Genomic DNA, 115343 nt, shown 5'->3' with positions numbered 1-115343 from the left:
AAGAGTATTGATTTCTTGCACCGTTGCCTCTTTCATAGAAAGGACTTGTACACGAGCAGATTCTAGCTCCCGTACCGGCTTCTGCACAAGAAAGATCTCCCCTTGTCTTGATTCGAGTTGAAGTTCCCTTGCAATCGTCATCGCGCCGCGGAATTGTTCTGCCGGCGTCTTGTTAGCATACATCCAGTTGCTCATCCAGCCGATAAATAGTCGTCTTCCATCCTCAGCCGGTATATCAGACCAGCTTACACCTGCATAATTATCTCTTCCATAATCAATCCAGCGAACTTTTAGCGAATCTTCATCTGGCGTGAACACTTCTCCATCAAAATCCCCTGTGAAATACTGCGTTCTTGACCCTTCCACAAAAGCGGGATCCGCACCGATGCTCACAAGCATCACCCATTTCGTGTTCGAATGATCGCCAGCAATAGCAAGCGGGAACAAGTCTGGGCATTCCCATACCCCATCATGAGAACCGATTCCTTCACCAAATTCGCTGGCATATGTCCAGTTCATTAGATCAGGAGAATGATATAGACACACCGTTTGACCACAAGCTACAATCATCACCCATTTATTAGTATCTTTATGCCAAAATACTTTTGGGTCACGGAAATCAATAAATGTATCATGTTCAAGTACCGGATTTCCTTCATATTTCGTCCAGGTTCTTCCGTTATCTTTACTGTAGGCCAAGCTTTGACGCTGAATGGCTGGCTTGCCTTCTGGCATATCCAAATGATGCGTAAAAATCGCTACCAAACCTGGTTTACCTTCAAAAAATCCAGTCGTATTCTTCCAGTCAACTACAGCACTGCCGGAAAAAATCATCCCCAATTCATCAGGAGCGAGAGCGATAGGCAGCTCCTCCCAGGTAACCAGATCCTTACTAACCGCATGGCCCCAGTGCATAGCCCCCATGGTCATTCCACCCGGATGATGCTGAAAGAACAAATGATATTCACCCTCAAAATAAACCATTCCGTTTGGATCGTTCATCCACTTTTCCTTAGGGGAAAAATGATACACACCTCGGTAATTTTGTTTCGCAATCGTAGACATTATTGTTTTCTCCTTTACTCCCGAACACGGTCTTTACCGTATATTATTTATAGTTTATTATTTGCTTGCTCTGTCATAGCCGCTTTGTTTAATTTCAAGCCATTCTTGCAAGCCCAAGCGATCCAATTCTTTCAGGTATTCATCCCATTGCGCTTCGACTTTACCGTTTTGGTACCATTCAGTACGCATTCTAAGCACGTAAGCAAAAAGATCCGTTTCAATTGTCGTAAGGCGATCAAGCTCTTGAATGGAATGGAATACACTCGGCATTACGTTTTCTGCTTTCATTTTTGGCGCCATAATGTTCTTGATAATATCCATTCTGCCTTTGGCATCATCCGGCATGGTTGTGTATTTCCCATAATAGGAATCAAGAATAGCTAATGGTCCACCGACACTTGTTTTCTCACGTAGCTCTACAGGAGCTGCACCCTCCAGTGGCAAATGTTTCAGCATATCTTTTTCTTTATCAAATTCAAAGATGTTTTGCTGTTTATCGTCTCCATACGTTCCCCAGTTGTTCTGTACAGATTGAATCGGATCGAAGAGTTGATCCACCCATTTCGCTGTCGTTTCCAAGTTCTTATTGGCGCTTGTAACAACCATCTTCCCTCTTCCCAAACCAAGCGCGTTCGTTCTTGTTACGTTAACTTCGCCATCAGGTCCAGCAAGTGGAGGCATAACTTCGTAGGTGCCATTATCTCCGGTGATGTTGGCCTTATCCCATGAGAAGTACAGTCCGTATTTCTGATCCTTCCCTTTAGCAAGATAAGTACTCCAATCCTGTGTATAGGCTTCAATATCAATGAGTCCTTCTTTATACAGCTCGTTAATAAAAGAAACTGCTTCCTTGTAGTCTTCTTGTGCCGCCGTAAATATCACTTTCCCATCATTGCTCACAACCGCATGGTCAGGGTTCTCCCCCAATCCAAACGAAGCAAATAGGAATGCCAGATCTTCTGCTCCCGGCTTGTTAATAAAGGACAATGGAATTTCGTCAGCCTTACCGTTGCCGTTTGGATCTTTTGTCTTGAATGCAATTAATACTTCCTTTAATTCTTCCGTTGTTGTAGGCATATCAAGGCCAAGCTTCTTAAGCCATTCCACATTGATCCAAGGCATACTATCTACTGCCTGGATTCTTTCTTTACCGCTACCCAGCTCTTCAATCCATGGAAAGGCATAAATATTACCGTCTGGTGCCGTAATCATACTCTTATATTCCGGTGCTTCTTCCAGCACCTTTTTGAAGTTTGGCATATTATTCTCGATGAGATCGTTCAGCGGGACGATGGCACCATCCTTAGCCAATTTAAGCAGCTCATAGTCACTGTAATCTGCATTAAAAATAGCATCAGGTAGATCACCACTGGCCACAGCCAAGTTTCTTTTTTCAACAAATACGTCTTTCGTGAAATTCTTCCAATTAATATGAACATTCGTCTTTTCTTCAAGACGTTTATTAATCAGTTTTTCATTGGGATCAGTTGGTGCAAGTGGAGAGCTTTGTGTTATAAAGTTCAAGGTTACTTTACCGCTGGCATCCTGTTCTTTACTAGCTGCACTTCCCCCTCCTCCTCCACCGCATGCAGTAAGGAATATAAGAGAAGCAAGTACAGTGGCAGAAGCTGCTTTCGTCGAAACTCTTGATTTCTTAATTCTTTTCATAGGGTATGACCTCCAAATTAGATAGGAATGAATTAATCTTTATCTATGTGCAGCCTGTTTCCTACTTAAGGGAACCGACCATAACACCTTTTTCAAAGTACTTCTGGAAGAACGGATACATAACAATGAGTGGCAAACTGGAAACAACGATGGCAGCATACTTGATGATTTCAGACAATCGTTTCATTTCCGCCATGGCGAGTTGATCACTGATCATGCCCGGATCTACCTGATTCTGGATCAAGATGGAACGTAGCACCAGCTGCAGTGGATGAAGATTCGGATTATCTAAATAGATCATAGCGTCAAAGTAGGAATTCCACTGGCCCACAAAGGCATAAAGAGCGAGCACAAAAACAATCGGTTTGGAGAGCGGTAATACGACACTGAAGAAAATCCGCATTTCCGAAGCTCCGTCTACATTAGCGGCTTCCTTCATTTCATTCGGAACGCCTTTGAAGAAAGTTCTAGAAAGAATGATGTTCCAAACATTAACTGCCCCTGGAATGATCACCGCCCATACTGTATCAAGCAAACCAAGGTTCTTAACGAGCAGATATGTCGGTATGAGTCCACCCCCAAAGAACATGGTGATAATAAACAATGTCATGAAGAACCCTTTTCCTTTGAGCCTGTCATCGGACAGTGCGTACCCTGCACAGATTGAGACGAGAACGGTAATCATAGCAAATGAAATAGAGTATAAAACAGAGTTTCCAAAACCACGGATCATGGCAGGATTCGAAAGAATTTTTACATACCCTTCTAATGACCAGTCCGATAGGTTGAATGATAATCCTTTACTGAGCAGCACAGATGGATCCATAAAAGATGCAATCACTACATAAATCAAGGGAAGAACGATGATAAGTACGGCCAGCGTCAGGAAGATCGCGTTCAGCACGATGATAAAGCGATCTAATCCGGAATGTTTAATGGGCATAACTTGTTGCTCCTTTCTTAGTAAAGACCTTCACCCTCATTCAGTTTCTTCACGGTGAAGTTAACTGTGAGGAGCAAGACGATGTTGATGATAGAGTTAAACAATCCTACTGCGGCTGAATAGGCATAATCGCCCGACTGCAAACCAATTTTATAAACGTAAGTCGGAATGATTTCTGAGGTTGGCAAGTTCATCGCCGTTTGCATGAGGTAGGCTTTTTCGAAGCCAATTGACATAATTCCGCCGGCTGCAAGGATAAATACAATAGCCATAATTGGACGAATGGTTGGCAGATCGATATGGCGTATTCTTTGTAGAAGATTAGCGCCGTCAAGATTGGCTGCATTATGTAACTCAGGATCGACATTAGCAAGCGCTGCTACATAAATAATGGATGCCCAACCGGCTCCGGTCCAAATATCGGATAAAATGTAGATCGAACGGAAGTACTCAGGACGAGACATGAACATAATTGGTTCACCTGTAAGCCAGGTGAAAAACTGGTTAATCGGTCCCGTTGGGGACAAGAAGATAAACAACATCCCGACCACGACAACAACAGAAATAAAGTTCGGTGCATACAAGAACAATTGAATGTTCTTTTTGACGCCTGCACGGCGAATTTGATTCAACATCAAGGCAAGCAGGATCGGAATTGGAAAACTCAGAATTAATCCGAAGAAACTTAATTTAAGCGTATTCATAAAGATTACTTCGAAATTGGGGGAAGAAAGGAATTTCTCGAAGTTGTACAAACCTACCCATTCACTTCCCATGATTCCTTTGATTGGGCTGAAATCTTTAAAGGCGATAATCGCACCATACATAGGACCGTACTTAAAAATAAGGGTCAGAATCACAGCTGGTGCGAGCAAAATATAAAGAAAGTAGTGCTTCTTTAAATAATCCATGAAGGAACTCTTATGTCTCGTCACCGTTATTCCGTGTTCGGCTTCTATTGGGTTATGCAATGCCTTTACCTCCGTTCTTATCAATGTTTACATCTTGATGCAGTAAGGGCTTTCAATCTCTCTTATGTCCTGCTGCTTTTACAATTTACCAAACACTTAATCGTTCGTCAATACATTTTGTAAAAATATTTATGTGCATATGACAAATTATTTTGTACATAAATGGCGTATATATTTTTACATAATTACAAATACAGCCAATTCAAATAAGATTTCAACCTTTATTCTCACAAAAATCGAAATAAAATAAAAACTAAACTAATTAAATGCACACTTATGACCAAATATAATGTAAACTGAATTGTGCATTTGTAAAAATCATGTTGCTATTTCAGGCAAACTAATATACATTAAAGAGAGTTGAAATAACGACAAATAGTACAGTATTTGCGGCGAATATTAAGAACATGAATATAGAGGTGAATTACATAGATGGCTCGGGAAAAAGTAACCATACAAGACATCGCAGACGCTTTAGGAATCTCCAGAAATACAGCTTCCAAAGCGTTAAATGGAACGAACGGTATACCTGATGAAACCAGAAACAAGGTCATAAAGAAAGCGATAGAGTTAAAATATAAACAATTTGCATTTATGGACTCCGAAAGTACTCTATCAAGAAACTCTGGAAACATCGCTTTATTAACAGAAAACTTACCTAACACTTCCCACTTTGGATCGAAACTGATCAGCGGCATGGAAAAAAGAATCAGTGCAGAAGGATATAATTTATCCATGCACATTATAAGAGATATTGATCAAGAGTCCCTGTCTCTTCCAAATAATTTTGATGTCTCCAATGTAGACGGAATTATTTGTATTGAGTTGTTTAATTCGGAATATAGTAAGCTGATTACAAGTCTAGGTATTCCAACTATTTTCATCGACTGCTCTGCAGATGTCTGTTACCCTGAATTCCAAGCAGATGTCCTTCTCATGGAGAACGAACACAGCACATACCAACTTACCAAAAAGTTAATTGAGGGCGGTTACAAATCACTGGGGTTCATCGGGGACTATAATCACTGTAGGAGTTTTAATGAAAGATGGGTGGGCTTTAATCGCGCACTGATAGAATCCGGGATTCAGCTTGATCTCACACAATGCATTCTCGATGACGATCGACTATTTTTCTCAAGTCCAGAGTGGGCAGATACTAGACTAAGTCAAATCAATGAGCTCCCTTCTGCTTTCGTGTGTGCTAACGATTATATTGCGGTTACCTTTATGAAGTCACTCAAAAATGTGCTTTCCATTCCTAACGACATCGTCATTTGTGGCTTTGATAACGGTCCTGAATCAAGCATTGTAGAACCCCATCTCACCACGGTTCATATTTATAGTAATGAGATGGGCGTCAAAGCAGCCGAAATGCTACTTTCCCGAATTAATGATCCGAAGCAACCCTATCAGGTTTCTCATATTTATACCAAACTCATCATAAGAGACTCTACACCTAATATCAGTTGATGAATTCATAATTCAGAGCTGAAATAACACCCATGAAAATGAAGCAAAGAACCCAAGCGATTAAGAATTCAATTGCTTGGGTTCTTTTATGGAAGGATAATATTCTTCATAAGAAAGAACAATATGCTTTCGTTTTAGCGGACAATGTTCTATGATCGCCTTACGTTTCGCTTTTAGAACAATTTGTTCTATATCAGCAAAACTGCAACCGGAAAGACGCTCGCAGGCCTCCTCCATCAACCCAGCATCTCTTTCAAAATCATTGATTAACAGTTCAACATATTGACGCCTACTTGATTCATCAGGGTTAGAATAAATCATTTTTGTATCAAACCTTCTCCAAATAGCTCTATCCAGTTCATTTTCCAGGTTAGTCGCTGCTACAAAAATGCTATTATCACCAAAATCATCGAGACATTGCAGCAGTGTATTCACCGCACGAGCCATTTCTTTAACCTCGTCATTACTCTCCCGTGTTCTTGCAATGGCATCAAACTCATCCAGGAAAAGAACACAAGGAGATGCTTTGGCATACTCGAATATTTTTCGGATATTACTTCCAGTCTCACCCAAATGGCTGTGAATAATTGCATCTAGTCGAACTAGGATAAGTGGAAGCTCCAGCATTTGAGCCATATAAAATGCCGTAAGTGTTTTCCCTGTGCCCGGTGGACCATACATAACCACTTTATTTGGAATTGGAACTCGATGCTCTTCAAATATTCCCCTCATTCCTAAAATTGCAATGAATTCTTCGACAATCTTTCGATTCATATCGGGCAGAACGAGATGTCTAACCTTTTTGGCACATTCTTTGGGTGTATAATAGGTGCCCATATCGATTCCTTTTGCTCTGGGTAGACGTTGATTGGTGCTGCTTTTATTCATTAATTATTGAAGCTCCTTTAACAAATTATTTACTCAACTCGATTATGGCTAACAATTATTCGTAATTATTACGATTTAAAACATCATACTTTCTTTTTATTTATAATGTCAACCTTTAGCACAAAAAGAGCCTTTATAGTGCCAAGGCTCTTTTGCGATATATCTATCAGATCGTCCATTGCTGAAATCCTGCAGCAAGAGTGGCTGCGGCTCCTGTCTTTCATATCTTACGATTTTCTAATCCGTATCGGCTCTATATCTTCAGCTATAAAAATCTTAACAAAAAAGCAACTCCCCTGTTGGCAAGTTGCTTTTTAAATACTTTGTTGAGAATCTCTACATTTTTGTCCTTCCCGATTGTGCCAATGGAGATCAGATCCTCCATATCTTCTCAGGTATTATCGAATTCTCAGAGGTTCTGGACGCGAACCGATTTAAACAAAGAGGAAATCCTTATTCGTTCCCCATCGTGCTGATGTCGATGACAAACCGGTAACGGACATCTGAAGCAAGTACACGCTCCCAGGCTTCATCAATCCGGTCAGCAGAAATGACCTCGATTTCAGATGCAATATTATGTTCAGCGCAGAAATCAAGCATTTCCTGCGTTTCACGGATTCCGCCAATCATCGATCCGGCAAACGAACGGCGGTGGCCGATCAACGAAAACACGTTAACTGCTAATGGATCAGCGGGTGCACCGACATTGACTAATGTGCCGTCCAGCGCCAGAAGCGAAAGATAGGCATCGATATTAATCTGCGCGCTTACTGTATTCACGATAAGATCGAATGAACCGGCAAGCTGCTTAAATGTCTCCGGATTACTTGTGGCATAATAATGATCCGCCCCTAATTTCAATCCATCTTCCTTCTTCTTCAATGACTGTGATAAAACAGTAACCTCTGCCCCCATGGCATGAGCGATCTTCACAGCCATGTGTCCAAGTCCGCCAAGACCCACCACAGCTACTTTTTTGCCAGGAGCAGCTCCCCAATGACGTAGTGGTGAATAGGTGGTGATTCCTGCACACAGAAGCGGCGCAGCGGCGTCAAGCGGAATACTGTCAGGGATCCGAACCACAAAATCCTCGGTGACAACAATATGGGTGGAATATCCGCCTTGCGTATACTGCCCGTACCGGTCGATAGCTCCATAGGTGCCCGTATTTCCACTCAGGCAATACTGCTCCTCACCTTTATGGCAATTACTGCACTCTCCACAGGAGTCAACCATACAACCTACTCCTACCCGGTCGCCTACTGAGTACTTTGTGACTCCAGAACCGATCTGACTGACAATTCCGGCGATCTCATGTCCCGGAACAAGTGGATAGTTGACCGGCCCCCACTCCCCGCGGGCAGTATGAATATCCGAGTGGCAGATGCCAGCGTATTTAATCTCAATAAGAACATCGTGCGGCTGCAGATCTCGGCGTTCGATTGTGGTTAGCTTGAATGGACCTTCCTGACTGAATGTAGCGCGTGCATTAACTTTTATCATAGTGAAACCTCTCTTCTAGATAATATTAAAATCTATAACGTCAGCTTTACAAAACATATGTTATTACTTAAAGTTAACTCTAAGTCAAGCATAAAATATATTTGAGATTGGAGATAGATGATGAAAACATACTCCATAAGTGAAGTTGCGGAATCCTTTAACATGACACCACATACCCTGCGATACTATGACAAGGAAGGACTTTTCCCTTCTATAGAAAGAACCTCCGGCGGTAAACGTATATTTAAACAATCCGATATGGACGCTTTAAAAGTAATTGAATGCCTGAAGTCATCCGGGATGCCAATTAAAGAAATAAAACATTTCATTGAGTGGTGCTCAGAGGGAGATTCCACCTTACAGCAAAGATATGACATGTTCTTGGAGCGGAAAGCCTCCGTAGAAGCACAGATGGAAGAATTAAAAAAAACGATGGAAGTCATAGAACATAAATGCTTCTACTACAAGTCCGCCTTGGATAGCGGTACAGAAGATGTTCATAAAAATAATAAAATAAAAAGTTCATCCGCTGCTCATTAGAAATGGACCTTCAATTACAGTAAAGGCGGGGCAGATTGATCTGCCCCGCCTTTACTGTAATTCATAAACTTTTTAATTGGTACGCCTTTTTGCCAGAAGTTTCTCCGTAAAATTCACATTAAAAAAATGAACAATAGGTCCCAAACCCAATGCGGATACCAGAGTTCCTAAGCCTATAATGCCTCCTGCCAGGAAGCAAACCAAAGCACAAAGAGAATCCGTAAACATCCGGTGCCAAAAATAAGATACTTTCGGGAAGTTATCCCTCATAATCAGGGACAGGCTGTCGTAGGGAGCTACGCCTACCTCCGATGACTGATACAGAGATACCCCAAAACTGCATACCACTACACCAATCGCTACGATGACCACCTGCTGCCATATCAATTGAGGTTCGCCGAACAGAGATAGCCAAGTACTATGAAAGAAAGTAGCTATGTAACCTAGAAGAATTGCGTTCACGAAAGTCCCGGCGCCAATAAACTTTCGTCCTGTTATGAATTCGATTACAAACAATACCAGATTCAATAAGATCAGAAAATTTGCAAATGTCATACCTGTGTTTTCTGCAAGTGCCATAACCATACCGCTGAAGGGATCATTCCCCATGCCGGACAGCTTAAAAATACTGATTCCCATGCCCAGAAATACATTGCCGATAACCATAATAATCAATCGTTTTTTATCGACGTTATGAAAATATCCTCTCATATTGTCCATCCTATTTTCATATTAAAATGCACCATACAACAACGACGTCATTATATCATATTTCCTATGATTTGACGGTTATCTTTATGGATGCTATTCAATGTTTTGCATGAGTAGATCGGTCAAAACTGAACACTATTTTGAAAGGAATTGAAAAAAATAAAAGCAACCCGTCCGCAGACAAGTCGCCTTTTAATACTTTAATGTTAACGGACCTACCTAATAAATTTAAGCAACGCTTCGCCTAATAAAACTCAAGATACAGCTTCATAAATGCCCTTTTTTCTATTCTTGAAACATAACTTCGTAACTATCTTACAACATTATCAAGTCCAACCCTTCCAGTGACTGTCCTACTGTTTCTTTTGGAACAACCGACCCATACTTGGATCCTAATAACTAGCCCGCAGATAATATAATCCCGTTTCTGCATCATACACTTCACCTGCGTATTTAAAAGAGTTGGAGATTCCTTCTATCTGGCCAGTGATGTTTCCCCATTCATCATAACTATATTCATTTACAGTTTTTGCGCTAGTGTCTACATTCATTACCATATCACCATGACCATTATATAAGTAATATTGATCTTTATTGGCCGTCTTGTCCTTTTTCACGAGTACTCGATCCCCGCGCACAAACGTGGATTGTTGGATGACACTGTTGTCACACGGCTTCAGAAGTTATTCATTGACGCTGCATTTCGCAGTTACTCTAAGTACAGAATCCCAAAATCACAGCTTCTATGAAATTCTGGTTTGTCCGAATGAACTCTGCTCCATGTTCCAAAATGCGGATAGGTCGTATCGTCTCCGCACTTGTAAAAGTTTCCTCTTATCCTTTTTCCCGGCACTGCCCGAAAGTCTGGAAAATAAGATTGTACCCAAGCCCATGAGATCGAAAAGCTTAATTCCCAATACACTTCTCCTTTATCATTGATTTGATCGGTGGTGGTTAGGACGTGGAAAAGTGCCGGATTAATAGTGATTGGGAAGCGATCATACCGATCCGCTCCTATCTGCAAGAGAATTGTGCCATTCGCATTAAATTCGAAATTCATATAGCGTTGGTCCGAATCCGGAGTAGGCTGAAAAAAGAACTCGATGCAGCTATCCTTATACACGGGATCATTCATGTTTCTATATGTTCGTATTGGATTCTTTTCGTAAACCTTAAACTGAAGCTTCAGATCCTCCTGACTGTAATTTAATCTTGCTGTAACGACCGGGTAATACCCTTTAAGCCATTGATATTGCTTGATGATCTGGACTTCTTCTGTATCTGAAACATCCGTCTGATTTGTCAGACGGGAAATTACTAAGGTTTCCAATTTTCTTTCCATGCTTCATTCCCTTCTGTTCGGAATCCCACTGGGGTTAACAAACCAAAATAACCCCATAAATTAACTTGATTATTTAGATCCGAGATTTCGCACGGCCGTCTACCATTACCTGTATTGGCGGATGAAGGAGACCTCCCTCTCCTCTGTATCCCACTCGGGCGCATCCCCTACTTTTCCCTCGCCCAACGACACCGTAAACACACATCCATTGGATCGATCGGCTGATATCTGATGCCGTCCTTCACATGGGTGGGGACGATATAGCCCTTCAGCAGGTGTACACCTTGCACCGGGTCATCCCCTGTTACCATAACCATGTCAGTCCACCCTTATTTCGCACAAGGTAACGTAATTCCTTCATGGATCGCCCGATCGGCCAGGAGTGCGACCTCCATCGCCCGGTAGGCATCCTCCATTGCCGGTATAGCGGGCAAGTTGTTCTCCAGCATGGACAGGAAATAGTCCAGTTGGGCACCCGTAGGCTTCACGGAGAAGTCCATATTGATCTGCCGGACCGTTCCTTTCCGATGGTCTTCGACCTCGACCAGATTTCCCAGATGCTGATCCTCTCGCGGTCGATCGTTCTTGTAGATGATGCGGATCCGGCCTGCGGGTCCGATGAATTCCTTCCGGTTATCAGTCGGAAGCCCCTTGCCCCACCCCGTCTCAAAGTAGCCGATGGAGCCGTCCGACAAACGGAGGGTCATGAGCCCATAATTGTAAGTGTACGGCGGGACTTCTTCATAAAGACGCTGCCCGATCCCGTTGACGCTTATCACGTCCGCCCCTGTAGCCCAACGCATCACATCGATATAATGGACGCCGCAATCTACGATCGGCGAGACGTCTCGAAGCAGGGACAAGTGGGAAGCCCAATTTTGGGAGGGCTTCAATTGGGATAACCGGATGACCAAGGGGAAGCCGATGGCGCCCTCCCGGATCATCTTCATTACCGCCTGGTACGTGGTGTTATGGCGAAGGATGTGACCGATCAGCACCTTGGTTTTGGCTCCACCGGCCAGCTTCATGAATTCCTGCGTTTCCCGTGCATTGCCCGCCATAGGCTTCTCGCATAGGATATGCTTCCCTGCAGCGAGACAATCTTTTGCGATCTCCAGATGGGAGGACGGGTACGTGGCGATAATGACCAGATCCACATCGTCACGCTCGATCAATGTCCGGTAATCCGTGCTCCAACACTTGGCTCCGTATTGGCTTGCCACTAAGGAGGCCCTGTCCCGGTTCCAATCCGCCACGCCGATCAACCGGACTCGCTCCTGTTGTGATATCGCGTCCAAGTGGAGAGAGCCCATATAACCACAGCCTATCACGACCGCCCCGTACCTTTTCATGATGCATCCATCCTATCCTTCTCACTCGCGGAGGTTATTTTGTGTTGATCCAAGCTCCTTGTTGGGAGAAGCCGAAGTCTCCCTACAGCATCTAATCTTCTTGGGTGGGCATTAATGACTTACCATTCTTCATGCATATCCTTCTCTTACATTTGTATAATACCGGATTACTACAGAATAGCTTTCGTCTTGTTATGATACCTTGTTACCTTTATTATATAAGAATGATGGATAGTTTTATTTAGCTAAGAAAGTTACTTTTTGCACGATTCCGGTATTCCATCTAATTCTATGTAAGGGATCTATCCTGCTATTTCCCACCCTCTCCAACACCCGGTCCGCAAGCGATTCCTCTTCCATGAGTGGACTCCCTCTATCCATTAAACGCAGTTCCAGACGGTCGCGCCTCGCTTGTTCCCGAGAAGGAGGCTAAAAGATTTTGAGCTACTCTATGTGTGCCACGGCCTATTGTACGTTGCGATGGAGGAGCGAACCTACACGGTGTTACCCGGGAGCTTATCGTTCTGCCTTCCGGCGTCTACCACGAATGCAACGGAGGCTGATCCGACCACCAAACTGATCGGGATCCATTTTGACTTCTTCGGGGAACTGAACATCAACAGGGAAGAGGATATGGTGATTCTGGAAGAGGGGGTAGTGCAAGGGAAAATTGCGGTGGAGGCAGTGGGAAGTGAGCTGTTGTCCGTTGTCGGAAGAGCCGGTATATCACCCTTCCCACGATTGTGTGCAATTCATGGAAAAGCTGACCCACGAATTTACGATGCGTCCGCTAAGCTACCAGCTGGTATGTAGGAGGCTGAATGCAGGTTTACAACATTTGTCATGCAACCTCATTGAGTTAACCTTATATGAAGTTCGTGTTCCTCAGACCGGAGATTTGCTACTGGCTTCCTTCAGATTCGACCTAGCGGTAGATACCCTTACCTTAAGCCAATCGCTTATTGCTACTACTGCCTTTGCCATTCAGGACTTCAACCCTATAGATAGCGCCCATGCTGGGCGCACATAATAAAAGACCTAGGAGATTGCCTCCAAAGTCATTGAGTTCACTAATTCCTCAATTCATCAAACAATGCTTTTCCACAATGCATAGGCTTTACCCAATTGTCCAATGGAAAATTATACATCTTATAAAATCTTACTCTTTTTTCTTCAAATGCTTTCTTGTTTTTGCTAATACCAAATCATTCGCCAAATGTACATATGTCTCCTGATTTTACACATTCATTCCTTTGTTTGGACGATAGCTCTCAATAGCTTTAATCAGGTCGATTATGCCGATGGAGATCAGATCCTCCATGTCTTCTCCGATATTATCGAATTTTTTGAGGTTGCGGACATGATATGATGTCAAAAAAATAAACCAATTACAGCTTTACTATTATCAATAACAATTAATGATCAATCAACTCTAAGTGAGATATCAGATTATTCACACTTGTTAAATTGCGTCTAACAATATCCTCGGTTTCAATATGATAGCCACCGTTTTTCACACGTAGAGCAATACATTCAATATTTAGCCGAACATCTGCTAGCCCCACATAAAACACAATAATTTCAAAGCCTTATTCCTTTGCATCCCTCATCTGCCTTATAACGTTACCACCCGCTAAAGTGGTTTCCACAATGAAATCCCACTTATTCCAGATATACTACCTGGCTATTCTTATGGCTTCTTTCCCAGCAGATACTTTACTCTTTTCAGGATGCCCATTATTGATCTTGCGGGCTAGTGCATCTGGAATCATCAGTGATTCTGCTTTATGCCATTCTCCCATATAGAAATCTTCCACTTTCATGAAATGAAAAACATAATATTCTCTGTTAATTATTAGCTGTTCCTCTTCTTTTTGAACTCGTGAAATTCAAGGTTTTTGATGATGCAGCCGGATGATAATACTCAATATCCTACAACCCCTTAAAATCTATCATATAACGTTATCTATTTAACATTTTAGTTAACATATACATTACACATAATAATTAAAAAAGCCTTTTTTTCCTTTTTTTAAACTCAAAATATATTAAATCCATAATATTCATTGACTGAAACAAATACTAGTGTTATATTTCCTAACATTAAATAATAAAATACATAAAGGAAAAGGAGATTACGCACATGAATAAGTTCAAACGTCTACGTGAAACTAAAAGAGATCATTCTGGTTCCACCCGATCTGAATATTCACCAGCAAAAAAAAATTGGAGTAAAAAGCAATTTATAGCTACTTCAATTGTGTTATCTGTTATTGCTACGACTGTAATTCCGTTCCAAACAGCTGACGCTTTAACTAGAGTTACTTCAGAAAGTGGCACAGTATGGGAGATTCACGATGTTTTTGCTCCTAGCTTAGACACAGGAAGTTTACGTACAATTGGTGCTACACAAGTACAAGGTTTCGGCAATATCTTTGTTAAAGTGTCCTCGCCTTCAGCTCCACTGATGAATGGTCAAATGATGCGTGGGTTTGACTTGAAATACGATGGCGTTAATAAGTTTACTTCGGCTCAATCTGTAAATCTAGGAAATGTAACTGTAACACGTGAGGTGTATGTGGATACTATTCATAATCGAACGAGATTCTTTGATACATTCACTAATAAAAATGATGTCGCTATAAAAGTTGATGTATCATTCGGTGGCTCTTTAGGATATGGTACAACAACAAATGCTTCAGTAGTTAAGGCAACCTACTCAGGCGATCTTAAGGTAACTACAGATGATTCATGGATTGTTGTAGATAGCAGTGCCAGAAACAATAAGCCGCTAGGCGTTGCAGTGGGATCTCCAAAACCGTTTGATAATGGATTAACAGGTCTAGGGAATCAGCAACAGGATCCATTCACAGTACCCTTAGCTGAGTATGGAAATGAAGCGAATTTCTATGGGTTCATTAATTCACTAAATATTGGGCCGGGCGAATCGAAGTCCCTAGTAAATTATGTACAAGTTGGAGAAGCTGGTGAAGAAGGGTTGAAAAATCTGGTTGCTATGCTAGATGGACTTAATAGTCTGCTGGATGTAACAGGATTAACAAACGCACAAATTCGTTCAATTAGCAACTGGGATATATCTGCTATAGAGGGACTTGATACTGGAGATCATCTGGATATTCCAAATGCTCCTGCGGCCAAAGAATTAATAACTTCATCTCCGTATGATGTTAAGAATAAATCAATTGCAGAAATACAGAAGGATATGATTAATGGTAAAACTACTTCTGTACAAATTACTCAAGCCTATTTAGATAGAATTAAGGTATACGATGAGGGACAATTGGGATTCCATGCATTCCTGCATGTATCTGAAACTGCGCTTAACCAAGCAAAAGCTGCTGACGATGCCCGTGCACAAGGTGTAAAAGGTGATTTATTGGGTATTCCAATTGCGATAAAAGATATTTATGACACAAAGGATATGCCTACTACAGGTGGCAGTAAAGCTCTTGAAGGCTGGCAGCCTGATTCCGATGCCTTCCAAGTGAAAAAGCTGCGGGAAGCTGGAGCTGTAATTATTGGTAAAGTAAATACCTCTGAGTTTGCTAACAGCGGAAGCTTTAGTGAGAGCGGCTGGCAGCAAACATGGAATGCACTCTATCCATCAAAAACATCTTTTGGCTCAAGCGGCGGGTCTGCAGTATCTGTTGCAGCTGATTTTGCAGCAGCAGCAATGGGATCGCAAACAGGGGTATCTCTCTATGCACCAACTACAGGCGCTAGCTTAAAAAGCTTCCGGGGTACAGACGGTATGGCAAGTACTACAGGAGTACTTCCACTCACTTGGGGACAAGATTATGCAGGTCCCATTGCTAAAACAGTAACTGACCTAGCCATTATATTGAATACTACAACGGGTACGGACCCACAGGATATTTTCACAGTCACTGCTGATGCAGATCATAAGCGTCCAGTGGATTGGAAGGAATCTCTGGATGCTAATGCATTGAAAGGAAAGAAAATTGGATATATTCCTGCATCCTTTGTATCTGCATATGCTGATGATGATACTGGACGGGCAGTGATGGATAAGTTCTCAGAGCTTCAAGCAGCGGGGGCGACAATGGTTGAAATGTCAGCTGTACCATCAGGCCCTAGTCGTCCTTCAGGTATTAATGGATCTACTGAAGGTTGGGCACGTTATATTGAGCTTCATAAGGACTTCCCTTATATTGATGGAGCAAGTGTACTAGCTTCAGATAAGGTGCTTATCTATAATCAAAGAGGATATAGTACTCCAACTCGTATGACTGAACAAGCTGTGCAAGATTACATTAAGTATAGAAGCGACTATAAGGAAGTTATTAAAAACTGGATGGACGCGAATGGCGTTGATGCTGTTGTTTATGCAGGTTTTATTAGTGACGTATATAACAATGACGCATCAGCTTCTCAATTAAGTTCTGACCGTAACACGGGCGTATTAACCTCTAATGTGGGTCTCCCTACGGTAGTTGTTCCTGTAGGAACGAATGACAGCGGATATTCTATTTCTATGCAATTGGTTGGTAGAGCATGGGATGATGCAAAAATTTTAGGCATGGGCTACGCTCTTGAGCAACAAAGTCAAGCTAGACTACTTACAACATTTGCTCCAGCACTTCAATATGTTTCAAACTCTACTAATCCTAATCCAAACACAGATAATGGACCAACCAATCCAAATACTGGAGGAGGTACTCCTCCAGCAGTAACAACGCCTATAGAAACAACGGCACCTGCAGAAACAATAACACCAGCAGATAAGCCGAAAGTTGTTAGTTTTGTAGATACAATGAATCATTGGGCAAAAGCAAGCATTGACGCACTAATTGCTAAGGGATTATTGACGGGTTATTCCGATGGAACATTCCGTCCAAATTCAGGTTTGACTCGTGCCGAAGCAATTAAAGTAATTGCAACTTACATGGGACTTGAAGGACAAGAAAGTAACTTTATAGATGTATCTCCAACTCATTGGGCGAATAAGTTTATTGGTGCAGCTGCTGGATCAGGTTTGATGAACGGATATAGTGACGGAAGATTCCGTCCAGATGAGAAGATTAGACGTGGTGAATTAGCGGCACTAATCACTCGAGCCTTTAAGCTAACAGGTACTGGAAACACATCATTCAAAGATGTCACAAGAAATGCATGGTATTATGATTCCATTGATGCACTCGCATCCAATAATATTATTACAGGATACGCAGACAGTACATTTAAGCCTGAAAAAGATATTACTAGAGCAGAGTTTGCAGCAATTGTTTCCAGATTACTAGGAACTACTAATTAAAAGAAATTCAATTAAACATGACAGAGTACTCGAGTAACCACGTTTACAGGAAGGGCCATCCCGAAAGGGATGGCCTTATAACTTGCCGTTACAGATAGTGCGATGAAATGAACCGTATCATAAGTAGGGCGAACCCTATCCACACAAAAAACGACTCATCCGTAGACAAGTCGCTTTTCAAGTTTTATTATTAATGGATTATTACTGTGTAATTGTCATCAGTCCTACCGCTTCACCTTATAAAACTCATGATACAGCTTCATCAGCGCCCTTTTCTCTATCCGCGAAACATAACTCCGCGATATCCCGAGTTCCTTGGCAATTTCCCGCTGTGTCCGCTCCTCCCCACCTGTATCTAATCCAAACCGCCCCACCACAACCTCTTTTTCCCGATCATCCAATATATCCAGGTTACGATAGATCTTGCTCTTCTCAATCTTAAGATCGACCTCTTTAATGACATCATCAGCCTCGGAGCCAAGGATATCGATGAGTGTAATTTCATTATCTTCCTTGTCAGTCCCAATTGGATCGTGCAGAGATACATCTTTACGAGTCTTCTTCAAAGATCTTAGATGCATCAGGATTTCATTTTCAATACAACGGGCAGCAAAAGTAGCCAGCTTTGTGCCTTTGTTCGGGCGGTAGCTCTCGATGGCTTTAATCAAGCCGATCGTGCCGATGGAGATTAGATCCTCCATGTCTTCTCCGGTATTATCGAATTTTTTGAGGTTATGGACACGATGTGATGTCATTTTGATCGTACTACATCCCATGTAAGAGATAATCGCTCCACCAGATTCACTGAGAATGATAAACGAGACGGTGATTGGAATCAGTAACCACTCAACGAACTCAACTTTTTTCTACATAACTAAGGTCCAGCAAAGCAAATATAAATGGAACTGCTGCTATAGATAACCAGTCATTCCGTTTTTTCACCTTTATAATACCCTACTCATAGTAACAGGGTTTATATTAAAAATCCCGACTTGAGAAATCGATTTTGAAATCCCCACTAATAACTTAACACAAGTAAATAAGCACAGATCTAGATTATAAGAATTTAAGCCTTGGTGACGAATTTTCTTCTCATATTATGATTCAGCATTGTTTCCATACTCCACATGTGTGGACTAAGCATTATTGATAACATCAAAATAGATGCAGGAGTATTCACCTTAGTTATCTATTTTTTCGTTGGAGTCCAAGTAGCTATTCCGTTTCCCGGGCATGCAACTACTAACCATAAGTTATCAAAAAGAACTCCTGATTGCCATCACTCATACTTTTCATGAAACCCGTTAATAAAAAGAATCAAACCGGATTTCAATGTGATGAATAAATGTGGAGATATTTCACCAATTCTTATTTGAGTTACTTTCTAACGTCTTATTTTGTATAAATTCCAGTATTCCTCTTCTTCAGTCATATCTATCATTTCGAGTTCTGAATCCGGAAATGAACCCGTAGTGTTTGGGTAAATTGACCATTTAGATTCAACATTCAAATAAACAAAATCTTCATCGCTATTCCTGTCATAATGAGTAAAGTAAATTTTTGTTGTCGCGGGAGATAATCCAAATTGTATCCCATCAACACTCGAACCCACAAATAAGTGGTGGAGTGTCTCTTCAGCAATTAGCCTTTCCTCGTTGTTCATTCTAAACCACCTCAATTAAAATTGAACGCCAATTTCCTTCTGAATTATTAGAGAACCACGATTCAATTCCTTAACTAAGAATTTGTCATTCAGCACATTCTTGATTCGACTTAACGCCTCATTTGAAACAATGCTGAATGGTTCTGACGATGGTTGCTCAGCGTCTAGGACTTCCTTATAACTTGTCGGAGCCCCTAATTCATGATAGGTCTGAATTGTGTTTACTTCAAAAGAGTTCCATATCTTTTCAGAAATATTAAGTAGAGGCACTAACTTCGTACTATCGTACTTCAAATATTTATCATCTACGAAGATGTCATCTTCAGGAAGAATCAAATGCAAAACAATTTCGTTTGATTCGTACATCCAATATAAACGAAGATGTCTGAACAAATCCGACTCAAGAAGAATTTGTTTATAGTCATGCTTTACATGCTGGTCAAATCCCAGCTTGAATTTCTTTGCAAGTTTAGATGTATTCCATTTTATTATCTCTTCTAGCGTGTTTTTCTCTGACATCGAATAATCCGACTTAAATGGAAATCGGCTAAATATTATGTTGTAAATCTCACTGACAAAACTTTCATTGTACGTTGAAAACGGAAAAGAATAATGTACTGAAAAATATGGTGGCATTGAAGCAACTCCTATTTGTTATTGTACTTTATACAATTTTACTGTTTTTATAAAATTCCTCTTTTTGGGACGAGAAGTTTCTAATGTATCTAGAAAGATAAACCATCTTTAGTATGTCCACTTGACGCGGAGCCTCTAAGGGCACGATTACTTGCGAATAGCGGCGAACCACAAGTGAGTCGCCTGGCATCAGCCTATCGTCCCCACTTCTCCACGTAAAGTTATTCAATGAGGCTTATTCATGCTTCTTCCATTTTAGGGAAATTCTCATCAAAAAATGAATCATCATCAATGATATCCGTATATTTTTCAATTCCTTTGATAAGGTCTTCCGTATCTATATCTTCTGTTAACACAATATTTTTCTGCTTTCATTACCCATCTTGAACACCTGGATGTACAAATACCTATTCCATGTTCAGCCCTTCCGCAGCTGTTGCAACAGCTTGCGTACTATGGCTTCTGCTGACTCCTGTGCGTTCAGTCTACTTTCTCAAGCAGGTCTACGAAGTGACTTCGCCTTCCGCACAGATCTCCCCAGGTAAGAACGCTATCTTTCTCTCCATCTATCTGCTCCATTTACTCTCGTACGCCTTTGGTAGTATGGACTTTGATTTGTTATGCAACCTCATCCAGCCTACGTTAGCCTTATATGAAGTTCATGTTCCTCAGACCGGAGATTTGCCGCTGGCTTCCTTTAAATTCCACCTGCGGTGGACACCCTTTCTTTAAGCTAATGGCTACTACTGCCTTCGCCATTCGGGACTTCAACCCTATAGATAGCGCCCATGCTGGGCGCACATAAAAAAAGACCTAGGAGATTGCCTCCAAGGTCATTGAGTTTACTGATTCCTCAATTCATCAAACAATGCTTTTCCACAATGCATAGGCTTTGCCCAAGTGTCTATTGGCAAGTTATACATCTTATAAAATCTTACTCTTTTTTCTTCAAACGCTTTCTTGCTTTTGGCTAATACCAAATCATTCGCCAAATCAATAACTGCTTTCAACCTCATGTCTATAATTTGCATATTGAGCTGGATAGAGACATCTTCACATATTTGTAGTGCTTTTTGGAATGTGTCTATTGGATTCGTGACGGCGAATCGAATTGATATTTCTTCAACAACTCTATTTGCTTCAATTGATCCTGCATTGATTTCTATCTCAATTATGCAAGAGCCATCAGCGAAAACGAAATAACATTCAGGATCACTGCCTTGTGACATATCTTTTGGAGTGTAGGAGTTAACAAATGGGAACGAAGCGATTAAGGAGCTAACCTCTCCGAAGTTTAACTTGTTCGTCCCGTTGACTACCAAGAGCTCATCGTCAAACATAATTTCATTGCCTGTTGGTACTAAAAGTAAGTTATAGCACTCCAATCCCAAGCCAATCACCATTCCTAATTTCCATAGTAATAACCATCCAAAAGTTGCTTCCTCGTAATTCCGCGTGCATTTATTTCCTGTTCTGTTAAAGTTCTTGTTGGTATATTTTCTATTCCTGCTTGTTTAGCTGCTCGCACTCTATGATGGCCGTCCACGATGAGTTTCTTGCCATTGATTTCAAATATCTCAACAGGGTCGCCAGTCCATCCGTTTTTCTTCATACCTTCAGTTAACTTTTTGAGTTGGGATTTAGTGATTGCATCCCCTGTCCCCTCTAAGTCCCAAACTCTCGTCAAATTACAATTCGTATTATGCACCCAAATTCCGATATCCGTTACATAATAGGTATGATAGTCTGCAACCGTAAAATTGTAAACCGTGACCTTCTCTTCAAGTTTAATAAACTCAACCTTATCAATTGTCAGATTGCTTCCGTCAGCCTTTTGGAGTTTGTCACGTGCCTGAAGCTCATCCGCGAAGACCCAGCCTTTCTCCTCTACCCAGAAAGGATGGTTATTTGTCGTCTCGATGATTTGCTCCCCAACGTACAACTTAATAATATCATCACGTTGGTTACGGTATAAACCTGTTACTTCTTTGTAAGCCAATTCTCCATCCGAGTTATTCTCATCCTTGGAAAGAACCTTATCTCCGACTTCAATGTCTTCGATATTCTTCTCCCCTTCGTCTGTTTGAACCTTTGTCCCCGCTATAAAGCAGTTACAACCAGACTTTTTGGAACCTCCCGCTCGGCCGCTTAGACCACCTGCCATGCCTGCAGCATACATCATAACATATGCCGCCTCTTGTGATTCATAATACGCATTCACTAACTGATCGCTCGCCCAATCAGACCTGCCAGCACTATTCGTATACGCACTTGTCCCTGTTAATAAGCCATACAAGTAATTATATTGATTCTCATCCATGATACTGTCAAAGCCGTAGCGTTCCATTATTTTTGTTTTGTATGCGTTAAAATATTTACTGTCTTTACTGATAGAACTCGCTTCGCTCAGCAATTGTTTTAATTCTTGAACGTCATAAGTATCCTTTGCAAAATGTCCGCTCGGGTCAGTATATCTCAACGGATTATTATGCACATACGTATACAAATTCTGACTCAGCGGATTATCAATCTGCCCCTCATACGTATCCTCATTTAAAAACCGCCCCATACTCGGATCATAATATCGTGCACGCAGATAATAAAAACCAGTCTCTTCATCATACACTTCCCCTGTGTACTTGAATGGGTTTGGCGTTTCTTCTTTTTGGCTGGTAATGTTGCCCCACACATCGTAGGCGTAGCTATTCACTATAGCACCACTCGTATCTACCATCTGTACTACATCGCCGTGACCATTGTACAGATAATAGTAATCTTTACTAGCGGTCTTGTCTTTCTTCACCAGTACTCGGTCGCCTCGGACATACGTGGATTTCTGCACGATATTATTCCCATTTAACTTTTCTTCCGTAATAACCTGTCCATTAAAATCATAGTTTACTTGCGTATGCGTGCTACCTTTGCTCTTTACCGCACGAAGCCCGTCAGCATAGTACTCGAACCTCGTCTCGCTTCCGTTCTTCGTTACGGATGTTAACGTATTCCATAAGTCATAACTATAGCTAGTATCCTCAAAAGAAGCTACTGGATCACTCACACTTTGTTCCATCGTCAAGCGGTTACCACGTACATCATACGTATACGTGTCACGCCCCCCACCCGGATGTACTGTTGCTATTAAGCGATTCAACGCATCATACGCAAAAGTTGTCGTTTGTTCCGTTCCATCTTTTTTCGTTTCCTTGACCGAGATCACATTTCCGTTATTATCATACCCGTATACATATCTAGAAAGTACACTACTTCCCTTTTGGTTCGTAATGCTCTCGACCCAGTTCAGCGCTTTGTTATACGTATACGCTGTCTGGAGCACACTGCCGTCCGTCAGCGTCGGATAGGTAATGAACTTCACTAGGTTATTGGCAGTATAACCGTATTGAACATTGGCTGCTGATGCACTGTCCACCACAGAACTGCCGTTCGTCTGTACTTTGTCCAATCTGGTTTTGTTGTATTGGTAGTTTACGTAAAAGCCTAAGTAACTATCATTCAGTTGTGTCATTCGACCAAGCGCATCCCGCTGGTTCAGTATATTAACAGAGTGGCCGACTACCCCAGATGGATAGACCGTACCGCTCATACTCCGTACCTGATTCAAACTGTTCACGCGACTGCTCTGCATTGCCTTCTGTGTTCCATTTAGATAGGTTTTAGTAGTCTGCAAATTCGGCGAGCCATCGTTATATGTCACTTCAGTTTTCTGTGTCTGAGGTACATTGTTGATATTACCACTGACCGTACTTGATTTGAGCGTACCAATTTCGTCATAGTTGTTTCCGAACACACTGCCGTTACGATCAGTTTTGCTGGTTAGTTGCCCTAATGCATTATAGGATAAGCTTTCACTTTGAGAAGCCCCGTCCAACTTGCTCGTCAATAGCCCGACCTCATTGTAATTCTTCGTATTCAGTGTTTGTTCGGCTCCACCTTTTGCTTGTACCGTAACTTTCGCTAGCTGACCATTCCCATCGTAGGTATAGCGTGTGCGCTGGTTCAATGCATTGTAGACGGAGGTGAGGCGATTCAGTGCATCATAGCTATACGATGTTGTGATCCCATCATCGTTCAGATGATTCGCAGGGTCCGTGTAGCCGATTACATTACCGTTGATATTATACCGATAACTTTCCGTTAAAGGCTGTGATTGACTCGGCCAGTCCTTATAGGTCTTCATGGTAAGTGGTTGGCCCCATGGATCATAGATCGTTTCCAGATAGTTCAATCGTTCCTGCGTATCGGCAGCGATCATATAACTTTCTGTCTTCCGCTGTTTAAGGTTATGCTCCGTTACATATATATTGTTATTAGCATCTGTTGCACGGTTCTGCCTTCCCCATGCATCGTAACTAACCTTAATCTCATTGCCTAGCGTATCCTTTTGATAGGTCGGTCGTCCCTGATCATCATAATGGTAATGGGTGAAGACCCATTTGCCCACGTTATCGTCATAAAGCTCATCCATTAGGGCTAGACCCAATCCGTTATAATATACAGCAGAATTGGTTTGAACCTGGCTGTTATTAGATAGTTGAGTAACCGTCTTGATGGCATTCACTTTTAAGGCATATATTCCTGCATTCTCCGAATCAAAGTTTGAGGAAGTCTGATTATAATAATTGTAATCGATAACCTCTCTGGAGGTTTCTCCATTGCTATTGGTTCGAATCGGATGTGTTTCTTTTTTTAGACGACCTGCTGCATCATATTCATACGTCGTAGTCTGATCGTTGCCGTCACTTTGACTTTTTAACAGACCTGTTCCGATGTGGTAGCTCATTTTGGTTTTTACGATTTTCTGATCAGTCTTCCCGATGTTGAACCACTGTTGTTGTTCAGTTGGGTAGGCGTAACGGCTTTCTGGTCCGTAGATAGTTACACTTTTAGATACCACTTGTCCATTAGCTATCTTTTCAGCAGTCATTTGAGAGATTCCACCCAAGGTGTTGCGGTTATCATAACTATAGGTGGTTTGCTCCCCCAACGCATTTATTAACGTGGATAGCCGTCCTTTGTCGGTATAGGTGTATCGTTCACTTAAGGGCACTGCATCCGATTCATTCTGATACCAAGATTTTGATTCAAGGAATCGATACTTAGGTTCATATTGATAAGTTGTTGTATAGTGCTGCTTGATTCCCGTATTGTTAAATTGATCACTCTTTAGAGGTAACGTTTGGCTCTGAGGCAGCCCCCAGTCATTATAAACGGTTTCTGTATACAAATGATTAGCGGTGGCATCACTATCTTGGGCCGCATATTCTGAGATTGTCGTTCGTGTGGGTGATTGAGTAAATAATCCATGAAAAGCAGTATTTTCAGTCACCTTCCGTTCTCCGCCAGCCTCCCGGGTCTCTGTGCGTAGCACTCTACCGTCTTTATCAAAAGTATTTGTCGTTTGAAGACCGTTACTAGTGGTATTACTGACCACTGTTGAAACGGTACTAAATCGGAAATCATCTGGTAAGAAGGGTGGATATTGACCGGCCACATTGCCCATGTAATCCCCAATATACGTATATTTGATCTGCTGATACGGCTTGGATCCACTGATATCCTGTCGAGAAGTTATTCGGAATTCAGGAACTGTTTCATATGGTCCAATGCGACGATTAACTATCTCGTATTTGTAGGCGGTGTCGGAATGTGGATATCTAACTTTTTCTAGCAATGCTGAGAAATGAAACAAATCAGGTGAGTAGATTAGTAATTGATTCTGATATTCAAAGTAGATTTTTTCGTTATTTTGATTGGTTATTGAAGTGAGTATAGGGATATATTCCTTGAAATATGGAAACATAGTCAACTGGATCTCTGCTACCGTTCTAGTGCGTGTCAATACTATTTTTTGCAACTCAGTTGTTTCTTCAGGGTCAAATACTTGAATAATAATATCACTACCTGAAAAAGATTCTGATCTAAGGTTATAATCGTAGCTAATTTTTATTTTGCGCCCCAAGGAGTCTTTAATAGATGTTAAAGCATGCGAGTAATTATCACCATAATTTAAAGAGATAGTATTCCCATAGCGGTCAACGATTCCTATTAACTGTCCCGTAGGAGAGAAATACTCGCGTTTCATATCGGAATATTCAATATAATATCTTGATATTTCATTTCCATTACTAAAAGATGGATTATCCCAATCATCGAATACAAAACGTCTATCTTTACCTTTATAATTTTTCAAACTTGTATATTTTAATAATTCATCAGTACTACTAGGATCACTGACAACCTGATATGCAGCTCCTTTTCCATCGTGATAGACCAAATCATAATAATCGGATCCTCTCTGCAAATACGGAAACTGAAAAGTCCAACCACTAGCTATCTCTGGAGTTGAATACGAGTACCTCTTATCGTTCCATTGCCAACGATCATCCCAGAATATTTCTAAACTAATTGGGACACCATTATTTGATCTATAAATCAAACCTATATCTAAATCAAGACCATCCACACCAGGTAAATTAATCAAATTTTCCTTCCGAGTCAAACTTCCAGTAACTGGATCGACCAATTCACCGCTACTGTTGCGATCATTATACTGAGGTTTTTGTAACTGATTGATTTGGGATTGAACCATCAAATTGTTAAACACATTAGATGTCGTTGCATCGAAAGTAGTAATGGTATTTTCTGCAAGTGCTGAGTACCGCTCTGACTCATAGACATTGGAAGTCACAGAACGCTTTTCACTAATAACAAAAATGTTTTCAGCATACACATCATCTTCCACAGAAGGTCGCTTAATGTATTCTAGGTCCTGTTCAAGCTCCTGTTCAATATCTTCCCAAGATATTTCCTTTTCCTTTTTCCATTTCCAAAGCTCCAATGGTACTAGTCTCGATTGACCTAATGTAAGGTAATTAATCCAATACACATCAACCTTAGATGCTCCAGCCTCAGCCAGTTCTTTAATTTCAGATTCGGATAAATCTGATAATTTATTGCCTTCGGAACGCGAAAAGTTCTGTTTCGATAGAGATTTACCTGCCTGTGCTACGTCCAGTTGACCTTGTTTTTGAAAGATTTTTGCTTTCAACTTAAGAATGGTCAAAGTACCCAAATCGATCTGATCATAGACGTCCGTAGACACAGATACAACTTCATCAGAAGGCAGATCGTTTTCGTTTAGAAACGCTTTGCTCATGAAGTTTTCTGGAGTAGGAGTAATCGTAGGTGTAGGTTGAGGTGCCGATTCTGTTGAAAAATCCAAAGAATCTGACGGTGCTGGTGATGGAGCAGGTAAATCTTGTGCTTTGTTTATGTAAGTTTGATCAGAAATACTTTTAACGTGTGTATTTGCTTTCGCAGTTCCTTCGAGAACGTTCGGAATGATAAGAGATAAACACATGATGACCATTAATACTTTTCGAACTAACTTTATTCTTTTCAATTTAGTTTCCCCCAGGAATTTTTTGGTTACCTCACCATTAAGATATATTTTCTATCATCCTTTAAAAATGTTTTCCCATATTAATTTCACTCACTTTTTTACTTCTACTGAAATATCACCAATCATCATTCTGTTCATATAGGCATCATACGAATAAATATGGGTGACGTATGTTCCTGTTTCGTTGTTATGTTTATAAAAAGGAATTCGAATTCGCCAACTTGTAGCACTTAAACGTTCCCCTTTAATCCATGGGTTCTCTAAATCGTCTTGACCATTACTTACCGTCCATGTCGGAAATCTAACATCAGTGACACTAGAGGGTACTCCTTCTATTGTAATATCGTAAAAACCATTACTGGCGTATGCAATACTAGGAGCAGTGATACTTGTTTTATTCGTCACATCAAAAAACCAAGCCCCACTATATTTTCCATCGGCATAAATATGTGTAATATATCGTCCAGTTTCTGAATGATGGTTTGAGTAAACTATGGTTCCCTTCCACACCCCATTTGCAATCTTAACGCCTTCAATCCACTCTAAATCATCCTGATCCTTATTCGCTGTCCACGTTGGAAATTGGACTTTTTGCGTTTTCGGATCTACACCATAAATAAATACATCGTAGGACACTCCAGATATGTCCGTTTCCTTTGAACCACCAGTCCCCTCCTTTACATTAACTGAAGTCCCACCTATCCCCCCGCTGTTTCCATATTTATCAAAAGCGTAAATATGAGTGATATAACTACCTGTCTCATAATTATGATTACTAAAGGGGATTCGAATCTTCCAAGTCGTCTCATTTACTTTTTCGCCGATTATCCATGGATTTACCAGATCATCTTGCCAATTGTAATCTGTCCACGTTGGAAATCGAATTTCTCTAACATTGCTCGCGATTCCTTCCACAAAAATCTCATAATATCTATCCGCCAATGATACTTCTTGAGGTGAGATCACTCTTATGTTATTTTGTACCGTGGCAGTTAATCCGCTGACTGCTTTGCCATCTGCGTAGATATGTGTATTGTACTGTCCTGTTTCTTTTCCGTGCTTAGCTAGTACAACTGTTCCTTTCCATAATCCATTAGTAAGCCTCTCACCCGCTATCCATTCCAAGTCATCTTGTCCACCTTGTTCAGTCCATGTCGGAAAAGTCACCTGTTGGATACTATCAGAAACCCCCTTTAAATAGATATCATAGGAAAGCGCTGAGCTACTAAATACATGCGATGTTGACGAATAGCCTTTACTCTTCTTTATCAGATTTCCATTCCTATCATATGTATATTGAATGGTTGAGTTATCGGGATAAATTTCATTTTCTAGCCTGCCTTGATTGTATACATATAGGGTTTGTGGTTTGGAATTGCTACTTATATCCACCATAATATAGTTGGCATACGTTGTGTCCTGGGCAGAAGCAGTCGGAATAAAATCTCCATATCCTAAAAAAACTACTAACACTCCCAATAACAGCATTGTTGTTTTTAATATCTTCATCTGCATAGTACTCCTCTATCCCTCTTATAAGTTCTTCCATATTAAGTTACCATTTGCATCATAGTAGTAATGAACAACAGTCCCATCTGAATATCGAATGTATTCTATTCGTCCTCCTGCGTTGTAGTGGTATTCTACAGGAGTATAGGTTTTGTATGGTAAGAACAACTTGGATTGAGGCACGATCTGCTTTATCTGGCTAGCACTAGACCAGGATAAAATAGCGTTTGCCCCTCCACTATTTTCAAAATACTCAATACGAATGTCATAGTTTTGATCCGCTATTAATGAGATAGGAAGGCTGGTCAGTTCACTTGCCTGGGTGACCCATTGGTCTATGATCAATTGACCATTCACCCAAAGTCGAGCCCCATCATCCGAATTAAAATAGAAGGTATACGTTTCGTTATACATCGGGCGAATCGTTCCCGTCCATCTTGCTGAGAATGTATCCCCGTCTATGCTAGCATCTGGGGAGCCAAGTCCCCACCCAAAATGAATAGCAGGGTCCGTTCGAGTGAGTTTAAGGTCTGTCAATTCTATATTGTCGTAGTACTCACCTATCAAGCCGACACCGGCTAATTTAGCAGGGAGATACAACTGACTCTGCGGTATGAATTGTTTGGTCTGACTAGGACTTGTCCATAATAATCCAATGGCTGCGTCGCCTAGATTTTCAAAATACTCAATTTGAATATCGTATTGTTGGTCTGCAATTAATGATATAGGGCTGCTTTCAAATTGACCCGACTGATTTTCCCACCGATTAAGAAGAAGTTTACCATCTATCCATAGACGTACAGAGTCATCCGCATTTAAATAAAAGGTATACATTTCACTGTATTTAGGCTTAAGTGTTCCTGTCCATCGGATTGAGAATGTATCGGTTCCAATGGAGTCATCTGGAGATCCGGCACCCCAATTATAATTAAGATCCGCATCGGTTCGTGTTAGCTTTAGTCCAGTCAAATCCATATTGTCATAATATTCACCCTTCAGACCTGTGCCCGTAATTTCAGCAGGCAGATACAACTGGCTTTGCGGTACAATTTGCTTGATTTGACTGGCGCTCGACCACTGTAGAATAGCCGTTGCTCCTCCGTCATTTTCGAAATATTCGATACGGATATCATAATTTTGTCCTGCAATCAATGTAATCGGTAGACTCTTCAGCTCGCTGGCTTGTGTCACCCATGTGTCGATTAGTAATTGACCATCTATCCAAAGCCGAACACCATCATCTGCAACCATATAATATGTATAGGTTTCACTATATTTAGGTTTGATCGTTCCTGTCCATCTCACGGAAAATGTATCCGCGCCAAGGGAAGGGGTTGGAGAGCTCAGCCCCCAATTAAAGTTAAGATTAACATCCGTACGTGTTAGCTTTAGTCCGCTCAGATTTATATTGTCATAGTATTCCCCCTTCAGTCCCATACCTGAGACTTCTACTGGAGGATTTAACTGACTTTGCGGCACGATCTGTTTGCTTTGACTTGGGCTTGCCCATTGTAGAATAGCTGTTGCCCCTCCGCCATTTTCAAAATACTCGATACATATGTCATAATTTTTTTCCGCAGTTAAGGTTATGGGTAAACTCGTCAGCTCGCTAGCTTGTGTCACCCATTTATCGATGAGCAATTGGCCATTGACCCATAAACGAACCCCATCATCTGCGACCATATAGAAGGTATAGGTCTGGCTGTATTTCGGTTTAAGGGTACCCGTCCATCGAACAGAGAAGGAATCCTCCCCGATGGAAGAATTTGGTGATCCTAACCCCCAGCTAAAATCCACATTAGAATCCGTTCGTGTGAGGGTTAATCCTGTCAGATCCATATTATTGTAATATTCACCTTTAAGACCGTTGTTGGCTGCGGCTCCTGCAAGATTTGGTGAAACTACTGGCTGCAGTAAATCATTAGTTCCGAGAATCTCACAAAATATGAAAATTAGTACAACCGTAAAGCATGATAAAAAAACCTTTTTTAGAAAGTTCAATTTTCTTTTCTCCTTTCTATTGTTGTTTGTTCTCACTAATTCACTTTACTTTTCAATATAAGCTCTTAATTGAATCCTAATTCCAGTGAGATAATCTATAAAATCATCATTAAAGTGAAGCTATGTATATACAATAATAAACACTGATCTCAATCATACGACAACACAAAAAATTGTTAAAGAGTGGTAATTTGTCGAAAAAACAGATGAGAAGTCGAATAGTAAAAATTCAAATGCTAAGGTATGTATTATTTTTACTTAATGAAAGAATTGCGGCGTGAGAGTGATCTGGGGAGTATGTAAAAATGGTGTTTCAAATAATGAGATCGTGTTTAATATCGATTGTTATAGAACAAAACCCACACGAGTCCCAAGACATTGTGTGGGTTTTATAGAATAATGATTTTGATTCGGTATATCTGATTCCCATTTTTCTAGAATCGTTACTGGGTTAATGCCCACATGATCTATATCTAGATAAGCTTTTTCCTCTCCTACCACTGCAAATCGTATTCTTATGTATTTTGTTTACCATTTAGGAGTGCTTAAATCGAGCGATAGTGTCATTCCCCCCCATTATTTAAGCTTCTGCTACTTTCAGTAATAGTGTTATCATTATCATCCACTTCAATTATAGTTATTTCTGCGTGTCCCATAGATAAGAGATATTTCGTAAAAGTATTAATTCATATGAACTCGTTAATATTAATTTCGCTCTCATATGAATATGCAAGAGTAGAAAAGCCAAGTGAAACTCCTAGCATCAAGCTTTCATTTAAGTCCCCCATTCTCAACTACTTAAATCCTCTATAGCATTGGAATACAAAACAATTTATTTCTTTTGCTTCTTTAATAAATTTCCGTTCTTATCATATGTATAATAAATTGTAAATCCATCCGGAAGCGTAGTCATAATAAGTTGACCAGCTGCGTTATATTCATTGTGAGACTGATATATTTCTGTACTCATCGCAACTCGAACAAAGCCAGCTTCTGCACCGCTTCCTTTAATGATTAAATCTCCTTTCCCGTCACCATTCACATCGTTGAACCAAAGATCTTTATTTTCAATGATTTTTCTGCCAGAATTCCAAGTCCAAGGTTGATAGCCATTTCCTGTACTTAACGACACATACAACCACCCCACATTCCAGCCTTCAGTTTGGCCTACAGAAATCAAGTCTGCTTTACCATCTCCATTAATATCCGAAAACCACATTGATCCGCTGTCGTCGAGCATTCGACCTCCGCTGTTCCATGTCCAATATGGATAACCTGTTCCATTACTTAATGCAACGAATACATATCCTGCGTTTGTTATACCAGGCTGGCCTTTCGAGATCATATCCATCTTGCCATCCCCGTTCACATCTGCAAACAACTGCAAGTCATTGTCATTTACCATTCGTGACCCAGACGACCATGTCCATGCTCCATACCCACTCCCGGTGCTCAAAGAAACAAAAATCTGTCCAGCATTTGCAGCACCTGGTTGCCCTTTAGCAACCAAATCTGTCTTGCCATCTCCATTCACATCTACAAACCATGGATTGTCTTTAGTATTAAGCATTCGAGATCCAGATGTCCATGTCCAAGGTTGATATCCACTACCGGTACTGAGTGAAACATATACCCAGCCTTCATTCCATGCACCTTCCTGCCCTATAGAGATTAAATCCGCCTTACCATCTCCATTGACATCCTCAAACCACATAGAACTGTTATCATCAATCATTCGATATCCGGAAGTCCACGTCCATGAATTGTAGCCAGATCCCGTACTGAGTGAAACATATACATGTCCAGAATTTGCAGCACCTGGTTGGCCTTTAGTGATCAGATCAGCCTTACCATCTCCGTTAACATCTGCGAACCACATTGTACTATTATCATCAATCATTCGGGATACAGAATACCACGTCCAAGGTTGGTATCCGCTCCCTGTGCTCAATGAAACATACACTACTCCAGCATTCCATGCCCCTACTTCGCCTTTGGAGATAAGATCTTTCTTGCCATCTCCATTCACATCTGCAAACCACATCGTACTGTTATCATCTATCATTCGGTTCGTTGTAATCCATGTCCATGGGAGGTAGCCGATGAGCGTATTCTGATTTGAAGTTCCAGCTACTGCAGTAGGATTTATTGAAGTCATACTTAAAGAACAAAAAACAACAATTATCAGGATTACCATTATATATTTCTTTGGACCAATTATAAACATTTATAACAAATCCCCTCTTTATTCTATTCGAAATATTAGTTATGACACACTACTAATCCGATTTATAGTGCCGTTCGATATATCATTTGTGAACCGTTATCAGGTTCCCGCTGCGTCATATTCATAGCGGGTAATACTGCCATCTGAGAGATGCGCGGACTCCAACCTCCCAGTGGAATCATAGTGATATTCCACTGGCATGTATGTTTTATACGGAAAATATAACTGCGAATGTGGAACGATTTCTTTCTCTTGGCTGTCACTAACCCAAAGGAGGCGCTCCCACCATTTTTGGAATATTCGATACGAAGCTCATAATTCTGTCCCTCCATAAGATTGATAGGAAGACTTGTTAATTCACTGGCCTGTGTGATCCAACTATCAATAAGCAGTTGCCCATTTACCCAAAGACGAACACCATCATCTGAATTAGCGTAGAACGTGTATGTTCCGCTAGACTTGGGGCGGATCAAACCCTGCCACCTCACAGAGAATGTATCTACCCCAATGCTCGCATCTGGTGAATGGCTGCTCCAGTCAGATTTCCAAAATACTCGATTCGAATGTCGTATTGATTTCCGGCAACCAATTGTACGGTACTGCGAATCTCATAATTTTGATCCGCCAGTAACGAAATAGGAAGGCTGGTCAGTTCACTCTCCTGCGTGACCCATTGGTCAATGATCAGTTGACCATTCACCCAAAACCGAACACCATCGGGCGAATCGTTCCCGTCCATCTTGCTGAAAATGTGTCTCCCTCTATGCTCGCATCTGGAGAGCTACGTCCTCATCCAAAATGAATAATAGGGTCCGTACGAGTGAGTTTGAGGTCTGTCAAGAAGAAGTTTAGCATCTACCCATAGACGTAATCGATCATCCGCATTTAAATAAAAGGTATAGTTTTCACTGCATTTGGGATTAAGAGTGTTGAGAGGAATTCAAAATAAGGTTCTCTGTATTTTCAGATGTTTAATTCCCATTTTGATCATAACTGTATCTAATCGTCTCTCCGCTTAAAACACTTTCTTGTATCAGCCTGCCATTAGTATCGTAATAATAGTAATTCATAGCATAAATATAATTAGAAGTAGGAGTAACAATCAAAAACAGAGCAATACTAATAAAACAGATGACTCGCAAAAGTTTTTTTCATATAGTAACCCCTCTATTTATTAAATATTAATACATATATTCATTCATGAAGGAACATGTCTCATCTTCATACTCTCTCATTGTCCATCACTCTATGGTATGTTATAACCTCCAAGCAAATTTACTCGGTTACAACTTTAATCAAATTTCCGTTAGAGTCATAATTGTATCTAATCACTTTATTATTTTGCGTTCTGATTTGTATAAGTCGGCCGTTTCCATCATATTGATACGTATTTATTTGATTGACTATAATATCATCTAAGGAAAACTCTCCCCCTCCGTGGATTTCCCCAGTAAATATAATAATTTTCTTTATCTCCGGTAGTGAATTTCACATTTTTTGTACCAACACTTCCACTAACATCATTCCATGTTGTCCATCCCATCTGTTCTGTCCCATCTGTACTTCGAACTAGAAAGTAAAAGTAACGATTAATATCCGTTGGTTGCATATCTAAGGATTTATAAGAAAATGTGACTTCATAAGATGTATTCTTTTCAAATTGAACTTTGCGGAATAGATTCCAGTCACTACTTTGGGATCATTAATAATTGTCCAAAAACCAGGTAAAAAGTTCGTATTCAAGTAGGTTCCTCTCTCAAATGATTCACTTGTTTCCGGAACAGTTTTGACAATACGAATATCATCTAAGGAAAGAGCACCACCTGCGTGTATTCCCCAAATTAAATAATAGTTTTCTTTAGATCCTGTCGTAAAATTGATCGTTTTAATCCCTTTACTTCCAGTTTCGTCATTCCATGTCGTCATACTAATGTCTTCTTTTTCGTCGCTGCTGCGTGCCAGAAAATAAAAAAAACGATTACTATCAGACGACTGCATGTCTACAGCTTTATAAGAAATGTTACAGAGTAACTTGTATTCTTTTCAAATTTAACCTTTGTTAAGTCTGTGTTAGCAAAGTCATTCCAAACTTGTGTCAATGAAGATGACAGATACGCCGAATAGAGACCTGATACAACTTTATTAGGATCATTGGTTATGACCCCTGACAATGGCTTGAAATTACCTCCGTTAAATGTACCTGACTCAAACGATTCGATCGGAATAACTTCGTTACTTTCTGCTAAGATCTTACTAGAAGGAGACACTAAGGTCATAACCAGTACAACAGTAACCAACAATGTGAAATAAACCACTTTTTTAATCAATGTACTACTCATTTATATTAACTCCTTTTCTATAAACCACTTAAAATTGTTTCTCTCTCTCAATTCAGTAAGATAGCTATACTATTCAGATAATCATACGACAATCTTCTATATTATGGAATAGTGGTATTTTGTCGGGAATTTAATTGATTTGTAGAAATAAAAAGCATTTATGTTGAAGCGCACTATTCATCGAATACAATTAGCGTTCTCAGTTCTTGAGCCCTGTAAATGCAAAAAAGCCACCATTCCTGATGACTCTTTTTCTAGCGTTTAGGCGTTAATCGACATGTTAGTCCTTTACTTTCACTAATTTCCACCTTTGAGAAGTCGTTGCGTTGTCTGTCCATATTTGTACTGGAACTCCGTCCGTAGTCCCTCCTCCGCGTACCTCCAACATCTTATTGCTGTGTACATTCATGAATGTACACATTCCATCTGCATACTCTTTTATTATCCATTGTTGGGACGTCGTCTTATTATCGGTCCATATTTTCACAATGGTACCATCTATTGTACTTCCTCCTGGTACTTCAAGTGCCTTTGCACTATTCACATTAATCAATTTGTACCGATTTCCTCCAGTGTCATAGACGTGCCATCTTTGAGCAGTTGTATCATTATCCGTCCATATTTGTACAGAAGCCCCATCTACAATACTCCCGCCAGTTACATCCAGCGCTTTTCCACTAACTGTATTTATAATCTTGAATTCTGATCCATTCGGTATAGATTTGATCAATTTCCACTTCTGGGAGGTTGTCTTATTTCCCGTCCATATTTGTACAGATGTTCCGTTACTCGTACCTCCACCCGATACATCAAGTACCTTATTACTATTCACGTTAGTGAAGGTGTAAGAGTCATCCACGTTCTTGCTCATTCTCCATTGTTGAGCAGTTGTTCCATTGTCATCCCATAAATGCACCAGAGTCCCGTCAGTAGTTTCTCCGCCTGATACATCCAGCGCTTTTCCGCTATGTATATTAATTAATTTATATGATTCATTCGCTGCACTACAGATCAACCATCTTTGTGCATCTGTTCCATTATCCTCATCAATTTGTATTCTTGTTCCACTTGAAGTGTCACCTGCCTGAACATCCAGCGCTTTATTGCTGTTTACATTGATAAGCTTATACTCTGAATTTAGACAATTGAGAATCTTTCTACCGACTTGATTCCCATTTTTATCATACTGAAAATTAACATATTTATCTGCTGAATAAGACATCAAAACTAACTGTCCCGACTTCGTGTAGGTATATTTCGTGGCCATTGCTGTTTGTGATTGTGTGAATAACATTATGCATATAACTATAAATGAGATAATTTTTTTCAAATCCAATTCAATCCTTTCTACTGTGAAAAATTCACCGCATCTACTACAAAATTACCTGCACCATTAGCACTCGTAGATCGCATTATAATATAACCCTCGCATTAACGGCAGTTACAGGAACATTCCCCTTAAGGAATAATTCTCCCGTGTAGTAGTGGTATTCTAGAGGAGTGTAAGTTTTGTTTAGAAAAAACATAATGAACTGAGACACGATTTGTTTCATCTGCTTAGCACTGGACCAAGATAAACTAGTGGTTGTCACTCCACCAAAATCCTCAATACGAATCTCATAGTTTTGCCAGAACATCCGCGAGATAGGTAATCTCCCACTGGTGCATTTTCCATAATATCCATTAACGTCATATAACTCTGGTACATCCCTGACGGCATACTTGCTGCGCTACTGCCCGGAAAAATATTAGACGCATTAAAAAATAGATTAAGAGTTAAACCTAACTGTTTTTCTGGGCCTCCACGTAGAACTGTCCGTTCACCGCAATGCCTTATTTCCTTTACCTATAATATCATGCAGGGCCTATATCCCTGATTCAGTTGGCATCCCAGTGCTACTTATTTTTTGAGCTTGTCTCCCTGACGACACCGGAGTTGTTACCACTTCAAACTTGTCTTGGCTTTTTGTGTCGGACCAAGTACTCCATCCGTCAGCTATTTTTTTGAGCAGTAGAACTATCCATTCCTCCGTTAGTTAGCCGATTCCCATCTGGTTCGTATCTGAAACTAAGAGAATCAACTATAAATGATCCCGATCCTCCAGTACCAGTAGCCTTTAATCCGGCATGGATTCTTGCTCTTGTGGCACTCGTAGGGATTTTTCCTGTCATCGGCAACGTCATATAACTTTGGTACATCCCTGACGGCATACTTGCTACGCTACTACCCAGAAAATTATTAGACGCATCAAAAAATTGAATTAAGAGTTGGACCTGACTGTTTTTCTGGGCCTCCACGTAGAACTGCCCGCTCAACACATATGCCTTGTTCTCTTCTACTACAACATCTTGCAGGGCCCATATCCCCGATCCAGTTGGCATCCCAGTACTACTTATTTTTTGAGCTTGTCTCCCTGACGACACCGGAGTTGTTACCACTTCAAACTTGTCTTGGCTTTTTATGTCGGACCAAGTACTCCATCCGTCAGCTATTTTTTGAGCAGTAGAACTATCAATTCCTCCGTTAGTTAGCCGATTCCCATCTGGTTCGTATCTGAAACTAAGAGAATCAACTATAAATGATCCCGATCCTCCAGTACCAGTAGCCTTTAATCCGGCATGGATTCTTGCTCTTGTGGCACTCGTAGGGATTTTTCCTGTCATCGGCAACGTCATATAACTTTGGTACATCCCTGACGGCATACTTGCTACGCTACTACCCAGAAAATTATTAGACGCATCAAAAAATTGAATTAAGAGTTGGACCTGACTGTTTTTCTGGGCCTCCACGTAGAACTGCCCGCTCAACACATATGCCTTGTTCTCTTCTACTACAACATCTTGCAGGGCCCATATCCCCGATCCAGTTGGCATCCCAGTGCTACTTATTTTTTGAGCTTGTCTCCCTGACGACACCGGAGTTGTTACCACTTCAAACTTGTCTTGGCTTTTTGTGTCGGACCAAGTACTCCATCCGTCAGCTATTTTTTGAGCAGTAGAACTATCCATTCCTCCGTTAGTTAGCCGATTCCCATCTGGTTCGTATCTGAAACTAAGAGAATCAACTATAAATGATCCCGATCCTCCAGTACCAGTAGCCTTTAATCCGGCATGGATTCTTGCTCTTGTGGCACTCGTAGGGATTTTTCCTGTCATCGGCAACGTCATATAACTTTGGTATATCCCTGACGGCATACTTGCTGCGCTACTGCCCAGAAAATTATTAGACACATCAAAAAATTGAATTAAGAGTTGGACCTGACTGTTTTTCTGGACCTCCACGTAGAACTGCCCGCTCAGCACATATGCCTTGTTCTCTTCTACTACAACATCTTGCAGGGCCCATATCCCCGATCCAGTTGGCATCCCAGTACTACTTATTTTTTGAGCTTGTCTCCCTGACGACACCGGAGTTGTTACCACTTCAAACTTGTCTTGGCTTTTTGTGTCGGACCAAGTACTCCATCCGTCAGCTATTATGGAATTATCTTTGATATTTTCAAAGCTCGGATTATTTACTAAATTTACATTCAGCAACTTAGATGTAAGATTTCCATTTTTGTCATAAAAATAATTAACAACCTGTCCATTAGAAAAATGACTTGTATCTATTTGCCCATTTTGATTGTAATAATTAGTTATGGCTAAATCGGCATATACATAACTACTGCTAATTAAATAACAAATAAACACTAAAACTACTCTTATAGAGCGCCTCATTTATAAATGTCTCCTTATGTTCAATATGACTTTTGGCTAAAACTATCTAAAAGGTGATCACAGAAACAACTTCCAAAAACTTGTGTAGAGGTTGCATTAGACTAACTTCGTTTTCTAATTTCAGCCAGTTTCAGCATCCTTTTTACGTGTTACTTTTGACCACTTAGATAAACAGCATCAATGAAACATTAACTAAAAATTTCCAACATTCACAATTAGTTTACCATTATTTTCTGAGCATACGGTCCATCAGTCCCGCCAACTGTTATGATTTCGTAATTCCTTTAACCCCTGAACTCATATATTCATCCCAGTCATCTATTGCATTCTCAAAACTTAAATAATTGTCAAACCTTTAATTGAATAATAGATAATTAAGCATCTTCCATCGCATTTCAACTTTCAAGCACCAAGCACCACTACAAGCTGTCCATTTTTAATAAAAAATATATTCGTTTCTGATTTTTCTCCTTCACTTGGTATAACTAATAATAAGAACACTAGGTAATAGCAAACTTTTTCAATCAATTCCCTAAAATATTTTTATCCACCTAACCGACCGTAAATTTATGATCTTTGTTCTTTTTATATACAGGCCATCATTCCAGTTCCATTCTTATAATTTTGTATTGCCATTACCACGTACGAAAAAAAGCGGTTGCTATCTGAGGACTGAATAAGCACTCCTTTTACGACTATTATTGGATCTTCCGTATTACGTTACCGTTTCGATTATAATAGTAGCGAACAACTGCCCCATCTGAATATCGTATATGTTCGATTCGCCCTCCCGCTAATTTTGGCCTAAGTGTACCCGTCCATCGAACAGAGAAGGAAACTCCACCGATGGATGAATGCGGTGATCCTAACCCCCAGTTAAAATCTACATTAGAATCCGTTCGTGTAAGCTTTAATCCTTGTAGATCCACGTTGTTGTAATATTCACCTTTAAGCCCGTTATTAGCTGCAGCTCCTACAAGATTCTGTGAAAAAATTGGCTGCAATAAATCCTTATTTCCGAAGAACCCACAAACTGTGAAAATCAGTACAAATGTAAGGCTTGTTAAAAAACCTTTTTTAGAAAACTCAACTTATCTTTTGCACTCTATTGTTTTAGTCCTGGGTGACTATGATTCTTAAGAAGTGGCTCTATTAATCTCTCAATGAACCTTCTTATTAGTAATCATATTCTATGAAATCATCATTAAAGTGAAGCTATGTATCTACAATAATTAACACTGATCTTTATCATACGATAACATTAATAATTGTTAAAGAGTGGTATTTTGTTGAAAAAATAGGAGGGGGGAATGATAGAACCACAAATGTTAAGGTATGTATTATTTGTAATTAGTGAAAAAATTGCAATGGGAGAGTGATCTGGGGAATAATTGAAAATGGTGTTTTAAATAATATACTCTTATACTCGCTCTTAATATCAATTGTTATAGAACAATAATTTTTAGCCTACTCACAATACTACTTTCTTTATCAGCGCACCATAATTATTATAATTGTGCATGATGATGTGACCGTCAGGTAAAAGTATATAGTTCAGTCTTCTATTTGAATCGTAAAAATATCGAATTTAATTCAGAATATCTATTTTATTCCATTTTCCAGGAGTATATCTTATAGCTTTTATTCAAGCACCTGTTTCTTCGCTATAGAATGTAGTTGAATTAGCGTTATATTGATTCAATATAGCCGGATCAATAGGAATAGGTCTTACTTTCAGTATGATAGTGTCAAACATAATGAACCTTCTTTCATTTCTAGTAGTCTAATATATTGGATGTGATTGGAGATGTTATAAGAACGAGAACCCACGGCTGGAGTCGAGCTATTGTTCAACTCATGTCTATCTTTTTCATCGTGCTCACCACCACATTAAGGTTTTATCCTTGTTTCTTCAAACAGTTTGTCAAGCTTCTCGAAGAACTGCTTCTGTTCGTATTTTGCATAATCTGGATGGACTGCCCATTCATTATTTCGATGGACGAGGTAATATAAGACCAATTTCATTGCTATGATTTTATTACGATTCTGATCCTGCAATACCGAAAATACATCTGCCAAAAGGTTTAAATTTGCGCTTTCGCTGATTAAATCTGCATTCAACAGGGCACTTATCTGTTCGGTAAGTTTTTCTCTTTTCTGTCCCGCTTGAACCACTTCAAAGTGTGAGTTCTGAAATAATGCTATTATCTTGTGAATATTCTCCAACAGGAATTCTTTTTCCTGCTTTTTGTAAGCAATAATCGACAAAACTCACATATATAGTCGTACGGCGCCATAAAGGGAATTAAAAATGCGGTTACCCCATCTCGTAACTTGGGGTAACCGCATCTTCAATGTTTGAATACATTCTCAATTTTTGATGAGGAAGTTGCTCTGCTAGACCCCCTCAATTTCAGGGAAAAACTCCTTTAATCGCTCGTGTTGAAAGGCTCTTATTAGGGAATATTTAAATTTTTTTTGATGAGTTTGTTGGTAGAGCATATGAAATATTTTCAAAAAGATAAGGAATTAATTTATAACTATCATCGTTTTTCATAAAAAAGTGGAACGTCCTTCTGTATCACATGGAAAGATACCTCTGAGTTCAACTTCATTACCTCGGCGGTAAATAAAATCATTAAAAAAAGCCTCTTCAAGTTCAAATATTAACGTCTCTAAACCTCCTTTTCTAGAGCAAGATTGTAGTTAATGATAAGACGCTCTGGTGTTTTCTCAGCAATATTCAATTGTTCTGTCAATTTCAAGTAGTAGAGCCAATTAAAAAACACTTGAGTTTGACACACATATCCCATCTGATCAATCGGATGTATTTAAATCCAACTTGTAGTATCGAAATATTTTCCAGATAAATATATAGACGTTCTAAGCATTCATCGGATTCCTTGTAAAGAGAATGTTCTCGTATAATCCTCATTGTATATTGGCTTAACTCACCTATATCATGACTATTTCCTCTTGTTTTGTAGAAGTAAAAAAGGATTCTCTTAACAGGACTTCAATTTGTTAATATCCCCACACCAGAATATTCAAATAGTTAACACGATACTTCCACAGATTCTACATATCATCTTGGGGGCCCCTGTGGGAATTGTTATCTGCGTTCTATCCCTCAATTCAAGCCTTATTTTTCAGATTTGATTTTATTCGATTCTTCAAATGACCTATAAAGATCTGACCAGGTTCAGAAGGATTGAATTTCTTGATAACAGCTTTATGAATTAAATCGATTTCTTTTGCGAGATTGTAAGCATTTGGCCCAAAACCCCAGCTCCTCTTTAATGGTCTATAATATTTGATTAGAATTCTCCTAGCCTCATCATCCTCATATCCCAGAAGTGTAAGTTCACGAATCACGTCTTTAATGTAGGGTTTATCCATCATATGTTTACTTGTTGAATTATTCATATATTACCTCCAAGATCCCATGTAATAGTTAGTGACTTAAAAATGTGTTTTCATTATCTCGGTTTTATTTTCACAACATTTCAACTCTTGTAGAAATAAGTCTAGAGACAATTATTACTACTCTTTTTTTGCTAACGATCATTTTAAGGTTACCTATCTAAAAGCATATTCCTACATACAAAACTATATTAAATCTAGGCATCATTTAAAGTATTCTTCTGAACACCATTTTATCTTTAATTCTCTACTTTTTTCATGAATTATTAATAGCTGATTTAGAACAAAAATTCGTTGAACTATATCTTCAGCTATAAAAAACTGTCTCTTAAAATAATTAAGTTGCTTCTGATATGGACCTTGGTACTTTTCATTATTTTCATATACATGTAACAATTGAATATGTAGATCATATATTTCTTTATATGACATAATAGCACCCCTCAGCAGTTAAAAGTTAACTGAATTTGCTTTTTTTATGCTCAATTAGCCCAACTATTTGAATTAACAAAAAAGCAACCCCCTTGTTGGCAAGTCGCTTTTAACAAAATCTATTGTGAATCTTTAGTTATTATCTAAGATCCTAGCGCTTCGCCTTATAGAACTCATGATACAGCTTCATGAGCGCTCGCTTCTCAATCCGCGACACATAGCTGCGACTGATACCAAGCTCCTTGGCAATCTCCCGCTGCGTTCGTTCCTCACCACCCGTATCTAATCCAAAGCGGCCCACTACGACTTCTTTTTCCCGGTCATCCAGAATATCAAGGTTACGATAAATTTTGCTTTTCTCAATCTTAAGATCGACCTCTTTAATGACATCATCAGCCTCGGAGCCAAGGATATCGATGAGTGTAATTTCGTTCCCCTCTTTATCAGTCCCTATCGGATCATGTAATGAAACATCCTTGCGGGTCTTTTTCAATGATCTAAGATGCATCAGGATTTCATTTTCAATACAACGTGCTGCAAATGTGGCCAGCTTTGTGCCTTTGTTTGGACGGTAACTCTCAATAGCTTTAATCAAGCCAATAGTTCCGATGGAGATCAGATCCTCCATGTCTTCCCCAGTATTATCGAATTTTTTCACTATATGAGCTACTAATCTCAAATTGTGCTCGATAAGCAAATTCCGGGCTTTTGCATCCCCTTCAGCCATCATACCTAAGTATTTGCTTTCCTCCTGCTCCGAGAGCGGCTGTGGAAATGCGTTGTTCCTTACGTAAGATACCAGCAACGTCAGTTCTTTAATTAGCAACGCGATCGTACTTAAGAATCCAGGCAACTTGGCGACACCTCCCGCACTTGTACAATGAAACCGATCTGTTTGCCTTACGGGTTCATGGTCATCTTATTGTATGTGGGTAGATGCCTAGAAGTGCATGTACATAAGAAAGCTGCATCAAAAAAAAGGCTTCTCATTAAAAATCACTTAACTATGCTACTTAGCATACAGAAAGGTTAAACTTACGTTTTTTAAATGAGTAGCATCAACCATTAGTATTGCCCTTACGTCGAGATGGTAAAAAAAGTTTCTTATTCAACGTCAGTGGAATATCTTTCTCACTTCCTCCACTTTGACCTCCTGTAAGCTCACTTAGGCTTCCGACTACACTAATGTTAAATCCTCCATCTTCTGCTTTGAGAACAATTTCATCGATGAGTGTTTCAATGATAAACCGTTTATCCTCAAATACCAGTTCTGCTCCTTTACTACTTATAAAATCGTTTATCTGCTCGACTATCTTCAGATTCTCCTCATGAGAGTAATGTTGTTCTCTGTGCGTTTTGACCTGCCCCTCATAAAACACCAATTGTGACTGCAATTCGTTTATCTCACGAATTAATTTATGGGAATCAGTTGCTAGCTCATCTTCCGTAATTACATCCCGTCGGAACATGATTTTTAACTTATCCATTTCTTTTCTCTTTTCGACGATCTGGCTTTGGATCATACCAGCAGTAAAAAGTAATTCATTAATGACTTCTTCTACTTGCCCCTCTAATCTCTGCATATAGTCTTCTGGATTAGACAATGCCTCCATAACCATATCCCAAATAAACTCTTCTAACACCTCTGCTCGAATACTGCGTGAAGGGTAAGGTTGGGATATTCCATATACTCTAGGAAAAAGATTAAGGCATCGGTAGCAAGTGTATTTAACTCTTTTACCTGTCTTCTTATCCTTTCGCCCCGTGTATGTAGTCCCTCCCCATTTACGACCACAATGACCACAACGAATAAGTGATCTCAACAAGTAATTAAAATGTACATTCCCCGAACGAGTAAAATTCTTTATACGCCGTTGGCGCGCTTGTTCATATAACTCCTTGGTTATAATCGGTTCAATTTCAACCATAATCCAGTCGTTTTTTTCTCGTATTGTGTATGTTTTTTTTGGATTCCCAAATTTACTCTTTTGTCCCTTGAGTTTCTTCACTTTTCTACGATTGTAATAATACTTGCCGATATATATTTCCGAACTAAGCATCCGACTTATTGAACTTCCTCCCCAGTTTCCACTGACGGAACGTTTTGGGCGGACACCCATTTTGAAAAGCCTGTTCCCAATTTTTCGGATTGTCATATTTTCATTCAGATACCAGTGATATACCTGTCTTACATGCTCTGCCTCCATCTGATTCACAATAAGTTGCCCCTCAACCCAATCATATCCGAAGGGGGCAACGCGCATAGGCATGATCTTTTTGTCCTTTTCTACGGCCTTCAGCCTTCCTCGAACAGTCCTCTTCTTAATTAGAGAAAGCTCATATTGAGCAATAACACTCATCAAATTAAAGAAAAGTTGTCCTTCAGGAGTACTTTGATACTCCGTATCAACAAAGATCAGATGAACATCACGTGACTCAAACTCCCGGCACAAGAACAACTTATCAGTCAGATCACGTGAGAGACGATCCGGATGGGTAATTATGATTTCTCTAACCTGTCCTGCACTAATTAATTCACGTAGCTCATTCATTGCTGGTCGTTCAATATCTTCACCACTAGCCCCCTCTTCCCTAAAGACCTTTACAGAATGTTCAAGAACGCTAAGCTCCTTTGCTTTTTCCATGCAGAGCTCTACCTGGCTTTCTAAGCTATGGCCTTCAACCACCTGCATACCAGTCGATACACGAGCGTAAATCGCAGTATACAAAGAATCCCTCCTATCTAATAACATTTTTTTCTCTTTACAACTTCCCTACAGTTTAAAAAGGACTGACTATTTACAGCTTATTTGCAGTATGAAAACCTTTGGTTTTCACGAGAGTCATTTAACAAATGCTCGTTATAGGAACATATGTTCTTATGTTCTATTGTATCCAATTGAATTAAAAATAAACCGACTGCAATTAGTCGGTTATTTGATAATTTTTTTAAGATATAATCGATGACTTTCTCCTTAGCATTCGCTGCTTGAGTTACTCTCAATGCATTCTTACTTGTTTCTAATTTGTTTATTCCTAGACGATTATTGTTCATTTTTTTCTTTACTTTTCGTAACTTCAATCGTTTTAATCCGTTCTTCTTCATCTTTCATCCATTGCTTAATAATCTCTAATGCCTTATCTCTGTTTTTCTGATCTACTCTAGACAAAATAAAAACCTCCTGATAATAAAGTTATCAGAAGGTTTCACAGAAATAGCTACCGCTTTTCATTTGTATTTTCAAAAATCCAATTTTCTAAAATCAATGGGTGTATTAAAATCCATTTGGTGGTTTGCTATACATATAATCGCTGCATTCCTTTGACTAGGAATGGCAGTAAGTACATCTCCAAAAACACAGTCAAACTTGCTATTTAATGCTGCTAACAACTCGTTATATTCCCTTATAACTCCTAACTGATTAAAGATCTCCACAAGGAAATTCCCATTCCTACATTCAACTCTGAGAAATAGAGAGTTATCAGGATTAACTCCCTTAAGAATAAAATTTCGTATCCAGACCTCCGTATCTTTCACATTATTCAAGATTTCTAAAAAAGAAATCAACTTCTTCTTTTCAAGACCTAAATGATGAAAGTGATACGTTACCCATTCATTATCCGTTATTCTTTCTTCCATTAACCATTCAGGAGGGACACGAAAAAGTATCGCTAATTGAGCTATGAGTTTCTGCGAAATTTTTGTATTGAAAGAACCCGATCCCATGAACTTTTGAATTGGCAATAATTTTTGCAACTTCTCTATATGTCATACCGGTGGATTTGAGTAGAAATTCACGTCGTATCTTTAAAGACAACCTCGCTAAAAACCTATGATAATCATCTGCCGATAATCTTAACAACGGATTACAAACAAACTGCCCCTTATTAAGGAAGTTTTCTTGGTAATACTTATCGGTCATTTTTCCTCTGCCTACATTTTTTCCGGCCTCTAACATCCTATTTAAATAAGAAGACTCTTCGGTTAAACTACTCATTCCCATGCTATCACCAAGTAAAGTGTATAAGCTGATAAGGTGATGATGCTCATTTGTATTCTCAAAAATACAAATGAGCAGTTCGAGTATTTAACGTAAATAATACGTAATCAATTACAAAGTGCATGCATTATCAATACTCGTAGCCTCGAATCCGATCTGAAAAATGTTTAAAAAAGGGGAACACGCGGTTTAAAGCATACAAAATTATTAGCAACCTATAAATCTGTAAATATCTGTTATCGATACCCCCACCTCCATCCCTAGGTTTTTCTACAGATTTGATTATGATTTGATCAATTTTCGAATTCGAGAGAGTGATGATTAATGAAATACACTTTAATTACCTATGATATTCAATCCATTCTTTCTCTGTTTAAAATCTCTCAATAGATTCCATCACTATCTTATAATACTTATTAATTCCAAGATCTTCTCCGGTTTCAATCAGAAGTAAGATAGAATACACATTTTCATTTGCAATATTTCTAGCTAAGAAGCTTGGGTTATGTACGCTTGAAATATCTATTCACCACACATCCTTTCTAGATATTTCACATGTTTATCAAAGATATCCCAGCAAAGTCCACATAAAAAAGCTTAGTTCAATTGAACTAAGCTTCGTACTCCATTAAAACAGCATAAAAAACTTTACCAAAATAAAGTGTTTTACGTAAAAGAGAAATTTTACGTCACAGATGGATAATAAAGGAAAAACGAGTAAGCAAAGAAATCCTAATCTTTCCGAACTGATCCTTACGCTGTTTTTCCATTTATTTATCGTTGCCTGAGCAACTTCTCCGTCCCTGTTAAAACATTAGTAACAAGGAAAATTAGTGTAGTTCGTTGTACATCCAATTTTATACGAACTAAGTATATAAATCAATAAATACTAGAATAATAGATTTTGAGGGGGGATTATTGATGATACCTAAAATGATACAACATACTCAACACTTCACAGAAACTGATCTAGGAAAGAAGAAAGTTAATTACACTACGCTGAAGACTATTATCGAACGCTCTGGTGCTGAGCCTGTGTTTACGAATAAATTATTACTGGATATTGAAAGACATATTGTAACGCGTAATAAAAAGAGAGTTCATGTCCGTGGTAGCTCTGAATTTCCTCAGCTAATTCTTACATTTAAAAATCACTATGCTCAAAAATACTCACAAACATCACTGAAGCATCATATCTATCATGTCGGTAAGTTTATAGGTTTTGTTCAACGGCAATTTTTTGGTGTAGCCCCTCTACATTCGATACTTGATTGCAAAAAATTCACTAAATCGATGGTTGTTTCCTATGAAGAACACTTAATCGAACGGATGCATCTAGACCAAATTAAAAAAAGCACCTTGAACAGAATGCTTTTTTCAATGAAATTATTTTTGGATATGTTATCTACTCTTAAAGTAAATTACATTCGCTACATCATCCCGCAGTCACTGCGTGCCCAAGCCAATAGATCAAACGAATTTGTAAATCTTGAGGAAGTACATGTTCTGCTTGAATCGATAGAAAAAAGCAGTTCAAATTCAAAAATCAGGAACATGTGCATTGTATTGCTCATCATGGAACTTGGTTGCCGTCCGATTGAAGTAGCTAATATTCATCTAGATGACCTGAGGTTAACCGAAAGACTTATTACTCTCCATTCAGTTAAATCTAAAACAAGAACCCTAAAAATGAGTAAGGATCTGACGGATATGATTCATGAGTATCTTCATTTTACCCGTTTTTTATATCCAGTAGAACACAATAATCTTTTTGTTACTCGTCGAACAAGGTCTCCTATAACATCACAGATGATAAGCTCAATGTTTAATCATAGTAATAAGATTAGTTTTGGCACGATACGTTTTAGTGCAAAGTCACTCCGGCATACCTACGCAACTAATGCTCTTGATAATCTTAATGATTTTGATCAAGTATCTGAAGCAATGGGACACAAACATCGTCGTTCAACAGAATGGTATATACATAGAAGTGTGCAACGTTTGCTGGCTAACTCCCTCCCCCGTAATCCTTTAAATCGAATGAACGAGGTGTAACATGGACTTTGAATACCAAGTTAATATAACTCCTGAAGAAATATGTGAACTCTACAAAATAGATATCCACGATTTCCTGGTGCTTGTTGAAGGTAAGAAAGCTATTCGAGACGAAAAAACCATACTTTTTGTTATTGAGGAATATATAAGAACCTTAAGGATGAACCGAATAAAATCAGAACTCACTATAAAGTATTACATCACAGTCCTTAGAAAATTTGCTAGATTCTTATTACTTAAAGAGTCCGAGTTTAAAATGGTAGATTTAACGGAGGAGCTTTTTTTCGAATTCACTGATACTTGTAAGCCTAGGAAAGAAGAGAAATTAACAGCTAGAACCTTCAACACCTACCAATCGATCATAAAAAACGTGATGGATTTTGCTCATACACGAAGGTACGTGAGTGAGGATTTACGCTTTAAGATCGAAAAATTCAGGGGCGAAATTCTACCTAGATATCTCCCCGATGAGCTTATACCTCAAATTTTGAATCAAGCCAAACAAACTAACTGGCCATTTTTGAATTTTGCTTTAATCTATTTTATGCTCGGTACTGGATGTCGAGTGAGTGAAGTTGCGAACCTGAGGATTTGTGACTTTCAAATTCATGAGGACCTTATTTTCATACGAAAAGGGAAAGGAAACAAACAGCGTTACATCCCCATGTATCCACAAGTAAAAAAAGTCATTTTAGACTTTCTAGCGAGAACCGGAGTCTATCATTGGAACATAAGTGATGAATCTTATCTCTTTTCAAAAAGATGTTATGAGAATCGCGAACCCATCATGATTCGTAATATTCAACGAATGGTGACTGGTATATATGAAAATCTCGACATTAAAGGAGCGTATACTGTGCACAGTTTACGACATACATTTGCGTATAATTCATTATCAGCAGGTATGGCAATCTACGATCTCCAAGAAATTTTAGGCCACAATAATATTGAAACTACAAGAATCTATACAAAGCGCCGTCCCATCGATTTGAAAAATGCAGTAAATAAGTATCCATTCCCGCTTGAAAAGCTAGTTGCCCAAATTATGGGGATTGGGGAGAATTAGCATGATCAATTTTAGTAAGGAAATTAATAACTACAAAAAGATAAGTAGACTTTCTAAAGATAGATTCAATAGATATCTAAGATGTCTCTATCATTTTTGCGATTTTCTTGCGGAGCAACTTCACTGCAATCCTAATGAAGTGAACCTTGATAGGGTTTATCAGCTAAAGAATGGTGACAGAATTATCGCATACAAACCAATAGATGCGGCGATCATTGACCACTATCTTATGAACCAAGTAAAGAATGGCTTTTCTATTTTAGAGTCGTCCACCCTTGCAATAAAAAGTTTTTTTAGGTTTTTAACAAACAACCGTAATTTTCCTAATATAGTGTCAAATGAGTTTCAAACTCAACGATTATAACCCAGCTGCTAAGCCAATACGCATACTCAGCAGGCATGAATTGCTAAGGTTTTTACATAGTTTAATTTCCCATAGCGACAATATGATCCGTGATACTCTCTTGTTCTCATTACTTTTATCTACAGGTTGTAGAATATCTGAAATAACAGAATTGAAAGTTTCTGATATAAATTTTGAGGATGAGATGATCACACTTCTCAAAACAAAAAATAAAATCCAACGGGTTATAGTCCTTCGCAAGGGTTTTGGAGCCTTACTACGTAAGTACCAGTCTATAATCGAATTAAAAGATAATGAATGTCTTTTCCCCGGAGTGGCCAAAAATATCCCTATTACTAGGCAGGTAGCAAGTAATCTCTTTAAAAAATATCTCCTTCTGGCCAATTTACCTGATTTGAGAATTCATAGTCTCCGGCACTCCTTCGCGACTCATATGCGAGATGAAGGTATGGATTTATTAACCTTAATGGAGCTTCTAGGCCACCAGAAACTTCAAACCACTCTAAATTATACGCAGCCACATTACACGAGGAATGCACACATACGAATAAAAGAGCATGAAGAATTTTATCGAAAGTTTCGATCTCGAAAATAAAGTGCCCTTTAGCTGTTGTAATACTTGATTTAATCTAATGTCTATTGAAATGACCATTACTCAGTAGATTGCTGCGTAATAGGTTCAACTATCCTTAGATTATTTATGATCCACAAAAATCGGCAAATATAGTGGATCTATTTAATCAGAATAAATTACGTTTCTTTGGAAATCGTCTTATTTGTGTTAAATATTGATTAGCTCTTCTTTCATCACCATGAATTGTTTTAATTAGGTTCTTTGATCCTGTTATTGTCATTCCAACACCAGCTATTTCTTTTATCAACTCATAGTTATTCATTTCTGGGCCTAGCGCCAAAAATATCCCTAGTCCAACCTGAGTAACCGTAACACTAATATCAACTATCTCAGAAGTAAGTCCACTCTTTGTTTCTTCAATTTGATTAATAATATCAATATAGTTGCTTTCCGACATTCTTCCACCACTCAAATCATTTAATCTAGTTACTGCTTGCCTGAATGCTTTTAACTTAGATTGATAGCCTCCCTTATTTCTTAGTTTTGTGATTTCCTCTATACTTATATCATCAATGTTTCTTGGTAAGTTTAGCTCCAATGTTTTTTTAACAGCTTTAATTTCATTGAATCTTTTATTATAGCTCCACGTATTTTGATTAAGTAACGATAATCTTCTTTGTTCTTGAACATCTGTGATTACACAGATATTATTATGAGTTCCTATATTATAAGCAAGTACAGACATGTATATTAAAGCAATTTGATGTGGAAGACTTACTCCATGTTCTGAACGATGAGCAAAACCATTATCAAGACAATATCTCTCGAAATCATAAGAAAACTTTGAGAAGTATAATTCATAGTTATGGTTTCGTTCATCTCTCCAGAATTCCAATACATTAAGATTACCTAATATATCAAAGTTTCTTATAGGATTTTGCAAGAATTTTTCCAATATAATAATCGTTTCTTCACTGCTCTTTTCACATTCCAAATACGCTGGACGATATCTCCTAAGCAACCCTGTTTCTCTTTCCAATCTCTTATAAACTTCGCTAATATAATTATCCCCATCTAAAGGAACAATTGTGTTGATCTCCTCCAGATACAGGAGAGCAAACTTTAACCATCGTTCATCCTCAATTTCAAAACCAGGATAATATAATAGTTTTTCCATAATTTCACCTCCTATTTGATTTTGAAGCACTACAGAGTCTCAACATGTTAAGACTGTTGACTCCTATATAACATTTATACATAATCAATATTTTTGTTTTTCACAATTATCAAACTATCTACTAAATATCTTTTTTATTTTCTTCTTCATACTCTTCATAACTTTGCTCTCTCTTCTATTTTTCTTCATCATCATTTCTTTAAACATCATCATGATAGCTAATAACATCGTTGCTAATATCACTAACAAAAATGCGATACCAATATTCCACCAATCAGGAACCCACTCAAATGGGATAATAAGGTGAGCGATTGTAAAATAAAGAATTACCGAACTAATCCAAAATAAAAATACAAATAAGTGATAAAAAATTCTAAATATATTCGAGAAAATAACAAAAAAAGGATTATTAAATGTGTCACTCACAAACTGACAATGATCTTCATAGATAATGTCATGGGCATTCCAATATTCATCCTCAATACTTAAATAAAGTCCCTGTACCTTTTCCAACAACTCATGTTCGTTTGTCCTATTAGTTTCATTCTTGTAAGTAAAAAAGGCCTTTCTTAGTTCATAGAAGTATTCCAGTATAAATGAAGAACCAATAAAACGAATATTCGAATTAATTCCAGAAAAATCCTGCATAAAAGAATCAATCAATACCATTTTATGGTTTTTGTCTTCCGTTTCAATGATAACACTTAGTAGCTCAAACATTGGAAAATAGACTTCATTATAACTATGCCTCAGTTCCTTCAGAAAAACTTCCCTTTTTTTAGCACGATGATTAAATTGATAGCCTATATAAGCTGTCATCAAAGCAATTATAATAACAGATAAATCAATTCCAATGATTTTCATATTGCCGTTTACTCCTCTTAATTCCTAAAGATTTTTCAATAAAATTAAATATTCTTAATATTATTAATTTCAAACGTCAACATTTGATTTCACTACAATAATCCAACTTTTAACTGGAATAGATTGATTAATTTCAATTTCAAAATCTATACTTTCGTCATGATGAGCTACTTCACGAAAGCGAAACTTTTCAAAGAAAATCTAACTTTAACCAAGATACCAGAAACAAATAGAAATAACACACGGTATATCGTTCGCAACATATCTGTTGGAAATAGTATCGATATCTCTGTGCTATGCCATAGTGATTAACAAATAGCGAAAAATTATATTCATAGTCATGCAATTAGAAATCACGTATGAAAAATAAAGAAAATGATGAATTGTATAGAATATTGAAGCATTGAGAAGAGCTGTATGGCTATCATTAATAACTTTAAAAATCATAAGCCACTATAAGCGATTCCAAGTGGCTTATGAGAACTTAATTATTTATTTAAAACTATTTTAGGATTAGAGCGGGGATTTTCAATTTAGAAATAGAATTAACATTTGTTAAGTTTCATCTAATTTATTTTAGCAATTCACATACACCGTCAAAAGACTAAGGGTTTTCAAAACTCAAAAAAAAATAAAATTACGATATACTTTCCGGTTCTATCAATTATGTAATTGTCACTTAATTTAGCTTAATAATGGTTTCATGATGTAATCATCACCTAAGTCGATTACATTAACAGGCACTCCTACTGTAACACCCTCAATTTCTTTTAGTGTTAAAGAAGATGCTATTATGCTCTGTCCTTCTAAACCAGATAATAATTCAAATAATTTCCCAGTACTATTTATATTCATCTGTTGTTGGCCAGGCTCATCCATAATAATTAGCTTAGGATGATTTCCCCCATATTGATTTGATATAAAATTCAACACAAGTGCAAACGCCCATCTTAATCTAATATAGTCGCTCGCTGATGAATCAAATCTAATATCAAAACCACGTACTACAGGAGTGAATTTATCAAGTGAAATTGTTATATCTTCTAAAAGAGTACTACTATATCCGAATTGTTCTAAATAATAACGAAATTTCTTTTGAAGTGCTTCTAACTTTGTTTTATCTAGTTTAGAGAAGAATTCTTCTGGTATTTTTGTGGTTTCTATTAAATGTTGCTGCCACTGTTGCTTTAGAGTTTCAAGCTTCTTTAATATTTCCTCAAAACTATTCTCCGTCTCTTCCAGTTCTTTTATTTTCCACTTTAAATTCAAAGTTTCTTCAATATCTAAGTTTGATAACATACGTGGATCTTCTCTTAATTCTAACTTTAACCCCCTTACTCTTCTTCGCTCTTCTTCTAATGCTTCCGAAACAGCCCTATATCTTTTGTTTTTTTCGTTTGTTCCCCCCTTTGATTGACTAATAGCAAATTTCAATGTAGCAAGTTGGTCTTTTATATATTTAATATTTTCTTCAAGTGTCATAGGCTGAAATTCTATGTCTTGTGGCAGTAATGTCTCATGTATTTTTTGATTACATGTTGGACATATACCTTTTGCAACATATAAATTCTTATCAGATCCAAGATCAAGTAGTTTTTTTGCATCCTGATTACTTTTTAAATCTTGCTGCAATTGAACTAAGTTTTCTTCCAGAGTACTTTGGTTAATAGTACTTGCATAAATATCTTGTCTAATTGAATTAGCTTCGCTCTGCAGAGCTAGTACTTTATCTTCTACTTCATTTATCTTAGCTTCATGTTCTTTTTCAATATCTTTTATGCTTCTAACAACATTTGATCTTTGATTATACTCTAAGACGCTTTCAGATATTTTTTCTCTCAAGCTAATTAAGTTTTGATTTTTATCATAAACAAAAATCTCATAATTTGATAAAAGATCAGGTTTATCAGATAACCCTACTACAGTTGCTGCAACTGCATCTGCTTTTTCTTTGATTAATGTTACAAGATTAGACCACTCTTGAGTAATAAGCGCTTTTTCAATTCTTAGTCTCTCCTTCAACTTACTATTACTTAATACATCAAGACCAAGAATAAACTCGATTGCACGAGTAGAGAGCTCTCTAATCCCATAATTTGTATTTGTCTGTGCATAAAAAGAACTCCATCCTTTAATCTGTTCAATAAAAAATAAAGGGAACAAGGTTTGTATGTACAGTAATCGTTCTTTTCCCTCAAAAGAAGGGACAAAAGGCAGTTCCCAACCTAAATATTCTACTAAAAAAGAATGAAAACCAGCTTCATTTTGGGCTGATCCAGAGAGATGAACATAGAAATCTTGTTTTTTGAATTTTTTACCTTCAGTTAAAGAGGGACCGAACTCCACCTCAATTAATCTTTCCTCTCTAGTGGCACTTGTAATCCATCTTCTGATTGTAATGCTATCATTATTGGCATTAGAAATTTGGAGTTCGACGTTTGATTCTATTACCCTATAAGAATTATTCTGATATGTTAACTCTTCACGTAGTACAGGTTTCATCGTCTTCCCATTTGTTCCACCTAATAATTCTTCGACACCAAGAGCATATAGTATGGAATTTATGTATGAGCTTTTACCCGTAGAATTTTTTGCTCTCACTACATTAAGACCTTTGACAAAATTCGAAAATGTTCCAAATACCCCTTTATTCGTAACAATATTTATTTTTAGTGCATTAATGGTCAATTGTGACATGCTAAACTAACCTCTCCTTAAATAAAGTAGAAATAACTTTATCATTAACTTTAAATCCAATTCTCTTTAAAATTGCCTTTTCTGAAATAAAAATCTCCTTTTCTTTTTTTATAGCTTCTGCAAATTCTTCCCCTTTTGGTAGCAATGTAAACTTCCCCGTAGATTCACTAAAAGAGATTAATCTATCAGCAACGGCAAATTGTAACGCTCTGTTAACACTAGGATCCATACTAATAATTGGAGGAGTAATTAAAGGATCTTGAATTATAGCTAACAATATTAAATCTCTTTCAGTTGACTTAAATACCCAGTTCAATAATTGAAATTTCAACAGGTTGGCACTTTTCCCCCAAGATGCTATTGAGAGAACTAATACAATTTGTGCTATTTTTGTTAATGGTCTATATTCTGGAGAAACGGGTATCTTTCTCCGCGTAAAGGTTATCTTCTCTGCATTCTCATAAGGTAATTCCATATTCATACTCCTTCAATAAAATCAAGTGGGCATCTCACTAACCAATCTGCCTCAGCTTCTTTTACAACATCTTCCTGAAGAACATATGAAATCATTCTACCAAAAGCCTCGCTCTCCAAAGCCGATTTGTATTTTGATTGTATTCCTTGAATAAATTCTTTAGGTTGAAGAGTCGTAAGAAGTAATTCTTGCTCAATATGTGACTCAATTCCACTTTTGATTCGCACTAATTTTTCTAATAAAGCGGGGTGATTGTCTCTCAATTCATCAAAAACATTCTGCCCTTTTATAAAATTTCTTATTATAATATCAACATACTTATTGGTATACACTTCTGCATTACTATTCCCATGAAATAGTTTTGAAATCTTTCTAAACAATATTTGAACAGATTCTGCTTCACATTGCTTCCAGTCAATCACTTCTTCTACAGTTGGTGTTGCAACATTAATATCTATTTTTTCTTCTAATACAGCCTTTACATATAACATTTCCTCAACAAAAAAACCTTCGTCTTGCACTAAAACATCAAACTCATCATCCAGAAGGTCCTTCATTTCAGAAATTTTTTTGAATTCAATTGCCTTTTGTTGGCAATGAGATATCAACTCCTTATTTCTATAAATTGGGGTTAAAAAAATCCATTTTTTTATTTTCACATCTCCAAAATATTTAATTAATTCTTTTTTGTTTTTTGACAACTTTCCTAAATCTGTTGTAATTTTATCTCGTTGTAGTTCGTACAACTTTTTGCTTTCATACTCTTCATCAGGGCAATAACATTGAAATACTAGCCCAGTCCTTGTAAAACCTTCAATTCCCAAGTCCCCTTGACTATGTGCAACCATTTCTTGATAATCCTGCGAATGATATTTTTTCTTAAGAAAAAGCTGACATGTTTCTTCCCAGCTATCTCCATTATATTGACCAAATCGAGTTTTTATCATCTGAATCTCCTCTGTCTTAAAAACGAAATTAGTAGAATAAGTCCATTAGTCTATATCATTCTACAATTTCTACCCCAATTGTCCCAAAACCTTCCAAACATATGTTTCATTTTCAAATGATGAAGCCTTACAATCATAATTGTTGATTTATATCAATTAAAGAGATGTCCATAACTCTATACTAGTGCTAAAGGTACGTTGGTGTACCCTCTTTTTATTACAATAAGGTGGTTTAATTTATAAATCTTCATTAAAAGACCAGTCTCTTCCAAAATTAAAAGATATCATTAATAGTAATATATACCTATAATAAAGAGCATATAAATTTATCTAGTTCTAATGCACTGACAAATCTATTAAGTAAGATGTTTTTAAGTAAAAAGCTATTGCTTTAGCAATAGCTTTTTACTTAGTTCTATTAAATTAGATTTTTAATCTAAATCATATATTGACCTAGTGTTAATACTGAATAACTCGCCATATATTTTTTCAGCAAATGAATCGGTCATACCAGAGACGTAATCCAAAATGAATCTTTCCCAACTCCAGTCTGTTCCTTCTTCAAATTTAAGCATCCAGTCTTTTGGGATTATCTTTCCTTCCTTATCATTATAAAAAGATTCCCATAACCCACGTATTATTTTTTCACTTCTTTTCTGGAGCCTCTGCACTCTGAGATCATTAATCATCGTTACCCATGCTAATTTTTTCAAAATTAACACTTCCCTAATAATCTCATTGTTTTCATTATTGCTATTCCTATGAACAAAAGTGACTTTTTTCCAATTGTCTTGATCAATTACTCCAATGTTGTTGACAAAATAATTCACCTGCTCTGCCTTTAATTCTCTTCTAGCACGTGATTCATCATAATTATAATCCTTTAGAATCCCTGTCCATTTTTCAATATGACGTCTAATTACTTCGTTAACCCGATCTTCAATGCTTCTACCATCCCAAATGGGATGATCTTCGGGGTACTCAACAATAAATTCCTTTACAACCTTTTCTGCATACAAATCGGCGCCACGAATATTGGTAAAGTCGATTTTTTTTGATTTAATACCATCTTCGATATCGTGTGTTGAGTATGCTATATCATCACATAAATCCATTAATTGCGCTTCAAGTGTTTTCTTATTGTTCGGTATGTCCCATTTCCTTCTCAACTCATTAATGTGTGACCACTCAGAATCATACAGTCCTTTTAACTTTTTCTGACTTCCTTCAAAAGGGTATTTATTAATCCCCAATAAGACGGCTGAGGACAAATTTAAACCATCTTCCTTTTTTCGTTTTTCTAAAAACATTAATATTCGGAAGTTCTGGGCGTTACCTTCAAAATGTAACGGTGGCTTGTCCCCAGCGATTCCAATTAATGCTTCGTTAAGAACCTGTTCACCTTTATGACCAAATGGTGGATGGCCAATATCGTGGGCTAGTGCAGCGCATTCAACAACTTCAGGATCAATAACAAATCCTGGATTTGATACCTTATCTTCATATAAATCATATTTCTCGGCTAATACAGAAGCAGCATGTCGCGCAATTTGGGCAACTTCCAAAGAATGCGTTAACCTTGTTCTAAAGTAATCACCACTACCAGCGCCAAAAACTTGTGATTTTCCTTGAAGGCGTCTGAATGCGGGTGAATGAATTAGACGAGCGTAATCACGTGAAAATTCTGTTCTCGAATCGCTTGGTCGCTCAGTTGTTGAACCAGCAACAACAACATCGGGTATAAGACGTGTACGTCTCAGTTCGTGAATACTCATTTGATTCCTCCGTTAATAATAGTGATTTAGGATAAATATATCACGAATGGAATCATTTGTATCACTCTCTTTGACATCATATCGTGTCCACAACCTCTTTACTATATGGGCGACAAGTCTCAAATTGTGCTCGATAAGCAAATTCCGGGCTTTAGCATCCCCTTCAGCCATCATGCCTAAGTATTTGCTTTCCTCCTGCTCCGAGAGCGGCTGTGGAAATGCGTTGTTCCTTACGTAGGATACCAGCAACGTCAGTTCTTTGATTAGCAACGCGATCGTACTTAAGAATCCAGGCAACTTGGCGACACCTCCCGCACTTGTACAATGAAACCGATCTGTTAGCCTTACGGGTTCATGGTCATCTTATTGTATGTGGGTAAATGCCTAGAAGTGCATGTACGGGGGAAATTGTACAAACACGGAAATTTATATTTTCTGTTTTTTAAATCAAGTAGCAACAGACCTCCGGAAGATGAACCTCCCGCAGGTCTTTGTTTACCACCCTTATCCATCTACATCCGTTAGATCATTTTGTGTAGGTATTATAGATTATCACCGCTGCTTCAGCCCGGCTCGCTGTCCCACCCGGGTTCAAATTCATTCCGTCACCTTTAACGAACCCTGCCTTAACCAGTGACGCAATGCTGCTTACCGCATAGCTTGATACCTTAGAAGCATCTCTGAATCCTTTCAGGTCAGCCATTGAACCTTCTTTGGGAAGATTCCCTGCTGCTTTCAGTACCCTAGCGATCAGCACCATCATATCCTGCCTGCTGATTTCGGCATTCGGATTGAAGTTTCCGTCCGCATCACCCTTAGCAATCCCGAGAGCTTTGGCGATGGACAACGCCTCCGCATAATAAACGCTCGGATTGACGTCAACGAACTGATCTGTTTTATCCGAACTGAGCTTGAAGGCTCGGACTACCATCACAATAAAGTCCGCCCGCTTGATCTTTGCTCCCGGTGAGAACATACCATCGCCAGTACCTTTAATAATGCCATCCGCCGCAAGCTTGTCGATGGCCTGCCTTGCCCAGTCATATCCGCTAGGGATATCCCTGAAAGATGTTGGCGAATGTTCCGATGTTCCCGGTTGTGTATTTCCAGAGGTTGGTATCTCCGATGCGGATGCACTGCTAGTAGGCGTTGGTGTTGGTGTTGCAGGAGTGCCCGGATTCGTCGTCCCGCTGTCGCTGCCACCACTACTACCGTTTGTCGGTGTAACCGATATGTCCGATTTAACCCCTTCACCTAATAGATTATTTGCTGATATGGCGAACGTGTAGGATTGGCCATTGTCCAAATTCATAATGACCACACCAAGACCGTTATCCTTCCAAGTAATATGCTCGGTAACTGGTGTGTAAACTTCCCCTTCCTTAATGTACACACTATAGCTTTCAGCATTGGTGGTAGCTGGCCAGCTTATTGTAGCTTGCTGGTTCCCAGCCAGTGCTGTCGGAACAACACTACCAGGTGCGACGCCGCTCAAATGGATGCTATCCACTCGGATATCCGGATTTTTAAAGACTAGATATAAATCATGCGTACCGGAGAGTGTCGTCAACAACTCCCCCGTTACATCGGTATAATCCAACTCGGTCACTTTAAAGGTGCTGCCTGGCACCTCACGAACTGCTGGCGCAGTCGCGTCAAATGTAACGACCGCCAAACGGGTTCCCGTTGGAGAATCTGCTCTAACCTCAACTACTGAGCTTGCATTCGTGGAAGCCCCACGTAAGGTAATACCAGTTACACCGGATAAACGAACTTGATTAAGTGCTACCCAGGAGTTGCTGTTCTTAGACATGACGGCATAATATCCGTTCTCGGCTTCTTTTGCCTTAAGCCCTTCTGCTGTACGAAGCTTGGAGACCTCTCGATAAACTACATCTTTAGATGCAAAGGCATGATCAAAAATGTTAACAGGCGCATTGACCGCATCAAGCTTCGCAATACTCTCATTATTGTAAGAGAGCGCTGCGGATATAGGAAGGTCACTAGACGATTTGCCTACCATCAGAGTGTAGCTTCCTGTTTCATTCACATACTCATTACGGTTGACATCCCACACGGCGAAATCAGATGGGTTCACTGTAAGCTGAACAGTCTTTGTCTCTCCGGCCGGAATGTACACTTTTTCATAGGAAACCAGCTGTTTCTTAGGTGTATGATCACCGTACTTGGAGGTATTGTTTTTGATGTACAGCTGAACTACCTCAGAAGTATTAACGGCTCCCGCATTCTCCACATCTAGGTTGATGGCAAAAGGTTCCTTGCCGCTAACATTAGACGGCACGCTTAAGTTCGAAAATTCGAAGCTGCTGTATCCCAACCCGTAACCGAATGGATACGTTACTTGGGCATCCGTATACATGTAGGTTAGCTTACTATCAAGCGGATCACCGTTTGTCATGTCCACTGTAAACCGCGGGTCGAGTTCCCCCAAAGTCACCGGAGCTGCTACCCCTTCGGGCAATGAATAATGATCAAGAACCGGCAAAGCTTCCATGCTGGCATACCATGTCGAAGACAATCGACCAGTAGGTGCATAATCACCGAACAGTACATCCGCAAGTGCCTTGCTGTCGTATTGACCAGCATATGGCTGATACATAATGGCAGCTACATTCTCATTGTTTTGGATGGCTTCCATATTCACCGGCGCATTCGATTTAACAATAACAACTGTCTTTTTCGGAAAAGCCTGCGCCACTTGAGACACAATCTTATACTGATCTTCCCCCAGGTTAAGATCCGATCTGTCGGCGCCTTCGCCTGCGCTATGTCTGGCCGGTGCACCGACGACAACTACGGCGTAATCGTTGCCGGAGGCCCAAGCGCTTGCATCTGCGCCCGCTTCCTTCAAGACAATCTCTTGAAACTTCTGATTGTCAGTTCGTGCCGCGGCGCCTGCTTGATTGGTCAGCGTCGTCGACGATAGATCAAGACCATCCGATTCATTTACGGTAACCAAACGGCCAGCAGTATAGTAGGCGGTTTCAAACCCGCCTCCGAAGCTCTCCGAATAAGTGCCCGAGAGTAAGGAAACGGTCCCGTCGCTATTGGCTTCATGACGGAAGCGACCCGGAAGCGTACTGGCGTCTGCTACATTAGAGAATGGATTTTCCACAAGATTAAGCTTGGTGGCATCGCTGTTTTGGACTGTACGACTGCTGCCGCTCGTTACATCCTTCAGCCATTTTCCATTTGCAATTGACAAGTAACTGTAACCGCCTTGGCCCCATGCGTAAGCCTCAAAGGCTTGGGATGCCGTATAGGCTTTTCCCGCGGCGTTATAGGGATAGACACTATCTGTTACGGTTGTCATATCTGGCGCGATGTAATTCGCAGAAAGCTGAGCTCCGTTCGTATAGGTGGAAGCCGTAACCGTTTGATGATTTGAGACAGAATCGAATGCTATTACGGGAGCTCCTGTACCAAAGGTGACTTGGTCACTACCAATCGTTTCTCGAATAGCTCCAAGCGGGGACAGCCCAGCCCCAGGCAATACCGGTGTTTTTGATACGGAGTAAGTTGCTTTAAACCGGGTATCTGCTAAAAGCCCTGTAACAGCTACATTGCTGGATTTGGACAACGGCAGCAATTTGTTGTCATTCTTCAGCAGAACGATGCCTTCCCGCGAAGCGTCAAGCGCAACATTCTGGCTTTCGCTCAACGAATAGTTTTGCGGATTGCGATCGCTGGCTAAATCCGAGAAAGGATAACTTTTTGGAGAACCATCCGGGTTTTTCTCATTAAAGTATCCGGTACGCACCCACATCTCGATTTGACCGCGGACACTGTTCTCCAGCTCCACACGCGTCACACCGAAAGTCCCATTGTTTACAGCACTCAGAATGTTCGTGCGGGTGGAGCTTGTCGTGTTCGCATGATTCCCGCTAAGCAGCAAAAGTGCTGCCGCACCATCAGCATCCGTATAGTTCTGATAACCATTGTTGAAACCTGCGGTCATCGCGCGATCGGCGGCTATAAAATCACCTACCGGCAGCATACTATACGGATTTGAATTTGACGCACGGATAATATTCGGTGAGATATGGTTAGGAACTCCATTGGTTCGACCATAAGTAGTCATAATACTTTGGACCACACCGGCTTGTAATGGATATAGGAAGCTTTTCATTTGGTATTCGTTAAGCGCCCGAGCACTTGCATAAAATTGACCGCTCGCTCTGAACCATTGCGCGAGATAGTTTGTATAATGCTTCGTCCCCAACTGAGCTTTTAACCAGAAGCCATCCTCATTACCAGCCTCCCCGTAACCGGTAATCCCCTTAGCCATATAATTGATCATCGTACCGGCAAGGACAGGGTCCTCCGCGTAACCCTCTTCAAATCTGCCGCTAAGTGGGTTCGTCCGTAAATCAGATACCGCAGAGAACATTAAGGTATTGGGATTGGCCAGAGTGACTTCTCCCCGCCGCTCGTTCCCCATGACCGTTCCCACTTGGCTGACTAGATCCTTATTCCAGCTTTGCCCCAAAGCTAGCATGGACGGCATATCTGTGCTTACACCCATAACACGATCCACTCCACCGGCTGCCGTTCCCGGCAATGTATAACCTGCCGCGATTGTACGGGCTGTGCCAGCACTCTTTTGATCCGCGTAATACGCCAAATCCTCAATGCTCATCTCTGCTAAAATTATATCCACAAATGCGTCCAGATGACTCGGCACCCCGTCAAAGATCGGCATGTTGGAAGCGCCTCTAGCAAACTCAATCGGTTCATGATCAGCCGCACTCGCTTGGTTCGGTGATACCGTTGATATCATGGAGGCGATAAGCGCCAAAATCAGGCTGACCACTGCTATTTTTTTGAGAGAAATCATTTTCATTCCACTGCTCATGTGATTGCTCCTTTTTATTTTTTTGGACAAGTCTCTCCCATGTAACTGATGACAGTCTAGCTGCTGATGTCCTCTTCAGAGATTTAAAGAGTCGTCGATGAGATATCACATGATGCAGTTTCTGAAGATTAGCCTTTCACGGAACCCACCGTAAGTCCGCCTACGAAATACTTCTGCAGAAACGAAAAGGCAATCAGTAGCGGAAGCGCACACAGCATACAAGCTGCGAATAGGACGTTCCACTGGGTTGGATTCTGCTGGTCACCCATAAAGCCAAGCATGGCTAGCGGCAGGGGTGACTGCGAGGACTTGGAAATAAACGTCATATTGAAAAAATAGTCATTCCAAATCCAGATGCCCTGCGTGATGATGACCGAAACCGTAACTGGAATCAGCAGCGGAAACACCACTGTCCAGAATCGACGTAAAAGTCCCGCACCATCAATATGTGCCGCTTCTTCTACTTCCTCCGGGACGCCGCTACGAATAAATCCGGTGTATAGAAACGTTGAAAATGGCAGGCTGCAGGTAACGAACATCAAGATCGGCGTATACTGCGTGCTTGGAATACCCAAACTGTTGATCATTTGCACGATTGGAATCAGAACCATCTGTCCGGGTACGACTAGTCCGGCAAGGAAGAACAGATACAGAAACTGACTCCATTTGCTTCTGATTCGTGCCATCGGATAGGAAGCCATAGCCGCGAAGATCACAACTAGAAGAACAGATATCGCTGTCAGCACGACACTATTTAGTAGGGCGGAACCAAAATGCATCCGTTCGAAGGCTGTCCGGTAGCTCGTAAATGATATCTCATTGAACAAATCAAGCGGGTTTGTGTTGTTGTCTGGTGATCTCAGTGAGGTGGACAGCACAATCACAAGGGGAATCAGATTCAGTACCATAATTACGATAACGATGAGCTGAACAAGTATTTTTTTGAGAATTAACCCGGTTGTAACAGGCTTCCGCACGTTCCGGATAGGCTTATGCTGCTGCTGGAGGTTGCCTGCTGCTGTTCCATTGCTCATGCTGACACCTCTTTTCTATTCATCATCAGGACGGAAATCGCTGTAATAGCGATAATCAGCATAAACGAAATAATCCCGAGCGCCGAGGCCTTGCCGAACATTTGCTCCGTAAACGCCATTTTGTAAATTGAATAAATCAGGGTGTTAGTAGAAGTTCCAGGACCTCCATTGGTCATAATAAACGGGAAATCGAAGGCTTTCAGGCCATTAATTAAACTTAGCGTTGTATTAATCGTAATGGATGTGGCGAGCAGTGGGAGCTTCACAAATCGTAATAGCTTCCAGGCGCTACAGCCATCAATTCTACCAGCCTCGAGCAATTCACTCGGAACAGTCTGAAGACCTGCCAGAAAGATAATCATCGTTGTTCCGACGTTCTTCCAGATTTCTACGAAAATAATAGAATACAGCGCCGTAGAATAGCTGCCGAGAAAATTCAAATTATCATTCGCAATCCCGAGCTTGGTCAAGAACGTTGCAATCATCCCGCTGTCCGGCATATAAACATAACTCCAGATGAAGCCGACCACAATCGCACTGAATAGAGTCGGAATGTAGGAGATGGAGCGGTAAAAGCCCTTGCCTCGAATCTTCATGTTCAGCAGCAGCGCCAGTCCAAGCCCGATTAGATTGCCCCCCACTACGCTGACAACCGTATAAATGAGAGTATTCTTGATCGAATTACCCAGTGTACCTCCGCTAAACAAGTCTTTGTAGTTATCAAAGCCGATATAATTAAAGGTTTGGGCGTACCCGTTAAAGTCAGTGATGCTGTATTGAAACAGCTTAGTGATCGGAAAGATCCAGAATGTTAAATAAAAGATTAGCGCCGGCAACGCGAAAAAATACATCGTTTTTTTCATTACAGTCGATTTCATCTCTGTCTTATCCTCCTATCCAAAACCGTACCGCCAGCTTAGCTATTTTGATGCAGGACTGGCGGGACGATCTTCAGTGGTTCCGGTTTAATTTTTCCACAATTCCTTGAACTTGGCGTCCATAGCCTCTGTAACTTGCTCCGGCGTAGTCTTTCGTCCGCCGATAATTTCTGCGAACTTAGCTTCCATCTCTTCAGCTACACCCGTTGGCCACATTTGATTCGGGAAGTATACGGACTTTCCATTATTCAGATATGAATCATTAACTTCTTTGAACAGGTCATGATTCAACGGAAAACCTTTATACACGCTGATCGAACTGTTGGCTTCGGTCCAAGCCTTGAACAGATCTGACTGACCATCAAACAGGTAATTCATAACTTCCTTGGCAATGTCCAGATTCTCCGATTTGGCGTTCAGCGCGAAACCAGCAGCAGTGGCAGCAGAGACATAAGTGGGCTGGCCTGAATCGTTAGCAGGCAGAGAGAAGAATCCACGGGTAAAGTCGGCTGCACCTTTGGCTGTCAGTGTTGCATAATCCCAAGTTCCGTCAAACACCATAGCTGCTTTACCATCTACGAACAGTTGAGCCGCTTGAGCACTTCCAAGTCCAAGTGAGTTCTTGACTACATAACCTTTGTTATATAATTCCTTCATTTTGGAGATCGTGGCTACCCACTTTGGATCTGTTAACGATTTTTCTCCCGCTTGAAGCTTGGTATCGAAATCCATTTCATCCGGATAAACCTCATTCGCTGCGATTTGATACATCCCGAACTGGAGGAACCAAGGATCTTTGTCCGCGAGTGAGATTGGAGTAATGCCCGCATCCTTCAGCTTCTGGCAAGCTTCCAGGAATGAGGTCCAATCCTTCGGCATTTCTGTGACACCCGCCTGCTTGAACAAATCCTGATTGTAATACACCCCTAGATAATCAAGACCTCCAGCGATTCCATAAGGTTTACCCTCATAAGACATATCATCTTTCGCCCCTTGGCTGATGTTATCCCAAAAGGTTAAATCCGATAGATCAGCCGCATAGCCGGCCTTTGCCATGTCCAGGACACCGAGGGATGCATTTCTTGGGAATACCCAGTAAATATCAGGCCCTTTACCTGAAGCGAGCTTTGTACGAATCGAAGTGAAATACTGCTCATCCGGAAGCTTAGAAGTTTCGAGCGTAACGTTAGGGAACTTTTCCTTAACGAGCTTAGGCATAATATCAAGTGCAAAATCCTGTCCGTCCGGGGCTTTAGTGCCAGATACCATCATGGTCAGCGTCACCTTTTTCGCACTGTCTGTTGTTGCTGCCGGAGCATTTGTAGCGCTTTCACTATTTTCAGCGTTACTAGTGTTGCTGTTGTTACCTGAGCCGCAGCCTGCTAGTACAGCAAGTAACAGCGCTAGCATTAAAGCTCCTGTCCGTTTTTTAGTACGTAATTTCATAGAATAACCTCCCTGTTTTCATATCACTTCTATTTCCCGGCATCCATTTTTTGTTGGTTGCTGTATTGTTATTTTAATCTTGTAAGCGGTATAATTACTTTTGCATTTAGGGTGCACTATTTTACGAACGGCTTAAATCGGAGGAGAGCGAATGAAATTTTCCAGTATCAAAACGAAACTCTTTCTAGCACTCGTTCTTGTATCTGTCATTCCGATTGTGATCGTCACGTATAACTCCTACCGGAGCTATACCAATCTGGTCAACCAGCAAACCTCTCTCGTTGCCTCCAACACCATCCATAATACCGTTAAAGGCATTGAGGATATTTTCGGCAATATTGAACGCATTTCACTTACCATTCAGCAGCAAACCTCCAGTGCGACCGCATACACTACCGTTAGCGACGAGCTAAAAAAACTGGCCAGCACCAGCGATTCCTATGATATTTTCATTATACAAAACAAGCTGAAGCTGATCTTCGAGAATTTGCTGCTGAGCTATGATTATGTGAATGGAATCTACCTTTTTTCTCCTGACGGCAAAAATATCAGCTATGGAAGTACGGCGGAACTGAAGGTGGGTTATGTCCCACTCCAGGATGCGTGGTATCAGAAGACCATCGCCAACAAAGGTCAGCTTTATATTGGCGAGCCCGGTGTAAAGCCTTATATCATTAATTCTGAGCCGTCCCTGGTATTCTCCCGCGCGCTCTACGATATGAAGACTCAGCAGTTCCTTGGTGTATTTATGCTTGACTGTAGCTTAGATATTTTCAAAGGCCTGAATCAAGACGCTGTGCCTAATATGAGCTATTTTGTGCTAGCCAACGACGATGGCAACATTATCTACGATAGTACCGGTCAGAACACGGACTCACGGCTGCCGGAGGATTTAACCCGTAAGACCGAGGCGATGCAGGGCGATGAGCTGGAATTTTACAATGAAAATAATCTGACGGTTATTCAGCGGCTTCCTGTGTACCACTGGACGGTTATCGCCAATATTTCTTTGAGTGAGTTGTATGAGAAATACGGAATTTCCAACAAACTGATCCTTTATATTTCCCTTACTTGTGCGGTCATTTTCATTCTGCTGTCCATCCTATTGTCCAATTGGATTACTAAGCCGATCACTCAGCTCGCCAAAATCATGCGCAAAAATAAATCACAAAAATTCGTTACAACCGAGATCAAACCTAAGCGGGTTGACGAGATCGGCTTTCTGTATACGGAATACAACAAGATGATGCAGGACATCGACATCTTTGTCAGAGAAAGCTATCAGAATAAAATCCTGACCATGGATTCACAAATGAAAGCGCTTGAAGCCCAGATTAATTCGCATTTTCTGTATAATACACTCGAATCTATCAACAGCATAGCTGAAATTGAAGAGGTTGAAAGCATTGCTGTAATGACCAAAGCATTGGGAGATATGTTCCGCTACAGCATCAAGACTGACAGTGAGCTAGTATTTGCCCGTGACGAGATTCAGCATGTCGATAACTATATGGCTATCCAGCAGATCCGCTACGGCAGCAAAATCTGTTTTGTTAAAGAGATGGAGGACTCCGTTCTGGAAGCGAAGATTCTCAAGCTCATCCTTCAGCCCTTAGTGGAAAATGCCGTCTACCACGGCTTGGAGAATAAAAGAGGGAATGGCATGCTCTTACTAAAGGGCTTTCTGGAGCCTGACACTAAGCGGATTATCTTTGAAATCCGAGATGATGGGATTGGTATCCCAGAAGCACGGCTTAAGGAAATTCAAGCATTGCTAGATCAGCCACCGGAATTCATGGGGCTTGGCCACCGGAGCAGACAGAGCATCGGTATTAAGAATGTACACTCTCGAATTGCCCTGTATTACGGCTCAGATTTCGGACTGACCATAACCAGTGAACCAGCGCTGGGAACAACGATCACCCTAACACTCCCCTCTAAATAAAGATAAAAGGAGACTGGATCATGTACAAATTCATAATCGTCGACGATGAGCCTTTGATCCGCCAGGGTCTACTAAAAAAAATCAAGGCAGTGACTAATGAACTGATCTTCAGTGGAGAAGCCGACAATGGTGAGGATGCCTTGGACCTTATCCAAGCGACGGACCCACATCTAATCTTCACCGATATGCGGATGCCCGTGATGGATGGAAAATCCCTGCTTCGTCAGCTGCAAAATGATTATTCCGATAAAAAAATCATCGTCATCAGCGGATTTTCCGATTTTGAATATATGCAAGAAGCGATCTCAGCCAGAGTTGTCCACTATTTACTGAAGCCGTTCAGCAAAGACGAGATCCACCAAGCGATCTCCAAAGCGATAACCGCCATAGAGAGTGAGCAGTCCGCTAAGGCGGAAACTCTGAATATAACCAAAGAAGCGGAGCAGCTAAGCCTACAGGGAGATTTGCAGGCCCTGCTTCAATACATTGCCGGCTTCTACCCGGCTGAGAAGCCGCCAAGCTTCCGATCAGCCCCATTGCTCAATCTGATGACATCCCGAAGAATGATCCTATTGACGCTCTATGATCCAGAAGATCTAGTTGCCCAAGAACCCTATCTGGAGAGGACTAGTATCTTTCTCCCTCATCCTCAGAGCAGGAAACTCGCCTTTTCACTCCTGCTATGTGATGCTTCACTGAGTGATTCTAAGGTGCTGGAACTGGCTTCTTATGAAGCCAAACAGTTGATCGAAGAAACTGGACCACAAGCCTGCATCGGCATAAGTGGCAGAAAAACCGATCTGAAGGAACTCCCGCAGGCACGGCTAGAATCGATGTCCGCATTGAACTGTCGGGCCATCGCCGACCAGGGACAGTTTTTCCACTACCGCCCGGGTAGCTACCAAGCAGGACCGGAAATGTGGGAAGGCAGTCGGGACCTCATCTTTTTCATCGAATCTGGAAACATCGATAAAGTGAAAGAAAGGGTTCATGACTATTTCGACTATTATCAAGGGCAGCCTGCAGCGACAATCCATCAGTTGAAAGAGAATTGCCGAGCCATCATCACAGAGGTCAAAACCTTGGTCTCCGTCTATTTTCCTGTGGAGAACGGACAACATACCTCATCCAGCCTTGAAGGCGTACTAAGTATTTCATTTGATGCAGAAGAAATCCGGGGATATTTCCTGACCGTGTTGACCTCCATAGCGGAATTACTGAAGGAACAATCGGTCTATTCCTCTCCCAACGTCATTGACAATGTGAAGGTATATATCCGCAAAAACATTTGCTCACCTCTCACACTAGAGCATTTATCGAATCTGTTCTACATCAGTCCGAGCTATCTCAGTCACCTGTTTAAAGAAAAGACGGGAGAAAATCTGATTGATTATGTTAACAAAGAACGTATCGAACGTGCTAAGCTGCTGCTTCGCACCAGTGATGAGAAAATTTATAAGATCGCCAAGAGCCTTGGGATCGATAATACCAAATATTTTTTCCGGCTGTTCAAGAAAATGACCGGATTCACACCGGAGGAATACCGAAAATTAAGAGTTGCTGAAAAAAGGGGGCAGGCTAATGGATCATAAGGAACTTGATCATTACCTGCGCCGCCTTGATGTAATTGAAGCCAAACAGCAGTACACCCGCCGCAACATTAATGAATTTGGCGGCACAGAATTGATCCTGCCTCACGGAGAACGGGTCCCTCGTCTGCCGGTACATCATTTTTTTAGTCAGGGCGATTATCATATCAGCAAGCACCACCGGTTCGCCGATATGCCGGAGCATACGCATACATTTATTGAACTCAATTATATGTATTCAGGACGTTGCCGGCAGACCATTGGTGGGTCCGTCGTAGAACTGATTCAAGGCCAGATTTGCTTGCTGGACACGGATGTGCCCCATTCGATTTCTACACTTGATGAAGACGATATCCTAATCAATATATTAATGCGAAAGGAAACACTGAACGCGGCATTTCTGACCCGGCTGGGATCTGACGGAAGATTAAGCGATTTTCTGATCAACGCCCAATCTCCCGCCGCAGCCCATGACCGTTACCTAGTCTTCCGATCAGATAGCTGTCATAACCTTCACCATATCCTCGCTAGCATGATGTGCGAGTACTTTGATCCCCGTGATTTTTCCACGGACATGATCAACGGTTATATGATCCTCGTATTTACAGAGCTCATGCGGGTTTTAAACCAGGACAGCGTATCCAGCGGGTTACCTACCACTAAACGGAGCGATCTACTGGAAATTCTACAGTATTTGGAACGCCATTTTAATGACTGCTCCCTGAAGGATTTGGCCGCACGCTTTAATTTCAATCCTAATTACCTGAGCAATCTACTTAAAAAAAGTACGGGCAAAACGTTCGGTGAACTGGTACAAGAGCATCGCATGGCTTATGCCGCTCTCCTACTCGCTAACAGTGATCGACCGATTGGAGATATAGCGGGGGAATGCGGATATGAGAGTCTCAGCTTCTTCTACAAAAAATTCTCAGAACGATACGAAGTTACTCCGCTATTGTACCGCAAACAGAATCAAACAACCTGAGAGACCATTTACTACGGTGCTCAGGTTGTTCTGGCCGCTAACGATTATGCATCTGTTTATAATTGATATTTGCGGATCAGATACGATGGTGTGCAGCTCCAGGCATGACAATAGCTGTTAATCAAATGACTGCCATAGGGTGAAAAGCTCTTATCACTTGGATTATACAGCTCCCAGAACGTATCAGCCCCGTCTTTAATCATCTGCCCCCAATACTTCTTGATCTCCGAAATGGCGTTGTCTCTTTCACCTACCTGGATCAGTGCCTCAATGAAATGGTGAACCATATAAGGTGTGGTCATCGGAATGGGAGACAAATCCTGCTGAAGCCTGAGCAATATTTCCTTCCCACACTCTTCTTCTACAATTCCAGCAAGCACCATCCAAATCTGAGAAGCCCACGAAACCTGCCGAATGTCCCCGCTCACGAAATAGCTTAATTCAGAATCCCATAAATGTTCCAAAGTGGCTTGCGTAAGCTCTTCAATCGTCTGCCGTAAACGATCCTGTCTTTCATCTCCGAGAAGAGCAGCCAGCTCCACAGCGCATTTCAAGTTATAGATTAAAATGGCCTGCGCCGGAGCCTGTTTGTTCAGATCCGGATGCCAGTCAATAAAGGCCCACCAAGTCTCATTGTCGGTCACAATGCCACGCTCATCTAATCGCTCTAAGGCTATTTCTATCTGCCGATAAGCAGACGGCCACAGCTCTTCCAGCGTATTCCGGTCATCAGTAGCCAAGAAATAATCACACAGAGTAGATACAAAAAAAAGTGAATAATCATAGAGATACGTATCGTCAGGGATCACATGGGGTTTCATGAACAAGTTGGCTGTGATCTGTCCTCGCTCATCAGGATAAGCTGCAAACAAGTACAGGCATCGCTTAACCAAATCGTTGCCTGAGAACGTTTCGTAATTGGCCAGCGCCTGCAGCCGCAGATCCCCAAGCCACAGTCTGCGGTCCCGCTTAGGCCCGTCTTCAAAGACCTCCTGCATACATTCTTCGAGCGTCTTCACACTGACCTCATCAATGGCCTGCAGTTCCGCATCCAGGTGGTCCAGCGGAGCTAGAAAAGAGCGGTCAGCCGAGGTTTCTGCTATACAGCTGATTTCGGCAAAGGATATTTTATATTTGAGTGACGTATCAAGAACCCTAAGCTTTACATATCGGAAGCTGTATCTACGTTCCATATTTAGTAATGCAGGAAGCACATCCAGATGAACCCGCTCTTCCTGCAGCCATGAGCTGCTAAGCCAGCCGTCATAATCCGAGAAAGGTTCAGCCATCTCCACCGGCATTTCTCCGAGGGTGATCTGCAGATGTAGCGGAGCATCCGGGGGGCTGCCTATAGGAATGATCTGTATGGCCAACCGTCCAACCAAATGTTCTCCGAAATCCAGAATAACCTCCTCCCCCTTCCCAAAAACAATGGAAGAAAGAGGCTCCGCATTTTGAAACGTTTCAGCCTGCCAACCATGCACCGCTAGTTCTCTCTTTACAACCCGGATGATCTGCTTCGGTGAACATTTCCGGTAAATAAGCTGGGGCAGAAGCTGCTCTGCGGTTAAAGCAAACGCCTCATTTTTATGGATAGTTACTGCTTGCTGGCGCTGCATCGCTTGAGTCATAATCAATATCCTCCTTCGTTTGTCTTATTCCCCCTCTAGTAAACCTCAATTCCACTTGCCTGAACATGCAGTGAATACAGGTAATCTTACTCTTATTACAGTTCTGATCGACGGAGCGAAGCTAGTTTGTCATGATAAAAAAAGATGCAGCATGAAAAACAGTACAGCTGCCTTAATAAACTGCAATAACCTGCGAATCTCCGCGATTTCAATACTTTAATAGAACGTTTACTAGACTAATTCCCAACAAATAAGGGCTCTTTCCATGTTGACTTTTCAACATATAGTGATTAAAATAAACAACGCACACTAAATATAGTATGGATATGATTTTCCAGTATTTACAGCTTATCTATTCAATCTTTACAGTATTTAATGTAGGTTTAATATATACAGGGGGAGAGACTCCATGCTAGTCGCATACGATTCGAAAACAGGAAACGTCAAACGCTTCATTGGTAAGCTTAAGCTGCCAGCTGTGCAGATTGAAGAGCATATGACCATTGATGAGCCTTATGTGCTTATTACATATACCACCGGCTTTGGACAAATTCCAGAGAAGGTGTCTACTTTCTTAAAGAACAATTATTCCAATTTGAAGGGCATCGCCGCCAGCGGCAACAAGAACTGGGGCGAGCTGTTCGCGAATAGTGCAGACTTGATTGCAGATCGGTACAACGTGCCAGTTATTGGGAAATTTGAACTATCAGGCACATTTGGTGATGTAGAACGAATTAAACAGGAGGTGAGCCGAGTTGCGGCATATTGAATTAAACAACATGTTGATGAAGAGAGACGAAAGTGGCTTCTTTCAATTGGATAAAGACCTTGAGGCAGTAGCCGAATTTATGCGGGATGTAGAACGGCGTAGCCTGGTTTTTGCGAATACAAAGGCCAAGGTTGATTATATGATTGAACAGGATTTCTATGAAAATTTTTACGAGCAGTACAGCGTGGCTGAAATTGAGGAAGTTTATCAAATTACCCATGCCTACAACTTCAGTTTTCCATCTTATATGGCAGCTTCGAAGTTCTATACGGATTACGCTGTAAAAACCAATGACCGTAAGCAATATCTGGAGCATTACCCGGACCGTGTGGCGGCAGTTGCCCTTCACCTAGGACGCGGGAACGCCGACACTGCCAGCATGCTTGCCCGTTCAATGATGGAGCAGCGCCTACAACCGGCGACTCCGACCTTCTTGAATGCCGGCAAGAGCCGTCGCGGTGAGCTAGTGTCCTGCTTTCTTATTGAAATGGATGACTCGCTTAATTCGATCAACTATGTACTAAATACTTGCATGCAGCTGTCGAAGATCGGCGGTGGCGTGGCTGTCAACCTGTCCAAGCTTCGCTCCCGCGGGGAGACCATTAAAGGGGTTGAAGATGCAGCCAAAGGCATTATACCTGTACTCAAGCTGATGGAGGACGGCTTCTCCTATGCTGACCAGATGGGTCAACGTAAAGGCTCTGGAGCCGCTTACTACAACATTTTTGGCTGGGATGTTCTTGAATTTCTCGACAGTAAGAAGATCAATGCCGATGAAAAAACAAGACTCAAAACCCTGTCCATCGGCCTAATCATTCCGAATCGCTTCTATAAGCTGGCGAAGGACAATGAACCGCTCCATGTATTTGCCCCTTACAGTGTGTACAAAGCTTACGGCACGCATCTTGATGACATGGATTTGGATGAAATGTACGATAAGCTGCTAGCCGATCCACGTGTCAAAAAGAAAAAGGCCATGAGCGCACGGGATATGCTGACCAAAATCGCCATGATCCAACTGGAATCTGGCTATCCATATATTATGAACAAGAGCAACGCCAATGAAGCTCATGCCCTGAAAAACGTAGGACAGATCAAAATGTCCAACCTCTGCACGGAAATCTTCCAGCTGCAGGAGACCTCTGAGATTGCCGACTACGGGCAGGAGAATACTATCCGCCGTGATGTTAGCTGCAATCTGGCTTCCTTGAACATTGTCAACGTGATGGAGCATGGCAAAATCCGTGAATCGGTACATGAGGGCATGATCGCCCTGACCGCTGTCAGCGATATGACCAGCATCTCCAATGCCCCAGGCGTAGCCAAAGCAAACAAAGAGATGCACTCGGTTGGTCTCGGTGTTATGAATTTACACGGCTATCTGGCCAAGAACAAGATCGCCTATGAAAGCGAACAGGCTCGCGATTTTGCCCGGACCTTTTTCATGACCATGAACTACCATTCACTGGAGAAAAGCATGGAGATCGCTGCTGCAACTGGCCGGTCTTTCCAGGGATTCGAGGCTTCTGATTATGCGACAGGAGCTTATTTTGAGCGTTACCTGACTACAGATTACCGCCCTGTAACGCCAAGAGTACAAGAGCTGTTCGGTGATATTTTCATCCCATCCCCTGCGGACTGGGAACAACTACGCGATGCAGTAAAAGCAAAGGGTCTATATCATGCTTACCGTTTGGCGATTGCGCCAACTGCCAGCATTTCCTATATTCAAAATGCCACTTCAAGTGTTATGCCTATTGTAGAGCAGATTGAGACACGGACTTATGCCAATTCAACGACTTACTATCCAATGCCGTACCTGCGGCCGGATAATGTATTTTTCTATAAATCGGCTTACCAAATGGATCAGTTCAAGGTAATCGATCTGATCGCGGAAATCCAGCCCCATATCGACCAGGGCATCTCGACCGTTCTGCATGTGAACAGCGATGTCTCCACCAGAGAACTGGCCCGCTCCTATCTGTACGCGGCACATAAAGGTTTGAAGTCGCTGTATTACACCCGGACCAAAAAGCTGTCCGTTGAGGAATGCCTCACCTGCTCTATCTAACTGGAAGGCTATAGCCGCAGAAAAGGAGATTGCCATATTATGACCGCTATCCAAGCCGTTAACTGGAACCGTCCTGACGACGATTTCTCATTGATGTTCTGGAATCAGAACATTATGCAATTCTGGACGGACGATGAAATCCCATTATCCGATGATAAAATGTCCTGGCTCACACTCAGCGAGACAGAAAAGGATTCCTATATGAAGGTACTCGGCGGACTCACGCTGCTGGATACGATTCAAGGCGGAGTAGGTATGCCGCAGATTATGGAGCATGTCGAAGGCCTTCAGCGCAAGGCTGTGCTTGGCTTTATGGGCATGATGGAACAGATTCACGCCAAATCGTACAGCAGCATCTTCACCACTTTGTCCTCCACGGAGGAGATTGACAGTGTATTCCGCTGGGTTGAAGAGAATCCTTATCTGCAGTTCAAGGCAGAGACCATATCACAATATTACAAAAAAATAGATTCACCCAAAGATCTGTACCTTGCCATGGCAGCCTCAGTACTGCTCGAGAGCTACTTGTTCTACAGCGGCTTCTTCTACCCCCTATATCTGGCCGGTCAAGGCAAAATGACTTGCAGCGGTGAGATTATCGACCTTATTCTACGGGATGAGAGCATTCATGGGGTATATGTCGGTGTACTGGCGCAGGAGATCTTTGACGGGCTTCCAGAGGACGAGCAACGCGAGCTACACCAGAAGCTGGTAGACCTCCTTAGACTGCTCCATGAGAATGAAGAACGTTATACAGAGCAGATCTATGCTCCCATCGGACTGGTGGACGAGGTTAAGACTTTCCTTAGATACAATGCCAATAAAGCCATGATGAATCTGGGCCATGATCCGCTATTCGACGAGGAAGAGATCAACCCGATTGTTCAGAATGGTATCAGTACCCACACCAAGCAGCATGATTTCTTCTCGAAAAAAGGGAACGGATACGTGCGGGCGCTTAACGTGGAGCCGCTAAAAGATGAAGACTTTCAATTTTAAATATAGATAAAGCAAAAAAGTGCGGAGAACATTCTCCGCACTTTTTTGCTAACTGTAATATTAGATTATTGCAAACCTTTTAGGTATGTTCTGGCTTCTTCGTAGGTATCGTAAGCATCTGCAAAATCTCTACCAAAAATACGTTTCAATTGCATTCTCCAAATTGGATTTTTAGTTACATAAGCCCATCCTGCTTGACCAGCTTCACTCGCCATCGCACCTGTAGGGGCTAGCATAGCTGCAACCTCAGGAGTAAGTACACTTTTAGATTCTGTTACATCAGTTGTTCCTGTAAATTTAGGTTTAACAAGCTTCATGATATTTTCAAAGTCTTTAAGGTATCCTGGAACATCTTCAGCTGAAAAATCAATAGATACTACATCGATATGGTTCTCATTTTGGTTGTACTTAATTGTGTATGGCATAATTTTTTTCCTCCAAGTTTTAAAGTTATTTTTTTAATGATAGAGATGAAAATGTATGTAACTTCACAGACAAAAAATACCTGCCCCAGGCTTTTTCAGGGCGAAGACATCTACTTCCTGTATCGTTTTTATAACAACACCCTTTCTAGAATATTAACTAATACATATTACCTATATTATTATCGACAAATTTCTTTTTTTATTTATATTAAAATACAATTTTCTACAAATTCCAACATATCCATGGCATATTTTCCTTAATTCATTCATTTTTGTGTATCAGCTGTCCCTTACAACCATGCAATTTGCCAACATACGAAGAATCTGTTTTTAGACAACTAAAAAAGACTCTGCGTGCGACTTCCAATTTTAATCCAGTCACCCTACAGGTTTTTGGAACCAGAATACGCCGCAAAGCCTTTAATATTATATATTAGTTGTTATATAAGTAAATTAATCCTTAATTACTTTGTTGCGGAATAGCCCCCGTCAATCACATGTGCTGTACCTGTAATAAAGGAAGCCTCATCACTTAGTAGGAAGCATGCAAATGCAGCTACTTCCTCAGGCGTACCGTATCTGCCCAGAGCCGTTCCAGAAGCGATAAGAGATTGAAGCATCTCTACATCATCAGACAACAGCTTTTCATATCTGTTCATGGTTGGTGTTGGGATAGGACCAGGGCAAATAGCATTTACTCTGATGTTCCGGTGACCCACTTCTTTGGCAACGGATTTAGTCATGCCTACAATGGCATGTTTACTTGCTGAATAGGCTGCATCATTGGCCATCCCAATGAAAATACCATGCAAAGAGGAACAATTTAGAACGGAAGCTCCGGATTTCATATGTGGTAATGCATAATGCAACATGTAGAATTGGCCATTAAGATTTGTCTGAATCACCTTTTGAAACAATATCGGATCATATTCTGTAACATCCGCATTATCTCCTGTAATTGCTGAGTTGTTGTAAAGGCAATCAATTTTTCCGTAGGCTGCCAATGTTTGATCTACAATATTTTTGCAGTCTGCTTCAAGAGAAACGTCTGCCCGAACAAACAACGCCTGCCCGCCTAAAGCTTTGATTTCTTCAACTGTGTTAGCTCCAGCATCTGATCGATTGGCAACTACTACAGTACCACCCTCACTTGCTACTCTTAAGGCTGTAGCTTTTCCGATTCCTGTACCTGCACCTGTAATAATAACTACTTTGTTCTCAAATCTGTTGCTACTCATTATGTGCACCACTTTCTTCTGTCTTTTTCAGGAGGAGGATTCGAACCTCATAGACCCTAAAGTCACCTGATGCAATGCAAATTGGAACATTTTTGCAGAAAAATCGACAAAATTATCCTCTATATGACAACTTTATTGTATTTAATTGTATATAGCAATCAATATTTTGATCGACATAAAAAATACACCCCTTAGAATTTCATCAGAAAAACCAGAAGTTTTATCCAATGTATATTCTAAGGGGTTTGGTAGTTTGCAAATCCGTCGTTGTTAATGAAACCATATTCCAAACAAATTATTTATTGGCTTATAGATAAAGATAATTAGAAACAGCGGACTGGGGATGTTCAACTTTAACAACGCGCATAAGGTCGCGCCAAGCCCCAAAATCCAAAATATAAAATATACGCTAAGATCACGTACTCGGCGCTTTCGTATTAATTTAGGCAAATCAAGTGCCATACAACCAACAGCAATCACCAAAAAAAACAGTATTATCATTTGGCTTCACTCCTTGATTTTTTCAAGAAAAGAATTATCTGTTAGACCCACGCGGTTAATAACTACTGAGGCACTATAATGGACGGGCAATGATTTAAGATAGTCATCGCCTTTTGTTTGCTGTAGCTTTGCCCAAGCTTTAGGGCTGGCATGGTAGATCGATTGTCCAAATCCCATAATATCAACATTGAAGCGATTATTTACTTGCTCCACAGTGTTTTGCATCCGCTCAATAATCCGTTCCTCTGTTTCCTTCTCCAACCGTCTTATAGTGCTTACCAGTTCCAAATTCTCCACACTTTGCACTTCTTCAATATTGCAAAGCGTCTTCACATTAAGGTAAATATGCGGCTCCCCATCAATAATTTTTACTTTGCGTTTGGTTGAAGCCTGGATCGCTTCGATAACAATAGGTTTTCCGTCTTCCCCTGCTACCGGACCAGAATGTGAGGTTACCTTATCATTGATATAATTGTAACCGATCGTTTCACCCTCGTTTAGCCAACCGATCAGTTTGTCTTTTCTGAACACAGCAACAGTATGGTATTCCAATCTCGCCTTAGGCATTGTTCGCTCTACATTGCTTTTATCTCCACCCTCTTTGGGATCTCCCATAACTTCCACTCCGGTAAGTACAGGGTTTTCACCTTGGGACATTAAAGTTTCAATAAAATCATCCAGCGTGACAGCGACTGTTTTTGCTGAATCTTTATAAGAATTATCTAGGGAACTAAATAATTTGTTCGCTGGTAATTTATCCATAGGTGTAAGGACATTCAAGACATCGCTAGCGGTTGTATTTCTGGCAACCATAACGTAGAAATCCATTCTAGGTTCCCGACTTCTTTTAAATACGTCCAGTATCTCGCCCACTCCGGAGCGGGCAAGTTCCTCCCCAATCACTAACACCCGGATATGACCAAGATAACTCGTTCTAGAACTATCCAGATTCAACATACGTTGTGCATCATAAAATGTAGGTACCGTAAATTTATAAACAACCACCGGGACTCCAGTACCTCCCCCTCCTCCATTCGATTGTGAGGAAATTGCAGATGGAATAACGACCTGCATCGAAACTGTATAACCAGTTTCAGCCTTGTCGATCCCTATCCCCAGGACAAAGGCTACCTCATTTAGCTCCTTTCTTTCCCAACAGCCACTTAGCACTAAAGTAAATTGGAGAGCTATCATCAATCGAAGAGCGCCTCTAACTAATTTTTTATTCATTGTGTTGATTCCTCATCACTGGATGTGCTTTGACGAAATAGGTTCTGTGTCTTGTTCTCAGCAGGTCTTGTCTTTAAAAAAGGCCACGGAAAGCGAAAAATTGAGTCTTTTAAGTCTTTTGAGTTATAAGGTCCGAGCGGACTCATGTAAGGCATTCCGAAAGAACGCAAGCTCGATAAATGCAGTACGATGATAAAAATCCCGAATAGAATGCCATATAATCCGATAAATCCTGCCAAAGCTATAAGCACAAAACGGATCATCCGTGCAGCTATAGACATTCCTGTCTCCGGAATAACAAAACTAGAAATGGCTGTAAGCGATACAATGATGACCATTGCAGAGGAAATAAAACCCGCCGCAACCGCTGCTTGCCCAATCACCAACGTTCCGACAATGGAAATTGCCTGTCCAATATTTTTAGGTATCCGCACCCCCGCCTCCCGCAAAATCTCATAAGTCATTTCCATGATCAGGGCCTCGACAAAAGCAGGAAAAGGAACACTCTCCCGCTGGGCAGCTAAACTAATTACAAGATTGGTCGGTATCATCTCCTGATGATATGTAGTAATCGCAACATACAATGAAGGTGCAAGCAAAGTAATAAAAAACGAAATAAAACGAACTAATCTCAGCAATGTTCCAATATCTGCCCTTTGGTAATAATCCTCAGCAGACTGAAAAAATGCTACAAAAAATGTGGGTACCAATAGTACAAAAGGGGTACCATCAACAAGAATGGCTACTTTTCCTTCCAAAATACCTGCTGCAATCGTGTCCGGACGATCACTGTTGTATACAGTAGGAAAAGGTGTAACTGCCGTCTCTTGAATAAACTCTTCAATATATCCACTCTCGAGAATACTGTCCGTATCAATTTTATTCAGACGGTGCTTTACTTCTTGCACCAAATCCTTATTCGCTATGTTACTTAGATACATAATGGATACGCTAGTTTGAGTCACCCTTCCGATCTGAACGGTTTCCAGCCATAAATGGCTATCTTTTATTTTCCGCCGAACCAGTGCTGTATTCGTCCGCAAATTCTCCGTGAATCCTTCCATTGGACCTCGTACAACCGATTGCGAACTGGGTTCTCCTACATTGCGATCTTCCCAGCCAGGTAAACCGATCCGGAGAGCGGTGGATGTCCCATCGAGCAGCAGCATTACACTACCGGACAATAATTCGTGTACAAATTGGTTGAAATCAACGATGACGGTTAGATCACCGGCTATTAATATTTGTTTCTTAATGATCTCAATCTTCTGCTCGGGTTCAAGCTTCCCCAGCTGTTCATAAGGAATATGTTCCTGCAAAGAATACAAAATTGAATTGTGCAGCACCTGAGTATCTACAAGACCATCTATGTAAATCAAAGAAATATGAGTATTTTCTTCTATCTGCAACTCTTTTATCACTACATCAGAACTTCCGCCCAGCAACCCGTACAACTGATCAATATTGGTTTTCAATCGGTTTGATAGTCTAACAGTCTCCGAGCTCTTCATGATGTAGCCTCCACTTCACTTAGATTAATGAGTATAGTTTGATGTTAATTTTGATAATTATTCCTTTCTGATTAAAATTCGGAATGGCATAATTCTGGTAACTACAACCATACTAAAACTAGTCCAATAAATTTGAGGGGGTATATGCATTTGGAGAAAGATCGAATTAGTACCAATCAAATGATTATACTCGGGCTATTCACATTTATTGGGGATATGGCGCTTGTGTATCCAGCGTTAATGATATCAGGAGCGCAACAAGATGCATGGATTGCTGCTTTGATTAGTATTCCCTTGGGCCTGGCGACCATAAAACTGTTGCTCTGCTTAGCAGACATTGAACCCGACAAGAATATTATCGAGCTTAGCCTACAAATTCTAGGAAAATGGGCCGGAACAGCTGTAGCCTTGTTCTATCTAGTGTTCTTCCTGATTGCAGCTTCCACCTACATAAGAGAAATTGAAGATTTCATGTGTACACAGATTTACGAGAAAACACCCGGTGGGGTTATCCGTTTTATGGCCATTTTCCTGCTGGTATATGGCGTACGATTGGGTCTGGAGACATTGGGACGGGCAGCTCAGCTTTTTTTCCCTTTGTTTGCAGTTTTTTTGATCGGTCTGCTGCTTCTGCTAACACCCGATGTCAAAATGGAACGTTTATACCCCATCATGAACACACCAGTACCGGACATGCTCCATACTTTGATGTATGGTGTTTTTTATCCTTTTGGTGAATTGTGCGTGTTTCTTATGGTATATCCTTATGCTCAGAAGAATAGCAAAACTAGCCGGGATATTTTCATAGCCTTGATCATCGGAGCTCTGGGACTTAACCTCATCTTATTTTTTTCCATTACCGTTCTTGGTGTTTACGCTTCTGAACATCAATTTTATGCCGCATATATTCTTGCTCAAAAAATTAATATTGCTAATTCTCTGCAACGTATTGAAGCGCTTATGGCTACAGCATGGATTATCAGTACATACTTCAAAACAGCCATTTATTACTATGCTTTAACATTAGGTACAGCCCAATTATTTAAACTTAAAAGCCATCGCCCACTGATCATACCCACTGGATTTTTGTTATTTGGTATGTCACAACTGATCGCCAAAGACATCATTTTCTATGTAAAGGAAATCCCTGCCTACTGGGTAGATTGGGATTTCACTCTTGCATTTGTTCTGCCGCTTATGTTGCTAATTGTGTATTATTTTAAAAAACGTCTTGCAACTAAGGTTTAAACGACCTTTCTCCTAAAAATCGAGTAGGAGGGGGCGGCGAGCCCCCGTCCTCTCACAATATTGGTTATTCAATGCACGTTGCAGAATTGGACTCCCTGCAATTCGCCAGTACCCTTTCCGAGTATTTCCCCACTCATATGCTATATCCTTAGGCACGCCTAAAGATATAAGCCTTTTGACCTTGGTTCTCGGGTTCTTCCATTGCTTCCAGAGACACATTCGCAATCTCCTTCGAATCCACATATCCATCGCTTTTAAGACACTTGGCGTATCCGCCAGACAGAAATATCCCTGCCATCCCATCAAGTATCGATTGAGCTCCTGGATTCTCTCTTCCATTCGCATCGCTTTCTTTCGGGATGTGATCTCCCGAATTCGTGCCTTCGCTTTCTGCAAGGACTGTTTCGCTATCCTCACCTTGGGCTCTTTATCGCTACTAAAACTAAACCCAAGAAATTTTCGTTTCCATGGGCGGTCCACCGCACTCTTCGCTTGCTTCACCTTTAGTTTTAGCCTCGTCTCGATAAATACTATCGATTGCCGCAAGGTTTGCCAGTTTTGTACGATGTGTTCTCGTAAGGATTTTACGGACATCCCATCTACGCCATGACTTCCTTTATTCGCTTCAGCACGCTTTAAGGCTTGCAGAAGATTTTCCCGTGACAACAGTTGCTCCAACATTTTTTTCACCTCTCTTTACGTGATTTGTATCTTCCTCTTGTGCCAGAGATGAATTCTGCCCTGCCGAAGCTCCTCACGGGATTCACCGCTTCCTTCCTCAGTCAGGTCCTTTCGGATTTTTTTTCTGCTTTCATTACTCATCTTGAACGCCTGGATGTACAAATACCTACTTCATGTTCAGCCCTTCCGCAGCTGTTGCAACAGCTCGCGTACTATGGCATCTGCTGACTTCTGTGCGTTCAGCCTACTTTCTCAAGCAGGGTTACGAAGTGACTTCGCCTTCCGCACAGATCTCCCCAGGTAAGAACGCTATCTTCCTCTCCATCTATCTGCTCCATTTACTCCCGTACGCCTTTGGCAGTATGGACTTTGTTTTGTTATGCAACCTCATCCAGCCTACGTTAGCCTTATATGAAGTTCGTGTTCCTCAGACCGGAGATTTGCCGCCGGCTTCCTTCAGATTCCACCTCGCGGTGGACACCCTTGCCTTAAGCTAATGGCTACTACTGCCTTCGCATTCGGGACTTCAACCCTATAGATAGCGCCCATGCTGGGCGCACATAAAAAAGGACAGCTATTGAGCTGTCCTTTTGTTCATGAATTTCTTCATGCAGTAGATTTATTCCTTCTTATCCAAAGGTATCGACGATGGTGTTACGTCACGAATAGGTTCATTTGACACTTCAAAGGTTGATCCACAACTCGGACAAAAGCGAGCCTCGATGGCCACATTTCCACCGCATGCTTTACAGTGCTTCACATCAGACAACCCAGCGATTTGCTGCAGATTGACCTCAATCTCCGACTTCAGTTCAAGAATACGGGAAATATTCTTCTCGATCTGCTCACTCGGCAGTGGTCCTGCTCCTTGTGTTACAGCTTCAAACAACAGTTTACCCATTACTTGATACTGCTGGTCAATGTCATTCTGCTTGCTGTTGTTCTGTAATTTCAAACGATTAATCTCCACCACTGTCTTTGCCTTATTCCCAGCCTCGCTTACGCCTGCCTTTACCTTGTTAAAAAAGCTCATGTTCAGCCCCCAATTCCGTAGTAGTCATATATAAGCATATTTCGACACCGCCACAAGTATTCCTCTCTTTATTGTACCTAACTTCAACCGCGATTTGTAGTTCATCCACAATGATGAACTTATTTCCCCCGCCTTCCTGCGGGAACGAACCTCGACTCAGGTCTGGTATTTAAAACCGCCTTCAGGCCGTTTTGCCGTATTCGAAAAGGCTATACAATAAGTACATAAGCAAGCGGGTTGCAAGATTTAATAATACTCACCCCCATAAGAGAGGATGACAATAATAAATGAAAAAATTATATCGTTCCAGAAGTGACCAGAAAATTAGTGGTGTATGCGGAGGTCTTGCCAGTTGGTCAGGCATCGATGCCACAATTCTCCGTCTCGTAACGGTTGCGGCAGCACTTTTCAGCTTCGGTACCGTACTTATCTTTTACTTTATCGCCAGCATCATCGTCCCTAAAGAACCTTTTGGCAGCTTTTCGGATGGACATGATTTCTATTAACAGATCTTCCTTTAATACCAATCAAACATACTAAGGAGAGATATAACATGAGTTTATTCAAAAGAATTTCCACCCTTACTAAAGCTGCCCTACACGAAGGTCTGAACAAATTAGAAAATCCAGTGCTACTGACAGGTCAGTATCTGCGCGATCTTGAGAACGAAATAGCTGCGGCAGAACGCAATGAGCGTGATTTAAAAGTTACAGCGAGTGTATTGGAACGCCGTAAGCAAGAATATACTCAGTTGATAGAGCAAAGCGAAGCTGAAGCCGTTCAGGCGGTTGAGCAAGGAAATGAAGAAAGAGCGCGCCTTACACTCATGGCCAAGCTGCGGTATACAGAACAGCTGGATGAGAGTATCAATAGTCAGGTGCAAACGCAGCAATCCCTGGCAGAGCTGGAGATCAATATCGCTAGAGCTAAAGAAGAGCGCGAACAGCTTAAAGCGAAAAGAACTGAACTTATCGCTCGTGCTCAGCAAGCTACAGAAACACTAAGCTCCGCTCCTCATAGCAACAGTGTAAAAGGACCTAATGTGGGTACCGCTTCACGTGGCTTCGAACGAATGGAAGAGAAGATTTTCGAGTGGGAAGCTCTGGCGGAAAACGCCAAGTATAAATCCAACTCAGGAGCAGGCGCAGCTTCGTCCATTGATCCTAACCTTCGTAGTGCTGTTGATGATGAAATTGAACGTATCCGCAACCGGAAAATCAATACCGACAAAAAATAAATATAATAACAGGCCCCTTATTTCTCAGCTACTGAGCTATATAAGGGGCTTGTTTTTTCTATTCCTCTTCATCCCGCGAATCATTTTTTTCGATTCCGGATCTACACGGTAAGACTCTGTGATTTTCTGCAAAGCCTTGTTATAGGTGAAATCATCTAAAGTATTAGTTCTCAAATAACCTATCGTAGCCGCAGGCAGCTTCACATAACACATCGATAACGCCCAAGAAACTGCCATTTTTACATAATACCCCTCATGTCTGACCTTATCGAGTAGTTGTAAAATCCGGTTGATGTACGCTTCTTCAATAAAGAAATTAAGCATCATTACTACCGCAAATCGAATCTCGTATTCTTCGTCAGATGATAGATACGGAACTATAAAATCCCACATCTGTTCTTTATTCTTCAAGGTAAACTTCAGTCCTGTACAAAAGCTATCACATACCGACCAGTTATCGATTTTGGGGATAAAATCTGCGATATATCGCAGGATGTCTTCAAGCTCTGCTTTCACGTAACCAAGCACCATACCCTGCAGCATTACTTCTTCAAAATAATCTGACTCGGCGTGCTCCAAATAGGCTCTCCAGTCACCCTTTGCAATGGTTTTGGCGAGTTTACGCAGCTCCGGTAGCCTGACTCCTATCACATTATCAATCGTCGGAAGTAAAGCCGCAGAAAACTTCTGGTAGTCCGCATCTGCCAACTCCACTAGCTGTTCCTTTATTGATTTCTCCACTATAATGCTCCCTACGTATTAATTATTGAAATGAAATCTCCCATAAATATATGGAGGCTACCGAACCGAATGGTGAGTACCTGAGACGGTATTGTTCGAAGTCCTCTTTGGTAAGCGTATCAAGCCCATACAACTTCATCATGCCACGACGAATGGCGATATCTCCCCAACTAACTACATCTGGGCGCTCCATACAATTGATAAGCATCATCTCTGCTGTCCACTTACCGATGCCTTTTAACTTCATGAGTCTTTGAATAACCTCTTGATTGGATAACCCATATAGTTCCTCCAGCTTAAACGCCCCATCAGCAATCAGCTTGGAAATGTCATGAATACAAACCGCCTTTTTCATCGTCATACCGCAACCCTGAATCTCATCCGCCGTGTGTAAAGCTAGCTGCAGCGGAGTGATTTCTCCGAATTGAGCCTGCATTCTTGTCCAGATGGTCCGAACTGCTTTGACTGAGATTAGCTGACCTACTATGGCATAAATAAGCGCAGTGAAAAGATCTGGAATAATCACACGTTCCACTTTCCCCATTCGCGCCATCGCCGCACCTAGCACTGGGTCCACACTTCCGAGGTAATCGATTTCTGCTTGTCCATATTCAAAAAATTTAGTGATTACAACTCCCAAAGTATGTCCTCCCGTTTTTGAGCTTAACAATAATATACAATATCTATTTTGCAGTGTACGGATTCTTGAATAGGATAGCAAGATAACGAAACTTGAAAAAGCTACAACACTTCTTGTACACCTTATTTTTACTCAACTACTATTTGTAACTTGTACTAGATTGTATTTATCATTTTACTACTTTAATATGAATGTATATATGATAGATGAGGAGCTTTACGAATGGACTTTATAGCAATTGACTTTGAAACGGCGAATTCCAGTCGATCCAGCGCCTGTGCTTTAGGACTTGTGGAAGTTAAAGATGGCGTTATCACTGCAGAACATTCTTGGCTGATCGATCCGCAACAGCGGTTTGACGGCATGAACATTTCGATACATGGCATCACCCCCTCCATGGTAATCGGTCAACCTACTTTTCACGAATTATGGCCCGCCGTTGAACCTTTGCTGCATGGACGAATCGTTGTAGCACACAATGCCGCTTTTGATATGAGTGTACTGCGGTATTGCCTCGATGGGATGTCCATAAGCTATCCGAGCTTTCAATACTTATGTACTTATTTATTAGGAAAAAAAATGCTGCCCGAGCTTCCCTCTCATAAACTTAATGTAGTATCCGAGCATTTCGGCATTGAGCTGAAGCACCATGACGCTCTCGATGACGCACGCGCAGCGGCTTTAGTTCTATTAATGCTTATGGAGCGAGAATCACACCTTGACCCGCTTTTGCTCTCTAGCAGCCAAGGATATACTAGCGGAACAATGTTTGCTGGTGGATACACTCCTTTTTCTGCTCGTAAGAGTAAGCCTGCTAAGAAACCTGTGAACAATCAAAGAACGAAAAACTTCTATTTATAAGAAAATATTAAGTTGTTTAGCAAAAAACACCCAATCGGCTTATAACAGCTGGTTGGGTGTTTTGCATTCGAAATGATATAGCATACATGCCGATTCATTCACTATGAAGAAATCTAACCTTGCTGGTCATTATAGGGAAGAATTCCGTATATTCTATCAGCGATCAGTGAACATCCCATCGGTTCATCCAGATCACCAACCAAGATCAACACAACATACTAAATCTTCATCCGATATACTGCTTTATTCTCCAATCCTCTGATGAATGGCGTCCATTCTTCGGTTTCTGGTGTGGTATCCAGCGCATCCTCGACCATCTGTAGCTTCGCATCCATCGCGTCAATATGATGCAGCGCTACGGCCTCAGCCGTTTGCGGCTGAACAGGACTGCCCCATTCACCCAGGTTATGGTGTGACAATACGAGATGCTGTAACGCTAGAACCTTCTCTGAATTCAAATCAATGTCTAAACGGATGGCCGCTTCCGTAATCCAGTTAGATGCCATCGAAATATGACCAATCAGCTTACCCTGAACACTATATTCTGAGACAATCCCGAGCTGAGAGACCATCTCCTCCGGCTTCGCGATATCATGCAGAATAATTCCAGCTTTCATTAAATCTGGATTCAGGAATGGACGCTGCTTGCACAGAAAATCCCCAATCTCCAGCATACGGACCATATGATAAGCAAGTCCGGCAAAATAAGCATGGTGATGCGTTTTGGCAGCCGGATAATGCATCAATTTCTCTTCCACTTTGCTTACACAAAAGGAGACAATCGAAGCAATCTCCGGATCTGTAATGCTTGCCATAACCCCTTTAATCGTATGAATAAGGTCTACTGGACGAATAGGAGCGGAGCGAATGAAATCCGTTAACGCTACGCCATCCTCATCGTTCACCAATCTGATTTTGGTTACTTTGATTTGCAATTTCTCACGATAAGTGTGCGCAATCCCGCGAACCTTCACCAGTGCCATAGGAAAAAAAGTTTCTTTATCGGTTGTGCTGACGTCCCAATATTTCGCGGACAATTGTCCACTGGAATCTCCCAAGACCAGGTCGAAATAATCCTTTGGAGGAGTACCGTTCGTTTGTTTGATCGCTAGCTCTCTTAAGAGATAAAAGCCAACAAATTCATCCTGTGGAGCGAGCTGTTTAATTTGTGTCATGTTGAAGCCTCCTATTAATAACAGGCTTTGTACCTGCTCTCTATATTAAACTTTAGACACTCACGTCCAAAATCCCTTTAAATCACTATACGATCTATTTTCACTTTTATGTACAGGTAGATAAAGGAGGTTACTCCACGGGCCATAATATGGCTCTAGAATAACCCCCTGTATAGATTAAGTATTGATTGATAATTGCTTATTTACCAGCGGATTCAAGGGCTGATTTAATAGCTTCTACCACTTTAGCAGATACTTCTTTCTCAGCATCATTATTTCCGAAGGCTGCTGCGCGATATCCATACTTGTGTAAGCTATAACCTGTGGAAGTCGACTCAATCTCGCTCTTCACAGCCAGCTCAGCGTCAGTCAATTGGTTAACCGTTCTTATGCTTCCATTCTTATCCAGATAGTAAACAAGCATTTTAACAGGAACGCCATGTTCTACATATGTCATAACATTCACAAGCTTATCAGCACTTACACCAATGAAGATTCCATCAAAGTAAGCCGCTTTATTAGCTTCTACAATTTCAGCTTTCCCGTATGCTCTATCCACCGCAGTCTTGAGAGCTACACTACTACTAGTTGCACCGGAAACAGCGTCTACAGCTTGCACAGCTTCTCTAGTACCTGCTGCAAGGAAGCTAGAAGTCAATTGTGGAATTGCTTTTACCACCTCTGGGTAAGCAGCTTTGCCTCTATCCACAAGATTCATTCCTACACGATACAAAGCAATATTTACGATCTTACCGTTACGTAGTGTAACGTCTGCTCTATTTGTTCCTTTATCATAAGCATCACCAAATGCAGTAAACGTTCCGTCTTTATAGGTCCCTTGAACTTTAGATGCGTTAGTCAAAGCATCCGTCAGTGCAGCTTTGGCAGCTGCGGATAGCTCCTCTTGACCTGTGATATCGGACATTTGCACACCTTTTTCAAGTAATCCTGAAGTAAGTGTACCCACCAGTGATTTTTGTTCTGCACTTAGTTTGTCATCAGCGATCAGCTTGCCGTCAGCACTGAACAAGCTTACTTTAATGTTTGTAACTGCATCTGAAGCCATATCAACAAGCAGTAATACTTTAGATTGGTTATCTACACCTGCGAATTTTCCGTCAAAATATCTAACTTCACCAGGAACTTTTAGTGCTTTTTCAAAAGCTCTTTCTACGGCTTGGTTCCAACCGTGACTGCTTTCTGTAGCGCCAGAAATTCCATCAACCTTCTCATCATAGTTAGTGAAGTAAGATCCATTAGCAAGCAACTTAGCTGTCATCGGAGCATTAGCTTTTACAACTTCCGCATAAGCTGTTGCACCTCTGTCAATTAGGTTGTTCCCAAGTCTGAACAGCTTCACATCCACTAGCTTACCGTTGCGGATCACGATGTCAGCTCTTTCAACACCCACACTTCTTGCAGTTCCATAAGAGGAATAGAATCCGTCTACATAAGCAGAAGCATTGTCAATCTTTGCATTCTGCTCAGCATCCCAGAAGGCATTAATCGCAGCCTTAAAGTCGGCTTCGAGTCCTGCAACAGGCTCTGCAGCTGTTCCTTTAGCCAGCAATGCTGGTGTTATAGCTGCAACTGCTGCGGATTGCTCAGCTGTGTAGGCCTTCTCATCCACGAAATCACCGGCACTGTTCAGCGGGTACACCTTAACAGCTGTGAGCTTATTGGATTCGTAGGTTGCAAATACTGCATATTTACCTGTAGGATCTATGCCCATATGAACACCATCAAAGTAAATTGCATCTGTATCTTTCACTGTTAGAGCTCTTTCAAACGCTCTGTCTACAGACAATTTCCATCCATTACTAGAGCGTGTTGCTCCCGAAACAGCGTCTACTGCAGCTGCTCCATCTCTTGTCTTGCCAATCAATTTATTCTCCATCAATCCATAAGCTTGCCATAAAGCGCTATAATTGTTACGAGCATCTCTGTCGATCAGCTTAGGGCTGGTTCTCAGGAGATCGATGCTAGTAATTTTTCCATCTTTAATTTCGATCTTAGCGCCTTCGGTACCTTTGGAGTAAGCATCGCCATACGCTACGTAAACTCCATCTTGATATACATTTTCCTTAACTGTAACCGGAATTGCTGTAGGCACAGGCTTAACAGTCGCTGCTGGAACTACTGTAGCCGCTGGAGCAGCGGTTGCTTTTGGCGTTGTAGCTGGTTTTGTCGTTGCTGCTGGTGCCGCTGTTGCCTTTGGGGTTGCTACTGGTTTTACCGTTGCTTTCGGTGTTTCTACTGGTTTTGCTGTTGGCTTTGGTGTTGCTACTGGTTTAGCTTTTGGTGTTGCTACTGGCTTTGCTGTTGCTGCTGGTTTTGCTGTTGGTTTGACTGCTGGTGCATCCGCTTCTTCAGAAGCTGCGGATACTGCATCCACCTTCAAGTTCAAAGCAGGCACATTAAGTGTGTAAGCAAATGGTGCTAACAATATTGCCGCGCTAACCGTTAAAGAAATTAGTTTTTTCAATAAAATTCTCCTTTACCAAGTCCCCAGTGATATATAGCTTTTCTTAACCAAACTTACCTTTCACAGCGCCCCTTCTCTTCTTATGAAGCATTACATCTCTCTTCATAAGAACCCATCCCCCCTCTCATGCCAATGCGCGACCCATCACTTTCCAAAAAAGAATGCCTTAAATCTATTCATTCCTTCCTTTTAACAATAAACCGCATAAAAGGTGAAATAATTCACATAAGATGATAGAAAATAATGAATGCGTTTTTTCATCAATTTCTGGTTTGATACTACCAAAGTTTTCCGCCATTCCTCTGTATCTAAAATCACACACCCTATAAGAAATATCACTATTTGCTCAAGATTGTGATTTTTAATAATCTTTTCCAGAAAATATCCCCTCTTCCTCTTCCTTATGTAAATAACGTGATCTCGATTATTGTGTTTTCAAGAATAGATATGCTATTTTAAAACGATCTCTAACATGGGAAGGAGTCAAATCCATTGCACAAACAGCCACCTATTGGAGTTATTCTCGCCCAAATTGGCACACCTACTGCACCTACTGCAAAGGCGGTACGTCCTTATCTGAAACGTTTTTTATCCGACCGCCGAATTATAGATTATTCACCACTGCTCTGGCAGCCTTTGCTGCGAGGCGTTATTCTGCGCTTTCGTCCACGCCGCTCGGCTGAGCTGTACAGACAAATCTGGACAACAGAAGGATCACCTTTACTCTCCCATTCATTAACTCAGCAGTCTGGTTTGCAAGCATTTCTAGGTCCGCATTATCAAGTAGAGCTGGGCTTAGCGTATAGCGAACCCAGTATGGAGCAAGCAATGGACAAATTGGAAGCTGCCGGAGTCACACGGATCATCATTGTGCCGCTATTCCCGCAATATTCGTCCACTACGACGGCATCTGTCTTCGATCAAGCAAGTTTTGCTGCATTAGGACGCCAAAGCTCCACTGGACCGGTTACGAAGCGACTGATTCCAGCGCTCAGATTTATAGATACTTATTACAATGAACCCGGTTATATTTTAGCTATGAAGTCGCATTTACTTCAGCAAATGAAACTTCTCAACTCTGATCCTGATTATTTCGTCCTAACCTTCCACGGCATTCCCAAGCGTTATGCAGATACAGGTGATCCCTATCCAGAGCAATGTATGGAAACTGCGCGTCTTCTCGCTTCAGCTATGAATTGGGAGCCCGAACGCTGGCAGCTTACTTTTCAATCACGCTTCGGACGCGAAGAATGGGTAGGTCCCTCTACAGCTGATGTTTTGGGAAAGCTAGCGGAACGCGGAATTCATAAACCTTTGATATTCTCACCGGGACTTGTAACGGATTGTCTGGAAACGCTGCACGAGCTAGCAATAGAAGGGCGCGAACAATTCGAGGCTGGAGGAGGACATGCTGAAGACTTCACAGCGATCCCCTGCTTGAATAATCATGAGGACTGGCTTCAATTTCTGGCTCAGCATGTTGCACAAAACGCCATAGGCTGGTAACATAAAAAACCGTCTTGTCCGCAAATATTCTTTGCTGCAGACAAAACGGTTTGCTATGCCAGTTCATAAGATCTAAGAATTAAAAAGATCCTTAAGCTGTAAGCTGCTTATATTTAGTAGTCAGTTCATGGAACCATTGCTTATCCTGTAAGGTCAATGCAAAGTCGATCAGCTCGGCGATCTCACTCGGCTCTAAATCAGCAGAGTCATTAAACGAGACTTCAGCCATTGCCGTAGCTTCTCCGTTCCCATCCTCTGCATAATTATAAGAGAAGCAAATCTTAATATCACTTTCCAGAAATTCATTACGCAGGAAATATAACACCTCACACATTAGCACAGGTCTAACATGATCCTCAAAGACACATTCCATAACCTTTGCCCAATACTGCTGGTTGCTGAGGTGTAGCTTATCATTGGTTAAGAGATATTTCTCACCCTGAAAATCGGTGACAAATCTCAGCTCAAGCGGCTTCATTTTAAAAATACTAGCCATTTGCTTCATGCTAATATTTAGAATGTCTTGCGTTTCTAGTCTGATCATCTCTATGCACCTCGTCCCTCTTAGTTGGGCTATCTGAAATCTAATGATATCTTTAATTTCGTTATATGCCAATCATGTAAAATTAACTCTATCCATTCACTTTAATTTTTATCTAATTTAACATTATTATCGTCAACTGACTACGCTTTGTTAATATTTTTTCATTAATTCCACAAAAAAATGTTTCAATCTTTGTCCATCTGTTTAATATGTATACTTAAAAAACTTAAATCTCATTATTTTCATAACAAAAAAAACTGTTCAGATTGGTCATAAACGACCTCTAAACAGTCTTTTGCCTACTTGTTATTTAGTTAACTCTGCTTAAACAAACAGCGGCACTAGCTGTATTCCGTCTTCCGGTGAAATCCGAACCAGTCCTTTATCTGTAATTCGCAATGTCGGGATAACCGCCAATGCAAGCAGCGATAAAGTCATAAATGCGTAGTTCAAAGTACAGCCAGCATCATATAGCGCTTTGCTGATCGCAGCTGATTTTGCAGCAGCAATTTCGAAGGGTTCCGTGGACATTAGGCCTGCAATAGCCAGCGGGAATAACGTCTCTCCACTGGACGTGATCATGCAAACACCACCCTGGGCATCCGCCACCGCATTTGCAGCTTTAGCCATTAACTCATCATCATTGCCGATGACGAGTACATTATGACTATCATGAGCAACCGTCATCGCAATGGCAGCCGGCTCTTTAAATCCAATACCTTCGACAACGGCCACTGATTTATTGCCTGTACCTTTATGTCTTTCGAGCACGGCGATTTTGCACAAACCTTCTATAGCATTTACATCCAGTTGCCCCTCCACTACAGGTATCGAAACCATGCGCTCAATAGTCTCCACATGATTTTCTCTTACCTTAATAACTCTTGTAGTAAGTTCACCTGTTTGAATTAGAGCAGCAATGATGAAATCTTCTGAAGTAGGACGCTGTGGCAAATGAACCGAAGCCAACACTTCCTCCGGATAGGTGAATTCAGCAAGCTCTGCCGTCATTACTCCGTTCTCAGCAACTACTGCACCTGCGGCAATCGTCAGCACTACATTAACATCTGCCAAATTCCCGTCCAGAAGAATGATATCTGCAAAAGAACCCGGAGTAATAGAACCGATATCCCGCGCTAAACCAAAGCGTTCAGCAGTATTAATGGTAGCCATTTGGATAGCTGTTATGGGCTTAACACCTTGAGCAATAGCATCACGCAGAACGAAATTCATATGCCCCTCATCTCGTAAGGATTCCGAACTACGATCATCCGTTACCAGCATCATTCGGCGTGTATCAATGCCGTGTTCTGTATGGGCTGTAATTGTTTTAGCCACATCATGCCAAGCGGAGCCACGGCGCATTTTGGCATACATCCCCAGTCGAACGCGCTCAATCACATCGTCTGCCGTCACACACTCATGATCGCCAGTCACACCTGCCGCCGCATACACGGGCAGTCTCCAGTCGCTGGAAGGCCATGTGAAATGACCGTCTACAAATCTGCCTGCCCGCAGCGTAGCTTGAATTTCTCCAAGCATTTTCTCATCGCCATAAACAACGCCAGGAAAATTCATCACTTCACCCAGCGCAATCACGTCAGGTCCCCAAGTAAAGGCTTCTGCCACTTCTTCTGGTCCAATAGAAGCTCCCGTTGTCTCGAATTCCGCACCTGCCGCAGGCACACAAGAAGCTACCTGCATGTAAGCCGCTAACGGTGTTCCCCGCATCTCATCGAGCATTAATTGAATCCCTTTCAGCCCGAATACATTAGCAATCTCATGAGCATCAAAGAAACCGCCTGTTGTGCCCAGCGGCAGAACCGCGCGTGAGAATTCTGTAACGGTAAGCTGGGTGCTCTCAATATGACAATGGCCATCGAGTAGTCCCGGAGCTATATACTTACCGTTCGCCTCAATGACCTGAGTTCCTTCACCAATCATATGTGTCACATCTTTACCAACATAAGCGATACGTCCACCTTGCACACCAACAGACATTCCTTCTAAAATTTCACCAGAGCATACATTGACCAGCTTCCCACCTGTAATTACTAGTGTTGCCGGTTTATCTCCTCTGGCCGTAGCCACAAGCTCAGGTACACAATCTGCTAAAGGCTTTCTTGTAAAAGCTGTCATTTTCATCTCTCCCCCGTTAGTATCCATGTGCGTTCTTGATGTAATGAATAGATTCATAATAATAGAGGATTGCTTAAGCATCGGCTGTGTTGTTATCATAGTTGGCAAATCTGATATTGTACGAAAAAACGGCTCCGTCATCCCTGTAGATGATAGCCGTTTTCTTAATCCAAAGATTGTCCAACAATCCGGACATGCCCCTGGTATGAACTCACCCGCCAGCATCTATTCCAACGATTATCTTACGTTTTCCTCATATACGTCAAGTGCCGCCTGAACACCAAGACCGCAAGCCACTCCAAATCCATGTCGCAGCAACGCTGCTTCCAAAGCTCCCAGCAAACGCAGCACATTATTTGTACGGCAGCTAAAGCCCATCGTGCCAATGCGCCAGATTTTTCCTTTCAGAGGTCCAAAGGAGCTGGCAATTTCAATGCCGAACCGCTCCAGCAGCAGCGTGCGTACAGATTCCCCCTCTATGCCCTCAGGAATCAGCACACAGGTCACAACGGTAAGTTTGCAAGAAGGCTCCCCGTAAAGTTCAAGCCCTATCGCTGCTAAACCAGCTATAAGTGCTTTTTCATGGAGCTGATGTCTGGCGAATCTGGCATCCAATCCTTCTTCTAGCGCAAGTCGCAAGCCTTCCCGTAGTGCATAGAGCATAGAGGTCATCTCTGTATGATGATTAAGACGTTGCGGGCTCCAATAATCCTGAAGCATGCCTAGATCGAAATAGTTGCTGCGGACAAAAGACCGTTCACCAGCCTGGACATCACTGGTTCTAATCCCACGTTCTACTCGCTTCCGGGTGATGAGCTTAGCTTCAGCGCGGTCATTATACGTTATCGGTGCCATTCCAGAGGGGACGGACAGGCACTTCTGTGTGCCGCCCACGACCGCATCAAGCATCCAAGCATCCGTTTCAACAGGAATGCCCCCAAGAGTTGCAACTGCATCCACTATGAATAGAGCATCCATTCGGCGGCAGGCTCTGCCAATCTCCGCGAGTGGCTGCACCCGTCCTGTAGAGGTCTCACCATGCACCATCGCCACCACATTCGGCTTAAAGGTCTCCATAGCCGCTATCACTTCATCTGGTTCAAACACACTTCCCCATGGTTTTTCCAAAACGAATACCTCAGCTGCACAACGTTCAGCAATCTCATGCAACAAATGTCCAAAACGTCCAAAGATCGGAATCAGCACACGTTCCCCCGGCAGAATCAAACTGACCATCACCGCTTCAATGCCAGCGCGAGAGGTCCCATCTATCGGGTAAGCCCATGTATTTCGGGTAGCGAACAGCTCCCGCAGCATCTCCATCGTTTCATTCATCATATGGGTGAACTCGGGATCAAACTGCCCCAGCACGGGAAAAGACATCGCCCGCAGCACACGTGGATCCACCTCCACCGGACCCGGAGTCATAATGCAGCGCAGGGACGGCGACAAATCTTCGTAACGCTTCATGATGATCTCTCCCTTCAAGCATCAACGCCTTCGGCGAACTCTTTTTAATAAGCTAACTCGTATAACATGGCAGTCAGCACCTCAAGCCCAGCAGCGAGCTGTTCAGGAGAGGTATACTCTTCCGGTGAATGGCTGATCCCAGCACGGCTTGGTACAAAAATCATCGCAGTGGGGCAACGCGGCGCAAAGAGCTGGGCATCATGTCCTGCTCCACTGACCATCCTGCGGTAGGTTTTGCCCTGTTCCAGGCAGATATTCTCCAGCGCTGTAGAGAGCTTAGTATCCATAGGTGTAGGGAGTGTATGAAGCACAGGCGTAACCTCCAAGGTTACTCCACGTTTTGCGACGATTTCATGATATTGCGAAAAAAGCCACTCACAGAAACACTCTAGTTCATCCTCTTCACTGTGACGGATATCTAAGTTAAAAAGAACCTCACCCGGAATCACATTTGGCGTATTCGGATACACCTCAAGCTTGCCTGAGGTTGCTACGAGCGGATCACCTGCCGCTATAGCAGCACCTTCTAGTACATACAGCATTTCTACCGCACTAGTCAGTGCATCGTGCCGCATCAACATCGGCGTTGTTCCCGCATGATTAGCCACACCACTGACCTTGATCATATAGCGTCTCTGTCCAACAATCCCCAGAACTACGCCTATCAGCATATCTGTTTTCTCCAGAATAATTCCCTGCTCAATGTGCAGCTCTACAAAAGCGCCAATATCATTTCTGGCTCCAGTCTCATCTGTTACACCTTGCAAAAAGCTAGATTCCGCCATTGCTGCCTGTAACGTTACTCCATCTGCATCCATACAGGTCTCGGCCTCGCTTCCGTCATATCTTTCCGTGACATGACCCGATCCCCAATAAGCAAGGGGAAATCTGCTCCCCTCTTCTTCACAAAAAGATACGACCTCAAGCGTACGCTTCGGCTGACCATAATTCATCTGCAAATCTTGAAGCGCAAGCATGGCTGCGGCGATCCCATAAGCTCCATCATATTTGCCGCCATTGACCACGGTATCGATATGTGATCCGGTTAATATGACCTTTTGCTCCGGACTGCGTCCACACAGGCGCCCATAAACATTGCCCACCTTATCGGTGGTAACTTTTAAACCAAACTCAGCCATTTTTTGCTGCAAAAAGATCTGCGCCCGCCCCCATTCCTCCGTGTATAGCAATCTAGTAACTCCCGGCCCAGGTGCGGTATATGCCGCCAGTTCCTCCAGGAGCTTGAGCAGCTTCTCGGGCGATGCTTGCACTCTGGAATCATTCATAGGCTGTACTGCTCCTTCCTAATCTGCAGCCACTGTCCACCTTCCTCAGCAAGTACGCCTTCTTCAGAGGTATAGACCACCCGGCCACGGCTTATCGTAGCAGCTACCTTGCAGGATAGAGTTCTTCCGATGTAAGGACTATGCTTGTGACGGTATAACAAATCTTCAGCAGCCAGCGTATAGGTTGTGTTTGGATTCAGCAGTACGAAGTCGGCATCCAGTCCTAGCGCGATAGTGCCTTTAAGATGCTCCATCCCAAAGCGTTTTGCGGGATGCCCGGCGAGCAGGCGAGAGATTAATGTAATTGGCAATCCCCGGACATTTACACCTTCATGGAACATAAGCTCTAAGCTGCTTTGGGCACCTGAGATTCCACCCCAAGCCTCAAAAAAAGACAACTCAGGGTTCATCTTCAAGTCCGTCGGACAGGGTGAATGATCTGAAGCGATTAAGTCGATTTTGCCCTGGGCGAGCATTTCCCATAACTTCTCCTGCTCCAGTACACTTCGCAATGGAGGGGCACATTTCGCCACAGGTCCTAGCTCCTCCATATCCCTTTCTGTGAGCACCAAATAATGTGGACAGGTTTCAGCCGAAACGTCCAGTCCTCGAACCTTGGCTTCATAGATTTTCTCTATGGCGGCTGCAGTGCTGATATGGACAAAATGCACCCGACATCCAGTACGTTCACTGTACAGCAGTGCCCTGGACACTGACTCCAGCTCCGCTTCAGCAGGGCGGCAAGCCGCAAAATCACGCGCACTGCTTCTCCCATTTCGCACGGCATCAGCGGTCAGCACTGCCGTGATCGCCTCGCTTTCGGCATGAAGGGCAAGAATCCCGCCCAAAGCAGCAATTCGCTGCATTCCTTGATAGAGTGTATCCTCATCCACTTCACGGAATCTGCCTTCACCCTCCCCTCCGGGATTAGAGAGAAAAGCTTTGAAGCCAGTGACCCCGGCAGCTGCCAATGCTTCCAAATCATCCAGATTTCCTGGAACGAGACCACCCCACAGCACATAATCAACCGCGGAATTACCCGCCGCCGCCTTCACTTTTTGATGGAGTGCCATCTCGTTCACCGTAGGTGGATTGCCGTTAAGCGGCATATCTGCATAGGTTGTGCAGCCGCCAGCTGCCAAAGCGGCAGAACCGCTGCGAAAGCCTTCCCAATGTCCCAGCGCAGGCTCATTAAAGTGCACATGCATATCAATCATACCGGGGAGGACATAGAGCCTATCTGCGTCGATGACATGGGTCAGCGGTCCAGTCGAAAGCTCCTCACCCAATGCGACGATCCGTCCCTCTGATACAGCAATATCCAGCTTAAGCACCTGATCGGGCAGCACTACATTCCCGTTCTTAATCACAAGTTCGTAGGATTCCTTCATGAGCTGCCAACCTCCACTGGTCGTTAAATTTCTCCTAACTTCCCCGATACGTACTGTATCCACCAGGAGCTACTAACAAAGGTACATGGTAGTGCTGCATGGAGCTCTCTATATGAAATCGAATAGGTATCTGTTCTAGAAAAAAAGACATCTCACGTTGAGTGTCTACTGAGCTTTCTGTTACTTCTATGCCAGCTGCTGACACTTTGGCATTGGCTCTACGATAGTAATCGCCGACCATAAACAGCAGCTCGTAACAACCAGCCTCCATCTCGGTTCCCTCCAGCAGCGGAGCATCCAGCCTCCCGTCACTGTTCGTGACTTTTTCACACAGAAGCTTGCTCATCCCATCCGTAAGCTTCCAGAGCTGAAGCGTCAGTCCTGCAGCAGGAATGCCCCGCGACAGATCCAGCACATGGGTGGTAAGCCGCCCGCTCATTACGCTGTCTCTCCGGCCAGATCTGCACGGCTGACAGAAAAGCCCTGAAAACCATAGGGTGGACGAGGTTCGGTGAAGACCCCACCTTTAGTTTCTTCAGGCTCAACAATGGTTTCCCAAGTCCGGTTATTGGACTCAAATGAAACGGTAGCCAGCTGTGGAAAACGGGACAACACGCGCAGTCCAATTTGATAAATCAACGATTGGATTGATGGACTGTTGAGCTCATGAAAAGCACTATGGGCGATATCACGAATCTGCTCCGCAGCCACATATTGACCCTGATCTCCATCCAAAGCGTGCTCCACATTAATGTAGGTCCAGTTAATATTCAGAAAAATATAAAGCGGACGGTCAAAGCTTTCTGGCAATGTCGTATATTCATCTCGGACAAATCCATAAAACGAGCTTCCGCTCACTTTTATCAGCTGTAGATCCTTCAACCGGCATTCATGAGCAACAACCTCAGTCCCACTTTCCCCACGCTTTACTGTCAGCGAAGCCGAATAGGATTCATTATTGGAGTGCCGCAGCACTAAATGACTCTGCCTAAGCCCCTCACCCCCGGGCACCATTACCTGTTCAAAAGGTAACCGGTCTGCGGAAACCGAAACCGCGGTGACATGACTGTATCTATCGATAAAACGGCTGCTCAGAAGCTGCAGTAATCCTTCCGTTGTGCTGCCCGTGTAGTCAGCGGTATTGCGGAGAATGAAATTTTTCATAGAATCGGTAGCTACGACCATTGAATTATCCCCCTCTGAAAATGAAGGGAGAAAGGCTTCGCCCGTAACGGCAAATGTAATATTATGCGCGAATATAATGTTGTCGCAGCCCGTAAAGGAAGATTCGGGAACAGGGGTAACGGCCAGCGATTTGGCATAGGTACGATAGGTTAGAACATCGCTTTTTCCATAAAACATAGTACGTCCGTTCATTGGTTCCAGCATGGCTGACGCCCTCCCCGATTATGATGAATGAATGATTAAATCACTTAGGCGGAATTTCGTAATAAGGCCGATCTCAGAAAAAGCCTGCACCCATTCCTCCTGAGGGGAACGTTCTACCCGTGCTTCAATGGCGTTAATGATGGCATCTTTGTTCTTACCACGTACAGCTAGAATAAAAGGGAACTGAAATTTTTCTGTATATTTTCTATTCAGATCATTCAAAAGATCAAACTCTTCCCTTGTTAGCCGATCTAGTCCGGCTCCCTGCTGCTCTGATGCTGACAAAGGTGTAACCTGAAGCCTAGTCGCCAAATCTGGGTGAGCTTTTAATAGTCCCTCCATTCGGCTACGATCGGCACTCAGAACGGTTTGCATCATGGTACTATGCAAATGCTCTATAGAATGGAACGGGATCTGCTTATAAACCTCCTCTGCTACCCACGGTGAATGTTCAAAAATGCCGCCCAGATGCTTCACAAAATCCGTTATCCTCATGGCATTTATCTCTTCCAGCGTATACCTGTATTCAGAAACGACCATCCACTCCACCTCCTATAGCTTTATTGACAGCTCGCAAAATGCCTCCGTATCCTGTACAGCGACAAATGTTACCCGATAAAGCTTCCTCTACTTCAGCCTGAGTAGGATGCGGATTCTCATCCAGCAGGGCAACCACCGAGATGACCATCCCTGGCGTACAATAACCGCATTGGAACCCGCCTTCTTCTAAAAAAGCACGCTGAACGGGATGCAGCCCCGCCTCACTAAGACCCTCAATTGTTGTAATTTCGGCACCTGAGCATTGATAGGCCATCATCAGACATGAATTCACCGGATGTCCATCGACCAGCACCATACAGGCTCCGCAACGGCCAATCTCGCAAGAGCGCTTCGTTCCGGTCAGCTCCAAATCTTCACGTATAACATTTAAGAGCCTACGGGAAGGAGGAATCACGGTGGATATTGCTTTGCCATTGAGGCTGCACTTGAAGGTGAACCTCTCTTCTGTAAAAGCTTCCTCAGACGATGCGGGGTTAGGGTCCTCTTCATTTAGATTTGAAATGGGATTATAGCTCGGCATGGATATTCACCGCCTTTTGTGGAATAAACGGCGTAGATTGCAGCCATTCGGGATCAATGGGCAGCTTAGTTACCCGTTTCCCTACTGCCTGAAATATGGCTGATGCGACTGCCGGAGCTAAATTGACGGAACCCACCTCTCCAATGCCGCGAGGACCATACGTATCATGATCTGGCAAATCCTCTATCGGCTGCACCTGAATGCTGCCGTTCATGTCGGCAATGGTCGGCACCAAATAAGTGTCTAGATTTTTGGTGACATAGCTACCGCCTGACATTACAGCATCCTCTGACAAGGTGAAGCCCACCGCCATACTACTGCCACCTTCGATCTGCCCGAGATACCCTTGCGGATTAGCCACCGGCCCCGCAGCTACCGCATGATATTGGTCCAACACACGGACACGTCCTGTAAGCAGATTAACTTCCACGCGCACTGCGATAGCCGAATAGGTGTATAGGAAATGTGCTCCCACTCTTTTAAAAGTTGTGGTTGGATAAGTAAACTTTGTATTACAGACAATGGGTTCTGAAATTCGCTGTGCCAGGTCCTTGTAAGTCAGAAGCAGACCGCCGTCTTTTAGCCAAATGCCACCAGGACCGAGCTTCATTTCATAGTCATCCAGCTCCGGCTTTATCGTCGCAGCCGCCTGCAATACTTGAACAGTAAAGTCAGGACGTAGCCGTTTAAGAGCCATCCACATCATGCTTGTCGAACGTGAAGCTGTACTTGATCCGCTATCGGGCACGACGTCCGTATCGCCAATGACGATACTTAGATCCTCTGCTGCGAAGCCAAACTGTTCAATCAGCATTTGTTCCATGGTCGCGATTAAGCCCTGGCCAAACTCCTCGTAACCAAACACCGCCTCAATCTTGCCCTCTAGCGTCAGAGACAGCCGGCCACCCGCGGGATCCGGAATGCCATAACCAAGTCCTGCACCATGCATAGCGATTGCAGCACCCGTTCCGGTGACGATCCATGGTTCCACAAAGCCTAAGCTGGTGTCTGTAGAAGATACCTTAGTCATTAGAGGCGAGTCCGCCAATGCTTTCCACACCTGAAAGGCTCCATCGGTCTGAGCAACTTCCTGACCCAGGGGCCCCAGATCTCCATATTTACGCAAATTGCGGCGGCGCATTTCCCACGGATCGATCTGCAATCGCTCAGCCAAACGATCGATTTGTCCTTCCAACGCGAAAATCGCCTGATTGCCGCCAAATCCTCGAAATTCACCGGACACACCGTTATTGGTATATACAGCGAAACCTTCCACCTCTATATGATCGATGATGTAAGGGCCCATTACATGTTCTGTCGCGAAGTTGAGCACCTCCGCACCGAGCGTTGCGTAAGCCCCCGTATCCGAAATAATTCTGACCTGATGCGCCTTGATGATTCCTTCGTGATCGCAGCCAGTTTTCATGGTGATTTTCATAGGGTGACGTTTAAGTCCTGCACGGACCGATTCAGCTCTCGAATTATGCAGTCTTACCGGACGGAGTGTCCGCAAGGCGAGCAGCGCACCATACGGTTGTACATTCAGCTCGTCTTTTCCTCCAAAGGACCCGCCGATCGGACTCGAGATGACTCGAATATCTTCTTGAGGAATAGCCAGAATTCTGGATAGCTGCATGCGATCCATTAACCCATGTTGTGTAGCTGAATACACGGTAAGCCGTCCGTTATCTTCGGGGATAAACAATCCGCCCTCAGTCTCCATATAGGTGTGCATTTGGCGAGGTGTGTAGTAGGTCTCCTCCACTACGTGGCAGCAATCCTTAAATACCGCTCCCGGTTCGCCCTTGCAGTATTCTGTATGATGAAGCACGTTTCCCTCGGGATGCAGAAGAACAGCAGCTTTCTTCATGGCTTCTTCCGGATCTTCCAACAGTGGTAGAAGCACATAATCCACTTCGATAAGAGATAAGGCGTATTCCGCAATTTCGTCCGTCTCAGCCGCGACTGCCGCAATCGCATCGCCAGTGTAACGCACACGATCGCTGCAAAATACTGGTTGATGCGGCAAAGCTATGCCAAAGCCGTTAAGTCCGGGCACATCCTCATGAGTAATTACAGCGTGTACACCAGGGACTTCAATGGCCTTCTCAATGCGTATGGACAAAATACGAGCATGTGCCTGCTCACTGCGGAGCACGCGGCCAATCAACATACCTTCCGCCCTCATGTCGGTCAAATACTGCAGCTTGCCGGATACCTTGCCCTCTCCGTCGGGCCGTGTACGCCAGCGGCTCCCGCTGGATTCCTTATTCAGCAGCATTTTCCCTCTCTCCTTTCGTGGGTTATTCACCTCTTAACTCCGTATATTCATAGCCTTCCACAGCTCAGATACAACCAAATTTCCAGCACTCTTTTTCTTGTAAAGTTCTGTTGCAAAGGGATCACTATACGTCTCAAAGCTGTTCTCAACCACTTCATATAGAGAAGCCAACAGCTCCTCTGTATACCCCGCGCCTTCAAGCATAACTTCAGCTCTGGTTAACCGCTGCGGCCGCCCAGAGCCCCCACCTGCTGCGATACGAACCTCGCGGAAACGATGTTCCTCATCGATCGAAGCTGAGATTGCTACCGTTACAAGTGAAGGAGTGAAAGCTTCCCTGCGGCCAACCTTGCGAAAAATTTCAAGTCTATCTGTTAATGGATTCTCTCGGCGAGCAGGTGATATGCGAAGCTCAGCCACTAGATCTGCCGCAGGTTTCATCCCACTCCAGTGATTGTTTAGCCACTCTGTCAACGGTAGTGTCGTCATAAATTTACCGTCAAAGGAGATCAACTCAGCGTCATATACCAGTAACGCGGGTAGAATATCACCGAAGCCAGAAGCGATATTGCCACCAAGCGTGGCTAGATAACGCACTGATGGAGCCGCTATGCAACGTGCGGCCTCTTGCAGCGCTGGAGCCACTGCCTGCACAAGCTCATTGCTTCGGCACTGTGAAAGTGGGACAAGAGCGCCAAGAGATAAGTGGAACTCCGTCAAAGTGATATCCGCGAGATCTGGGATTTGCCTGAGATCAATCAACTGCTTCGGCATAAGCGCCGTTCCGCTTTCCCACCCTGTTCTCAGCAGTGTCCCTCCCGCGACATATTGGGCACTTTCTCCAAGTGCTGTCTTTCTCTCCCAAGCTTCGTGCAGGCTGCGGGCTTGAATTACATCAGGTAACCTTCCTTCCTCTTCCCGTAAGACCCCCATACACTCCGCCTCCTTTTTGAGTACCAGATTGCTGATGCCTCCTCATGCAGCTTGCCTTAAAACCTTTGTTCCCGAATATAAGGCACTCCGAGCGCCTCCGGTGTGCCGGATGGTTTGTTGCGGTTGCGGTACCCCAGGTACATCAGGACTAGAATGGTCACAAGGTACGGAATCATTTTGAGAAAATAGGGCGGGACTGCACTGCCCAGCAATTGAATACGGAAGCCAAGCGAATCCAATGCCCCAAAAAAGTAGGCGCAGAACAAGGCACGCAGCGGATTCCATCTGGCAAAAATCACTAGCCCTATCGCAATCCAGCCTCGGCCGGCTGTAAGCCCTTCATTCCAGGTTGGCGCGTAAGCTAATACCATATCCGCTCCGGCCAGACCGATGAGGGCAGCCCCAACGATTACATAGCTATAACGGATAAGCTGTACACGAATCCCCATCACATCAGCGGTAGCCGGACTGTCTCCGACTGCCCGCAAATGCAGGCCCCATGAAGTGCGGTGAATTAGCAGGTGCAGAGCAAGCACTAGCAGTAGGCTGAACCAGGTCAGGTAGTCCATATTGCCGAATATTTTTCCGAGGAACGGTACATTTTCCAGCCAAGCCAGGTGCAGCTTAGGGGAGGTTCCCGGCAAAGGAATGCCGCTGATCGGTTTGCCTAGATAAGCGCTCAACCCACTGCCGAACAGGGTCATCGCAAGACCGGACATGGTTTGATTCGCCCGCAGAGTCACACAGAGAAAAGAATGCAGCAATCCAAGCACAGCCGTTACAGCTACGGTAGCCAGCAGAGCCAGCAGCAGGTTTCCGGAGCGAATATACACGATACAAGTGGTGACTGCTCCCATCAGCATTAATCCTTCAGCTCCAAGCTGGATAATGCCGGCTCGTTCATTTAGAATGCCTCCCAGCGTAGCCAGCAGCAGCGGAGTCCCTGCGGAAATAGCGGCAATAAGTAGCTGTGTTGTAAAATCCATTGCCTATCTCCCCCCTTTCATCTGAACCCCGCTACGGCGAATGCGGAAACGATAGATCATATCACCAGCAATCAGGAAAAACAGGATAGAGCCCTGCAGCATTTCTGATATCGATGAGGGCAGCCCGATAGTTTGAACACTATATCCGCCAACAATTAGGCCACCGAATAGAATAGAAGTAACAATTAGACCGAGTGGATTCAATTTAGCCAGCCAAGCCACAATAATAGCGGTATACCCATATCCTGGAGAGATGCCCTGCATCAGCTTATGTGTAACACCTGAGACCTCAGCCATTCCAGCGATACCCGCGAGCCCCCCACTAATCAGCATGACGATAATAATATGGCGCTTGATAGGAATCCCCGCGTATCTGGCTGCAACAGGATTGGCCCCAATCAGACGGAGCTCGTAGCCCCACTTGGTGAAACGAATCATGAAGTAATAAATCACAACGGCGATAAGTCCAAATAACAGTCCGATATGAAGTCTTGTACTTCCGAGAACAGGCAGCGACTGAGCCGCAGTAAACATTGGCGATCCGGGGAAATTAAACCCTTTAGGATCTTTCCAGGGTCCGAATACCACGTAATCGAGCGCCAATAGGGCAACATAATTCAGCATTAATGAAGTGATAAGTTCATTTACTCCAAAATGCGTCCGGGGGATAGCGGTCAGCAATCCCCAAAGCGCTCCCGCCGCAATGCCAAATAGCAGCATTAAGGATAAAGACCAGAATGAAGATAAATCAGGAAAATAAATCGTGACCGCGGTAGCCGCCATAGCACCAACGGTCAGCTGACCTTCCGCTCCAATATTCCATACGGAAATGCGGTAAGCTACCGCAATCCCAAGCCCACACAGGAGTAAGGGGATCGCCTTAACCATCGTTTCTGTAAGGCCATACGTAGTGCCAAATGCACCACGGAACATTTTCTCGTAGACCAGTACCGGATTCATCCCATTTGCTGCGATAAATAAGGCACACAGCAATAACGCTAGAATGATAGATACAATAGGAGTCCACCAAGGAGAACGGACGCGGCTGGCATCATATTCCACACGTAGAGAGAACCGTTTGCCGGAGTGAGTTGGGATAGGTTCAAGTACAGCTGCTGCGGTATTTCTTCCATTCTCCAGGCTCATACGGCGCTCTCCTCTCTGTTATGAATACCAGCCATCAATAAACCAATGCGCTCCCGATTCGCTTCCCCATGTGTACTTTCACCAATAATGGAGCCGTTGTAGATTACTAGAATCCGGTCAGACAACTGAAGCAATTCATCTAAATCCTCCGAAATTAACAGCACGCCACTACCTGAACCACGCAGCTCCATAAGAAGGTCGTGAACACCAGCCGTAGCACCTACATCCAGCCCTTGCGTTGGATGAACAGCGACCATCAGCTTCGGCCGATGGCTGATCTCACGTGCAAACAGCAGCTTCTGCTGATTACCACCTGACAATTGCTGAACTGGTGTATCCAGCTCAGGTGTTTTGACGTTAAAGCGCTGGACCAGCTCCTCTGACCACGAACGGTTCTTCGCAGACTTCAGGAAACCGAATTTGGAGTGCTCCTCTGAGCGGTAAGACTTAAACAAAAGATTATCCACCGATCCGAGGCGTCCTGCTAAACCGCTCTTCATCCGATTCTCCGGCACGTGGGAGATTCCTGAATCAATTGCCCCTCTAACCGAAGCCGATTTCACCGTCTTTCCATCAAACGTGATTTCACCACTTTTCCAGCCTCTAAGACCTGTTAACACTTCAGCTAGTTCCTTTTGCCCGTTGCCAGCTACCCCAGCTACGCCTACAATCTCCCCTTTACATACGTTCAGTGAGAAGTGATCCAATGCTTTTCGCCCGTGATCGGCAAATACGTCCACATCTTTCACTTCTAATAAAGAATCCCCTTCAAAGGCTTCCCGCTCTTGACGGGTGATGGTTATTTCCTTGCCCACCATCAGACGAGCCAGCTCTAACTCATCTGTATCTGCCGTAGTCAGCGTGGTGATCATTTTTCCTTTGCGCATGACGGAAATCCGATCGGAGGACGCCATAACCTCTTTCATTTTATGAGTCGTCATAATGACCGTCTTTCCTGCCTGCTTCATGACCCGCAGTGTTTCAAATAGCTGTTCCACCTCTCCCGGGGTCAGTACAGAGGTTGGTTCATCCAGAATAATAATGTCAGCCCCGCGATACAGCGTCTTAACGATTTCAACACGCTGCTGCTCACCCACGGACAACTGCCAGATCGGGCGATCCACCGGGAAATTCAGTCCAAACCTTTTCGCTAATGCCTCGATCTCCTTGTGTTTGTTCTTCATCCACTTACGGCCGCGCCAGAAAGACGACTTTTCGCCAAGCACGATATTTTCTGCTGCTGTGAGGCTTTGCACCAGCCTAAAGTTCTGAAACACCATACCTACACCTAGCTGCGCAGCATCTTTAGGAGAACGGATCTGAGCACCTTTCCCATGAATGAAGATTTCTCCTTCGTCTGCTCTATACACCCCTGACAGCATGCTCATCACCGTACTTTTACCTGCCCCATTCTCACCAAGCAGCGCATGAATCTCACCCGCATTTGCCGAAAAGTCGACTTGATCACTGGCGGTTACCGAGCCGAATTTTTTCACAATCCCCCGCATTTCAACTGAAGTTCCCCGCATGGCCTGTGCCCCTCCTTCCTTCAAGTTGTAGTACGGGTGGGGAAGTATCCGCTTAACGGAACCCGCCCCACCCATAGATTGTGCACATTTTATTCAGTATTTTTTATTATTATTGTGGGATGGTTCCTTCCACACCTTTTACGAGCCAGTTCATGCCCAGCACTTCCTCCAAGGTCAGCTTCTGACCCTCCTGAACCTTCACATTCCCTTGATTATCTGAGATCGGACCTGTGAAAACCTCAAGCTCACCGCTGATAATTTTGGCTTTGGCGTCTTCGACAAGCTTTTTCACATCCTCTGGAATCTTGTTCCCGAAAGGAGCCAACTCCACCATACCGTCAGCCATATCACCGGAATATTGCTCGCTCTTCCATGTTCCATCTATAACTGCCTGCACAGCCTTTACGTAATAAGGACCCCAGTTCCATACTGGATTCGTTAAATAATTATCCGGGGCGTATTTGCTCATATCCGAGTCATTTCCCCCGGCAAAAGCGCCCCGTTCAGCAGCAGCCTGCAGTGTAGCAGGGGAATCCTGATAAGCCAAAAGCACATCCGCCCCTTTATCCAGCAAACTGATTGCCGCTTGGCGTTCAGTCGTCGGGTCATACCATGTATTCGTCCAAACCACATTCACTTTCACATCCGGATTGACACTTTGTGCGCCAAGGGTATATGCATTCAAGTTATAAATTACTTCACTGATCGGAAAAGCACCGACATAACCCAGCTGATTGTTTTTGGTCATTTTTCCAGCCGCAATACCGCTCAAATAACTGGCTTGATAATTCTTCCCGAAGTAGGTCCCCATGTTCTCTGCGGTTTTATAACCAGAAGCATGCATGAACTTCACATTGGGAAATTTGCCTGCTACATTCAAAGTAAAATCCATATATCCGAAGCTCGTTGTAAACACGATGTCGTGTGATTGCGCAAGTTCTGTAATGATTCGTTCCGCATCGGCACTTTCAGGAACATTTTCTACAAAGTCAGCTTTAATTCCAAGCTCCTTCTCCAGATACAGCCGCCCTTGATCATGTTGATACGTATAGCCGCCATCCCCTGGAGGACCGATATACACAAAAGCAACCGTCGGTTTCTTTGCAGCCGGTTCTGTTGTTGCAGTTGCATCTGTTGCCGCTGTAGTTGTCGCTGGTGCCTCCGTTGCATTTGTAGAAGTATTATTGCTGCCACACCCCACCAAAGCCACCGTCATCAGAACTATTAATGCAAGACAAGATGTTATGAACTGACCCCTTTTTATCATAATTCTCCTCCTCCAAATCATCTCTCATCATGGCTGCAACCATTAATGTACTTCTACTATACTTAGAGGTGGTCTTTGCGTAAATTTATATAACATACGTTTGTGTTAGATGATAAGAATTAGAGCTTTTTTTGTGTGGTATGCACTAACTGGTTTTTCAAAGGTGAGATCCGTGTCATATTATATGACTAAAGGCGAAAAAAGAACACTTACTCAGATCACTTTTCGATTACATTTCTATTTTTCGTTCCTCAGTATCCATTGCTCCTGAATCTCACCAAAATCCTCTTCTGTATCTGCATCCATGAAATAGTGGGTGGATTCAGACTCCAGAACGATTCCCTTATAATCAGGCGAACGCAAAATCGCTGCCGCTCCGCGATCCCCATCCAATCCCTGTAGTACTGGAAACAACGTCTTCGAAAATAAAGCCGGTGGCATAGCTGACCCATTGCTGACACTAGCCACATAATCCATGTCCGGTGATTGTTCAAACGTTTGTATTAAACGATTCACTAATGCCGTAGTAATAAATGGCTGATCCGCAAGCGCCACAACTACTGCATCGGGCTGCAAAGGCAATACCGCATTAAGACCGCAGCGCAGTGAAAAAGACAATCCTAGATGTGCGGTTAAGCAAGTTTCGGTACGTCTGGATCCTTGCGGTTCAATCGCGGGTGGCAGCCATTCCAAGTTGTCATCCGCACGCACTACCACGATTAGCGGTTCTAGATTGCAACGATCCAATTCACTAAGCGCGACGCTCCCGAGTGAGACCTCCTGCGACAATTTCAGTGAAACCTTGGACACGCCCATCCGCCTGCTCTGCCCCGCTGCCAAATATATTCCTGCTACCTTCAATACTCTCCACTCCTTTGGGCAGTTCTCGTGAGCCCGCCCTTCTAATTTGAATAATTTCAGCTATAATACTGACCGCAATTTCCTCCGGACCTTCTCCACCAATGGGCAACCCTACAGGCGCATGCAAAGATGCAGGAGCCTCAAGCTCTTCCAGTAAAAGAGATATCCGCACCTTCGACCCGATAATCCCTATATATAAAGGAGCAAGCGGAATCACACTCTCCAGGAACTGTCTATCCCTCCCAAGCTGATGACTGCAAATCAATACATAATCCTCCTGAGCTACGCCCAATCGCTGAACAACCTCCATAGGGGAACAAATTACCTGTTCAGCTCGAGGAAACTTATTGTGCAAGCTTCCTTCGCGCCAATCCGCAACCGCAACCCGAAAGCCAACGTTGTCGGCAAGCTCCGCAATCGGAACCACATCACGCCCCCCGCCAAAAATCACAAGCCGCGGTTTGGGCACGAAAGACGTATGGAATGCTGTCAATTCTGCTGGAGCGGCCATAAAGTGACCTGTCGCTAGGTTTTCTTTTGCCGAGGGGGATAATTTTAGACGGTTCTTGTTCTGCGATAGCGAAGTATCCGGCTCCAGCTTATAGGCAAAACCTTTCTCCACTGCTTCGCGGAACAGAACTAGATTCTCTCCCCTAGCCAATCTGTCACTCACCTGCACTAAAAGCTTGTAGAGCTCACCCTGCACGGGTTCAAGCACCACTTTAATTTTGCCCCCACACCCGACAGTTTCACCCCAGGACAAATCATCCGGAGACAACATATTGTATTCCACAATTTCGGGCAGCCCTCGTTCCCATATTCCAGAGGTACGTAGCTGCAGATCGCTTTCCAGACAACCTGGACTCAGACTTCCAATCGTGCCCCCTTCAAAAAACAGCATCACTGCCCCGGGTTTACGATACGAATGCCCCTCCACTTCTATCAACGTCGCCAGCACCGCAGGTGCCTTATGGGTTTGAATATGCATTGCGATCTCATGTGTATTCACGAGGTTCCCCTCCTCCGTGTTTGCATTTCAACCCAGTCCTTAGTCCCGCCCAAGCATTCTCCGAAACATGAACACTAGCTTCAGCCTCATTAGATCATTTATTTTTTTAAAATCGACGTCCAGGAGCTCACTAAGCTTCTCGATTCGGTAGGTAGCCGTGTTCCGATGAATAAACAGCTTTTTGGCTGTCTCATTGACATGCCCATCGTTCTCTAGATAAACTTCCAGCGTCCGCAGCATTTCTCGTACATACTCCGGCTCACGGCTAAGCAGTCCTCTAAGCGTTCCGTTGCAATATTTCTCCATGACCTCTGTCGGGATTTGCCCAAGAAGCAAGGAAAGCTCAAGCTGCCGATAATGTACAACATTCCCATGCACTCCCTCAAACTGAAGCATCCCCATACATTCCTTCACCTCCGCAAAAGCCTCCTTCAGCCCATCCGGCTTCACTTTATAACTACTTATCGCAGCTCGTGGATAATCCCCCTTGTCAAACTTCAGGTTGTCAAAACAAGCCTGAATTACATCCCGAAATTGCTCAGGACTCTGAAGTGTTGCCGGATAGATGGACAATAATCCTTGGTCTACAATCACATGAATGGCCGTTGATTCCCGCAATACGGGGTGTTCAGTGTATTCTTCTTTTAATCTAAGCAGCTCACTTTGGCGGTCTTCAACAGTCGCAACAATATCAGTTAATACCAGTTGAAATGGCGACTGAAGCAGTTCAATTTCCAATTCGAGCGTAGCCTGTGCTAAATCAGCGTAAGATAAGTTACCATTTAGACAACGTCTCAGCAATCCACTGAATTCCCTATGTTCTGCCTGTTCAAAATAATCCTCGTATCCTGAATGAATATGATAAGAAATAAGTTCAGCGCCCTGAACGAACAAGCTCTCTTCCACCGGGAGCAATAAAGGGTCGATGGAACAATACAATAAATAGCCCGAACACTTTTCTCCTTGCATTAGTGGTGTTCGATAACCCGTACGAGCTTCTACACGAAAACGTTGATTACGCTTCTGCCAAGGCCAACCCTCCAGCAGCTGTGACGTCTGATATTCAGAATTGTTATAAATTACATCCCCGCGTGCGCTAACCACTACAAGTGAATGGCCAATCACTTCAGACACCGAGTCAAACAGTGGACGGCTGCGGACAGATCGCAGGGCAAATTGCATCAGCTTTTTCTGCTTCTCCATTATGCCCTGCAAAACATGAGTACTCCGGCTAAGCTCGGCGCGAAACAGGCCATTCATTTGATCCGAAAAAGTGAACTGGAACGGCAATTGGATTAAGGGGAAGCTAAGGTTCTCCGCTTCTGCGATTAGCTTCTCCGGTACTTCATCCCAAAATCGTCCCAGCTTAATACCCAAGGCCGACGAGCCCCTTCGATTCAGTGTCTGCAGCAAAGCAGAGGCATCCTCCAGATTATCCTTGATTAAATAGGCTGTCGTTAGCAGCATCTCGCCTTCTTTGATCCAATCCGAAATATCAGGTGCGTCCATCACATTAATCGATTTCACAATTCGATGTTTCCCCTTGGACCCCGCGATAAGCTTCGCCTCGGACAAAGGATAAATGGACAACGCTTCTTCAACCGTAAGATGCATGCCATCCCTCCTTTTTAGGATCAATAGAACCATTTCTGATTTATAATGTTATTTTATGTAACATTATAATTAAAATGAACCTCCTTGGATAGAGTAAAATTAAAATTTAATGATAATTATGTTAGTTAATATTACATTAAATTAATGTATCTGATGAATCATTAAACTTTAGTTCACATCACTTGTGTTAGAGGTATAATTAGATCGGACAACATTAGGATGGATTTGGAGGGGATCTTTTGAGTAAAAAGCAAGTGTTTACGGGTTCACCCTGGGAGTCGGTGGTTGGATATTCTCGCGCCATCCGAATCGGCAATCGTATCGAAGTCGCAGGAACAACAGCCATGCAAGACGGGGAAGTAGTGGGTGTAGGAGATCCATACGCGCAGACGAAATTCATTCTACATACCATCGAAAAAGCGCTAAACCAGCTAGATGCTGATTTGTCGCATGTAATTAGAACAAGAATGTTCGTGACAGACATCTCACGCTGGGAAGAAGTCGGCAAAGCACACGGCGAATTCTTCAAAGATATTCAGCCTGTAGCAACCATGGTAGAGGTAAAGGC

At 42.2% G+C, this 115343-nt stretch carries 94 protein-coding genes and 4 pseudogenes (2 of these 98 only partly in view); 22 read left to right on the top strand and 76 right to left on the bottom strand.

The window, feature by feature from the left end:
• The 4 genes from MHB64_RS07175 to MHB64_RS07160 form a co-directional block, all read right to left on the bottom strand.
• A protein-coding gene (locus MHB64_RS07175; RefSeq protein WP_341134048.1) for a glycoside hydrolase family 32 protein crosses the window boundary here: on the bottom strand, positions 1 to 1065 show its 5' portion. Its footprint begins 417 nt before the window's first position; 1065 of the gene's 1482 nt are visible here — the first part of the coding sequence; it begins with the start codon at positions 1063 to 1065; the stop codon falls past the left edge of the window.
• A gap of 57 nt (positions 1066 to 1122) precedes the next feature.
• Positions 1123 to 2733, bottom strand: a complete 1611-nt coding sequence (locus MHB64_RS07170) for an ABC transporter substrate-binding protein (protein WP_341134047.1) — start codon at positions 2731 to 2733, stop codon at positions 1123 to 1125.
• Positions 2734 to 2794: 61 nt separating this feature from the next.
• Complete coding sequence (locus tag MHB64_RS07165) at positions 2795 to 3676, bottom strand: carbohydrate ABC transporter permease (protein ID WP_341134046.1); 882 nt, start codon at positions 3674 to 3676, stop codon at positions 2795 to 2797.
• Between the two features lie 17 nt (positions 3677 to 3693).
• Positions 3694 to 4587 carry an ABC transporter permease gene (locus MHB64_RS07160; RefSeq protein ID WP_094872200.1) on the bottom strand — a complete coding sequence of 298 codons (894 nt, stop codon included), beginning with the start codon at positions 4585 to 4587 and terminating at the stop codon, positions 3694 to 3696.
• 492 nt (positions 4588 to 5079) lie between these two features.
• Between MHB64_RS07160 and MHB64_RS07155 the strand changes: the two genes are divergently transcribed.
• A complete protein-coding gene (locus MHB64_RS07155; RefSeq protein WP_094872198.1) occupies positions 5080 to 6117 on the top strand; it encodes a LacI family DNA-binding transcriptional regulator in 1038 nt (345 codons plus the stop codon).
• A 60-nt stretch (positions 6118 to 6177) separates the two neighbouring features.
• On the opposite strand, the gene MHB64_RS07150 is transcribed toward MHB64_RS07155, so the two are convergent.
• The gene (locus MHB64_RS07150) at positions 6178 to 7005 is read right to left on the bottom strand and encodes an AAA family ATPase (protein WP_341134045.1); all 828 of its coding nucleotides are present in this window, start codon (positions 7003 to 7005) and stop codon (positions 6178 to 6180) included.
• Between the two features lie 453 nt (positions 7006 to 7458).
• Complete coding sequence (locus MHB64_RS07145) at positions 7459 to 8508, bottom strand: NAD(P)-dependent alcohol dehydrogenase (protein WP_341134044.1); 1050 nt, start codon at positions 8506 to 8508, stop codon at positions 7459 to 7461.
• 120 nt (positions 8509 to 8628) lie between these two features.
• Between MHB64_RS07145 and MHB64_RS07140 the strand changes: the two genes are divergently transcribed.
• Positions 8629 to 9048, top strand: a complete 420-nt coding sequence (locus MHB64_RS07140) for a MerR family transcriptional regulator (RefSeq protein WP_280787531.1) — start codon at positions 8629 to 8631, stop codon at positions 9046 to 9048.
• A gap of 72 nt (positions 9049 to 9120) precedes the next feature.
• On the opposite strand, the gene MHB64_RS07135 is transcribed toward MHB64_RS07140, so the two are convergent.
• The 5 genes and pseudogenes from MHB64_RS07135 to MHB64_RS07115 form a co-directional block, all read right to left on the bottom strand.
• Entirely contained in the window at positions 9121 to 9759 is a 639-nt protein-coding gene (locus MHB64_RS07135) for a YczE/YyaS/YitT family protein (RefSeq protein ID WP_094872192.1), read from the bottom strand.
• Positions 9760 to 10151: 392 nt separating this feature from the next.
• Positions 10152 to 10376: a hypothetical protein gene (locus MHB64_RS07130; RefSeq protein ID WP_179281669.1), complete on the bottom strand. Its 225-nt coding sequence runs from the start codon at positions 10374 to 10376 to the stop codon at positions 10152 to 10154.
• 92 nt (positions 10377 to 10468) lie between these two features.
• Positions 10469 to 11101 carry a carbohydrate-binding family 9-like protein gene (locus tag MHB64_RS07125; protein WP_094872190.1) on the bottom strand — a complete coding sequence of 211 codons (633 nt, stop codon included), beginning with the start codon at positions 11099 to 11101 and terminating at the stop codon, positions 10469 to 10471.
• 200 nt (positions 11102 to 11301) lie between these two features.
• Positions 11302 to 11421, bottom strand: a pseudogene (locus MHB64_RS33870) (sugar phosphate isomerase/epimerase); the annotation flags it as partial.
• A 9-nt stretch (positions 11422 to 11430) separates the two neighbouring features.
• On the bottom strand, positions 11431 to 12414 hold the full coding sequence (locus MHB64_RS07115) for a Gfo/Idh/MocA family protein (protein WP_341136056.1): 984 nt from the start codon (positions 12412 to 12414) through the stop codon (positions 11431 to 11433).
• A 519-nt stretch (positions 12415 to 12933) separates the two neighbouring features.
• Here MHB64_RS07115 and MHB64_RS07110 point away from each other — a divergent pair.
• Together MHB64_RS07110 and MHB64_RS07105 are read left to right on the top strand one after the other, a co-directional pair.
• Positions 12934 to 13266 (top strand): hypothetical protein, encoded by a 333-nt coding sequence (locus MHB64_RS07110; protein ID WP_341134043.1) that lies wholly within the window; start codon positions 12934 to 12936, stop codon positions 13264 to 13266.
• Entirely contained in the window at positions 13208 to 13483 is a 276-nt protein-coding gene (locus MHB64_RS07105) for a hypothetical protein (protein ID WP_341134042.1), read from the top strand. The genes MHB64_RS07110 and MHB64_RS07105 overlap by 59 nt, the downstream gene beginning before the upstream one ends.
• Positions 13484 to 13702: 219 nt before the next feature.
• On the opposite strand, the pseudogene MHB64_RS07100 reads toward MHB64_RS07105, so the two are convergent.
• Both MHB64_RS07100 and MHB64_RS07095 read right to left on the bottom strand, forming a co-directional pair.
• Positions 13703 to 13834 (bottom strand): annotated as a pseudogene (locus MHB64_RS07100) (sigma factor); the annotation flags it as partial.
• A 295-nt stretch (positions 13835 to 14129) separates the two neighbouring features.
• On the bottom strand, positions 14130 to 14255 hold the full coding sequence (locus MHB64_RS07095; RefSeq protein WP_256989870.1) for a hypothetical protein: 126 nt from the start codon (positions 14253 to 14255) through the stop codon (positions 14130 to 14132).
• Positions 14256 to 14596: 341 nt separating this feature from the next.
• Here MHB64_RS07095 and MHB64_RS07090 point away from each other — a divergent pair, with 341 nt between their 5' ends.
• Entirely contained in the window at positions 14597 to 17749 is a 3153-nt protein-coding gene (locus MHB64_RS07090) for an amidase family protein (RefSeq protein WP_341134041.1), read from the top strand.
• A gap of 224 nt (positions 17750 to 17973) precedes the next feature.
• Here the strand turns inward: MHB64_RS07090 and sigK (MHB64_RS07085) are convergent, their stop codons facing one another.
• The 3 genes from sigK (MHB64_RS07085) to MHB64_RS07075 form a co-directional block, all read right to left on the bottom strand.
• Positions 17974 to 18525, bottom strand: a complete 552-nt coding sequence (gene sigK / locus MHB64_RS07085; RefSeq protein WP_341134040.1) for an RNA polymerase sporulation sigma factor SigK — start codon at positions 18523 to 18525, stop codon at positions 17974 to 17976.
• A gap of 608 nt (positions 18526 to 19133) precedes the next feature.
• Complete coding sequence (locus MHB64_RS33865) at positions 19134 to 19412, bottom strand: hypothetical protein (protein ID WP_445671602.1); 279 nt, start codon at positions 19410 to 19412, stop codon at positions 19134 to 19136.
• Between the two features lie 15 nt (positions 19413 to 19427).
• Positions 19428 to 20048, bottom strand: coding sequence for a hypothetical protein (locus MHB64_RS07075; protein WP_341134039.1), 621 nt, complete (start codon positions 20046 to 20048; stop codon positions 19428 to 19430).
• A gap of 414 nt (positions 20049 to 20462) precedes the next feature.
• On the opposite strand from MHB64_RS07075, the gene MHB64_RS07070 reads away from it, so the two are divergent.
• The gene (locus MHB64_RS07070) at positions 20463 to 20780 is read left to right on the top strand and encodes a hypothetical protein (protein ID WP_234541632.1); all 318 of its coding nucleotides are present in this window, start codon (positions 20463 to 20465) and stop codon (positions 20778 to 20780) included.
• A gap of 110 nt (positions 20781 to 20890) precedes the next feature.
• Here the strand turns inward: MHB64_RS07070 and MHB64_RS07065 are convergent, their stop codons facing one another.
• The 20 genes from MHB64_RS07065 to MHB64_RS06975 all read right to left on the bottom strand — a co-directional run bounded on the left by MHB64_RS07065 (position 20891) and on the right by MHB64_RS06975 (position 46846).
• Complete coding sequence (locus MHB64_RS07065) at positions 20891 to 21451, bottom strand: hypothetical protein (protein ID WP_341134038.1); 561 nt, start codon at positions 21449 to 21451, stop codon at positions 20891 to 20893.
• Positions 21452 to 21453: 2 nt separating this feature from the next.
• A complete protein-coding gene (locus tag MHB64_RS07060; protein WP_341134037.1) occupies positions 21454 to 27468 on the bottom strand; it encodes a polymorphic toxin-type HINT domain-containing protein in 6015 nt (2004 codons plus the stop codon).
• A gap of 90 nt (positions 27469 to 27558) precedes the next feature.
• Positions 27559 to 28977 (bottom strand): GBS Bsp-like repeat-containing protein, encoded by a 1419-nt coding sequence (locus MHB64_RS07055; protein WP_341134036.1) that lies wholly within the window; start codon positions 28975 to 28977, stop codon positions 27559 to 27561.
• 24 nt (positions 28978 to 29001) lie between these two features.
• On the bottom strand, positions 29002 to 30978 hold the full coding sequence (locus MHB64_RS07050; protein WP_341134035.1) for a PA14 domain-containing protein: 1977 nt from the start codon (positions 30976 to 30978) through the stop codon (positions 29002 to 29004).
• An 832-nt stretch (positions 30979 to 31810) separates the two neighbouring features.
• Complete coding sequence (locus MHB64_RS07045; RefSeq protein ID WP_341134034.1) at positions 31811 to 33136, bottom strand: FG-GAP-like repeat-containing protein; 1326 nt, start codon at positions 33134 to 33136, stop codon at positions 31811 to 31813.
• 131 nt (positions 33137 to 33267) lie between these two features.
• Entirely contained in the window at positions 33268 to 33693 is a 426-nt protein-coding gene (locus MHB64_RS07040; RefSeq protein WP_341134033.1) for a PA14 domain-containing protein, read from the bottom strand.
• 11 nt (positions 33694 to 33704) lie between these two features.
• Entirely contained in the window at positions 33705 to 33944 is a 240-nt protein-coding gene (locus tag MHB64_RS07035) for a PA14 domain-containing protein (protein ID WP_341134032.1), read from the bottom strand.
• A gap of 42 nt (positions 33945 to 33986) precedes the next feature.
• On the bottom strand, positions 33987 to 34145 hold the full coding sequence (locus MHB64_RS33860; protein WP_445671627.1) for a PA14 domain-containing protein: 159 nt from the start codon (positions 34143 to 34145) through the stop codon (positions 33987 to 33989).
• 671 nt (positions 34146 to 34816) lie between these two features.
• Positions 34817 to 35203 (bottom strand): hypothetical protein, encoded by a 387-nt coding sequence (locus MHB64_RS07030; RefSeq protein WP_341134031.1) that lies wholly within the window; start codon positions 35201 to 35203, stop codon positions 34817 to 34819.
• A 2-nt stretch (positions 35204 to 35205) separates the two neighbouring features.
• Positions 35206 to 35544 (bottom strand): hypothetical protein, encoded by a 339-nt coding sequence (locus tag MHB64_RS07025; protein WP_341134030.1) that lies wholly within the window; start codon positions 35542 to 35544, stop codon positions 35206 to 35208.
• Positions 35545 to 35824: 280 nt separating this feature from the next.
• Positions 35825 to 36838, bottom strand: a complete 1014-nt coding sequence (locus MHB64_RS07020; RefSeq protein ID WP_341134029.1) for an RICIN domain-containing protein — start codon at positions 36836 to 36838, stop codon at positions 35825 to 35827.
• 118 nt (positions 36839 to 36956) lie between these two features.
• On the bottom strand, positions 36957 to 37181 hold the full coding sequence (locus MHB64_RS07015; RefSeq protein WP_341134028.1) for a hypothetical protein: 225 nt from the start codon (positions 37179 to 37181) through the stop codon (positions 36957 to 36959).
• Positions 37182 to 37536: 355 nt separating this feature from the next.
• Positions 37537 to 39264, bottom strand: coding sequence for a hypothetical protein (locus MHB64_RS07010; RefSeq protein ID WP_341134027.1), 1728 nt, complete (start codon positions 39262 to 39264; stop codon positions 37537 to 37539).
• A gap of 698 nt (positions 39265 to 39962) precedes the next feature.
• Positions 39963 to 40268, bottom strand: coding sequence for a PA14 domain-containing protein (locus tag MHB64_RS07005; protein ID WP_341134026.1), 306 nt, complete (start codon positions 40266 to 40268; stop codon positions 39963 to 39965).
• Between the two features lie 886 nt (positions 40269 to 41154).
• Positions 41155 to 41532, bottom strand: coding sequence for a hypothetical protein (locus MHB64_RS07000; RefSeq protein WP_341134025.1), 378 nt, complete (start codon positions 41530 to 41532; stop codon positions 41155 to 41157).
• 867 nt (positions 41533 to 42399) lie between these two features.
• Positions 42400 to 42690, bottom strand: a complete 291-nt coding sequence (locus tag MHB64_RS06995; RefSeq protein ID WP_341134024.1) for a hypothetical protein — start codon at positions 42688 to 42690, stop codon at positions 42400 to 42402.
• Between the two features lie 580 nt (positions 42691 to 43270).
• Complete coding sequence (gene sigK, locus MHB64_RS06990) at positions 43271 to 43972, bottom strand: RNA polymerase sporulation sigma factor SigK (RefSeq protein ID WP_042125228.1); 702 nt, start codon at positions 43970 to 43972, stop codon at positions 43271 to 43273.
• Positions 43973 to 44177: 205 nt separating this feature from the next.
• Positions 44178 to 45848, bottom strand: coding sequence for a recombinase family protein (locus MHB64_RS06985; protein WP_341134023.1), 1671 nt, complete (start codon positions 45846 to 45848; stop codon positions 44178 to 44180).
• A 315-nt stretch (positions 45849 to 46163) separates the two neighbouring features.
• A complete protein-coding gene (locus MHB64_RS06980) occupies positions 46164 to 46289 on the bottom strand; it encodes a hypothetical protein (protein ID WP_341134022.1) in 126 nt (41 codons plus the stop codon).
• 71 nt (positions 46290 to 46360) lie between these two features.
• On the bottom strand, positions 46361 to 46846 hold the full coding sequence (locus MHB64_RS06975) for a hypothetical protein (protein WP_341134021.1): 486 nt from the start codon (positions 46844 to 46846) through the stop codon (positions 46361 to 46363).
• A 1195-nt stretch (positions 46847 to 48041) separates the two neighbouring features.
• Here MHB64_RS06975 and MHB64_RS06970 point away from each other — a divergent pair.
• The 3 genes from MHB64_RS06970 to MHB64_RS33855 all read left to right on the top strand — a co-directional run bounded on the left by MHB64_RS06970 (position 48042) and on the right by MHB64_RS33855 (position 51200).
• Positions 48042 to 49175 carry a tyrosine-type recombinase/integrase gene (locus tag MHB64_RS06970; protein ID WP_341134020.1) on the top strand — a complete coding sequence of 378 codons (1134 nt, stop codon included), beginning with the start codon at positions 48042 to 48044 and terminating at the stop codon, positions 49173 to 49175.
• Between the two features lies 1 nt (position 49176).
• A complete protein-coding gene (locus MHB64_RS06965) occupies positions 49177 to 50241 on the top strand; it encodes a tyrosine-type recombinase/integrase (protein WP_341134019.1) in 1065 nt (354 codons plus the stop codon).
• A gap of 338 nt (positions 50242 to 50579) precedes the next feature.
• The gene (locus MHB64_RS33855) at positions 50580 to 51200 is read left to right on the top strand and encodes a tyrosine-type recombinase/integrase (RefSeq protein WP_445671601.1); all 621 of its coding nucleotides are present in this window, start codon (positions 50580 to 50582) and stop codon (positions 51198 to 51200) included.
• 145 nt (positions 51201 to 51345) lie between these two features.
• Here MHB64_RS33855 and MHB64_RS06960 read toward each other — a convergent pair whose 3' ends face one another.
• From MHB64_RS06960 to MHB64_RS06910, 11 genes and pseudogenes are all read right to left on the bottom strand, one after another.
• Entirely contained in the window at positions 51346 to 52356 is a 1011-nt protein-coding gene (locus MHB64_RS06960; protein ID WP_341134018.1) for a hypothetical protein, read from the bottom strand.
• Between the two features lie 114 nt (positions 52357 to 52470).
• A complete protein-coding gene (locus MHB64_RS06955) occupies positions 52471 to 53220 on the bottom strand; it encodes a hypothetical protein (RefSeq protein WP_341134017.1) in 750 nt (249 codons plus the stop codon).
• 684 nt (positions 53221 to 53904) lie between these two features.
• On the bottom strand, positions 53905 to 55917 hold the full coding sequence (locus tag MHB64_RS06950) for a hypothetical protein (RefSeq protein WP_341134016.1): 2013 nt from the start codon (positions 55915 to 55917) through the stop codon (positions 53905 to 53907).
• Position 55918: 1 nt separating this feature from the next.
• On the bottom strand, positions 55919 to 56392 hold the full coding sequence (locus tag MHB64_RS06945) for a hypothetical protein (protein ID WP_341134015.1): 474 nt from the start codon (positions 56390 to 56392) through the stop codon (positions 55919 to 55921).
• Between the two features lie 2 nt (positions 56393 to 56394).
• Positions 56395 to 57339 carry a hypothetical protein gene (locus MHB64_RS06940; RefSeq protein ID WP_341134014.1) on the bottom strand — a complete coding sequence of 315 codons (945 nt, stop codon included), beginning with the start codon at positions 57337 to 57339 and terminating at the stop codon, positions 56395 to 56397.
• A 431-nt stretch (positions 57340 to 57770) separates the two neighbouring features.
• Positions 57771 to 59114 carry a deoxyguanosinetriphosphate triphosphohydrolase family protein gene (locus MHB64_RS06935; RefSeq protein WP_341134013.1) on the bottom strand — a complete coding sequence of 448 codons (1344 nt, stop codon included), beginning with the start codon at positions 59112 to 59114 and terminating at the stop codon, positions 57771 to 57773.
• Between the two features lie 45 nt (positions 59115 to 59159).
• Positions 59160 to 59411, bottom strand: a pseudogene (locus MHB64_RS06930) (RNA polymerase subunit sigma-70); the annotation flags it as partial.
• Between the two features lie 229 nt (positions 59412 to 59640).
• Positions 59641 to 63990 (bottom strand): glycoside hydrolase family 3 C-terminal domain-containing protein, encoded by a 4350-nt coding sequence (locus tag MHB64_RS06925; RefSeq protein WP_341134012.1) that lies wholly within the window; start codon positions 63988 to 63990, stop codon positions 59641 to 59643.
• Positions 63991 to 64118: 128 nt separating this feature from the next.
• Positions 64119 to 65024, bottom strand: coding sequence for a carbohydrate ABC transporter permease (locus MHB64_RS06920; protein ID WP_094871188.1), 906 nt, complete (start codon positions 65022 to 65024; stop codon positions 64119 to 64121).
• Positions 65021 to 65902 (bottom strand): carbohydrate ABC transporter permease, encoded by an 882-nt coding sequence (locus MHB64_RS06915; RefSeq protein WP_094871190.1) that lies wholly within the window; start codon positions 65900 to 65902, stop codon positions 65021 to 65023. The genes MHB64_RS06920 and MHB64_RS06915 overlap by 4 nt, the downstream gene beginning before the upstream one ends.
• An 87-nt stretch (positions 65903 to 65989) precedes the next feature.
• Positions 65990 to 67348 (bottom strand): ABC transporter substrate-binding protein, encoded by a 1359-nt coding sequence (locus MHB64_RS06910; RefSeq protein WP_341134011.1) that lies wholly within the window; start codon positions 67346 to 67348, stop codon positions 65990 to 65992.
• Between the two features lie 151 nt (positions 67349 to 67499).
• Here MHB64_RS06910 and MHB64_RS06905 point away from each other — a divergent pair, with 151 nt between their 5' ends.
• Genes MHB64_RS06905 through MHB64_RS06895 form a run of 3 tightly spaced genes read left to right on the top strand, consistent with a single transcriptional unit; the run spans position 67500 to position 71867 of the window.
• Entirely contained in the window at positions 67500 to 69293 is a 1794-nt protein-coding gene (locus MHB64_RS06905) for a sensor histidine kinase (protein WP_094871194.1), read from the top strand.
• Positions 69294 to 69313: 20 nt separating this feature from the next.
• Positions 69314 to 70885: a response regulator gene (locus tag MHB64_RS06900; RefSeq protein ID WP_341134010.1), complete on the top strand. Its 1572-nt coding sequence runs from the start codon at positions 69314 to 69316 to the stop codon at positions 70883 to 70885.
• Positions 70875 to 71867, top strand: coding sequence for an AraC family transcriptional regulator (locus MHB64_RS06895; RefSeq protein ID WP_341134009.1), 993 nt, complete (start codon positions 70875 to 70877; stop codon positions 71865 to 71867). Before MHB64_RS06900 ends, MHB64_RS06895 begins: the two co-directional genes overlap by 11 nt.
• 56 nt (positions 71868 to 71923) lie before the next feature.
• On the opposite strand, the gene MHB64_RS06890 is transcribed toward MHB64_RS06895, so the two are convergent.
• Positions 71924 to 73498, bottom strand: a complete 1575-nt coding sequence (locus tag MHB64_RS06890; RefSeq protein WP_094871200.1) for an alpha-L-rhamnosidase-related protein — start codon at positions 73496 to 73498, stop codon at positions 71924 to 71926.
• A 409-nt stretch (positions 73499 to 73907) separates the two neighbouring features.
• Between MHB64_RS06890 and nrdI the strand changes: the two genes are divergently transcribed.
• Genes nrdI through nrdF form a run of 3 tightly spaced genes read left to right on the top strand, consistent with a single transcriptional unit; the run spans position 73908 to position 77337 of the window.
• Positions 73908 to 74267: a class Ib ribonucleoside-diphosphate reductase assembly flavoprotein NrdI gene (nrdI, locus tag MHB64_RS06885; RefSeq protein WP_094871201.1), complete on the top strand. Its 360-nt coding sequence runs from the start codon at positions 73908 to 73910 to the stop codon at positions 74265 to 74267.
• Positions 74254 to 76338: a class 1b ribonucleoside-diphosphate reductase subunit alpha gene (gene nrdE, locus MHB64_RS06880; RefSeq protein ID WP_094877406.1), complete on the top strand. Its 2085-nt coding sequence runs from the start codon at positions 74254 to 74256 to the stop codon at positions 76336 to 76338. The genes nrdI and nrdE overlap by 14 nt, the downstream gene beginning before the upstream one ends.
• Before the next feature lie 39 nt (positions 76339 to 76377).
• Positions 76378 to 77337: a class 1b ribonucleoside-diphosphate reductase subunit beta gene (nrdF, locus tag MHB64_RS06875; RefSeq protein WP_094871205.1), complete on the top strand. Its 960-nt coding sequence runs from the start codon at positions 76378 to 76380 to the stop codon at positions 77335 to 77337.
• A gap of 65 nt (positions 77338 to 77402) precedes the next feature.
• Here nrdF and MHB64_RS06870 read toward each other — a convergent pair whose 3' ends face one another.
• The 4 genes from MHB64_RS06870 to MHB64_RS06855 all read right to left on the bottom strand — a co-directional run bounded on the left by MHB64_RS06870 (position 77403) and on the right by MHB64_RS06855 (position 82242).
• Positions 77403 to 77762: a hypothetical protein gene (locus MHB64_RS06870; RefSeq protein ID WP_341134008.1), complete on the bottom strand. Its 360-nt coding sequence runs from the start codon at positions 77760 to 77762 to the stop codon at positions 77403 to 77405.
• Between the two features lie 464 nt (positions 77763 to 78226).
• On the bottom strand, positions 78227 to 79000 hold the full coding sequence (locus tag MHB64_RS06865; RefSeq protein WP_094871209.1) for an SDR family NAD(P)-dependent oxidoreductase: 774 nt from the start codon (positions 78998 to 79000) through the stop codon (positions 78227 to 78229).
• Positions 79001 to 79507: 507 nt separating this feature from the next.
• Entirely contained in the window at positions 79508 to 80731 is a 1224-nt protein-coding gene (locus MHB64_RS06860) for a Ger(x)C family spore germination protein (protein ID WP_094871213.1), read from the bottom strand.
• Complete coding sequence (locus tag MHB64_RS06855; protein WP_094871215.1) at positions 80728 to 82242, bottom strand: spore germination protein; 1515 nt, start codon at positions 82240 to 82242, stop codon at positions 80728 to 80730. The genes MHB64_RS06860 and MHB64_RS06855 overlap by 4 nt, the downstream gene beginning before the upstream one ends.
• 144 nt (positions 82243 to 82386) lie before the next feature.
• On the opposite strand from MHB64_RS06855, the gene MHB64_RS06850 reads away from it, so the two are divergent.
• Entirely contained in the window at positions 82387 to 83490 is a 1104-nt protein-coding gene (locus MHB64_RS06850; RefSeq protein WP_341134007.1) for a GerAB/ArcD/ProY family transporter, read from the top strand.
• A 12-nt stretch (positions 83491 to 83502) separates the two neighbouring features.
• On the opposite strand, the pseudogene MHB64_RS06845 reads toward MHB64_RS06850, so the two are convergent.
• Positions 83503 to 84018 (bottom strand): annotated as a pseudogene (locus tag MHB64_RS06845) (group II intron maturase-specific domain-containing protein); the annotation flags it as partial.
• A gap of 326 nt (positions 84019 to 84344) precedes the next feature.
• On the opposite strand from MHB64_RS06845, the gene MHB64_RS06840 reads away from it, so the two are divergent.
• Entirely contained in the window at positions 84345 to 84668 is a 324-nt protein-coding gene (locus tag MHB64_RS06840; RefSeq protein ID WP_341134005.1) for a hypothetical protein, read from the top strand.
• 122 nt (positions 84669 to 84790) lie between these two features.
• Here MHB64_RS06840 and MHB64_RS06835 read toward each other — a convergent pair whose 3' ends face one another.
• The gene (locus MHB64_RS06835; protein WP_094871221.1) at positions 84791 to 85204 is read right to left on the bottom strand and encodes a zinc ribbon domain-containing protein; all 414 of its coding nucleotides are present in this window, start codon (positions 85202 to 85204) and stop codon (positions 84791 to 84793) included.
• A 287-nt stretch (positions 85205 to 85491) separates the two neighbouring features.
• On the opposite strand from MHB64_RS06835, the gene MHB64_RS06830 reads away from it, so the two are divergent.
• Together MHB64_RS06830 and MHB64_RS06825 are read left to right on the top strand one after the other, a co-directional pair.
• Positions 85492 to 85710 carry a PspC domain-containing protein gene (locus MHB64_RS06830; RefSeq protein WP_042185808.1) on the top strand — a complete coding sequence of 73 codons (219 nt, stop codon included), beginning with the start codon at positions 85492 to 85494 and terminating at the stop codon, positions 85708 to 85710.
• A gap of 47 nt (positions 85711 to 85757) precedes the next feature.
• On the top strand, positions 85758 to 86441 hold the full coding sequence (locus tag MHB64_RS06825; RefSeq protein ID WP_094871223.1) for a PspA/IM30 family protein: 684 nt from the start codon (positions 85758 to 85760) through the stop codon (positions 86439 to 86441).
• 36 nt (positions 86442 to 86477) lie between these two features.
• On the opposite strand, the gene MHB64_RS06820 is transcribed toward MHB64_RS06825, so the two are convergent.
• Entirely contained in the window at positions 86478 to 87182 is a 705-nt protein-coding gene (locus MHB64_RS06820; protein WP_094871224.1) for a DNA alkylation repair protein, read from the bottom strand.
• Between the two features lie 22 nt (positions 87183 to 87204).
• Positions 87205 to 87822, bottom strand: a complete 618-nt coding sequence (locus MHB64_RS06815) for a DNA-3-methyladenine glycosylase family protein (RefSeq protein ID WP_341134004.1) — start codon at positions 87820 to 87822, stop codon at positions 87205 to 87207.
• 222 nt (positions 87823 to 88044) lie between these two features.
• On the opposite strand from MHB64_RS06815, the gene MHB64_RS06810 reads away from it, so the two are divergent.
• On the top strand, positions 88045 to 88683 hold the full coding sequence (locus MHB64_RS06810; protein WP_094871228.1) for a 3'-5' exonuclease: 639 nt from the start codon (positions 88045 to 88047) through the stop codon (positions 88681 to 88683).
• Between the two features lie 218 nt (positions 88684 to 88901).
• On the opposite strand, the gene MHB64_RS06805 is transcribed toward MHB64_RS06810, so the two are convergent.
• Entirely contained in the window at positions 88902 to 89858 is a 957-nt protein-coding gene (locus MHB64_RS06805) for a 3'-5' exoribonuclease YhaM family protein (protein WP_094871230.1), read from the bottom strand.
• Between the two features lie 199 nt (positions 89859 to 90057).
• A complete protein-coding gene (locus MHB64_RS06800; protein ID WP_341134003.1) occupies positions 90058 to 92343 on the bottom strand; it encodes an FMN-binding protein in 2286 nt (761 codons plus the stop codon).
• Positions 92344 to 92835: 492 nt separating this feature from the next.
• Between MHB64_RS06800 and hemH the strand changes: the two genes are divergently transcribed.
• Entirely contained in the window at positions 92836 to 93849 is a 1014-nt protein-coding gene (gene hemH, locus MHB64_RS06795; RefSeq protein WP_341134002.1) for a ferrochelatase, read from the top strand.
• A gap of 91 nt (positions 93850 to 93940) precedes the next feature.
• Here the strand turns inward: hemH and MHB64_RS06790 are convergent, their stop codons facing one another.
• The 18 genes from MHB64_RS06790 to MHB64_RS06705 all read right to left on the bottom strand — a co-directional run bounded on the left by MHB64_RS06790 (position 93941) and on the right by MHB64_RS06705 (position 114775).
• Positions 93941 to 94393: an IDEAL domain-containing protein gene (locus MHB64_RS06790; protein WP_094877416.1), complete on the bottom strand. Its 453-nt coding sequence runs from the start codon at positions 94391 to 94393 to the stop codon at positions 93941 to 93943.
• A gap of 324 nt (positions 94394 to 94717) precedes the next feature.
• Positions 94718 to 96538 (bottom strand): adenine deaminase, encoded by a 1821-nt coding sequence (locus tag MHB64_RS06785; RefSeq protein ID WP_341136055.1) that lies wholly within the window; start codon positions 96536 to 96538, stop codon positions 94718 to 94720.
• A gap of 231 nt (positions 96539 to 96769) precedes the next feature.
• Positions 96770 to 98002: a pyridoxal-phosphate-dependent aminotransferase family protein gene (locus MHB64_RS06780; RefSeq protein ID WP_094871238.1), complete on the bottom strand. Its 1233-nt coding sequence runs from the start codon at positions 98000 to 98002 to the stop codon at positions 96770 to 96772.
• 44 nt (positions 98003 to 98046) lie between these two features.
• On the bottom strand, positions 98047 to 99288 hold the full coding sequence (locus MHB64_RS06775) for a Zn-dependent hydrolase (RefSeq protein WP_341134001.1): 1242 nt from the start codon (positions 99286 to 99288) through the stop codon (positions 98047 to 98049).
• The gene (locus tag MHB64_RS06770; protein WP_094877418.1) at positions 99285 to 100679 is read right to left on the bottom strand and encodes an allantoinase; all 1395 of its coding nucleotides are present in this window, start codon (positions 100677 to 100679) and stop codon (positions 99285 to 99287) included. The genes MHB64_RS06775 and MHB64_RS06770 overlap by 4 nt, the downstream gene beginning before the upstream one ends.
• 34 nt (positions 100680 to 100713) lie before the next feature.
• Complete coding sequence (uraH, locus tag MHB64_RS06765; RefSeq protein ID WP_094871244.1) at positions 100714 to 101118, bottom strand: hydroxyisourate hydrolase; 405 nt, start codon at positions 101116 to 101118, stop codon at positions 100714 to 100716.
• A complete protein-coding gene (pucL, locus tag MHB64_RS06760) occupies positions 101118 to 102068 on the bottom strand; it encodes a factor-independent urate hydroxylase (RefSeq protein WP_341134000.1) in 951 nt (316 codons plus the stop codon). The genes uraH and pucL overlap by 1 nt, the downstream gene beginning before the upstream one ends.
• Before the next feature lie 18 nt (positions 102069 to 102086).
• Positions 102087 to 102608: a 2-oxo-4-hydroxy-4-carboxy-5-ureidoimidazoline decarboxylase gene (uraD, locus tag MHB64_RS06755; RefSeq protein ID WP_341133999.1), complete on the bottom strand. Its 522-nt coding sequence runs from the start codon at positions 102606 to 102608 to the stop codon at positions 102087 to 102089.
• Complete coding sequence (locus tag MHB64_RS06750) at positions 102595 to 103149, bottom strand: (2Fe-2S)-binding protein (RefSeq protein ID WP_094871249.1); 555 nt, start codon at positions 103147 to 103149, stop codon at positions 102595 to 102597. Before MHB64_RS06750 ends, uraD begins: the two co-directional genes overlap by 14 nt.
• Positions 103136 to 105430, bottom strand: coding sequence for a xanthine dehydrogenase subunit D (gene pucD / locus MHB64_RS06745; RefSeq protein ID WP_341133998.1), 2295 nt, complete (start codon positions 105428 to 105430; stop codon positions 103136 to 103138). Before pucD ends, MHB64_RS06750 begins: the two co-directional genes overlap by 14 nt.
• 33 nt (positions 105431 to 105463) lie before the next feature.
• Complete coding sequence (locus MHB64_RS06740; protein WP_341133997.1) at positions 105464 to 106363, bottom strand: FAD binding domain-containing protein; 900 nt, start codon at positions 106361 to 106363, stop codon at positions 105464 to 105466.
• Positions 106364 to 106419: 56 nt separating this feature from the next.
• Positions 106420 to 107349, bottom strand: coding sequence for an ABC transporter permease (locus MHB64_RS06735; RefSeq protein WP_341133996.1), 930 nt, complete (start codon positions 107347 to 107349; stop codon positions 106420 to 106422).
• A gap of 3 nt (positions 107350 to 107352) precedes the next feature.
• On the bottom strand, positions 107353 to 108495 hold the full coding sequence (locus tag MHB64_RS06730; RefSeq protein WP_280787522.1) for an ABC transporter permease: 1143 nt from the start codon (positions 108493 to 108495) through the stop codon (positions 107353 to 107355).
• Entirely contained in the window at positions 108492 to 110024 is a 1533-nt protein-coding gene (locus tag MHB64_RS06725; protein WP_341133995.1) for an ABC transporter ATP-binding protein, read from the bottom strand. The genes MHB64_RS06730 and MHB64_RS06725 overlap by 4 nt, the downstream gene beginning before the upstream one ends.
• 109 nt (positions 110025 to 110133) lie before the next feature.
• The gene (locus tag MHB64_RS06720) at positions 110134 to 111291 is read right to left on the bottom strand and encodes a BMP family ABC transporter substrate-binding protein (protein ID WP_094877427.1); all 1158 of its coding nucleotides are present in this window, start codon (positions 111289 to 111291) and stop codon (positions 110134 to 110136) included.
• Positions 111292 to 111528: 237 nt separating this feature from the next.
• A complete protein-coding gene (locus tag MHB64_RS06715) occupies positions 111529 to 112101 on the bottom strand; it encodes an NTP transferase domain-containing protein (RefSeq protein ID WP_179283703.1) in 573 nt (190 codons plus the stop codon).
• Positions 112043 to 113161, bottom strand: coding sequence for an XdhC family protein (locus MHB64_RS06710; protein WP_341133994.1), 1119 nt, complete (start codon positions 113159 to 113161; stop codon positions 112043 to 112045). The genes MHB64_RS06715 and MHB64_RS06710 overlap by 59 nt, the downstream gene beginning before the upstream one ends.
• Positions 113162 to 113200: 39 nt before the next feature.
• Positions 113201 to 114775, bottom strand: a complete 1575-nt coding sequence (locus MHB64_RS06705; protein ID WP_094871267.1) for a PucR family transcriptional regulator — start codon at positions 114773 to 114775, stop codon at positions 113201 to 113203.
• 239 nt (positions 114776 to 115014) lie between these two features.
• On the opposite strand from MHB64_RS06705, the gene MHB64_RS06700 reads away from it, so the two are divergent.
• Positions 115015 to 115343 carry the 5' portion of a RidA family protein gene (locus tag MHB64_RS06700; protein ID WP_094871269.1) on the top strand. The gene runs 55 nt beyond the window's last position, so only the first 329 of its 384 coding nucleotides appear in the window; it begins with the start codon at positions 115015 to 115017; its stop codon lies beyond the right edge, outside the window.

This window comes from Paenibacillus sp. FSL K6-2859, assembly GCF_038008265.1.
Classification (GTDB): domain Bacteria; phylum Bacillota; class Bacilli; order Paenibacillales; family Paenibacillaceae; genus Paenibacillus_AQ; species Paenibacillus_AQ nitricinens.
The sequence above is the reverse complement of the archived record's forward strand: the minus strand, read 5'-3'. Positions and strand labels throughout refer to the sequence as shown.

What these genes read in the sequence shown, in the direction of transcription:
- MHB64_RS06920 (WP_094871188.1), bottom strand. Translation starts at nt 65,024, where the DNA reads ATGAGCAATGGAACAGCAGCAGGCAACCTCCAGCAGCAGCATAAGCCT.
- MHB64_RS33855 (WP_445671601.1), top strand. Translation starts at nt 50,580, where the DNA reads ATGAGTTTCAAACTCAACGATTATAACCCAGCTGCTAAGCCAATACGC.
- MHB64_RS07155 (WP_094872198.1), top strand. Translation starts at nt 5,080, where the DNA reads ATGGCTCGGGAAAAAGTAACCATACAAGACATCGCAGACGCTTTAGGA.
- MHB64_RS07070 (WP_234541632.1), top strand. Translation starts at nt 20,463, where the DNA reads ATGTTCAGCCCTTCCGCAGCTGTTGCAACAGCTTGCGTACTATGGCTT.
- MHB64_RS06830 (WP_042185808.1), top strand. Translation starts at nt 85,492, where the DNA reads ATGAAAAAATTATATCGTTCCAGAAGTGACCAGAAAATTAGTGGTGTA.
- MHB64_RS07055 (WP_341134036.1), bottom strand. Translation starts at nt 28,977, where the DNA reads ATGAAGATATTAAAAACAACAATGCTGTTATTGGGAGTGTTAGTAGTT.
- MHB64_RS06750 (WP_094871249.1), bottom strand. Translation starts at nt 103,149, where the DNA reads ATGCCGAGCTATAATCCCATTTCAAATCTAAATGAAGAGGACCCTAAC.
- MHB64_RS06870 (WP_341134008.1), bottom strand. Translation starts at nt 77,762, where the DNA reads ATGCCATACACAATTAAGTACAACCAAAATGAGAACCATATCGATGTA.
- MHB64_RS06900 (WP_341134010.1), top strand. Translation starts at nt 69,314, where the DNA reads ATGTACAAATTCATAATCGTCGACGATGAGCCTTTGATCCGCCAGGGT.
- uraH (WP_094871244.1), bottom strand. Translation starts at nt 101,118, where the DNA reads ATGAGCGGGCGGCTTACCACCCATGTGCTGGATCTGTCGCGGGGCATT.
- MHB64_RS06730 (WP_280787522.1), bottom strand. Translation starts at nt 108,495, where the DNA reads ATGAGCCTGGAGAATGGAAGAAATACCGCAGCAGCTGTACTTGAACCT.
- MHB64_RS06740 (WP_341133997.1), bottom strand. Translation starts at nt 106,363, where the DNA reads ATGGGGGTCTTACGGGAAGAGGAAGGAAGGTTACCTGATGTAATTCAA.
- uraD (WP_341133999.1), bottom strand. Translation starts at nt 102,608, where the DNA reads ATGGTCGTTTCTGAATACAGGTATACGCTGGAAGAGATAAATGCCATG.
- MHB64_RS06780 (WP_094871238.1), bottom strand. Translation starts at nt 98,002, where the DNA reads ATGAAGCGTTACGAAGATTTGTCGCCGTCCCTGCGCTGCATTATGACT.
- MHB64_RS06805 (WP_094871230.1), bottom strand. Translation starts at nt 89,858, where the DNA reads ATGACACAAATTAAACAGCTCGCTCCACAGGATGAATTTGTTGGCTTT.
- pucD (WP_341133998.1), bottom strand. Translation starts at nt 105,430, where the DNA reads ATGCTGCTGAATAAGGAATCCAGCGGGAGCCGCTGGCGTACACGGCCC.
- nrdF (WP_094871205.1), top strand. Translation starts at nt 76,378, where the DNA reads ATGACCGCTATCCAAGCCGTTAACTGGAACCGTCCTGACGACGATTTC.
- MHB64_RS06975 (WP_341134021.1), bottom strand. Translation starts at nt 46,846, where the DNA reads ATGGGATCGGGTTCTTTCAATACAAAAATTTCGCAGAAACTCATAGCT.
- MHB64_RS06945 (WP_341134015.1), bottom strand. Translation starts at nt 56,392, where the DNA reads ATGGAATTACCTTATGAGAATGCAGAGAAGATAACCTTTACGCGGAGA.
- MHB64_RS06925 (WP_341134012.1), bottom strand. Translation starts at nt 63,990, where the DNA reads ATGAGCAGTGGAATGAAAATGATTTCTCTCAAAAAAATAGCAGTGGTC.
- MHB64_RS06725 (WP_341133995.1), bottom strand. Translation starts at nt 110,024, where the DNA reads ATGCGGGGAACTTCAGTTGAAATGCGGGGGATTGTGAAAAAATTCGGC.
- MHB64_RS07095 (WP_256989870.1), bottom strand. Translation starts at nt 14,255, where the DNA reads ATGGGAGAATGGCATAAAGCAGAATCACTGATGATTCCAGATGCACTA.
- MHB64_RS06790 (WP_094877416.1), bottom strand. Translation starts at nt 94,393, where the DNA reads ATGATCAGACTAGAAACGCAAGACATTCTAAATATTAGCATGAAGCAA.
- MHB64_RS06775 (WP_341134001.1), bottom strand. Translation starts at nt 99,288, where the DNA reads ATGAATGATTCCAGAGTGCAAGCATCGCCCGAGAAGCTGCTCAAGCTC.
- MHB64_RS07045 (WP_341134034.1), bottom strand. Translation starts at nt 33,136, where the DNA reads ATGACTTCAATAAATCCTACTGCAGTAGCTGGAACTTCAAATCAGAAT.
- MHB64_RS06960 (WP_341134018.1), bottom strand. Translation starts at nt 52,356, where the DNA reads ATGGAAAAACTATTATATTATCCTGGTTTTGAAATTGAGGATGAACGA.
- MHB64_RS07170 (WP_341134047.1), bottom strand. Translation starts at nt 2,733, where the DNA reads ATGAAAAGAATTAAGAAATCAAGAGTTTCGACGAAAGCAGCTTCTGCC.
- MHB64_RS06785 (WP_341136055.1), bottom strand. Translation starts at nt 96,538, where the DNA reads ATGAAAATGACAGCTTTTACAAGAAAGCCTTTAGCAGATTGTGTACCT.
- MHB64_RS06855 (WP_094871215.1), bottom strand. Translation starts at nt 82,242, where the DNA reads ATGAAGAGCTCGGAGACTGTTAGACTATCAAACCGATTGAAAACCAAT.
- MHB64_RS07090 (WP_341134041.1), top strand. Translation starts at nt 14,597, where the DNA reads ATGAATAAGTTCAAACGTCTACGTGAAACTAAAAGAGATCATTCTGGT.
- MHB64_RS07105 (WP_341134042.1), top strand. Translation starts at nt 13,208, where the DNA reads ATGGAAAAGCTGACCCACGAATTTACGATGCGTCCGCTAAGCTACCAG.
- MHB64_RS07135 (WP_094872192.1), bottom strand. Translation starts at nt 9,759, where the DNA reads ATGAGAGGATATTTTCATAACGTCGATAAAAAACGATTGATTATTATG.
- MHB64_RS06720 (WP_094877427.1), bottom strand. Translation starts at nt 111,291, where the DNA reads ATGATAAAAAGGGGTCAGTTCATAACATCTTGTCTTGCATTAATAGTT.
- MHB64_RS06825 (WP_094871223.1), top strand. Translation starts at nt 85,758, where the DNA reads ATGAGTTTATTCAAAAGAATTTCCACCCTTACTAAAGCTGCCCTACAC.
- pucL (WP_341134000.1), bottom strand. Translation starts at nt 102,068, where the DNA reads ATGCTGGAACCAATGAACGGACGTACTATGTTTTATGGAAAAAGCGAT.
- MHB64_RS06905 (WP_094871194.1), top strand. Translation starts at nt 67,500, where the DNA reads ATGAAATTTTCCAGTATCAAAACGAAACTCTTTCTAGCACTCGTTCTT.
- MHB64_RS07165 (WP_341134046.1), bottom strand. Translation starts at nt 3,676, where the DNA reads ATGCCCATTAAACATTCCGGATTAGATCGCTTTATCATCGTGCTGAAC.
- MHB64_RS07020 (WP_341134029.1), bottom strand. Translation starts at nt 36,838, where the DNA reads ATGTTATTCACACAATCACAAACAGCAATGGCCACGAAATATACCTAC.
- MHB64_RS07035 (WP_341134032.1), bottom strand. Translation starts at nt 33,944, where the DNA reads ATGGACGGGAACGATTCGCCCGATGGTGTTCGGTTTTGGGTGAATGGT.
- MHB64_RS06895 (WP_341134009.1), top strand. Translation starts at nt 70,875, where the DNA reads ATGGATCATAAGGAACTTGATCATTACCTGCGCCGCCTTGATGTAATT.
- MHB64_RS06850 (WP_341134007.1), top strand. Translation starts at nt 82,387, where the DNA reads ATGCATTTGGAGAAAGATCGAATTAGTACCAATCAAATGATTATACTC.
- MHB64_RS07030 (WP_341134031.1), bottom strand. Translation starts at nt 35,203, where the DNA reads ATGCAGTCGTCTGATAGTAATCGTTTTTTTTATTTTCTGGCACGCAGC.
- sigK (WP_341134040.1), bottom strand. Translation starts at nt 18,525, where the DNA reads ATGGGATGTAGTACGATCAAAATGACATCACATCGTGTCCATAACCTC.
- MHB64_RS06950 (WP_341134016.1), bottom strand. Translation starts at nt 55,917, where the DNA reads ATGTCACAATTGACCATTAATGCACTAAAAATAAATATTGTTACGAAT.
- MHB64_RS06970 (WP_341134020.1), top strand. Translation starts at nt 48,042, where the DNA reads ATGATACCTAAAATGATACAACATACTCAACACTTCACAGAAACTGAT.
- MHB64_RS07065 (WP_341134038.1), bottom strand. Translation starts at nt 21,451, where the DNA reads ATGGTGATTGGCTTGGGATTGGAGTGCTATAACTTACTTTTAGTACCA.
- MHB64_RS07025 (WP_341134030.1), bottom strand. Translation starts at nt 35,544, where the DNA reads ATGAGTAGTACATTGATTAAAAAAGTGGTTTATTTCACATTGTTGGTT.
- MHB64_RS06955 (WP_341134017.1), bottom strand. Translation starts at nt 53,220, where the DNA reads ATGAAAATCATTGGAATTGATTTATCTGTTATTATAATTGCTTTGATG.
- MHB64_RS07140 (WP_280787531.1), top strand. Translation starts at nt 8,629, where the DNA reads ATGAAAACATACTCCATAAGTGAAGTTGCGGAATCCTTTAACATGACA.
- MHB64_RS07115 (WP_341136056.1), bottom strand. Translation starts at nt 12,414, where the DNA reads ATGGGCTCTCTCCACTTGGACGCGATATCACAACAGGAGCGAGTCCGG.
- MHB64_RS07110 (WP_341134043.1), top strand. Translation starts at nt 12,934, where the DNA reads ATGGAGGAGCGAACCTACACGGTGTTACCCGGGAGCTTATCGTTCTGC.
- MHB64_RS06915 (WP_094871190.1), bottom strand. Translation starts at nt 65,902, where the DNA reads ATGAAATCGACTGTAATGAAAAAAACGATGTATTTTTTCGCGTTGCCG.
- MHB64_RS33865 (WP_445671602.1), bottom strand. Translation starts at nt 19,412, where the DNA reads ATGAACAACGAGGAAAGGCTAATTGCTGAAGAGACACTCCACCACTTA.
- MHB64_RS07160 (WP_094872200.1), bottom strand. Translation starts at nt 4,587, where the DNA reads ATGGATTATTTAAAGAAGCACTACTTTCTTTATATTTTGCTCGCACCA.
- MHB64_RS06835 (WP_094871221.1), bottom strand. Translation starts at nt 85,204, where the DNA reads ATGAGCTTTTTTAACAAGGTAAAGGCAGGCGTAAGCGAGGCTGGGAAT.
- MHB64_RS06770 (WP_094877418.1), bottom strand. Translation starts at nt 100,679, where the DNA reads ATGAAGGAATCCTACGAACTTGTGATTAAGAACGGGAATGTAGTGCTG.
- MHB64_RS06865 (WP_094871209.1), bottom strand. Translation starts at nt 79,000, where the DNA reads ATGAGTAGCAACAGATTTGAGAACAAAGTAGTTATTATTACAGGTGCA.
- MHB64_RS07150 (WP_341134045.1), bottom strand. Translation starts at nt 7,005, where the DNA reads ATGAATAAAAGCAGCACCAATCAACGTCTACCCAGAGCAAAAGGAATC.
- MHB64_RS06940 (WP_341134014.1), bottom strand. Translation starts at nt 57,339, where the DNA reads ATGATAAAAACTCGATTTGGTCAATATAATGGAGATAGCTGGGAAGAA.
- MHB64_RS07125 (WP_094872190.1), bottom strand. Translation starts at nt 11,101, where the DNA reads ATGGAAAGAAAATTGGAAACCTTAGTAATTTCCCGTCTGACAAATCAG.
- MHB64_RS07145 (WP_341134044.1), bottom strand. Translation starts at nt 8,508, where the DNA reads ATGATAAAAGTTAATGCACGCGCTACATTCAGTCAGGAAGGTCCATTC.
- MHB64_RS07010 (WP_341134027.1), bottom strand. Translation starts at nt 39,264, where the DNA reads ATGAGGCGCTCTATAAGAGTAGTTTTAGTGTTTATTTGTTATTTAATT.
- MHB64_RS06995 (WP_341134024.1), bottom strand. Translation starts at nt 42,690, where the DNA reads ATGAATAATTCAACAAGTAAACATATGATGGATAAACCCTACATTAAA.
- MHB64_RS06705 (WP_094871267.1), bottom strand. Translation starts at nt 114,775, where the DNA reads ATGCATCTTACGGTTGAAGAAGCGTTGTCCATTTATCCTTTGTCCGAG.
- MHB64_RS06965 (WP_341134019.1), top strand. Translation starts at nt 49,177, where the DNA reads ATGGACTTTGAATACCAAGTTAATATAACTCCTGAAGAAATATGTGAA.
- MHB64_RS07015 (WP_341134028.1), bottom strand. Translation starts at nt 37,181, where the DNA reads ATGTTCTGGCAAAACTATGAGATTCGTATTGAGGATTTTGGTGGAGTG.
- MHB64_RS06840 (WP_341134005.1), top strand. Translation starts at nt 84,345, where the DNA reads ATGTTCAGCCCTTCCGCAGCTGTTGCAACAGCTCGCGTACTATGGCAT.
- MHB64_RS06810 (WP_094871228.1), top strand. Translation starts at nt 88,045, where the DNA reads ATGGACTTTATAGCAATTGACTTTGAAACGGCGAATTCCAGTCGATCC.
- MHB64_RS06910 (WP_341134011.1), bottom strand. Translation starts at nt 67,348, where the DNA reads ATGAAATTACGTACTAAAAAACGGACAGGAGCTTTAATGCTAGCGCTG.
- nrdI (WP_094871201.1), top strand. Translation starts at nt 73,908, where the DNA reads ATGCTAGTCGCATACGATTCGAAAACAGGAAACGTCAAACGCTTCATT.
- MHB64_RS06890 (WP_094871200.1), bottom strand. Translation starts at nt 73,498, where the DNA reads ATGACTCAAGCGATGCAGCGCCAGCAAGCAGTAACTATCCATAAAAAT.
- MHB64_RS06860 (WP_094871213.1), bottom strand. Translation starts at nt 80,731, where the DNA reads ATGAATAAAAAATTAGTTAGAGGCGCTCTTCGATTGATGATAGCTCTC.
- MHB64_RS07075 (WP_341134039.1), bottom strand. Translation starts at nt 20,048, where the DNA reads ATGCCACCATATTTTTCAGTACATTATTCTTTTCCGTTTTCAACGTAC.
- MHB64_RS06735 (WP_341133996.1), bottom strand. Translation starts at nt 107,349, where the DNA reads ATGGATTTTACAACACAGCTACTTATTGCCGCTATTTCCGCAGGGACT.
- MHB64_RS06935 (WP_341134013.1), bottom strand. Translation starts at nt 59,114, where the DNA reads ATGAGTATTCACGAACTGAGACGTACACGTCTTATACCCGATGTTGTT.